The organism is Pseudoduganella sp. UC29_106 (assembly GCF_044055365.1).
Taxonomy (GTDB): domain Bacteria; phylum Pseudomonadota; class Gammaproteobacteria; order Burkholderiales; family Burkholderiaceae_D; genus Rugamonas.
Window position 1 is genome coordinate 5,904,629 of sequence record NZ_CP171977.1, and the last position, 112,734, is coordinate 6,017,362.

Sequence of the window (112,734 nt, forward strand, 5' to 3'; positions counted from 1 at the left end):
CAGCGCGGGTCCGATGCCGGACAGGGAGTTGGCTTCCAGCGCGACGGCGTAGTCGTGCATGCGTTGCTTGCGTTGGGGCGTGCTGACCAGGGGGCGCAGGTAGGCTTCTATCGTTGCGTCGCTCAGTTGCGCGGGACGCTCGAAGCACATGCCGCCAATGCCGCTGGCGGATCTTGCCAGGTTCTTGTCGGCCAGCCAGGGCTCGAACCATTGGTCGGCGAAGGTGCCTGATCTGGACATGTCGATCACCGGCTGCAACGCGGGCGGTGGACAGTCGATTTCCGTGTCGCAGTTGGTCAGCAGCAGGGAACGGACGCGCCGCGGATAGCGCGCAAGGAAGATTTGCGCGACGGCGCCGCCACTGTCGTTGGCGACCAGGTCCACTTTCCGGATCTGCAGCTTGTCCAGCAGTTCGGCCAGCATGTCGGCCTGCGCTTGCGGCGCCAGGCTTTGTCCCGGCGCGACACGCGTGTGGCCCAGGCCGAGGAAGTCGGGCGCTATGCAGCGGCGATATTGCGCGAGCCGCTCCACCGCGCCGCGCCATTGGTAGCTGTTCAGCGGGAAACCGTGCAGGAACAGCGCGGCCATCGGACCGCGTCCGCGCTCCACCACTGCGATCTCCCCCGCGCTCGTCGCCACAAACCGCCGCCCCGCCGCCCAAGCCCGCACCTCCGCGTCCGCCGCGCGCGCCGCACCGCCGGCTGCGGCCCCGGCGGCGATGGCCGCAACACTGCCCGCCGCAATCCTGATAAACGTCCTTCTTTGCATGTCAGACTCCTGGTCAAGAAAAGTTGACGCCATCATCCCGCCCGCCGCGCAAAGCGGCAATTACGCTCCAGGTCATGCATCCATAACCTCCCAGGTCATGGATTCCGCGCACAAAGCAGGCTAATATCCCTTGCATGAACGCCAACCTCCGCCCACCGTCCGCGGCAACGCCAGCCGTCCAAGTCGCCCATGTAGGCCTGCTGCTGCGCGAATGGCGCAGCGCGCGCCGTCTGAGCCAGCTCGATCTGGCGCTGGACGCGGGCATCTCGACTCGCCACCTGAGCTACATCGAAACCGGAAAATCGAAACCGAGTCCGGAAATGCTGGCGCGCCTGGCGGACACGCTGGAAATGTCGCTCCGTGAGCGCAACGCGCTGCTGGTCGCCGCCGGCTACGCGCCGCGTTATCCGGAATCGCAACTGGCCACGCCGGCAATGGCTCAGGTGCGGCACGCGATTGAGTTGATGCTGAAGCAGCAGGAGCCCTACCCGGCCTTCCTGATGAACCGCCACTGGGACATCCTGATGGCCAACGAAGCCGCCGTGCGCATGAATCGCTTCCTGCTTGGTGGACGCGACAGCCCGCACCGCAATATGCTGCGCCACGTATTCGATCCGAACGACCTGCGCGGCGCGCTGGCCAACTGGGAGGAGGTGGCGAACGACCTGCTGGCACACCTGCACAACCTCGTGGCCTCCTCGCCCGGCGACACGGTCGCGCGCGAGCTGCTGGAGGAAGTGCTGTCCTATCCCGGCGTGCCGGTGCGCTGGCGCCAACGCGACCTGTCCACCGCGCCTACACCGCTGCTGACAACTGTCTTCCATCGCGATGGACAGGAGATACGCTTCTTCTCCACCATCACCACCTTCGGCACGCCGCGCGATGTGACGCTGGATGAACTGCACGTAGAATCGTGCTACCCGATGGACGAGGCTACCGCAGAGTTTTGTGGCCGCTTGCGCTCTTTAAAACCCACGGCGTAACCCTGGTGTCTGCCACATCGTGGCAGACACCAGCTTCACGCCTTGGGTTTTAATTAGCATTAGCGGCACTCTGATAATGAAAAATCCAACTGATATGCGCTACGACCTGATCATCATCGGCAGCGGCCCGGGCGGCGCCAGCGTGGCGCGCGAAGCGGCGCGCCGGGAATGCGCGTGCTGGTTCTGGAGCGCGGCAGCGCGGCGCCGGTGACAGGCACGCTGGGCCAGATGGCGTCCATGGCCGCAGTACCCGGCAAGGGCGCCTTCTTCCACCGCGATGCCTCGCTGCTGGTGCGCGGACTCACGGCCGGCGGCAGCTCGACACTGAATTTCGCCACAGCCGCCGCGCCGCCCCTGCAGCGCTTCGCCGCCCTCGGCATCGACCTCGCGCCCGCACTGGCCGAATGCCGCACCGAACTGCCCATGTCCCCGCTGCCGGATGAATTGATTGGCCCCCTGGCCAAGCGCATCATGCAGGCCGCGCAGTCGGCCGGCCTGCCCTGGCAAAAGCTGGACAAGATGATCCGCCCGCAGATCTGCCGCACCGGCTGCTGGCGTTGCGTGTATGGCTGCCCCTATGGCGCCAAGTGGACGGCGCGCGACCTGCTGGACGAAGCGGTCCGCCACAGCGCGCAACTGGTGGACGAAGCGCGCGCCACGCGCGTGCTGGTGGAAAATGGCCGCGCCGTGGGCGTCGAATACGAACGCGGCGGCGCCTTGCACGAAGCCCGCGCCGGCATCGTGGTGCTGGCGGGCGGCGGCATTGGCAGCCCGCGCCTGTTGCATAGCTCCGGCCTCGGTCCGCGCGATGTGCCCTTCTTTAGCGATCCCGTGGTGGCCGTGATGGGCAGCGTGGACGATGTGGACGGCGGGGCCGAAGTGCCGATGGCGGCCGGCATGGCGCTGCCGGAACAGGGCTTGTCCTTCTCCGACCTTACGCTGCCCAGGCCCATGTATCAGGCTTTTGCGCTGCAGGTCGGCCGCGTCGACCGGCTGTTCGCACACCGCCGCACGCTGAGCATCATGGTCAAGATCCGCGATGAGGCTGGCGGAGGCACTGGCCCGCGCTGGGCCGACAAGACGCTGCAGGACTCCGACCGACGCAAGTTCGCCGAGGGCGTTGCACTGGCGCGCCGCGTGCTGTCCGCAGCCGGCGCAAAACATGTGTTCAAGAGCTGGCATTTCGCCGCTCATCCCGGCGGCACCATTCCCATCGGCGCGGGCGCGGACAGCAATCTGCAAACGTCTACGCCGGGACTCTATGTGTGCGACGCCTCCGTGCTGCCCGCGCCGTGGGGCTTGCCGCCCACGCTCACCCTGCTCTGCCTCGGCAAGCGCCTGGGCCAGGCCTTAGCGTGAAGTCGGCAGCCGGAGGATATAGATGGTAACGCCGCAGGCAATCGCCAGCAGCATCAGTTGCAGCGCCAGGTGGCCGACGCGCCACATCGCGTAAATCATCGAAGGCCACATCATCGCCATCGCCAGCACCTTGCCGCGCAATGGAATGCCCCGCCCATCCTCGAAGTCGCGCAGGTAGCGTCCGAACGTGCCGTGCGTGCGCAGCCAGTTGTGCATGCGCTTCGAGCCGCGCGCGAAACAGGCCGACGCCAGCAGCAGGAAAGGTGTGGTGGGCAGCAGCGGCAGAAAGATGCCGATGATGCCCAGCGCGAGCGAGATGAAGCCGGCGATGACCCAGGCGGCGCGCATAGCAGGCCTTATTTCTGCCGGCAGTTCTCGAAGCCGAAATTGCCGCCCTTGAATTCAGGCTCGAAGTAGTACTTCTTGAACGACCACTTGCCGGCCTTCTTGGTGAAGGCGGCAATGCCGGTGCCGTAATCTTTGCTCGCGGCATCAGTGCTGGCGAAATGGATCGCCATATTCGTGCCGTAAGCAGCCGCGTGGCCCGGATAGTCGCCGTAGCCGGGTATTTCCATCTTGAAGTGATAGGCGCCGTATTTGCCGTTGCTCTGGACCTTATCCAGCTTCAGCGTGACGATGGACTCGTAATTGCCCTCAGCGTTGTCGTCCGCCTTGCATTCATAAGTGCCGCTGTAATCGGTGCCGGTAAATGGCGCAGCGGCCCAGGCGCTGCCCGACGCCAGCGCCAGCAGGAGAACAAATGTTTTCATGGGATCTCAGCCAAAGTGCCAGAAAATTCAACAAAAAACCCAACGCAAACCAAGTGTCTGCCACGATGTGGCAGACACTAGCATTTGCCGTTGGGTTTCAATCAGAACAGCCGATCCAGCCACTTATGCTGGTCCGGCGCGCGGCCCTGCTGGATGTCAACCAATGCGCCGCGCAGGCGCTGGGTAACGGCGCCGGCGCCGCCATCGCCGATGGTGAAGTCGCGGTTGCGGCCGCGCACGCGGCCGATCGGCGCCACCACGGCGGCCGTGCCGCAGGCGAAGGACTCAACCAGCTTGCCGCTCTTGGCGTCCGCTTCCCACTGGTCGATCGAATACGGTTCCTCGCGCACGGTCATGCCCAGGTCGCGCGCCAGCGTGATCAGCGAGTCGCGCGTGATGCCCGGCAGGATGGTGCCGCCCAGCGGAGGCGTTTGCAGCGAACCGTCGCTGAAGACGAAGAAGATGTTCATGCCGCCCAGTTCTTCGATCCACTTGCGCTCCACCGCGTCCAGGAACACAGCCTGGTCGCAGCCGTGCTGCTGCGCTTCGGCCAGTGCCGGCAGGCTGGCGGCGTAGTTGCCGCCGCACTTGGCGTCGCCCGTGCCGCCCGGCGCTGCGCGGGTGTACAGGTCGGACACCCACAGGCTCACGCTTGCCGCGCCGGCCTTGAAGTAGCCGCCCACCGGCGAAGCCACCACGCAGTACAGGTATTCCGCGGACGGCTTCACGCCCAGCACCGCCTCATTGGCGATCATGAAGGGACGCAGGTACAGCGAGCCCTTGTCGGCCTCCGGAATCCAGTCGCGGTCGATCTTCACCAGCTCGCGCACGGAATCGATGAACAGTTCTTCCGGCAGGTCGGCCATGGCCAGGCGCTTGGCGGAGTTGCGGAAGCGGCGCGCGTTCGCGTCCGGGCGGAACAGGGTGGCGCCGCCGTCCGGCAGACGGTAGGCCTTCATGCCTTCGAAGATTTCCTGGGCGTAGTGCAGGACCAGGGTTGCCGGGTCCAGGCTGAATGGAGTGCGCGCTTCAATCTTGGCGTCATGCCAACCCTTGCCCTCGGTATAGCGGATGGTCGCCATGTGATCCGAAAAAATACGGCCAAAACCCGGATTCTCCAGGAAGGTCGCGCGCTGCTCGGCGCTGACAGGATTGGGGTGCGGCTGGTGCGCCAGTTGGGATTTTTGTTCGCTGCTCATTGTTCTGCTGCTCCTGTGGGTGTTGCGGGATATCCCTATAGTCTAACATCTGGCCGTTTCAAACGCCGCGTCGCCGCACACACGGCGGATCAATGATCCGCCCTACGCACCACGGACGGCTTTGGCCCGAAGGGCTGCAGGCGGATCGATTGATCCGCCGCTCGATGCGCCGCCGACAAATGCACCGCGAGCCACATCGCCCCGTCGGATACGCTCACCACCCGGTGCGGCGTGCGCGAGGGGAGAAAACGTAGTCGCCGGCCTGCAGAGGCGTCGGCACGCCATCGACATCCAGCAGCGCCTCCCCCCGCAGCAGCACCACCCACTCATCCTGCTCCTGCACATAAAGCTGCGACTCGATCTTCGATGTACTGACAATGCGCTCGATCGTAAGTCCGCGATGGGACAGCAAGGTGTCGAAACGTTCGCCGGCCGCCGGCGGCACAGCGTCGGAATACAGGTTGCCCATGTCTAGTTCGCTCCCAGCAAAGCCAGCGCCTGCTGCCGGGCCGAGGAGCGCAATGTGGCGCGAAGCGAGGCGTCGTCGGTAGTACGGGCCAGCACCATGCCGCCCACGCACAGGGAAACGATCGCCTGGGCGCGGCTGTCGCCATCAGGATATGCGGCCAGGGCGCCCGAGAAAACCTGCGTCAGGTTGCGTATCAAGGTTGTATAAGCCTTCTGCGGCGACAGGCCGGCGCGCGCCACGTCCTCCGGCAGCGCATACAAGGGACAGTGCGAATCGATATCGGCCAGCACCGCATCGCTCAGGTACAGGTCGACCAGCCGGTGCGCCAGCTCCCGCGCATCGGTAGCGGGATTGGCCGCGATATCGGCCGCGAAGGGGTTACAAGTGCTGAAGCTCGCCACCGCCGCCGCGTACAGTTCATCCTTGCTCTGGAAATGGTTGTAAAACCCGCCCCGCGTGAGCCCCGCTTCTGACATGACCGTGTCGATCGACACCTGCTCGAAGCCGTGGCGATTGAACAGTTTGCGCGCCGACTCCACGATCCGTTCCCGCGTGCGGGCCTTGTGTTCACTGGTGTAAGGCATGGCCGTCCGCCTCATAAAATGTTCTTGAACATATTATGGATCAAAGTATTCTCGCCACATACCCCACCAACCAGGAGACCGGGCATGTACACACTGACTACCTTCCGTGCAGTACCGTCGTTTGCCATTGGCCACGTGCGCGAGCTGCGCGTGCGCTGGGCGCTGGAAGAAGCTGGCCTTTCCTACCAGGTGCGCACGATCGGCGGCGAGGACCAGAACACGTCCCGCTACCGCGCGCAGCAACCGTTCGGACAAGTCCCCGTGCTGCACGACGGCGACTTTCCCATCTTCGAATCCGGCGCCATCCTGCTGCACCTCGGCAGCAAGGAGCCCGGCCTGTTGCCCACCGACCCGGCCGCGCGCGAGCAGGCCGTGATGTGGATGTTTGCCGCGCTGAACTCCGTCGAGCCGCACACCGGGGCGCTCGCGGAACTGATCTATTTCGCGGCAGGCGAGGCGTGGGCAGCCGGGGCGCGACCGGGGCTGGAAGACCGATCGCTGAAACGGCTGGCGTCCATTGACGCCTGGTTATCCGGCCGCGAGTACCTGGCGGGTACGTTCAGCGTGGCCGACATCCTGATGACCACCGTGCTGCGCCAGCTGGACGGAACTGGCATGGTGGAGCGTTTCCCGACACTGGCGGCCTACAGGCAGCGCTGCATGGCCCGCCCGGCGTTCCGGAAAGCGCTGGCCGACCACGTGGCTCACTTCTCGGCGACGGCATAGCGCGCCAGGAAGGTGGCGACGGCCTCGCTGACCACGCGCTCGGCATCTTCCTGCGACACGGTCGCCTCCGCGCACAACAGGCGTGGCCAGAACAGCACATCGTTGATCATGCCGAAGAACTGGCCGACGGCCAGCGGAATGTCCGGCACCGTCATCTTGCCGTCCGCGACGGCATCGGCCAGCAGCGACGCCAGCCGCGCCATATAAGGGCCCTTGCCGCGCTGGTAGAGTTCCTGCCCGAGTTCCGGGCTCTGGATTGCCTCCGCGATCACCACGCGCACCACAGCCGGCGATTCCGGCGGCAGCAGCCGCTCGGCATACGCGCTGCCGATGCAGCGCAGGCAGGCTGCCGGGTCGCCGCCCAGCAGCGGCGGCTCGATATTGGACGCCCAGAAGCGCTCCAGCATGCCCGCAAACATGGCGCGCTTGGTCGCATAGTATTTATGCAGCGTGGCCGTGGAAACGCCGCCGCGCGCGGCCACTCCGGCCAGCGTGGCGCCGGCATAGCCGCGCTCCAGGAATTCCGCCTGGGCCGCGTCGAGCAGGCTGTCGCGCGTGCGCCGCTGGCGTTCCGTCAATTGCGTGCCGGGTTCCATATGACTCTCTCCGATCACGATGCCAGGTAGGCGCGCTGGCCAGGGACTTGCACCGTCAGTATGGTGCCTTCACCCGCTGCGCTGGTCAGGATCAGCTGTGCGCCGAGACGCTGGGCGCGCTCGCGCATGCCGACCAGTCCCCAGCGGCCTTCCGCGCGCCCAGCCTGCTGCACATCGGCAGGCAGGCCGCAACCATCGTCACGCACGGTGAGCGAGAGCGCTTCCGCGGCGTAGCCGACCTCGAAAATTATGTGCGAAGCGCCCGCGTGGCGCACGGCATTGCGCAATGCCTCCAGGGCGATCGAGCGCAATTCGTCATACACGGCCGGCGCGACGGGGCGCAGCTCGCCGCTGGCGCGCGTGTCCAGTTCGACATCAGGATGCTCTGCCTTGAGCAAGCGGCTGACTTCCGTCAGCAGGTCGGTCGTGGGCGGCGTGCGCAAACCCTGCACCTTGTCGCGTCCCTCTTCCAGCGCGGCCTGGGCCAGTTCCAGCGAGCGCTCGATATCGCGCCGCACCGGCTCGCCGGGCGGCAGCTTGTGCCAGGCGCACTGCATCTGCAGCAGCAAGGCCTGCACCGTTTGCAGGAGCGTGTCGTGCAGGTCGCGGGCGATGCGCTCGCGCTCCTGCATGCGCGCCTCGACACGCCCCTCGACTTCGCGCGCGATCTGCGCAACGCGCAGCTTGTACAGGCCCCACAATCCCAGCGCCACGGCCACCGCGCACAGCTCGCGGAACCATGCTGTCTGATAGAACGCCGGCTCCACATGGAAGGCGGCGACCGCATCGTGCTCGCTCCACACGCCATCATTGTTGGCGGCGCGCACCCTGAAGGTATAGTTGCCCGGGCCCAGGTCGGTGTAGGTTGCGGTACGCAAGGCGCCGCCCTGCTGCCAGCCACGGTCCACGCCTTCCAGCTGGTACTGGAACTGCATACGCTCGGGCATCGTGAAACTCGAGCGACGTGAAGTCGATCTGCACGCGCCCCGGGTTGGAAGGCAGCTGGCTCACGCCTTTCGCGGCCAGCGCAAAGCTCGCGCCATCCACGTTCGCGCTGCGGATGTAGACCGGCGGCGGCAGCCTGTTTTCCGCACCGGCTTTGGGGTCCAGCCAGAACAGGCCCGCGGTGGTTGTGAACCAGAGCTTCCCGTCCGTTCCGGCGACCGCCGACGGCGCTGGGAAGGAATTGGTGGCCGCGCCGAGCAAGCCGTCCTTGTGATCGAGCCTGCGGAAGCTGACGCGATAGCCCGATTCGGCAAGCGCGCGCGCCAGCTCCTGCCTGGCCACGACAGTGATGCCCGCGGCACCATTCAGCCACAGCGCGTCGCCGTAATCGATCATGCCGCTCAGGCCAAGCATGGGCTCATCGCCCTGCCCCAGGACCTGGACGAACCGCTTGCCGTCAAAATGATATAAACCGTTTGATCCGGACAGCCAGACGCCTTGCGCGCTTTCCACAATATGCAGCACAGAGCCAATGCGCAGGCCCTGCTCCGGCCCATATGCACTCACTTTGCCACCTTCAAGCAAGCGCAGCGTGCTGTCCGGATAGCCGAACCAGATGCGCCCGCGGCTATCGGGCAGGATGGAGTTCGGGCGTCGCTCGAGTTCCCTGAAGCCGCCGCCGCGCTGCCAGGCGCCATCCTTCAGCCGCGCCAGGCTTGCGCCGCGCGCGGCGATCCAGAGCGCGCCTTCGCCGTCGCGCGCGATAGCGTTGATCTGCCGCGTGATAACGTAATCCGGCAGGGGAATGGCTTCCGCTTGCCCTCATGGTAATGCCACAGGCCATTCAGGCCGCCGGTCCAGACATCCCCTCCCTGGCGATAGACCACACTCACGGCGGACGCGCTGTCTTCCGGCGGCAGCGCCGCAAACGCCTCATGCCCGGGATTCCTGACCTCGGTGCCGCCCACCCACAGCGCCCCGTTTTCGCCGGCGGCGATGGCCGGCGCATCCCAGCGGATCTGCGGCAGCGCCACGCCCTGCAACGCGGCCGGCCGGAAGCGGTCAATTCCGTTTTCCGTGCCGACCCATACATTGCCTTCGGCGTCCTGGAACACCGTATTCGGCATGCTGCCGCTTAGCCCATGCACGGCGCCAAATATGCTCGCCCCTTCGCCGGGACCGAAGCGCAGCACGCCATCGGCACGGGTTACCCAGGCGTGCCGGCCGTCGCGCTCGAAGAGCATGGTGCCGCCGGCCTCGCGCGCACGCGGCCACACGGGCACGGGGCCGGCTTTTCCCGGTCCGCTCAGCGCGGCAAGTTCGCCGCGCTGGCCACCCATGGCCCAGACGGTGCCGTCGCCCGCCATGGCCATGCGGCCGAAACCCAGGCCATCGTGGGAAGGTACGAACGCCTTACCGCCTTTAGGCAGCGCGAACGTCCCGGACTCGCATCGGGCCCACAAGGTTTTGTCGGGGTCGGAGAGAAGCATGCACTGGCCGGTATGGCTCATTTCCGGCGCAGTCCAGCGGCTGCCGTCGAACGCGCGCAAGCCCAGCGAAGTCGACGCCCATACCGTGCCGCGCCAGTCCTGTTCGAAATCGACCACGGACCCCACTGGGAAGCCATCGGCCGTGCCGAAGTTGCGCAGCCTGCCCTGGTGCCACACGCTCGCGCCGCCGAAGCGATAGCCGATCCACAGTGCGCCGTTCTCCAGCACGCGCATGCCCCAGATGTCGTTACCCGGCTTCTGCTCGCCCGGCGGCTGGAAGCGCTCGAAACGCACGCCGTCGAAACGGTACAGTCCATTGAAGGACGCGAGCCATAGCCAGCGGTCCGGCGTTTGCGCGATCGCGATAATCGAAGGCGGCGCGCCATCCTTCGCCGTCCAGCTGGTGTGATGCAGGTTGATGGGGCTGAGCGGCCGTGCCGCCGCCTGGACCGCCAGCGGTGCGGCGAGGAGGATGGTGCTGAGCAGGAGCCGGGCGGAGTACATCAATCTGATTTCTTGTTGCTGGAGCATCAGATTGTAAACAAGTTAAAGACGGAGCGCGAATACTCCGTCCTGCCGTGCGCTCCGGGCTAGCGGGCGACGGGCATCGCGAAGTCCGCACCGTGCGCCGGACCCACCGGCCAGCGCTGCATCACCGACTTCTGGCGCGTATAGAAACGAACGCCTTCCTCGCCGTAGGCATGCATGTCCCCGAACAGGCTGCGCTTCCAGCCGCCGAAGCCCTGCCACGCCATCGGCACCGGTATCGGCACGTTGATTCCGACCATGCCGACCTCGATGCGGCGCGCGAATTCGCGCGCCGTGTGGCCGTCGCGCGTGAACAGGGCCACGCCGTTGGCGTATTCGTGGCGGTTGATCAGGGCGACCGCTTCCTCGAAAGTGCGCACGCGCACGCAGCCAAGCACCGGGCCGAAGATCTCCTCCTGGTAGATGCGCATGCCGGGCTGCACGTGGTCGAACAGCGTGGGACCGGTGAAGAAGCCCTCTTCGTGCCCGGGCACGGTGCAATTGCGCCCATCCACCACCAGCTTCGCCCCTTCCAGCACGCCGGCTTCCACATACCCTTCCACGCGTGTCAAGGCTTCACGGGTGACCAGCGGTCCCATTTCCACGGCCGGGTCCATGCCCTGGCCGACATTCAGCGCGCGGGCACGTTGCGACAGGCGCTCCACGATGGTGCTCCGCAATATCGCCCACCAGCACGGCCACCGAGATCGCCATGCAGCGTTCGCCGGCGGAACCGTAGGCCGCGCCCATCAGCGCATCCACCGCCTGCTCCGGATCGGCGTCCGGCATCACGACCAGGTGATTCTTGGCGCCGCCGAGCGCCTGCGCGCGCTTGCCGAATTGCGCGGCGCGCTGCTGGATGTACTGCGCGATGGGCGTGGAGCCTACAAAGCTTATTGCGTTCACGTCCGGATGCTCCAGCAGACGGTCCACGGCAACCTTGTCACCCTGGACAACGTTGAACACGCCCGGCGGCAGGCCGGCTTCCGCCAGCAGTTCGGCCATGAACAGTGAAGCGCTCGGATCGCGCTCGCTGGGCTTGAGGATGAAGCAGTTGCCGGCCGCCAGCGCCACCGGAAACATCCAGCACGGCACCATGCAGGGGAAATTGAAGGGCGTGATGCCGGCAGCGACGCCGATCGGCTGGCGCATGGTCCAGTTATCGATGCCGGTACTGACCTGCTCCGTGTAGTCGCCCTTCAAGAGCTGCGGGATGCCGCAGGCGAATTCGATGATATCGATGCCGCGCGCCACTTCGCCCTGGGCGTCCGAAAAAACCTTGCCATGTTCGGCCGTGATCATCTCCGCCAGCGTGTCGCGGTGGGTGTTCATCAGTTGCAGGAAGCGGTTCATGATGCGTGCACGGCGGATTGGCGGCGTATCCGCCCAGGCCGGGAAGGCGGCGCGCGCGGCGGCGACCGCCGCATCGACATCGGCAACGGACGCCAGGCGCACGTGGCGCGCCACCTTGCCCGTTGCCGGGTTGTACACGGCCTGGCGGCGCTCGCCGTTGCCCTCGTGGCGCTGGCCGCCGATATAGTGAACCACGTCTTCCATTTCTGTCTCCTCGCAAATATCAATCGGATAAGGACATTCTAGGAAGCGCGCCGCGCCGCAACAATCGGGTTTGGCTTGATTCACTGTTTAAAAAACTCGACAATCACCTTATGGACAGCAAAACAGTCGAAGACCTCTGGTCCCATATCCGCACGCTGGGCGTGCTGGCGGAAAGCGGCTCCTACACGGCCGCCGCGCAGTGCATGGACGTCAGCAAGTCCGCCATCAGCCTGCGCATTGCCGAACTGGAACGCGCCACGGGCGTGGCCCTGGTCCGGCGCACGACGCGCAGCGTGCGACTGACGGAAGCGGGCCAGCAGCTGGTGGACTCGACCCGCCTGCCCTTCGAGGAAATCAGCCAGCATTTCGCCAGCGTGCGCGACAAGGCCCTGCAGCCCAGCGGCCTGCTGCGCGTGACCGCGCCTGTGGCCCTGGGTCGGCAGCAGATCGTGCCGCGCATGAGCGCCTTCCTGCAGGCACATCCCGCGGTGCGGGTGGAGCTGGAACTGTCCGACCGATTGAGTTCTCTGTCGCAGGAAGGTTTCGACCTGGCGATCCGGCACACCAATGCAGCGCCGGAGACGCATGTGGCGTGGACTTTATGCCACACTTGGTCGGTGCTGGTGGCGACGAAGGCCTACCTCAAGCGGCACGGCACGCCGGACACGCCGCAGGCGCTGGCCGATCATGCCTGTCTGACCTATCTGCGCCGCGGCGAGCAGCCGTCGTGGAGTTTCGAGCGCGTAAAGGGCGACAAGCAGCGCGTTAGCGTCGGCATCAGCGGCAGTTTTTCCGCCAACAATAGCGAAGCGCTGCGCGAAGCGGCGTTGGGAGGATTGGGCATCGCCCTGCTGCCGGACTTCAGCGCGCAGGCTGACGTGGCGGCCGGCAGGTTGACCGTGGTGCTGCCGGACTGGCGTCCGGTGGGGGCGTTCGGGGAAAAGCTGCTGGCATTGCGTCCCTATAGCCCGTACGTGCCGAGGGCCGTACGGGCTTATGTGGACTACCTGCGGGCTGAACTCAAGAGCGGTTTTGGGGCGGTTTGAAGTCCACGCCCTGCATATAGGCCAGGTCCTCCGGCGCCAATGTAGCCATCCACTCCGCCTCCTTGCCCGGCGGCGGCAGCGGGTAGCCAAATTCCACCATCACTTCCGGCTGCAGGTCGGAGATGTAGATCCAGACGTAGCGCTTGTCCAGTTGCGCAGCATCGGCCACGGCATCCAGCAGCCGGGCGGCAAGCTGCTGCTTGACCTCCAGGCTGCGCGCGCGGATGTGCCCATGCACGAACAGGTGCGGCGCCTTCAGCGGCGAGCCGCCGAGGTAATAGTCCTCCGCCGATTTGGCATTGAAGATCACTTGCGCAAAGAAGTTGGCGGCGCCGGTAACGTCGTGATGCGTGCTGGTGATGGCTTGCGCCACGCGCTGCTTGCTTTCCTTGCTCAGGCACTGCGGCGACATGAAGACCTGGTATGTAGGCATGGTGTTCTCCTTTTAGGATTGGTTCAGGCGTCGATCACATCATCCTTGGTCTCGCGCAGGAAGAGCGCAGAGACGACGAAGGCGATGGCGGCGAAAATGATTGGGTACCAAATGCCGGCGTACATATCGCCGGTGGTGGCGACCAGCGCGAACGCCATGGTGGGCATGAAGCCGCCGAACCAGCCGTTGCCGATATGGTAAGGCAGCGACATGGCCGAGTAGCGGATTCGGGTCGGGAACATCTCGACCAGCGTGGCGGCGATGGGGCCATATACCATCGCCACCAGGGACATGAACACCGCCAGCGTTGCGATCACCATCGGATAATTGATCTGCGCCGGATCGGCCTTACTCGGGTAGCCCGCCACCCTGACGGCCGCGCCCACCGCTTTCGAAAACTCATTGTGCGCCGCCACAGCGTCGGCCTTGCTCAGGAGGGCGCCTTCGAAGCTGCGAATTTCCGTGGCGCCCACGCGCACCATCGCCACGCTGCCCGGCGGCGCGGCCTCGTTCGAGTAAGTCACCGATGCCTTGGCTAGGAAGGATTTGGCGATATCGCAGGAGCGGGTGAATTCGGCCGTGCCCACAGGATTGAACTGGAATGAGCAGCGCTGGGGATCGGCGACCACGGTCACGGGCGAGCGCGCCTGCGCGGATTCCAGCGCCGGGTTGGCGTAGTGGGTGAGCGTCTTGAACAGAGGGATGAAGAGCAGCGCGGACAGCAGGAAGCCCGCCATCATGATCGGCTTCCTGCCTATCCTGTCGGACAGCGTACCGCTCACCACCAGCATCGGCGTGCCGATCACCAGTGCGCCGGCGACCAGCAGGTTGGCCGTAACGCTGTCAACCTTCAGGGTCTGGGTCAGGAAGAACAGGGTGTAGAACTGGCCCGTGTACCAGATCACCGCCTGACCCGCCACGAGCCCGAACAGCGCGACCAGCACCAGGCGCACATTGTGCCAGTTGCCAAAGGCTTCCTTCAGCGGCGCTTTCGACGTCTTGCCCTCGGCCTTCATCTTGCGGAACATTGGCGACTCGCTCAGCGTGAGCCGGATCCACAGCGAGATGCCGAGCAGGCCAAGCGACGCAAGGAAAGGCACGCGCCAGCCCCAGATGGCAAACTCCGTCTCGCCAATTCCCAGGCGCACGATCAGGATCACCGCCAGCGACAGGAAGAAGCCCAGCGTGGCCGTGGTCTGTATCCACGCGGTGTACGCCCCGCGCTTGCCCTCGGGCGCATGTTCGGCCACATAGGTCGCCGCGCCGCCATATTCTCCGCCCAGCGCCAGCCCTTGCAGCAGGCGCAGTGCGACCAGGATAACCGGTGAGGCGATGCCCCACGCGGCGTAATTGGGCAGCACACCGACGATGAAGGTCGATATGCCCATCAGCATGATCGTGACGAGGAAGGTGTACTTGCGCCCTACCATGTCGCCCAGCCGTCCGAACACCAGGGCGCCAAAGGGACGCACGGCGAAGCCCGCGGCAAATGCCAGCAGCGCAAAGATGAAGGCGGCCGTCTCGTTAACGCCGGCGAAGAACTGCTTGCTGATGATGCCGGCCAGCGAACCGTAGAGGTAAAAGTCGTACCACTCGAAAACGGTACCTAATGACGACGCGAAGATGACCTTGCGCTCCTCGCGCGTCATCCCGCGCGGCTTGTCCGACGTGTAAATGGCTGTGGCTTCCACAGTGTGTCTCCTTGATCCGATATAGTTGTAGCTGCAACCATTTGAGCGAAAAAAGAGCCGCGTATTCGGCGCTGCAGCTCGTTCAGAGTAGTTGCAGATGCAACCAATGTCAATGAACTTAATTGCTGATTTCCGCAGCGGCTTTCTGGATGGTCTGGAGCGTGTCGAGCAGGCGCTCGTTGGCGGGGCCGTTCAGGAAAGGCATCACTTCCTTTTCCACGCGCTGCTGGGCGCGGCGCCAGTGGACTTCGGCCTGCACCAGCTTCTTCGTCCCGCTCTTGCTGAGACGCGCGGTCTTGAAACGCGCATCTTCCTGCGTGCCGGTTTCGACCCAGCCGGCGTCGATCAGGACCTTGATATTGCGGGAGATGGTCGTCTTGTCCAGCGCCACATCGATCGCAATTTCCGTCATCGTCGTCTCCCCCAGGCGACGCAGCGCGCGCAGCAGACTGAATTGCGAAATCTTCAGCCCCGTCGGCCGCAGCTCGTCATCATAAATCCGACTGATGGCATTGGCGGAGCGGCGGAACTGGGTGGCGTAGCAATCGGTGAACATGAACGTAGGCGAACTTTGCGCTGGAGAACTCTATGTTAGCACGTGGTTTGCCGATGGCGCGGAAGGCTCAATGATTGCGCGGATCGTCCTCCTCTCGGATGTACTTGATGCCCAGCGGCCCCACGCCGGAAACCTGGGTCATGTAGTCGCCCGAACGCGCCCAGTGGAAATGGGGCGTGTTCTTCGGCAGCACCAGCACGGAGCCTGGCGCGTAAGCCTGCAGCTTGTCGGGATCGAAGGTCGTGCCGATGCCGATGTAGAACACGCCTGACATCACGGTATAGATGCGATCCTCCGGATGCGTATGCGGCATCAGCTTCACGCCGGCCGGCAGCTTCACGCGCACCACGTAGGGCGCAGGCTCCTTCGGATTTCCCACCACGACCGCCAGCCGCGCCTCAGGCGGGAAAGCGGGAAAGGCTTGCCACTGCAGGTTTTCGCCGAGCACCGAGCCGAACTGGTTCAGCGGCAGCGTGGACGGCTTGGCATCGTCCGCGGCATGCGCGGCGCCGGCAAGGGCCAGGATGGCAGCGAGGATTACTTTGTTCATGTCGGTCTCCTGGTTGAGGTAAGGACATGCTATGCCTGCCCCCGCCAACAATAAACAGGAGAGGAATCACTTCTTTTGTTACACGATGTACATATCACGCGACTGCGCCAGAATGGGCGTATAGTGAAATTGCACATGCAAAAGGAATCACCATGAACAAGCTCGTCTACCGTACCGCCAGTGCGCTTGCGCTGATGATCGCGTCCGGCGGCGCCTTCGCCACCGCGCAGGTCACCTACATCGACACTGACAAGATGACCGACGTGCCGCGCTGGCGCAGCGACCTGGAGTCGATGGAATACATCTTCAACCAGCACCTGAATCGGCTGTCCGAACAGCTGCCTGCCGGGCAAGTGCTCAAGGTAGAGTTCCTCGACATCGACCTCGCCGGCGACGTCTTCCCCCGCGTGCCCGTGCGCGACATCCGCATCCTCAAAGGCCAGGCCGACTGGCCGCGCATGCATTTCCGCTATTCGATCGAGCAGGACGGACAGGTGATCCGCAGCGGCGAAAGCAAACTCTCCGACCCGAACTACCAGATGAGCATCAACCGCTACAACCAGGACCTCTACGGCCACGAGAAGCAAATGCTCGAGGACTGGTTCAGGAAGGATGTACTCCAGCGGCGCTGACACCCGCAGTTTGCGCCGGCACAAACATCGAACTCTTTGCGCCAGCATTGTCTAATCTCACGAGTTAGACTGGTCACACGGGGGATATCAATGTCCAGGCAAGTCAGCACATTTGATTTCGCGAGGTTCTGCCTTTGCGGCGCAATGGCAGGACTCGCCTTTGCCGGAGCCTTTGGCATAAGCGAATCGCCAGCCCGTGATTTCATCAGCAGTTCTCTCGGGGTATTGGCCGTCGCTGCGCTCAGGTATCGAAAGGTACTTTAGCTTGATTTCGCTCGACGGGAGCCCGTTCGAAATGGCGACGATCCTTGTCGGGATGGCCGCTTGTGGCGTGCGCCCAGCACTTCGATTACGTCGCACTCAGCCCATTCGACTGCAGTACCGTGAGGTCATTTCCGACTTTCTAAACGGTATTTGCATCGTCCCATTCCTTTGCATGTTTGGCGCGGTGTTCTCAACAGAACTTTTGGTTGAAGCCGTCAACTCGGCAAGACTGTTCTTTTCCGTAGGCGGTCTTATGGGCCTGGCTTTTATCGGAAGAGAGCTTTGTCGGCGCAGTTGAATGCACCATCCGACGGTTACGTTACTCATTTGTGTCGGAAAATTTTACGCTCAGTTTACATTGTTGGTCTGATCGAATTTTTAACTTTTTAGCTAATCCCTTGATTCTAAAGAACATCACGCGCACTTGCTGCCCAGTGGCATGCAAATTGCACTCCGGGAAGAACGGCGGTTCAGCTGCCGGATAATTCGATGTTAACCATGAGAGAGGGGACTATGCTGAATTCGAATTTCATCACCCGCGCTTTGCCGAAATTGCTTGCAGGCGTCACGCTGTTGATCTCTACGAGCGCCTTCGCCGGCCCGGTAACAGGAAGCTACGATACCGGTGACGGCTCGGATGGCAACCAGGCGACGCCGCTGGGCAGCACGCCGCCGTATACGCTCACCGCCACTGCAAACAGCTTCAGCTACGTGCTGTTCTATCCGGACCAGGCATTCACGTTCTCCCAGCTCACCAGCTTCAGCGCTAACTTCGTCAGCAATTCCGGCGGCGCAGGCGGCGGTGCGCCGAGGCTGCGAATCCAGCTGGATACGAATCACGACACGGTGGGAGATGGATCGATTTCGATCTACCTGGGCGACTCGCCGAATTACGTCAATACGGATGCCGAGCTGAACGCCTACAGCGGCGTTAACCTCATCGGCAATAACGACGCCGGCCGTTACGACACCTCCGCATTCGGCGGCGGCAGCCCCTTCACCACCTACGCTTCCGCCCTCGCGTTGCTAGGCAGCGCCGATGTGCTGCGCTTCGGACTGGTGCTCGATACCTTCGCGCCCTTCCCCGATCGTAACCTGACGCTGAACGGCTTCAATGCCGATTTCGCTCCGGCTGCCGCTGTCCCCGAACCTGGCACGATCGCCCTCGTCGCCATCGGATTCGGCATGCTTAGCCTGCGCCGCCGCAATCGAAGCGCCGCCGGCTGACTAAGAACCCACGACAAAAAGCAGGTGTCTGCCACGATGTGGTAGGGTGGCAGCCCCAGTGGGGCTGCCACCGGTTCTTTGCCTTTGGTTTGGTTTTGAACCGCCGGCCCCTCAACAGGCTTCAAATCGCCGGAAACATCTTTTTGTCAACGTAGCACCACCCCCAAGTCTCTCCAGGCTCGACAGACTTGATCAGCGGATGCCCCGTCTCATGAAAGTGTTTCGTCGCATGCTTGTTCGGCGATGAGTCGCAGCAGCCGACGTGGCCGCAAGTGAGACAAAGCCTGAGGTGTACCCATTTGTCGCCGGTCTTCAGGCATTCTTCACAGCCGACAGTGTTGCCGCTGTAAGTATGGATCTCGGAGAAGTGTTCGCAACTAGCGGCCATCATAAGCTCCCTGGGATTGTTGGACCAACGCGGCAGCAGCTAAAGCCCAATAATATCGCACAGCTTTATCGGAATTTACTTCCTATACTGTTGACATGAACCGAACCTCGCCGGGAGAAGATCATGTCCATCCACAGCGCCATTCGCTACAGGGGCTTCATCCTCGATTGTGAGCCGGTCCGAAGGAATGACAGCTGCTACGTTGCCCAAGTCACCATCTCGCGTGAAGAAGGACAAGGGCTGGACGAACATGTGTTCCCGGAACTCTGCGTCACCGATTCAGCACCGGTTGCAGTGTCATACGCCAAATCGTGGGCGCGGCATTGGGTTGATGAGCATTCGCACTGAAAAATAAAAAACGGCCCAGGCTGGGTGCCTGAGCCGCTTTTTTTTGATACTGGTAGGCCTCCCCGGAGTCGAACCGGGCACCAACGGATTATGAGTCCGCCAAAATCGCTATTCATGCTTGTTGATCAGCGTTGAAAATTTCAATAAACTCCTTAAGAATCATTAACTTGATGATTTTTAGAAGATTTTTGATGTTGATGAGAATTCATTGATATACTCAAATTTCACTTACACAGCCGTTACATGGAACTCATCAACGGACAGGGGCACAGCAACGAATGTCGAGAGTAAAACTGACAGCAGGACGCATCGAGGCGTTTAGGTGCGAAGATGGCAGATCGCAGTCATTCCTGTGGCACGCAACAGTGCATCAGCTAGCGCTTCGTGCCACAAGCACAGGGGCCAAGGCGTTCATCTTTCAATCAACCTTGGTTGGCAAGACAATTCGCATGACCATCGGTTCGCCCATGGCTTGGACGATCGAACAAGCCGAGGGTGAAGCAAGGCGCCTGCAAACCATCGTCGACAGTGGAAAAGATCCTCGTCAAGTCAAGCAAGACGAAATCGACGCTTTGAAGGCGACCGCAGCCCACAAGGCTGCCGCTGAAACCGCTGCAAAACATGCGGCAGCGCGGGATGCCCTCACCTTGAAAACAGTGTGGGAATTGTATATCGCAGACCGCGCTCCCCATTGGGGCGAGCGCCACCACTCTGACCACTTCAAACTCATCAAGGAAGGTGGAGAGCCTCGAACTCGAAGCAAGAAAAAAGTGACTGAGCCTGGTCCACTTGCCTCTCTGGCAGATTTACGCCTTGTCGATCTCGTACCGGAACGTATCGAAGCATGGGCAAAATCCGAGGCCGCAAAAAGGCCAACAAGTGCGAGACTGGCGCACCGAATGCTCAAGGCTTTCCTGAACTGGTGCATTGAACATCCTGCTTATGGCAGCGCAGTTTCCGCCAATGCTGCCAGCAGCAAAAGAGCTAGGGAAGTACTGGGCAAGCCGGGCGTTAAACGAGACTCACTACAGCGGGATCAGTTGGCAGCATGGTTTGCCGCGGTTCGTAGTCTTGGAAATCCAGTGATGGCAGCATACCTGCAAACGCTGCTTCTCACTGGTGCAAGGCCAGGAGAAATTAGGTCCATGCGGTGGGAAGATCTGAACCTTCGTTGGAAGGGGCTTATCATCAGGGATAAAGTGGAGGGGGAGCGTGAAATCCCGTTAACTCCATATGTAGCGAACCTCCTTGCAGTCCTGCCCCGCCGTAATCCCTGGGTATTCTCAAGTACGAAAGGTGGGCATATCACCAGCCCGAACTATCAGCTCAACTCCGTGTGCGCTGTTGCTGGCATCGAAGGGCTAACGTTGCACGGCCTGAGGCGATCTTTCAAGTCTCTGTCGGAATGGCTCGACCTTCCAGCCGGTGTGATAGCTCAGATCCAAGGGCATAAGCCGAGTGCTACGGTTGAGAAACACTATACAAATCGGCCATTGGACCTGCTCCGGATTCATCATGAGAAGCTGGAAAACTGGATTCTCAGCCAAGCGAACATTGATTTCGGCCCGGAAGTCCGAGAGCTTCAAGCACTCGCTCTTTGACAGCGGAGAATCTGTTGGAGTCACCGACTTGTACAGCAACAAGAGTAAGGTAGGGCTATGATAATGCCAATACTAGCTAACACGGGCACAAAATCGACGCCGCTGAGCCTGCCGATACTAGAGCTTTGAAGATATTGAGGATGGCTTTGAACGAGACAGGATTGCATTGCAGGAGCGCAAATGAGTAGGTTCACCATAAGAACTGGCACCCCAACCGAATTTTTCCAGCGCGGGCGAATGATCGCGCAGTTGGTAGACCAGAGCAAGCCGATATCCGCAGAAAGCATAATCACCTACGAAGACCCTGAAGACGTACTTAAGTTGCTGACGGCGGGTAGGCTCGCATTGTTCCGGGCTATAAAAGACCAACCTGGTTCCATTTCTGCAATCTCGCGACGCTTACACCGGGATCGCGATGCCGTTAAGCGCGACGTAGACCAGCTTGCTAAAGTAGGCTTGGTTATAATCGAATCTCGCGTATTGCCAGGTCATGGCCGCATCAAGGAAGTGAGCGTGGCTGCCCAGCAATTTAGATTAGAAGTGATGTTTGCATAAGTTGTCGTGCTGACCCGGTAGTCGGGTTCCAGACCCCGGACTTTGGTTTGCAGTCATACGGATGCCAGGGATACTGGTGTTTTGACGCCTGCCCAGAATTGGTGGTGCCTTGGGCAATAGGACGTCGCGATTAATTAGAGGAGTAATTATGAAAAGTCTCGCTGCCAGTTTTAGTCAAGGTCTCGCCGAAGGATGGGCGATGTTCTGGGCACCATTGATGTTCATCGCCCGCCATATTAAAAAGGTTTTTAGCCGTTAATCGTCAACGTGGTTGAGCTCAAACCGGGTATGCTGCGGAACGGTGTTGATATCCGCCGTCACTGAAGCAATTACCGCCAGGTTTGAAGTAGAACCGCTAGTCAGACTTTCGGCCAGCATATTTAAGCTGTGCCCATTATCACTTCCGTAGCAACTCGGCACAGCTCCGTATCGCTACCTTTCGCTATCTTTTTCCTGTTTGTGGTGCGCATAGTCGAAATTGTTATCGACCAGTACGGGCGGGACCGATCTGCAATTCCCAGCCAGGTCGCAATCCGCAAACTTCATGATGGCGCCAGATGCATAGTAGGCACGTTTAGCGTTCAAGAGCCGATATCTGTGCTGGTGCTGGCGAGCACGTCTGCCGCGACATGATTAGGCTGATGGGCATCTTCGTACGCGCCATGACGAGTGTCAGCGACGCCGAAATCCGCCTTTGTTGCACGCACCGGTTTCATACACGAAGTCTTCCACAAGGGCGATCCGGTGCGCTTCACACGGCCTTGGTTCGCCTAGGCACCTAGCTATTCGGCGAGCTCGTCATGGCAGCCGGCACTCTGGAGGAAGCCACTCTCCCTGTCGCAGGCTGATCTGTCCGGACGTCGCGAACACCCGCTTATCGCGAAATGATCGTCCACGTTCCCCGTTGGCCGGGCAAAATCCCCCACCCCTGGCCGGGTCAAAATCCCCCACCTCCTGACCGAGTAGCGCTGCTGTAGGCTGGCGGTCCCCGGAGAGCAATCCCGCTGGCAGGACGTAACCTTACCCCTTCGACCATCGAAGGGGAGCATGGAGGGTGAACGTCTTGAAACCAAACAAACGCACCACAGTCGCCACGCTGCTGGCAACCGGCACCAGCCAGCGCGAGATAGCGCGGCTGACCGGGGTGGACCGAAAAACCATCCGCCGCCTGGCGCTGGGCACGACCGGGCCGGAACCAAATTCCCCCACCCTGGCCGCCGGATCAGCGACAGCAAATTCCTCCACCCCGGCCACCGGCGCCCCGCTTGAAATTCCCCCACCCCGGCCACCGGCTCCAGATACCGGCCCGCAGTCCCTGTGCGAACCACACCGTGCCTTCATCGAGGCCCAGCTGCGCCTTCGCCGCAACTACACGGCGATCTATCAGGACCTGGTCGACCAATTCGGCTTCACGGGCCGCTACAACAGCGTCAAGCGCTTCGCCGGCCGTCTGGTGCAGCGCGATCCGGAGCAGTTCGACCGCCTTGAGTTCGCGCCCGGCGAGGAAGCCCAGGTCGACTACGGCGAGGGCGCGCTGACGCGCATCGCCGGCAGCGACCGATACCGGCGGCCACGCCTGTTCGTCATGACCCTGCGTTACTCGCGGCGCTGCTTCCGGCGTGTGGTCTGGAAATCATCGAAGGAAACGTGGGCCCAACTGCACGAGCAGGCCTTCCGGTACTTCGGCGGCACCACGGCCTACGTCGTGCTCGACAACCTCAAGGAAGGCGTCATCAAGCCCGACCTGTACGAACCGGAGCTGAACCCCGTCTACAGGGACGTGCTGGCCCACTACGGCGTCGTCGCCGACCCGGCCAGGGTGCGTGACCCAAACCGCAAGGGTACGGTCGAAAACGCGATCCAGCACACCCAGAGCACCGCGCTCAAGGGACGCCGCTTCGAGACCATCGAGGAGCAGAACGCCTTCCTCGAACAATGGGAAATCAAGTGGGCGGCGCCGCGCATCCACGGCAGCGCAAAGCGCCAGGTCGAGGCCATGTTTCAGGAGGAACGCGCCCACCTCGGCGCGTTGCCGCAGCAGGGCTTCGGCTATTACACCGAGTGCGAGCGCACCGTCGCCGACGACACCTGCATCCGCATCGACCATAGCAGCTACGCGGCGCGCCCGGCGAAGATCGGCAGCCGGGTGCTAGTGCGCCTGTTCGAGCGCCACGTCGAGATCCGCGACCGCTTCACGCTGGCCCTATTGCGCACGCATCCGCGCGCCCAGCGCCCCGGCAGCGTGCTGCTGCCCGACGATGAGCGGCCCTTCAACCCCTCACGCGAAACGCGCCGCATCCTGGCCCAGGCCGGCGACATCGGCGACGCCGCGCTGGCCCTGTGCCAGCAATGGTTCGAGCATGAAGGGCGAGTGGGCCAGCGCAAGCTGCGCGGCGTGGTGGGTCTGGCCAAGCGCTTTCCGCGCCGTCTGATCGACCAGGCTTGCGCCCAGGCTTTGCAGGAGAACGTGCGCAACTACAAGTCGATCAAGGTCCTGACCGAACGCTTGCTGGCGCAGGCGCTGGCCAAGATCGACGCGCCGCTCCAGGCCGAACTGGACCTGCAGCAGCACCATCCACTGATCCGCGAAGGCGAGGACTACGCCGACCTGTTCACGCGCGCGGCGAACGCCAGCGCCGCCATTACACCGACCACGGAGGCACCATGAGCATGAGCATGAACGAAATCGAGCGCGCCCTGCGCGAGCTGCGTCTGTCGGGCATCCGCGCCACTCTCGACACCCGCATCTTGCAGGCCCAAGCCAACCAGGAGCCCTTCCTCGACACCTTCTCGCTGATCCTGCAGGATGAACTGGACCGGCGCCGTTCGCGCCTGATGGAACGGCGCTTCCAGCAAAGCGGACTGGATGAACGGATGTCGCTGGCCGACTTCGACTGGCGTTTCAACCCCAAGCTGCCACGGGCCGCCTGCTTCGAGCTGCACACCCTCAAGTTCGTCGCCGAGGGGCAGAACGCCCTGATCATCGGCAGGCCAGGGACCGGCAAGAGCCACATCGCCAAGGCGGTGGCCTACCAGGCCACGCTGCAGGGGCACAACGTGCGCTACCTGGAGGCCGACGGCGCGTTCGCGGCCTATGCGCTGGGTGGCGATGCCGAACAACGGCAGCAGCTACGTACCTTGATCGACGCCGATCTTCTGGTCCTCGACGATCTGTTCCTGGCGCGCCGTATCGGCGACAAGGCCGGTGAGCTGCTGCAGACGCTAGTGCACCAGCGTTACAAACTCAAGCGCAGCATCGTGGTGACCTCCAACCGGGTCGTGCAGGACTGGGGCAAGTACCTTGGCGACAACACGATGGCGACCACCATCTTGGATCGGCTCATGCACAGGGCGCAGATCCTGGAGTTCGAGGGAAAAAGCTACCGACTGAAGGAGGCAGCGTCGCGGCTTACGCGCTTGACGTCTGCCGACGTCAAGCAGGACTGACAAGGCCGGCGGCAGGAACATGAACTACAATCCGGACTGTCCTGCCTGGGGGAATTTGACCTGGCCAAAGGTGGAGGAATTTAACCTGGCCAACGGGGAATTGGTCGATGTGTCGCATCTGTTGCGTCAAGCGAGGGCTGGCTTTGAAGCTGTGGTGATGGATGAAGCCAACCGGGTCTTTGGCCAAAAGGCTGCAGTACTTGATGGAATCATCGTTGGCGGTGGCGGCGCCGAGCTGCTCCTCAAAGAACTGAAACAACGGTATCCCAACGCTATCTCCAGTGACGAGCCGCGTATGATGGTAGCGGAAGGTTTCTGCCGCCTCGGTTTGTTGTCGCTGCTTCAGTCTTGATACCGAGCTCTCTTATGTCACCACAAGCGGAAAAGCCACCCAAAGTCGGCACGGAAATCACTGTTCGTATCAGCCTGACTTTTCAGGAGGCACCGGACGTTCATACGCTTCTGGCGATGACGCCTGTTCGCGAACGCGGAAAGCTAGTGCGTCTGGCCCTTGAGCGATACGTTGCGGAGACAGGCCATCCTGCCGGCGATGTCGATCAACAGATTCATGTGATTTCGACTTGGCTGAGGTCTCGAACTGGGCGAACAGAAACGGCCGTGGACACTGCGAATCAATTCGCAGTGAATCGAACCACCAATCCTCGACTCGCCATGCAGGTTCAGGACATCCCTGCGCCCCCATTGGTAAGCGGTGCCACTGTTCCACCAGAGGCAATTGGTCAAAGTAATTCTGCTCCGGAGGAGATAGTGGCCTCGTCGTCATCCATGAGGCGGTGGCTCCAGTCCTAGGCAGCCGGCCTGGTGATTGATATGTTCCGCCATGTGTCAACCACCAGGCCACCTTAAAACCAGCCGGACCACGGCGCCACGCCGTGCTTCCGCCACTGATTGGACAAATTGGGAAACCTACAGTGACCGCCGACCAAAGTGCACAAGCTCCCCCTGGCAAGTGTTCGAGTAGATGTCGGCTTCGTGCGTCCCATATCGTTGGCCGCGCCGCATTCCCAGGCCCCTTTAAACTTCCGCGAAATTTCCCCAAATTTCTGAAATCAAGGCCATCAAGCGCTCGATACTAATTTACGCGCTCCACCCCTGGTCCATAGTCCGCCAATAGATCGACTTCTTCCTGTAGCGATTGCACACATGGCAAATCCGTAGTCTTCTCAGGCCAGCACCGCCCGTACAATGAGCACGCTCGACAGCAGAGTTGCTCTTCCATGTAAAAGATGGGGCAACCTCGCTCCTGTCGTAAAGCGTGAACATTCTTATGAGCGCAGTGATAAGGCGATCCATTTGGGAAATAAACGGGCGGTTGAATGGAGCGTTTTCTGATAGCGCTGTCCGGCTGCCCCATGCCAACTGCCTGAGCAGCATCATGTCGGTGGTAAGGACATCCTTCATGTTCTTTCGGATCTCGAATCGGGGCGCTTTCTTTTCCCAAATACCAGACATAACGCCCCTTACCCTCAAGCGTGAGCAAATGCGTTGAGGGGAATGCGAGCACTTTTGTCTGTTGCGCTTCGTATTCTGCAGCTTCAATCAAACGCAAAGGACGCCGAGCGGAGAGCTTTCCAAAAAGATCGTAAGTACGTTGCGAGATTTCTTTCATGTCGCCATTAATTTCCTCATCGTCGCGTAGGACACGTGGATCCTTTGCTCCATCACGGAACCGCACCCAGGCACCACTAGGTAACTTTACTGCGACACTTTCGGAAAGCAGCATTAGCGGTCGACTCCCAATGTCACCAGTTTCAACCTCTACAGCGAACGTAGCTTCTAACTCTCCGCTATTGCCGGCAACCAAACGCCCAAAGTTGACAAAGTGCTGTGGAGGCAACGTGCTCGAAAGTTCACCAAACGCGAGATTCGCATATAAAGCAGGGACCTGCGGCAACGCATCAGCAATATCTGCGACGACCAGGATGTCGTCCGACTCGATTCGCTGCTCAATTAGAGTCTTCCGCGGATTCAGGAAAACAACGATCCATGCTCCGTTCATGAGTGCCATCCGAAGTGGTGCTCCCACGTTCGACTCACTAAGTCGCTTCGCGTAGTCAACGAGCGTGCAGAGAATTTCCGTCCATTCTTTAGTGATAACCTTGGGTCGTTTCTTAACTGCGGCGATAAGCGCTTGGCAAACACTAGTCGAATCGGGCACATCACTGATGGTTGGCAGCTCTAATGAAAGTCGCTTAGCTTCCACCACTAACAATGCCTCTTTCTCGACAGTGGAGGCTTGCCCTAGGTAATCAAGGAAACGTCGGCTACCTTCGTCAGAACTTGGCTCCGCCGGTGCCTCAACTAACATCGTATTAGGAGTAGTTAGATCCCAACCAAGTGAAGCAAGCAACGGATCAAGTACATACTGTCGAATTTGAGCTTCGTTTATTAGCTCCCGCGCCATCGCCGGAGTGCCTGGATTCCTGGTCGTTGACAACTCCGCATACTTCACTTGAATAGAAGGCAAAGTCTCTTCAAGCATCTGCGAACTAAGCCGCTGCAGGGTTTTCGCAAAATTATTCATCTCCGACGGATTCAACGCATAGCCTCCGGAAGCTCATAGACTAGCTTCTTGGCCTCCGCCCACCCGGTATCCGCGAACACATTCAGAACGTCCAAAGAGACACCCTGTTCGTCGGGGAGTTCGATAATATCGAGGAGTAGTCAGCGAGATACCTTCGCGCTATCTTGACTATTAGATCTGCGCCTAAGCTCTCAAACTGATACCCGCCCTCTTTACCTCCCCGCATCGCATCAAAGACCAACTGAAGTAGGACTTCAGGATCATCGTCAATCATTGCTTCGACGATTTCCAAAATTGGATGAGTGATTGCAGGGTAAGAAATCCTTGCAAGCAGTTGCAAACTCGGCAGATATTCACGGAGGAAGCGCCTTCTAATCTTCTGCGCCCGTGCGTCTGACTTCAATTGCTCTGACTTACTCAAATCATATGCACCAGATCCAAAATAGAGCAGATTGGCGCATGAATTCAACAATCGCGTCGTGCTCGTTAGCGGATCGCGAACGGAAGAGTCATCCGCTGCGCGTTCCCACAAGTCTTCGAAGTTGGCTACCAACGTACGAATAATCAGTTCGCTGAGCGAGCATGCCTTCTTGCGAATGTCATCGCTCCGCTGCTCTAAGCCATCGGGTTCACCAAATACGACCAATTCGCGTAAATCGGTTATCAATGCGTGCACTTGTTGATGATATCGCAGCGGATCACCGGCCCATTCCTTGACCCGTTCCTCGGCAGCGCCGATACCCCAGGTTAGCCAGAACCGCAATACGGTGCGAACAATGCCTGTCCTCAGACTCTCTGGGCGATCCTCTTCGGCTGAGGCCCCCAGCCTTCTTTCCAGATCAAGCACTTGCGATGACGACCAACCGATGTCCTGGCTAACGTAATTGTCAAATGAATGAACGAAGAACTTCAGAACACCTTCGTTTCGCTCCTTTGAGAAGGCAATTTCAGCTAAGTCCTTAGCCAAATCTGGCGAGGCAACACACACGACATTCGCTCTCGATAGAATTGCGTGCCTAACGGCTACCGCAGGATCCTCTGCCAGCCGTAAAACCATCGCCTTGTCCTCTGGAGACGCAGATCCGGTCTGTCGAATGTATGCCATTAACGCCCCTGCACCTACAATTCTTGGAGCGGGCCGTCCCCAACTTGGGCCGCGAACAAACTGTCGTTCAGCGTCTTCATCTGTCTCCGGCTTCGGGGCCAGACCAACGTCCAGGCAGGCTGCAATCGCGTTGCGGACGCCTTGGAAGAACTGTAGCTGATCACTATCCGATGGGAGCTGGCATATCTGATCGGCGACTTCCCCGATCGCGTCCATCACTTTGTTTCTCAAGCCGTCGTTCAAGCTTTCCGTTTGTTGAATTCGCACCAGAAGATTGGTGGCCTGTTCCCATTTCTCCTGCAAAGGAGGAATCTCGGTCGATGTAGGAGTAGCCTTTTCAAGGCTATCGGAAATGCGAATGAACTCACGAACCGTCTCATCTTCAAGATCAACGCCCTGTTCCCTCAACCACCAGTTTTCATCGTTATCACTCCATCCACTGGTAATGGAAAAGTGCGGGCGATTAGGAGGCATGACTTCGTCGGCTTGAACCAATTCTCGAAGTCCAGGCACGAGAGTGCCCACCACTGCCCCTGCGGTAATCAAGCAACCGACGTAGACTTTTCGCTGCCTTTCATCACCGATTTGCAGAATGGCGTCTTGAATAGCTCCACTAGCACCCGGCGAAAGGTTCATGTAATTGGCTTCTAAAAACTGCCCTGCATCATATGAGGTATCTGTAAGCGCTAGTACGCTTGGTGACGTCAGCAATTCAAAGATGTGTCCACCAGCATCCTCTCGGCTGGTCGCTGACCGGAGGAATGCAGTAGCTACCCCAGCCCAGACTTCCTTCACAAAGAAAATTTCGGCAAGCTGCTCGTAGCGCTCGAGCGGCGCATCCTTCAGATCTTCATAAAGAGCCTCAAGTAATTTTGCGTAGGTATCGTGATAAGTAGAATTGGGGCTCCACCAGATACAACTAAGATCCTCGATTATGCAAACGGAAGTAGTTCCAAAGTTCGTACTCGCAGACTTCGGTGGCCGACCTGGGGTCTGCCTGCCGAGAATGTAATGATCTAGCGAGCTTTTTAAAGCAAGAGCCGCGTGTTTCGGAGCGAATTTAATGAACCAGTCGAGGCTCCTTTCCAATGCGTATAAGACGCCTTGAAAATCTTGCAGTCTGGTTGACGAAAGGCTCAAAATTCTACTTTCGCTGAGGGAGGTCTTTTCTTCTCGACTAGGCAGTGGCGCTGTGTAGGCGGCGATAAAAATCTCCGCCCCAAGACCTGGGTCTTGCTTCGCGAGTTTTTTGAATTCGTTCGCCAGCCAGAACAACTCAGTGTGGCCCTTTTTCACCACTCGCTCCGGCAGCAACAGGGCGCGAATCAACGCCGCACTTTCAGTTGGGGACGTGCCGATAGTCCTAGCAATTCCCTTTATTGAGGCTGACACCACGCCATCATTACATTGTTCTCCCGCATCCAGCTGAGCTTTCAATAAATGACGGGACGCCTCTCCAATTGCAAGAGCCTCTTTATTAGACAGGTCATGCTCGGACCATGTGGCAATTACCGCGTTAAGCGGCCAATACAAAGACTTGACCGATGCCAATGAAAAATCACGGGTGATCTCACACCATGGATCATCATCCCCGCCAAGCGTTGGCTGCCCCGGCACTACACCTGCAAGCAGGACGTTTAAAACATGGCGAGCTACAAAGCTGGCGCCATCTCTTTTCATAACGTCTTCTGCACTCATCGCTAATAACAGAGGAGCCACGTCTGCAGGAGTTTGCACTTGTTCTGCGGCGATCTTAGCTGGCAGAGTTCTCAGGAACGCACCCACACCTTCGTTAATAGCAATGCCCAATGCGACCTCCCAAAAGCTATGGTGATCAGCCTCTGTATGCCACGCCATCGCGAGCGAGATCATTGCTGCCGGTGCTACCATCAGCACATCGGTTGCATACTCATCTAGCGCGACGGGAATAGAACGAACGCCATCACGCATGAATATGAGCTTGGCGAGCGCGAAGTCAAAAAGCATATGGTGCGCAAACTTCAGCTGCCGAGACGATTCTGGCCGATAAAGAATTCCGTCACTTTGCAGTTTTTCAATTGAGCGAAGAGCAGTGCTATCGAAACCGGACGTGTAAGCGAATAGGCACCTTTGCTGGAGCATTTTGATAAGTAGCGATTCCAACACATTGCTTGATGCTTCCGCTCTTACAAAGTCGTGCCCCAGCCTTTGCTTCCAGAACTGCTCAAGCAATTCAAGTTGCGTGCTAACAGTCCATTTCCCGTTGTTCAGCCCCAACGATCGACCAAGCAGGTAAAGGTTGAAGGGGGAGCTCAGCAAGTCATTCACAGAAGCCGGCGCGGCTCTGGCAATTTCATCCACCGCTGGCCATTGCTTTCGCACTTGCCCTACTTCGTCCGAAGACAGCCGAGACACATTCAAGTGCGCTACGCGCGAAAACTCAGAGTCTTCGAACTGGGTCGATAATGGTTTTCCTTCAAAAAGGCGTTGATAATGCGTTCCATAGCGAAGATCGAATTTCCGAATTGTGGCAACGACAGACCAGTGACCCGCTTTTCGCCGAATTTCGGCGATTAGGGCTTGAACACCTGCCTCCGATCCCATCCCTCGAGACGCATCCAACGCGTCAATTAGCAGAATCCCCGGTTGGCTCGGCTTCCAATTCGCCAGAACATCGGCAATCGAGTGCTCCAATCCTGCGTTACTTGAAAGCGGATCTGTATTAACGCCTGCAAGTTCATCTACCTGAAAGCAAAGCACATCGTGTCCACGCTCTAACAGCTCGCGCGCAGCTAGATACAGCGCACCGGATTTTCCAGCACCTGGTTCCCCTATAACCAAAAACGATCTGCTGTTTGCTGCGCTTTGTACTAGTGCATTGACACATGCGCGTCGGATTTCAATATTCATCGTGACGCTGTCATCGCCAGTGTGAACTTCAATCTTGGCGTACCTAGACATGTCCGCCAGCGCTAAGTCAGTTCGTTGCTTTAGCTTGTCTATGTCGTTGGCAAAGCGCCGCAGCGGTTGGGTTGGAATTCCCCGTGTATTGAGCTCGTCTCGTAACGTGACAATATCGCCGCCCGACCTTCGCGCAGCGAATGCCATGCAAACCGTCACTAGTACATCAAATGCCTTCGAAGCGTGTTCCGAGCCGACCGTCGACTCCAGCATGCTTATCGCCGCCGCTCGATCCCGCGCCGACCGTGTCAATCTCGAGTAATCGAACGCACGCAAGTAAGTTCAATATCTCGGTTTCAGTAGGTTTTGTCCCAGCATGCCGAGTCCAGTGATAGTTTGCCTGGGCATAGAAGGCGTTGAACGCGGTCTTTTCCTTTTCATTGGTCAGAAGGTCCATCTGGAACCGAGTCGCGCCATCCGCCAAGCGCTGGATCACTGGAGAGAGTCCATCAATGAGGGGGGCGCTCCCTCCAGCCCTTACGGCAAGCACCAATCGATCAAGATCGTTGTTCCACTTGCGGGGGGAACCCTTACTCGTCCCCACGTCCACGCCGTCAAGAACCTGACGAACAAACTGGTCGATGACCATTGAAAAACGAGAATTGGAAAGGGAAGATACGGGCACTTCTGCCTTCACGTTGATGTACCAATTGGCGTCATCTTGTGTAAATACAACGATATCGTCAACGGGGGACAGCACCTCTAATTTGAGCGCGACAGGCAAGGAGCCATGAAGACCTAATGGCGCTCGTTCGCTCAATATATGAGCACCAAACCATGCGCCCACTTCGCATTGAAACTTAATCCCAGCCGTTGTTGCGTGGCCTCCAGTCATCTATTGTCCCTTTCGCCATTCGGAAGTCTTGATTCCGGTAAATCGCCATCCTGCGGAGTGCGTTTCAAAACTAAACACAGCTCAATGTCGCGGAAAATTCATCTGACACTATACGCGATGCAGTCCTTGTCGTTGAGGGAGCACATGCCGTTGCTTAACTTGGCGTCAAATTGTTGAGTTGCATCGAAAACTGGTCCACCGGTAGCATAATTCCACCTGTCTTCATAGCAGAAGATCGGAGTGATCGACGTGGCATTGCTAGGCATAATTCGACGCTGGCACCTTCGTGACCAGATCCCCCTGCGAGAGATTGCGAGGCGACTCGGCATCTCGCGCAATACCGTCCGTCGCTATCTCAGGTCGGAAACAACAGAGCCCTCCTATACGGAGCTGCATTCATCGAGCGGCCTGGATAAATATTCGGTTCAGCTCTCAGCCTGGCTCAAGGCCGAGGCAAGCAAGCCCAGAAAACAGCGGCGCAACCTGAAGCAGATTCACCTAGACCTGAAAGATCTCGGCTACGAAGGGTCATATGACCGCGTGGCAGCCTTTGCCAGACAGTGGAAGACGGGGCAACTCGAGCGGGTCAATTCGGCGAGCAAACACACACGCAACACCCAAAGCGGCTTGCAACATGACTTCACCGCTCTAGAATCAGATCACTACTTACTTCGGAAAGTATCCATGCCGGTCGATTTGAACGATATCAGCGACGAAGTTTTCGATAACTGGTTGCAAGGTCTAGGTAGCCACCTAACAGGCGATGGTCTGAACGACGAACGTCTGGTAGAGCTTGTAAGCACAACGCTTCGGGAAACTGTGTCAGAAGCCAGAGCTCGGGGTTTGGTCGACTTAGCGAACTTGTGTTATGCCATGGCCGACAAGACGTTGGGTTCACTGGCACCTTCAACTAGATGTTTAGAAATCGTCGTAAGCGTAGCCAAACACAACTAGGCAGCTGATGGGCCGGTGAAGCACATCGGCATGCCGAATTGCCGTGCGGCGATCAGAACAGTTGAGGAAAATTACTTACACAGCCGTTACACGGACAGGTGCATCACACCGAAAGAAAATCAGGGGCACCCGCACATACCGTGTAAACCCCTGATTCTTCGACGAAAATTTGGTAGGCCCCCCCGGAGTCGAACCGGGCACCAACGGATTATGAGTCCGCTGCTCTAACCAGGCATGAGCTAGAGGCCCGAGGAACACGGGAGGATAGGGGGTGATCCCCTATCCGTCAAGGTTTAGTTACCTTCGAGGAAGCTCTTCAGCTTGTCCGAGCGCGATGGGTGACGCAGTTTGCGCAGGGCCTTGGCTTCGATCTGGCGAATACGTTCGCGGGTCACGTCGAACTGCTTGCCGACTTCTTCCAGCGTGTGGTCAGTCGACATCTCGATGCCGAAGCGCATGCGCAGCACCTTGGCCTCGCGCGGCGTCAGCGAGTCGAGCACATCCTTGACCACGCCGCGCATCGAGGCATGCAGCGCGGCGTCCGAAGGCGCCAGCGTGTTGTTGTCCTCGATGAAGTCGCCCAGATGGGAATCGTCGTCGTCGCCGATCGGCGTTTCCATCGAGATCGGCTCCTTCGCGATCTTCATGATCTTGCGGATCTTATCCTCTGGCATTTCCATCTTGATCGCCAGGGTTGCCGGATCCGGCTCGGCGCCGGTTTCCTGCAGGATCTGGCGCGAGATGCGGTTCATCTTGTTGATGGTCTCGATCATGTGCACCGGAATACGGATGGTGCGCGCCTGGTCGGCGATGGAACGGGTGATTGCCTGACGGATCCACCACGTTGCATAAGTCGAGAACTTGTAGCCGCGACGGTATTCGAACTTGTCCACCGCCTTCATCAGGCCGATATTGCCTTCCTGGATCAGGTCCAGGAATTGCAGGCCGCGGTTGGTGTACTTCTTCGCGATCGAAATCACCAGACGCAGGTTGGCCTCGGTCATTTCGCGCTTGGCCTTGCGGGCCTTCATCTCGCCGGCCGCCATCTGGCGGTTGATGTTGCGCAGGTCCGGCAGCGGCAGCACGACTCTTGCCTGCAGGTCGATCAGGCGCTGCTGCAGTTCCTTGATGGTCGGGATGTTGCGGCCCAGGATGGCGCTGTAAGCGTGGCCTGCAGCCACTTCAGCGTCCACCCATTCCAGATTGGTTTCGTTGCCCGGGAAGACCTTGATGAAGTGGGCGCGCGGCATGCCGCACTTGTTCACGGCCACATCCAGAATCTGCTTCTCAATGTGACGCACTTCATCGACCTGGCCACGCAGGGTGTCGCACAGCTTCTCGACTACTTTCGCGGTGAAGCGAATGCCCAGCAGCTCGCCAGAAATCGATTCCTGCGCTTTCACATAGGATTTCGAGTTATAGCCATCCTTTTCGAACGCCTTGCGCATGCGGTCGAATTGGTTGGCGATCGAATCGAATTTTTCGAGGGCAGCGTTTTTCAGGGCTTCCAGCTGCTCGGCCGTGTAGCCTGCTGCCGCGCCGCTCGGGCTAGCCGCTTCTTCCTCTTCCTCTTCTTCGTCCTCTTCCTCTTCGTCCTCGTCTTCCTCGTCATCGGAGGCTGCGCCGACAGGCTGAGTGCCATCCGCTTCTTCATCGACCAGGCCATCGACGATTTCGTCGATCTTGATCTCATCGGCGCGGATGCGGTCGGAAGTGGCGATAATTTCGGCGATCGTGACCGGGCAGGCGGAGATGGCCTGGATCATGTCCTTCAGGCCGTCTTCGATGCGCTTGGCGATTTCGATCTCGCCCTCGCGGGTCAGCAGTTCGACCGAACCCATCTCGCGCATATACATACGCACTGGGTCGGTGGTGCGGCCGAAGTCGGAGTCAACGGTGGACAGGGCTGCCTCGGCGGCAGCTTCCGCTTCGTCGTCGCTGGTAACGGTGGCGACATTGTCGGACAGCAGCAGCGTTTCGGCATCGGGCGCGTGTTCGTACACGGCGATGCCCATGTCGTTGAAGGTGCCGATAATGCCCTCGATCGCTTCCGGATCGACGATATTCTCTGGCAGGTGGTCGTTGATCTCGGCGTACGTAAGGAAGCCGCGTTCCTTACCGAACTTGATCAGGGTTTTCAGTTTTTGCCGGCGGCGCTCGAGTTCCTCTTCGGTAGCCTCGGTGTCGGACGAGAAGGCGTCTTTCAGCAGCGCTTTTTCCTTGGCCTTGCGGTCCTTGGCTTTCGCCTTGTCCACGGCCTTCAGCTCAGCGCGCTCGACGGCGTTCAGTGCCGCCACTTCATCGTTCTCCGGCTGGAATTCCTTCGGCTTGCGGCCACGGCGACCCGGCACCTTCACGGTCGGCAATACGTAGCCGGAGGTGTCGATCGCGGCCAGCGCTGCCGCATCCGTAGTCTGACTAACCGCCGGCGGCGCCTTGCTGACGCGGGTTTCCGGTTTATCGGCCGTTTTGGCGGCTTTGGCGGTCACTTTGCGGGGCTTTTCAGCCGCTTTGGTTTCAGGTTTCTTAGTTGGCACAGGCGCTTTCGATTTCACAACGACTTGCTAAACGGTTTGGATAGGTTCACGAACCTGCCGACAACCAGGTCCGGCACTGCCACTCTACTACACCCCCATATGGGGGCTAACCTACTGAAAACAAACAAAAAAACTGGACCGCTAAATATTGCAATATTTAGCATTTTATTATAGCACGGCACTTTCCAATTACCAGACGGGCAGGGTTCCTTGCGCGCGAGCAAGTAACTCCTATCGTTTGCCGAGCTCTGCTTCCGCTTCCCGCCGCAGTTCATCTTGCTTGGCAGTAATTTCGCGGTAGCGTACACCAATTTCCTCGGAAGACAAACCGGCGGTAAACAGCTGATCCAACTCCCTCTTTAACGCATCACCCTTCAATTGGCGCACAGTGGCGGACAGCCACATGCGCTCGGCTTCGATTTCCGGTTCCGGCGCCGCGGCGATCTCGCCAATGATGCCGTCGTATTCCGTGCCCTGCTCTTTCAGTTGCTGGGCCAGGACGGCAAACGTGCCCTGCTCGCCCAGCGCCTGCGCGAGCTGAGTCAACTGTACCAGCCGCTCGGCGGCCTCGGCGCCAAACTGGTTAAACGCGGCTTGCGCGTCGCCATCCAGCATCAGCGACAGCCCCGGATGGCAAATCAGCACGCGGATCAGCTTGAGTTCCAGGCCCACCGGCTGCTCGCGGCGGCTCTTGGGCGGCGCAACGCGGGCCGCGGCAACGGGCTTGGCCAGCTCAAACAGCCCTTCCACTTCGCCCGGCGTGCTCTGCGTCATCGTCGCCAGTCCGCGCACGATCTGCAGGCGCAGCGCGGTCGGCGGCATGGCTTGCAGCATGGGCTTGGCGTCGAATTGCACGCGGGCGCGGCCTTCCGGCGAGCTCAGGTCATGTTCGCCCTGCGCTTCGCGCAGCAGGAACTGGGACAGCGGCATCGCTTCCTGCACCTGCTGCTCAAAGGCGGGTGCGCCGTATTCGCGGATATAGCTGTCCGGATCGTGTTCGGCGGGCAGGAACAGGAACTTGATGGTTTTATCGTCCGACACATGGGGCAGGCAGGCTTCCAGCGCCCGCCGTGCGGCGCGGCGGCCGGCCTTGTCGCCGTCGAAACTGAAGATCACATTGTCGGTTTGACGCAACAGTTTCTGCACGTGCGTGGTGGTACAGGCGGTACCCAGGGTCGCCACGGCTTGCGGGAAACCCATCTGAGCCAGCGCCACCACGTCCATATAGCCCTCGGTCACCAGCACATAACCCGCGTCGCGGATGGCCTGGCGGGCTTCGAACAGGCCGTACAGTTCCGAGCCTTTGGAAAATAGCGGCGTTTCGGGGGAGTTCAGGTATTTTGGCTCGCCATGCTCCATGATGCGGCCACCAAAGGCGATGACCTGGCCTTTGGTATTGCGGATCGGGAACATCACGCGCTCGCGGAAGCGGTCATAGCGCTTGGTTTTGCGGCCGTCTTCGTCCACTTGCTGGATGATCAGGCCGGCTTCGACCAGCGCGGGCGCTTCGTAGTCCGGGAAGACCGCTTTCAGGCCATCCCAGCCGTTGGGCGCGTAGCCGAGGCCGAATTTGGCGGCGACTTCGCCCGTCAGGCCGCGGCCTTTCAGGTAGGCGATCGCACCAGGCGCTTTGCGCAGCTCGGCGCGGTAGAAATCGCATGCCTTGCTCATGGCATCGGACAAGGCCATGGACTGCTGCTGTTGCGCGGCACGCTGGGCGGGCGGGATCTTGTCGTCCTGCTCGGGAACCACCATGCCCACGTTCTGGGCCAGGTCCTTCACGGCGTCGACAAAGCCCATGCCCGAGTATTCGATCAGGAATCCGATGGCCGTGCCGTGGGCGCCGCAGCCGAAGCAGTGGTAGAACTGCTTGGTGGGGCTGACCGTGAAGCTGGGCGACTTTTCGTTGTGGAAGGGGCACAGGCCCTGGTAGTTCGCGCCACCCTTTTTCAGCTGCACGTAACGGCCCACCACGTCCACGATGTCGACGCGGTTCAGCAGGTCGGAAATGAAAGATTGCGGGATCACTGGATGACGGTCTTCTTTTGTTGCTAATCAGACTATACCGCCGCAGGGTGGTGCAAGGTTGATGTAACTCAACACTGCGGCGGATCAATGATCCGCCCTACGCGGCGCGGGTAATCGATCCGCCGAACATACCCGGGCGGCGGCATTGAATAATAACCGCCGAGCCGCGATTCGTGTAGGGCGGATCGTTTGATCCGCCGTGCTTGTTACGCCGGGGTCAGCGCCTTCTTCACCAGGCCGGAAACCACCGTCATATCGGCCCGCCCAGCCAGCTTCGGCTTCAGGATAGCCATCACCTTGCCCATATCCTGCGGCCCCGCCGCGCCGGACTCGGCCACAGCGCTCTGCACTTCGGCAGCAATCTCCTCATCGGACAGGCCTGCCGGCATATAAGCGGTCAGCACCACCAGCTCAGCCTTCTCGATATCCGCCAGGTCGGCACGGCCGCCGGCTTCGAACTGGGTGATGGAATCCTTGCGCTGCTTGATCATCTTCTCGACGATGGCCACGGTCTGGGCATCGTTGACTTCGATTTGCTCGTCCACTTCCTTGCGCTTGATTTCAGCCAGCAGCAGGCGGATGGTGGCCAGTTTGCCGGACTCCTTTGCGCGCATGGCGGCTTTCATGTCCTCGGTGATCTGGGCTTTCAAACTCATGGCAACCTCAAAAGTGTGCGTTAGAAAAAGGAAAACCCGCTGCGGCCAAACCGGAGCGGGCGGAAACTCTGGGCACGTGGCGCATCCGTGGCGAACAAAGCGCCGTGCGCGGACGTGCCTGCTAGAGCTATATTAGTACAGCTTCTTCGGCAGTTGCTGGCTGCGGATGCGCTTGTAGTGGCGCTTCACGGCAGCTGCCAGCTTGCGCTTGCGCTCTGCGGTTGGCTTTTCGTAGAACTCGCGAGCGCGCAGTTCGGTCAGCAGACCCGTTTTTTCGATAGTGCGCTTGAAGCGACGCATTGCGACTTCGAACGGCTCGTTTTCTTTAAGGCGAATAGTGGTCATGTAAAAATTCAAACCGTTAGGGTTTAAGGAAGACAGCGATATTAGCAGCTTTTGTCCAAAAATGGAAGAGGGAATGGACGCTAAACCGGCCCTGCAGGCGGGTTCCAAAGGGAGAACGCGTCTGTTCAACGGGCAATCTTTCCGCCCCGCTAACATCAATAATTCCGGCGATAACGGCGTTGCCGGGAGAGGAATGATATCAGATTGCCAGCCCGGCAGCTACCCCGGAAGCCCATGCCCACTGGAAGTTGTAGCCGCCCAGCCACCCGGTAACGTCGACGGTTTCGCCAATGAAGTACAGGCCCGGCACCTTGTTGACCATCATCGATTGCTGCGACAACTCACGGGTGTCGACGCCGCCGCGCGTGACCTCCGCCTTGCGGTAGCCCTCGGAGCCGTTCGGGGTGATGGTCCAGCGATTGATCAGCTCGCCGAGCTTGCGCAGCTTGGCGTCGGGCATGTCGGCGACACGCGCGTCTTCGGCATAGCCGTGCGCTTGCAGCAGGCCTTCCGCCAGTCGGGCCGGCAGCCATTGCGAGAGGATATTGCCCAGCTGCTTCTTGAGCGTCGACTTGCCTTCGATCAGGGTCTGCGCCAGGTCCATCTCCGGCAGCAGATTGATGACGATCGGCGTATTGGGCTGCCAGAAGCTGGAGATCTGCAGGATTGCCGGTCCGGACAGGCCGCGGTGCGTGAACAGCAGATCCTCGCGGAAGCGCGCGCCGGTCGGATTGCGGCCCTTGAGCGAGCCGGTTTCCACATCCACCTCCAGTGAAATGCCGGCCAGCGGGACGAAAGGCTTCCACTCGTTTTCATCGAAAGTCAGCGGCACCAGGGCAGGACGCGGCTCGACCAGTTTCAGTCCGAACTGCTTGGCCATGCGGTAGCCGAAATCGGTGGCGCCAATCTTGGGGATGGAGAGGCCGCCGGTGGCGATCACGACAGCGCCTGCGTGGATATCGCCCTGGTCGGTCTGCAAATGGAAGCCCGCGGCGTTCTGCCGCACGGCTTGCACCTTGCTCGGCATGCGCCACTGCACGTCGCCCGACGCGCATTCGGCGCGCAGCATGTTGATGATCTGCTCGGCGGAATCGTCGCAGAACAGCTGGCCCTTGTGCTTCTCGTGATAGCCGATGCGGTGCTTCCTCACCAGCGACAGGAAATCCTGCGGCGTGTAGCGCGACAGCGCGCTCTTGGCGAAATGGGGATTATCGGACAGGAAATTGGCCGGGCCCGCATTAACATTGGTGAAATTGCAGCGTCCGCCACCCGAGATACGGATCTTCTCGGCCAACTTCTCCGCATGGTCGATCAGCACGACGCGCTTGCCGCGCTGCGCCGCCGTCGCCGCGCACATCATCCCCGCAGCGCCCGCGCCAATCACCGCCACATCAACCTGCATCATGCCCTCGCCTCAACCGACCAAACCCGCTATTTTACATGGCGTCTCCTGGGGTCAGGCACGAAATGGATCATGAGCTCGCTTGCAAAGCGAGCTCATGATCCATTTCGTGCCTGACCCCATTTAGATAAGGCGGGCGACTTCTTTGCAGTGGGCGGCTTGCTGGGCGATGGAGTCGGGGACGGGAATTTCGCCGCGCAGGACGGCGGCGATCCAGCCGGCGGTGGAGGCGGCACTTTTGCCTTCGGGGAGGACGGGCAGACTTTCGACCAGCAACTGCTTTTCGACCAGCACCGTGCGCTCGCCGTCGTGGAACCAGTCGATCTTCTGCGCTTTGTTGGCATTGGCGACCGTCTCGCCTTCGGTGCCGCGCATGAGGAAGGCGTGTCCGCGCTCGTGCGGCGCAGCCTGCTGGAAGTATTCGCCCAGCGTTTCGAGATATTCGGGATGCGTGTAGGACACCAGCCGCAGCGCCGGCCCTTCAAACGGCTGCATGATCTTCACCAGCGTATGCGTCGAGTTGCGCACTCCGAGTATGCGGCGCAGGGACAGCATCCACGCCAGCCGCGGCGCCAGCGCCTCGATCGTGATGAAGCTGACGTGTCCGCCAGCCAGCGCAGCCTCGGCCTCAGCGTGCGAGCCGGCCGCATGAACGCCCAGGGCCTCGAACACCTCGGCCGTCGCCACGCGTCCCACATCATGTGCCACGCCATGCACCAGTACGGGTACGCCTTCGCGCGCCAGCAACATGGCCAGCAACGCCGTCAGGTTCGGCAGCTTGCGCGCGCCGTTGTAGCTGGGGATAACGACGGGAGCGTATTCGCCCGCCGGTGCGCGCAGCCGCGGAAAGGAGGACTCGGACGCTTCCAGGAAGCCCTCCAGTTCCTCCACCGATTCGCCTTTGATCCTCATCGATAGCAGAATGCCACCGAGCTCGAGGTCGGACACGCGGCCGTCGAGAATGGCCGTCCAGAGTTCGCGCGCTTCATCGCGGCTCATGCTGCGGGCGCCTTTCGCGCCGCGGCCGATTTCCTTGATGAAGCGGGCCGTTGGGAATGGGTCGTGGGTTGTCATGTCTGCCAGTTTACGGCATTTCGGCTAAACTAGATGATCCCCAAGCGAATATCCAGCCAGGAAGCCGAGCCATCATGATTGCACAAGACCTTGAAAATATTAACGTCACCTCCTTCGCGTCCATGCCCACTCCCGAGGCACTGCACGCGAAGCTGCCGCTGACCGACGCCGCTTCCGACACCGTGACCAAGGGCCGCGAAGACCTGCGCAATATCCTGGACCGCAAAGACAAGCGCCTCTTCGTCGTCGTGGGCCCCTGCTCCATCCACGACCCGGTCGCGGGCCTGGACTATGCGCGCCGCCTGAAGGCGCTGCAGGAGGAAGTGAAGGAAACCATGCTGCTGGTGATGCGCGTGTATTTCGAGAAGCCGCGCACGACCACCGGCTGGAAGGGCTATATCAACGATCCGTTCATGGACGATTCCTTCCGCGTGGACGTGGGCATGGAGCGCGCGCGCCAGTTCCTGCTGGATGTCTGCGAACTGGGCCTGCCGACCGCCACCGAGGCGCTGGACCCGATCTCACCGCAATACCTGGGCGACCTGATTGCCTGGACCGCGATCGGCGCGCGCACCACGGAATCGCAGACGCACCGCGAGATGTCGTCCGGCCTGTCCACGCCTGTGGGCTTCAAGAACGGCACGGACGGCGATATCACCATCGCCATCAACGCGATCATGTCCGCCTCCAATCCGCACGCCTTCCTGGGCATTAACAGCCAGGGGTCGGTGTCCATCGTGCGCACCCGCGGCAACCGCCACGGCCACGTGGTGCTGCGCGGCGGCGACGGCCGTCCGAACTATGACTCCGTTTCCGTGACCATCGCCGAGCAGGCGCTGGAAAAGGCCAAGCTGCCGGCCAATATCGTGGTCGACTGCTCGCACGCCAACAGCTACAAGAAGCCCGAGCTGCAGCCGCTGGTGATGACGGACGTGGTCAACCAGATCGTGCACGGCAATAAGTCGCTGGTGGGCGTGATGATCGAGTCCAACATCGTCGGCGGCAGCCAGAAGATCCCGGCCGATTTGTCCCAGTTGAAGTACGGTTGCTCCGTGACCGATGGCTGCATCGATTGGGAAACGACCGTGAAAATGTTGAAGGATGCGGATCGCGAATTGCGCGCACGTCCGTTGTAATCAGCCCCCGCCTCGGGCGACCCATGCACGGCGGATCAATGATCCGCCCTACGCCGTGTCGGATGATCATGCCCCGCATCCCCGTCGACGGCGCGTAGGGCGGATCATTGATCCGCCGTCTCAACTCAGTGGTAGATCCAACTCCCCGCCACTAAAATCTGTGTCTTCACCGAACTAGCCAAAAAACAGCTCTCATGCGCCGCATGATGCAGCTGTTCCAGCGCCGCATCCGTCGGCGCCTTCTCTCCGCTGAAGGTAACGATCGGCTTCAGCGTCACCACCGTCATCGCATCCCTCCCCTCGTCATTGCGCGCCATCAGCCCCTCAGCCTGATCGACATAGCTATCCACCACAAACCCCTCCACCGCCGCCAGGTTCAGGAACCACAGCATATGGCAGCTGGACAGCGCCGCCACATAAGCCTCCTCCGGATCAACAGCCGTCGGCTCGCTGAGCGGCACGCGCACCACGTGCGGTGAGCTGGAGCCCGGCACCACGGCGCCGCCGTCGAACGTCCATTTATGCAGGCGGCTGTAGCGGTTATCGGTAAAGACAGCATCATGACGATGCCACGCAATTTCGGCGGTGTGGATGGACATGGCAAATCTCCTTATAGCGCGGCCAGCGCGATTTCTTCGGTATGGCGCAGGTGGGCGGCGAGCGTAGCGCAGGCAGCATCCGCATCGCCCGCGCGCACCTGTGCGATCAGATTATTGTGCTCCTCGTTCCAGCCGGGACGGCGCGATTCCGGTCCAAGCCGCGCGAGATAGAAGCGCTGCACGGCATCGCGCAGGCTGGCAATCATCTGCAGCGTGCGGGGACGTCCGCCCGGCTCGTACAGCGCGTCGTGAAAGGCGCGGTCGAGACGCACCCACTCCGCGGGCGCCGTCTCCGCATCCAGCTCATGCTGCACGGCTTCCACGCGCCGCAAGGAACGCTCGCTGTGCAGCGGCACGGCGTGACGCAGCGCGTCCGCCTCCAGCAGCACGCGCAGGTCGAAGATTTCGCGTAGCTCGTCGGCGGACAGGGTGGTCACATAAGCGCCGCGATTCGGCTCGATCTGCACCAGCCCTTCGGCCTGCAGCGAATTGAGCGCCTCGCGCACAGGAATGCGGCTGGTGCCGAATTCCTCGGCCAGCTCGGTCTGGCGCAGCAACACGCCGGGCGCCAGCGCGCCGCTGATGATGGACTCGCGCAGTGCGGCCAGGATGGTCGGTCCGCCCTGGGACCGTGGTGGAGCAGTTCGTGTCATGAGTTAACTGTATACACGTATACACTCAATTGCAAGGTAAAATAGCAGATTCCCCTGATCCATTTCCAGCAAATCCATGATCGTTCTTGGCGTTGAATCCTCCTGTGACGAAACCGGCCTGGCCCTGTATGACACGGACCGCGGCCTGCTGTCGCACGCCCTGCATTCGCAGGTGGCGATGCACGAGGAATACGGCGGCGTGGTGCCGGAACTGGCGTCGCGCGACCATATCCGCCGCGCGATCCCGCTGCTGGAACAGGTGCTGAAGACCGCCGCCATCGCGCCGGCCCAGATCGACGCTATCGCCTACACGCAAGGTCCCGGCCTGGCCGGCGCCCTGCTGGTCGGCTCGTCGATCGCCTGCAGCCTGGGCATGGCGCTGGACAAGCCCGTGCTGGGCGTGCACCACCTGGAAGGCCATTTGCTCTCGCCGCTGCTGGCGTCCGAGCCGCCGGAATTCCCCTTCGTCGCGCTGCTTGTGTCAGGCGGCCATACGCAGCTGATGCGCGTGGACGGCGTGGGCCAGTATGAGCTGCTGGGCGAAACGCTGGATGACGCGGCAGGCGAAGCCTTCGACAAGTCCGCCAAGTTGCTGGGCCTGGGCTATCCTGGCGGTCCTGCGATTTCGCGCCTGGCCGAATTCGGCGATCCGGAAGCGTACAAGCTGCCACGCCCCATGCTGCACTCGAAGGATTTGAATTTCAGCTTCTCCGGCCTGAAGACGGCGGTGCTGACGGTAGTGAAGAAGAACGAGGGCGCGGCCAATGTCTGCGAGCAGGACAAGGCCAATATCGCACGCGGCTTCGTCGATGCGATCGTGGATGTGCTGACGGCCAAATGCCTGGCCGCGCTGAAGCAGACCGGCCTGAAGCGCCTGGTGATTGCCGGCGGCGTGGGCGCGAACCAGCAGCTGCGCGCTTCGCTGAATGCGGCGGCGGCCAAGAAGAAGTTTCGGGTGTATTACCCGGAACTGGAATTCTGCACGGATAACGGGGCGATGATCGCCTTCGCCGGCGCCATGCGCCTGCGGATCAATCCACAGGCGGCGCAGCGGGATTACGCGTTCAATGTCCGTCCGCGCTGGCCGCTGGACGAATTGCGCGTTATTTTAAGCGAACAATACGGCTGCCAGGCCCACCAGCGCCAGCAATCCGCCGGCCGCTACTTTGGTTTTCATGCCTTTATGACGCAGATCGATGCGCGATTCAACGCGCTCGGTGCGGCGGGGCTTGCCGGCACGCTTGTCCTCCTGGGGTGCTGCCGCTTGCTGTACTTCGTGGTTCATGCTGCTGTTCTCCTTGTATAGACACAATGTAGCAGCTAGTGGCGCGGGCTGCCACACTGGTGTTGTTTCCTATCGACAATAACGGAGCCGCAGGCGACGGAAGCACGGCGGATCAATGATCCGCCCTACGCACCGGGGCAGATTCGCCGACCCTGTGCGCCTCGAAATGCGTTACGCACCGGGGCAAATTCACCGATCCTGTGCGCCTCGAAACGCGTAGGGCGGATCGTTTGATCCGCCGTGCCTGCCGGTTACGCGGCTTGTGCAACCGGCCGTTTCTGACGGTGATACAAGAACTCCAATACGCTGGTCCGATAATCGATATAGAGCGGATCCTGCGCCAGCGCCAGGCGGTCGCGCGGGCGGTCCAGGCGCACTTTCACGATCTCGCCGATGGTCGCCGCCGGCCCGTTCGTCATCATTACGATGCGATCTGACAGCAGCACGGCTTCGTCCACATCATGCGTGACCATCACCACCGTGGCGCCGGTGGCGGACACGATGCGCATCAGTTCATCCTGCAGGTGCGCGCGGGTGAGCGCATCGAGCGCGCCGAAGGGTTCGTCCATCAGCAGCACCTTGGGCTCCATCGACAGCGCCCGTGCAATGCCCACACGCTGCTTCATGCCGCCCGAGATTTCGTTGGGACGCTTGCCACCGGCCGCAACGAGGTTCACCAGCTCCAGCGCCTTCCAGGTACGCTCGTCCAGCTGCTTGCGCGATTCCTTGCCGCCGAAGACGCGCTCCACGGCGAGGTGGATGTTTTCGAAGCAGGTCAGCCAGGGCAGCAGCGAATGATTCTGGAATACGACGGCGCGCTCCGGCGACGGGCCATCGATTTCGCGTCCGGCGCAGATCAGCGCGCCGCTGGTCGGCTTGGTCAGGCCCGCGATCAGGTTGAGCAGCGTGGACTTGCCGCAGCCCGAGTGTCCGATCAGGGTGATGAACTCACCCTGCTCCACCTGCAGGTTCACATTGCTCAGGGCCTGGAAGCGGCCGAAGCTCATGTCCGCATTGCTGATGTCGATGAACTTGCCCATATCAGTTCTCCTCATAGGTGACGGCTTTCGCCAGCGTTACCAGCGCAACTTCCAGCAGCAGGCCGACGATGCCGATCACGGCGATCGCGATCAGGATGTGCGGCACGTTCAGGTTGTTCCATTCATCCCAGACCCAGAAGCCGATGCCCACGCCGCCCGTCAGCATTTCAGCGGCCACGATCACCAGCCACGCCGTACCGATGGCGAGACGCACGCCGGTCAGCATGTAAGGCAGCACGGCGGGCATCAGGATCTTGGTGAGCACCTTCCATTCGCTCAGGTTCAGCACGCGCGCCACGTTCAGGTAGTCCTGCGGCACACGCTGCACGCCCACGGCAGTGTTGACGATCATCGGCCAGATGGAGCAGATGAAGATGGCCCAGATCGCGGCCGGATCGGCGGCCTTGAACACCAGCAGGCCAATCGGCAGCCAGGCCAGCGGCGACACAGGCTTCAGCAGGCTGATGATGGGGCTGAACATGCCGTAGGCGAACTTGAACCGGCCGATGATGAAGCCGAGCGGAATGCCGACTGCTGCGGCAAGGCCGAAGCCCAGTGCGACCCGCCGCAGCGAGGCAAGCACGTTCCAGCCTATGCCCTGGTCGTTCGGGCCCTTGCGATAGAAGGGATCGGAGAACATCTTCACCGCCTCGTCCCAGGTTTGCAGGGGCGTGGGGAAGGCGCTGTTTTGCGTGGCGAGGATTTGCCAGGCGAGCACCAGCAACGCCAGGCCCATTAGCGGCGGGAGAGCTTGCAAGATAAAGGGGCGGAGGCTGCGGGCGCTGCGCGGCGCAGCGGCGTCATTGGCGGCCGGCGGCGTGGAGGAAGATGGCTCGGCAGCGGCGGACACGCTGGCGGCGGCGCCAGGCACGGGCGCCGCGGTGGCGGCCGGCGCGGGTGGCGCTGCGCCGACGCGGGTGAGGATAGCATTCATGTAAGCTCCTTATGCCTTGATCTTGAAGGATTCGGCGTAGGCCTTGGGGTTCTTGCCATCCCACACAGCGCCGTCGACCATCTTCACGGTGCGCAGCGGCGACTTCGGCACGCTGACCTTGGCCAGCGCGGCTGCATCCTTGTAGACATCGATCTGGTTGACCTGCGTGGCAACGGCCAGGTAATCCGGATCGCTCTTCAGCAGTCCCCAGCGCTTCTGCTGCGTGAGGAACCACATGCCATCGGACAGATAAGGGAAGTTAACCGCACCGTCATTGAAGAACTTCATATAGTTCGGATCATCCCAGGTCTTGCCCAGCCCATTCTGGTAGCGGCCCAGGATGCGCTGGCCGATCACGTCCACCGACGTGTTCACATAGGACTTGTCGGCAATCGTTTCAGCCATCTTCACTTTATTGGACAAAGAGGCATCGATCCAGCGGCTCGCATCGAGAATTGCGGCAACGAGCGCACGCGCAGTGTTCGGATACTTCTTCACCCATTCAGCGCTGGTGCCCAGCACCTTCTCCGGATGGTCGCGCCAGATCTCCTGCGTGGTCGTTGCCGTGATGCCGACGCCGTCGGCAATGGCGCGATGGTTCCAGGGCTCGCCCACGCAGAAGCCGTCCATATTCCCGATGCGCATATTGGCCACCATCTGCGGCGGCGGCACGGTGATCACCTTTGCGTCTTGCATTGGATTGATGCCGTAGGTCGCCAGCCAGTAATAGAGCCACATCGCGTGGGTGCCGGTCGGGAAGGTCTGCGCAAAGGAGTATTCGCGCTGGTCCGTCTTCATCAGCTTTGCCAAAGACGGGCCATCCACGGCGCCTTTATCTGCAAGCTTTTTGGAGAGCGTGATGGCCTGGCCATTGTGGTTCAGGTTCATCAGCACGGCCATATCCTTCTTCGGGCCGCCCACGCCGAGATGCACGCCATAGATCAGACCATACAGCACGTGGGACGCATCGAGTTCGCCGTTTACCAGCTTGTCGCGCACTGCGGGCCAGGAAGCTTCCTTGCTGGGGATGATCTTGATGCCGTATTTCTTGTCGAAGCCCAGCACGGACGCCATCACCACCGATGCGCAGTCCGTCAGAGGGATGAAGCCCACCTTGACCTCTTCCTTCTCCGGCTTGTCCGAGCCTGCGGCCCATGCCCCTTGCGTCGCGAGTCCCGTCAGTGCGGTGGCGGCGCCGGCCTTCAACAGGCTGCGGCGGGTCAGGCTGAATTTTTCGTCCATCTTCTCTCGTCCCCGTAGCGAATAACCAGCGGATGCCGGTCCTACGCCTGTTATTGCAAGCAGCGTGCCAGGGGATTTAAGGTGTGGGGAGCGGTATCAGGCGTGAATTTCAGGCACTGCTGTTGTGCGCCGCACCATGAGGGTGCAGCCCAGGCTCCGCGCGGAGGCGTGCGGCCATCAGGTCGACAAAGGAACGCACCCGCGCGGAGCCTTGCCGCGCATCGCGGTGCACGATATGGATAGGCACAGGCGGCGTGCTGAATGCCTCCAGCACCAGCTGCAGCTCGCCACTCGCCACCAGGGCTGCCGACTGGTAGGACAACAGGCGCGCAATGCCGAAGCCCGCCTTCACGGCTTCGATGGCTGCGTCATTGGTGTTCACGTTCAGCCGCGCGGACGGGCGCAGGGACAAGGCGCGACCGCCATCATTGAAGCGCCACTCCACAGGAGCGCTGGAACCGGAGGAAGAGACGACCGCATGCTGCGCCAGGTCCTGCGGCTTCTGCGGCGCCCCATGCCGCGCCAGATACTCGGGCGACGCAACCAGCACGCGCCGCACCTCGCCCACGCGCACCGCGCGCAGCGTGGAATCAGGCAGTTCGCCGATGCGCACGCCAACGTCGATGCCCTCTTCCAGCAGGTTCGTCACGCGGTCGACAAATAAAGTACTTACTTCCATGCCGGGATAGCGCTGCAGGAAGTCCACGATGCCGGGCGTGACATACATGCGGCCAAACAGCATGGGCGCCGTCACCATCAGGTGGCCGCGCGGCGCAGCGTTGATGCCCTGCACCGCTTCGTCGGCTTCGTCCATTTCGGCGATGATGCGGCGCGCATCGTCCAGATAGCGCTGGCCCGCTTCCCGTCACGCGCACATGGCGCGTGGTGCGGTCCAGCAGCTTGACCGCCAGCCGATCCTCCAGCGCAGCGATGGCGCGCGTGACGGCCGGCGGCGACATGCCCAGCCGCCGCGCGCCCGCAGCAAAGCCCTGCTCTTCAGCCACGGCGACAAATACGGTCATCAAATAAAGTCTGTCCATGACTATCTCCCCTTGCGCGATTTCGGCAGCAGGGCCGGCGCACGTTCGGCCATGAAGTCGATGAAGTGGCGCACGCGCAGCGGCATGCGCGTGCGCTGCGCGTAATACATATAGACACCGCCGCCGGAGGCCACCTGCTGCGGCAGCAGCTGCACCAGCCGGCCCGTATCGAGATCGTCGCCCAACATATAGAGGGCGAGCTGGCCGATGCCCACGCCCGCGCGCACGGCCTGCACTTCGCTTTCGGCGGTGTTGAAGCTGGCCACGCAGGGGATGTCTTCATAGATGGTGCCGCCCTCGCCTTTCAGCTCCCACGGCAGCAGCCGCCCGGTGTTCGGGTGGCGGAACCCGGTGCAGCGGTGCTTGTGCAGGTCGCCGATGTGCTTTGGGGCGCCGTGGCGCTCTATATAGCTGGGCGCCGCCACGATATTCAGGGCGATGTCGCCGATATGGCGCGCGACCAGGTTGCGCTCGGGCGGATTCCCGGCGCGGAAGCCGACGTCGATTTTGGCCGAGATCAGGTCCGTGAACTGGTCGGCCAGTTGCAGGTCGAAGTGGGCTGCCGGGTACTGCTGCTGGAATTCGGCGATCAGCGGCGCCAGCACGATGGTGCCGAGCGACGTGGGCGCCGCCACGCGGATCAGGCCATCGACGGCTTCGCGGCTGTTCTGGATATTGTCCAGCGCCTCATCGAGCAGGCGCAGGCCGGGGTTGGCCAGTTCAAACAGGCGCTGGCCTTCGTCCGTCAGGCTCAGGCTGCGCGTGGTGCGGTGGAACAGGCGCACGCCCAGGTAATCCTCCAGCTGGCGTATGGCCTTGCTGACCGCCTGCGCGGAGAGTCCGGCTTCCACGGCGGCCTGGCTGAAGGAGCCGGCCTGCACAACGCCGATGAAGATGGTGATGACGCGGGCTTTGTCCATGCAAATCGATTTACAACCAAAAGGTGAAAATCAAACATCTTTCCTATGGCTAGTGTAGCAGGTCACGGGCGCCTACACTTCCCTCATCCCAATCACATTCCTCTCTTAAGGAGAAACATCATGGCAAACAAAGTCTGGTTCATCACTGGCGCTTCCCGCGGTTTCGGTTCCCTGTTCGCTCGCGACGCCCTGGCGCGCGGTGACTATGTTGTGGCGACGGCGCGCAATGCGCAGAGCGTGACCGAGACCCTGGGCAAGCACCCCAACCTGCTGGCCGTGAACCTCGACGTGACCAAGGAAGCCGCCGCCATCGTCGCCGCGCAGCAAGCGATAGAGCGCTTCGGCCGCATCGACGTGCTGGTCAACAACGCCGGTTACGGCCTGCTCGGCGCGGTGGAAGAAGCTTCCGCCGACGAAGTGCGCAAGCAGTATGAAACCAATGTCTTCGGCCTGCTGAACGTGACCCGTGCCGTGCTGCCCCAAATGCGCAAGCAGCGTAGTGGCCATGTGATCAATATTTCCTCGATCGGCGGCTACAGCGCCTACTATGGCTGGGGCGTGTACGGCTCGACCAAGTTCGCGGTGGAAGGCTTGAGCGAAGGCATGGCGGCGGAACTGGCGCCGCTGGGCATCCATGTGACCGTGGTGGAGCCGGGCTTCTTCCGCACCGACTTCCTTGATGCGACGTCGCTGGTCAAGACCGGCCTGGTGATCGAAGACTATGCGGAAACCGTGGGCGCGATGCGCACCTTCGCGGAGGGCGCGAATCACCAGCAGCCGGGCGATCCCGCCAAGCTGTCGCAGGCGATGATGAAGCTGGTCGATGCCGAAAAGCCGCCGGTGCGCCTGCAATTGGGCAGCGATACCGTGGCCCGCGTGCGCGAAAAAGAACCGCTTCGTTGAGCAGGAGATGACGCAGTGGATGGACGTGGCGCTGTCCACCGACTTCGAGCCGGTGAAGCAGGCCGCTTAATGTCTCCCGCCCGCGCCGGCCAGCAGGTCGGCGCGGGGCATGCCCCATTGTGGGACGCCCTGCGGGCAGGCACGCTTTCCTGGGTCCGCCATTTCCAGCGTGGTAAAGTTGCCGCGCGGGGTGGCGGCGAAGCGCTGGTCGCTGGCCACTTCCCTGTCCACCTGCGGGATGCGTGCAAAGCGCAGCCAGGCATTGAGTTCGCAGTTACCGGCGGCCAGCTCGCGCAGCGTGGCCAGGCTGCCTTCCCAGTGCGATTCGCCGCCGCCGCGCGACTGCAGCGCCGGCGGGCAACCTTCGACCGGCAGCCAGCCCGGCGCGATGCTGATGGTGCCCCGCCGCAGCCGGTAGGTAGCGGCGGCCTCGTTGGCTTCCACTGAAGCGTAGGACCAGCACAGAGGCTGGGCAGGGAAGGCGGTCATGGCGATGTCCACCACGCGCGACGACGGGTCAAGGGTGGCGAGATGGCGCGTGAGCTGGGCGCGTCCAGCCTGCGAGGCAGCGAACTGCACGCCGACGAAAGCCACGCAGATCGCCAGCGCCAGCGCGAGCGCGCGGCGGCTGTGCATGTGCATGATGCGCAGTACGGCAATGGCGCCACCCAGCGCCGCCAGCGCTTCGAACGATCCCCAGTTCAGGAAGCCGTGCATGGCGAAATACGCCAGTGCCGCGAACAGTCCCGCCACCAGCACCCAGCGCGCCCGCGAATGGATGGACAGTGCCAGCGGCACGCCAAACGCCACCCAGAACACTGGCTCCACGATGAAGACCATGTCGCCGTAGTACCAGTCCGGCTCGAAGGGATAGAAGGGGTGGACGCCGTAGGAGTTCAGGAAGTCCATCGTAATGTGCAGCAGCAGGCCGGCGGCGGTGGCCAGAAACAGGCCCGTGCGCGCGGGACGGCTTTCGCGCAGCAGCATCCTGGCGTTCGGCCACAGCGCCCATAGCACGGCCAGCAGCAGCATGGCTTGCGGCAGCAGGTAAAGCAGCGTGTGCGTGTGTCCGCGGTGGTGCAGCAGGTAGCCGAGCGGCGGCGGCAACTGATGCGTCAGGACGAGATCGAGGTCGGGGAAATTGCTGGCCAGCGCGCAGGCGGTCAGCAGCAGTCGGTGGCGGGTTTGGTGGCGCGCGTTGCTGGCCTCGGGCAGCAGGCTGCGCTGAATCAGCTCGCCGACGCCCAGGCCGACGAACGTGTGGGTAATGTTGTCCATTTGCACAATGTTACCCCACAAAAAACCAGAGGCATAAATCAGGTGGCTGCCACGGTGTGGCAGCCACCAGGTTCACGCCGTGGGTTTTTAATGCTGGACTTCTACTCCATGCCAGAACGCGATCCGATTCTTCAACGTTTTCGCCGCATCCGATGGCGTCGGGTAATACCAGGCTGCATTACCGTTCACCTGCCCATCCACCACCACGTTGTAGTAGCTGGCCACACCCTTCCACGGGCACATCGTCGTATGAGCGCTATCCTGCAGAAATTCCTTCTTCACGCGCTCCGGCGGGAAGTACACATTGTGCTCGACGATCTCGACTTCGTCGGCAGACGCTTCGGCGATTACCACGCCATTCCATGTTGCCTTGGGCATACCCTGATTCCTTTAAGTGTCAACCTTCCACCCTGTTGCGGCCATTCTGCTTGGCCAGGTACAGCGCCGCGTCGGCCTGGCGCAGCAGGTTGTCGGCGTCGTCGATGTCCATATGGTTGAAGGACCCGATCCCCAGGCTGGCAGTGACTGGCACCTTGCGGTCGCCGTCCATGTGCACCTGAGCCTCTATCCTCGACCGCAACGTTTCCGCGAACTTGCGCGCGCCTTCCGGCGGCGTGTTCGGCAGAAGGATACACAATTCTTCGCCACCGTACCTGCCCGCGACGTCAATTACCCGAACATTTTCGCGAATCAGCCTGCCGATCCCGGCCAGCACCTCGTCGCCGACGATGTGGCCGTGCTGGTCGTTGATCTGCTTGAAATGGTCCAGGTCGACCATCACCGCCGACAGCGGCGTGCGGAAGCGGCGTGTGCGCGCCACTTCGAATTTCAGGCGGTGCATCAACGAGCGGCGGTTGTGCAAGCCTGTCAGCTCATCGGTGGTCGCCAGCAGTTCCAGTTCACGCAGCGACTCTTTCAGTGCCTTTTCGTTGGCGCGCAGCTCGATCAGGCACATCACCTGGCGCGCCAGGCGGCGCAACATGTCGTGCTGGCTGGTCGAGAGGCAGCCTGGCTTGGTGTTCATTACGCACAGGGTGCCGATCGCATAGCCGTCGCTGGACGTCAGCGGCACGCTGCTGTACATGCGCATGAAGGGCGCTTCCAGCGTCAGCGGCATCTGGGCGGTGCGCGCATCCTTGGTGAGGTCGCAGATTTCGGTGGCGTCGTCGCCCAGCACGGCCAGCGAGCAATAGCACTGGCCACGCGGCAGCTTGCCCAGCTCCAGCCCGGTGAAGGACTTCACATAGGCCTGTTCGGCATCGACCAGAGTGATGAAGGCATAGGGCACGTCGCAGACCTTGGCGGCCAGTTCGGTGAGGAAGCTGAAGTCTTCGGTGGACGGCGCGTCCAGCACGTCGTAACGGTGCAAGGCGGCCAGGCGGTGCTTGTCGTCCGGCGGACGCGGATAGGAATGCGTAAAGATCTGTTCTGCGGCTGCCATGAGCCTCTCCCTGTGTAGCGTCGTCGCGCTTCTATGTGGAATCTGTGAGCTGCTGGTGCTACAACTGACAGTATATCGCTAACGGGAGAGGTTGCAACTGAGATAAGAATGTTATTTCAAGGCTACTATTTGCTTTAGCGCCTGCTCGAACGCCTCGGGTGGTTGCCCACCGGAAATCAAGTGACGCTCGTTGATGATGATGGCTGGTACCGAGTGGATACCGTTGCGCTGATAGAAGCGCTCCGTTTCGCGCACTTCCTCGGCGTAGCGTCCGGATGACAGCACTTCGGCAGCCGCTTCCTTGTCCAGCCCGACTTCGCCGGCGACGCGCACCAGCACTTCGTGATCGCTCGGGTCCTCGCCCTTCGTGAAGTAGGTTTCCAGCAGTGCGTGCTTCAGCTGGCCCTGCTTGCCCTGCTCGCCGGCCCAGTGCAGCAGCCGGTGGGCGTCGAAGGTGTTGTAGATGCGGGTACGGGCGCCCTGGGCGAAATCGAAGCCCACGTCGGCGCCGCGCTGGCGGATCATGTTGCGGGCCTGTTCCTGCTGTGCTGGCGTGGATCCGTATTTCTGCTGGATGTGCTCCACGATGTCCTGGCCTTCCGGACCCATGGCAGGGTTCAGCTCGAAAGGCTGGAAGTGGATGTCGGCCTTGACCTTATCGCCAAGGCGGTTCAGTGCGGTTTCGAGAGAATGCAGCCCGATCGCGCACCAGGGGCAGGAGACATCGGAAACGAAGTCGATACGGATGGGAGTGTTCATGGCCAGCTCCAGCTATTGCGGAGCTGGCATTCTCGCACAATGTGCGGCGCGGCGCTGTCAGACCTTCTTCTTGCCCTTGGAGCCGATGCGGCTTTCCTTGCCCGCGATCAGATCGCCGATGTTCTTGGCGTGGCGCCAGATCAGCAGACCGCTCATCACCAGCACCGCGAACATCTGCGGCTGGCGCCGAACAGCAGGCCGTAGTAGAACGGCGCGAAGATGGACGCCACCAGCGCGGCCAGCGAGGAGTAGCGGAAGGCGTAAGCCACCACCAGCCAGGTCACCAGCGTCGCCACGCCCAGCCACACGTTCAGCGCCAGCAGCACGCCCGCCGCTGTCGCCACGCCCTTGCCGCCCTTGAACTTGAAGAACACCGGCCACAGGTGGCCGACGAAGACGGCAATCGCGACCAGCGCGATCGTAGCGTCACCCGCGCCCAGCTGGTCGGCGAAATGGATGGTCAGCCAGACGGCGATCCAGCCCTTGAACGCATCGCCAATCAGCGTCCAGATCGCCGCGCCCTTGTTCCCGCTGCGCAGCACATTCGTCGCCCCCGGATTGCCCGAGCCATAAGTGCGCGGATCATCCAGCCCATAAAACTTGCTGACGACAACGGCAAACGAAATCGAGCCGATCAGATAGGCGGCAATGGTGAGCAGGACTGTATTCATGTTTCCCCTGAATAATTATCTTTTTATCATTTTGGGGTCAGGCACGAAATGCTACACGAGCTCATGTAACAAAACGTGCCTGGCACCGGATGCGCATTGCGCGGCGGCAGCGACTATACCGGTCAATCGGCCAGCGCGCAATTCACCGGTTTGGCGGACAGGACGTCGGTCAGCACGCGCGGCTGGATGCCGACCAGGAAGCCGCGGCGGCCGCCATTGATATAAATCGTTTCTAGTCCGAGGATGCTTTCCTCGACGTAAACCGGCATCGCTTTCTTGGTGCCGAAGGGCGAGGTGCCGCCGACCATGTAGCCGGAATGGCGCTGCGCCACCTCGGGCTTGCACGGCTCGACCGATTTGCAGCCGATATTGCGCGCGAGATTTTTCGTCGACACCTTGCAGTCGCCGTGCATCAGCACAATCAGCGGCTTGGCCGCTTCGTCCTGCATCACCAGGGTTTTCACGACGTGGTGTTCGTCCACGCCCAGTTCGCGCGCGGACACCGTGGTGCCGCCGTGTTCTTCATATTCATAAGGGTGCTCGGAGAACGGAACCTTGTGCTTGCGCAGCAAAGCCGTCGCCGGAGTTTCGGAAATGTGCTCTTTTTTTGCCATGCCGTGATACGCTAAGTGCTCAGGAAGGAGTTTCTCATTATGCAGGAAGAAATTCGCTTTGCCACCTTCAATGTCTGCAACCTTGCCCCGCCGGGGGCGAAACTGTACGACAATCTGCTGCCCCTGTCCGAAGCCGAATACGATGCCAAGGCCACCTGGATCGCCCACCAGCTGGACCAGCTCGATGCGGACGTGATCGGCTTCCAGGAAATCTTTTCCCAGGAAGCGCTGCGCGACGTCCTGTCCCGCACCCAGAAATACCGCGACGCGGTTCACGCCGGCTTCGATCCCGATCCCCGTGCCGACCGCCTGACGCCCAATGTGGCCCTGGTCTCGCGCCTGCCGCTGGCGGGCGAGCCAACCGTCTATGCGAATTTCCCTGAGGACGTGCCCAGCGATTCCGGCGGCCCTGATTTCGACCGTTTTGCCCGCGCGCCCCTGCATGCCCAGGTAGTGCTGCCCGGCGAACGCATCGTGGATGTGATCGTGGTCCACCTGAAATCGCGCCGCCCCGATTACCGCAGCGGCGATTCGGGCGACGATCCGCTGCAATTCGCCATGGCCAGCCTGCGCTCCCTGGTGTGGCGCGGCACCGAGGCGGTAGCGCTGCGCGTGATGCTCAGCAAGTTGATGCGCGAGTCGCGCCGGCCTTGCATCGTTCTCGGGGACTTTAATGACACGGCGGATGCCGTGACCACGACCATTGTCCTGGGCAACGGCTCGAATATGCTGGGGACCGAGGAGCGGCGAGGACGCTTATATGACGCGAACCAGATCCAGCTTAGACAGGATCATTTGCGGCATGTGGGGTATACGAGCATTCATGAGGGACATTATTCAACCATCGACCATGTGCTGGTGTCGGAGGAGTTCAATCCGTCCTCGCCACGCGCGATTGGGGAGGTGGTGGATGTTTCGTATTTTAATGATCATTTGCGGCAGGAGAGGCCGGAGGCTTCGGATCATGGGCAGGTGCTGGTGCGTCTGCGGCTCCGGTAGGCACGGCGGATCAATGATCCGCCCTACGCGCCGTGGCGGATCGTACGGTTTCGGCCCGAAGGGCTGTAGGGCGGATCATTGATCCGCCGTTACGTGATCCGCCAGGAATCCTTGATAAAGGTCACAGCCCAGTGAACGCAGTAGCTCCAGCTGCTCCGGCTTCTCAACCCCTTCCGCGATCACGGTCATGTGCATGCTGCGCGCCATGGCGATGATGGTGCGGATGGCGGTGGCATCGGTCTCGCCGTGCATGAAGGCCTGGGCGATCTTCAGCTGGTCGATCGGATAATCCTTCAGTTGCCCCAGGCGCGAATAGCCCGTGCCGAAATCGTCGATCGACAGCCGCACGCCCAGCTTGTGCAGCGCATCCAGGATTTCGGCGCCGCGCGCGCCGCTGTGCATGATGATGTCCTCAGTCAGCTCCAGCTCCAGGAAGCGCGCCGGCAGGCCGGACACCGCCAGCGTATCGCGCACACTCTCCAGCAGCCCCTTGTGCAGGAACTGCGCCTTCGACACATTCACCGACACCACCAGCTCCCTGCCCTCCTCGTGCCAGCTGCGCGCCTGCCGGCAAGCCTCGTGCATCACCCAGTTGCCGATGCCGACCATCAGCCCCGCATCCTGCGCCACTTCAATGAAGCGCTCGGGCAGCAGCAGCCCCAGCTCCGGATGACGCCAGCGCAGCAGCGCTTCCATGCCCACCACCTCGCCTGACTGGATGCTGATCGCCGGCTGGAACACAAGCTCGAACTGCTGCTCGGCCAGCGCACGGCGCAAGCCGTTCTCCATGCCCGCCCGCTCCACCACGCGCGCATTCATCTCGCTGCTGAAGAATTGCACGGTGTCGCGTCCGCCCTGCTTGGCGTGGTACATGGCAATGTCCGCATGCTTGAGGAGGGAATCTATGTCCGTGCCGTCGGCCGGGTACATGGCGATGCCGATGGACGTGGAAATGTGGAGCACATGCTCGTCCAGAACAAATTCCTGCTCCACGGCGCGCAGCACCGTTTCCGCCACATGGGCGGCGCTCGCCGCGCTGCCGATATTGGTGAGAATGATGATGAATTCATCGCCGCCATGGCGGCTGACCGTGTCCTGCTCGCGCACGCATTTCACGAGCCGCCCCGCCACTTCCTTTAGCAGGCGGTCGCCAAGCGAATGGCCGAGGGTATCGTTGATGATCTTGAAGCGGTCCAGGTCAAGGAAGAGGATGGCCAGCTGCTCGCCGCGGCGGCGCGCCGAAGCCAACGCCAGGTTGAGACGGTCCAGCAGCAGCACACGGTTCGGCAGGTCGGTCAGGAAATCGTGTTCCGCGAGATGGCGCGTATGCTCCTCGCTCTTCTTGCGCTCAGTGATATCGGACAGGATGCCCATATAGTTGCTGACCCGCCCCGCACCGTCGCGAATGGCCGTGATACTGACCCAGGCCGGGAACAGCGCGCCGTCCTTGCGCCGTGCCCAGGTCTCGCCTTGCCAGTGATCAGTTTCATCGATGCGTTTCCATACTTCGCGATAGAAATTTTCATCTTCCAGGCCGGTACGAAAAGCGCTGACCGGTTTGCCAAGCATGTCTTCGACGGCGAAACCGGTCATGGTGGAGTACGCGTGATTGAGGGCGATCACGTGACGCCCGCGGTCGGCCAGCACGATGGCATCCTGGCTGTTTTCGAAGACCTGGGCCGCCAGGTGCAGCGCGCGTTCATTCTGCTTGCGCGCGGAAATGTCGCGCACCACTGTATAGAACAGCTGCGGGTGGTCAAGGCCGATCGCCGTCAGCAGGACCTCGGCCCAGAACTGTCCGCCTTCGCAATCGACATAGCACCATTCGGCCCGGCTGTTGCCATGCTCTGCCGCGCGCAGCACCATTGCCGCGGCGGCGGGCGCGGAGGCGGTGCCGTCCGGCTGTTGCAGCGGCGAGAAAATCCTCCAGCCGGCGCCCGCACAGGCGCACAGCGCTGGCGCATTTGAACAGGGCCACGGCGGCCGGATTGGCTTCCTCGATCACGCCATCGCGCAGCAGCAGCACGGCGTCGCTGGTGCGCGCGAACATTTGCTCGAAATGGCTGGCGACTGAAAGCATAGTGTCGCTGCCCGGCCGGCGCGCGGTGACGTCCACGTCCATGCAGACGATCTGGTCAAGGTGGCCGCCGTGCGACACGGGTATCTTCACCGAGGCCAGGCACAGCTCCCGTCCACCGGCCGTGCGCACTATCCAGTCGCCCGCCGGCCCCACACGGCCGCTGCGCCACACTTCCGCCAGCAGGCGGTCATGCTCATCCTGCCGCTCGCCACGCGACAGCAGCTCAGCCAGCTTGCGGCCGACCACCTGCTCGCTGGGCAGTCCACACAATTCCGCGCAATACGCATTACAGAAGCGCACCACGCCATCGCGGTCGATGCTGCACACGGCCACCAGCGGCGTCGACTCCAGCGCCGAAACCATGTGACCGACCAGCTCCAGCGCCGTAAGAGCGGGAGAGACCGAAGAGCGGGTAGCTGGAAGATAGTCTGACGGGCCCATTTCATCATTGTTGCCGCTCCCCTGCAATACCCTTTGACCTAAATCAATAAGAGCGCTTCATCCTTGCTTTCTGCATTTCATCCGTCGCTTTTCGCGCTTCATCGCATACCCGTGGTTGCTTCCCTTGTGAATACATAAAGTGTCACCATCCCATTCCGCAGGCAGCGGCCAACTCTTACAAATGAGTCAATAATGAAAGCAATAACCCTGCCCCTGAAATCCCGTCCCCGCTGGCGCGCGCCCCTGATCGGGGTAGTGGTGCTGGCCCTGGCGGGCGGAGGATGGACTGTGATGAATGCACAGCCCAAGTCCCCCGCAGCGCAACCGGCGGCCAAGGCCGCTCCCAAAGACCCCGTGTATGAGCTGGCCAGCGCCGATGTGACCGCTATCAGCACGCGTTCGCTGGCCGTCAGTCTGCCTCTGTCCGGCTCCCTGGCGCCGGTGGCGCAGGCGACCATCCGTTCCAAGGTATCCGGCGAAGTGCATGAATCCGGCGTGCGCGAAGGCACGGCCGTGCAGGCCGGCCAGGTGCTGGTGCGGCTCGACCAGGCGGACCTGAAGGCGCGCCTGCAACAGCAGCAGGCCATGATGGACGAGGCCCAGGCCAAGCTGGAGCTGGCGCGCAAGAACGAAAACAATGCGCGCACACTGCTGGGGCAGAAATATATATCGCAGACCAATTACGATGGCATGTCCAACTCGGTCGACCTGGCCCGGGCATCCGTCAAATCCGCTTCCGCCATGGTGGAAATCGCCCGCATCGCGCTGAATGACAGCGTGATCCGCGCCCCCATCAGCGGAATCGTCGCCAAACGTCATGTTCAGGCGGGCGACAAAGTCGCGCCTGACATGCCTGTCTACACCATCGTCAGCCTCAACGAACTGACGCTGGAAGCCCAGGTGCCCACCACCGAAATCCCGCGCGTAAAGCCGGGCCAGGAGGTCCACTTCAAAGTGGACGGCTTCGCCGGCCGCGACTTCACGGGCAAGGTGGCGCGCATCAATCCGACCACCGAAACGGGCTCGCGCGCCATGCTGGTATACATCAGCGTGGCCAATGCCGACGGCGCCCTGCGCGGCGGCATGTTCGCCAAGGGCAGCATCACCACCGAGCGCAGTGCGGAAGCGCCGGTCGTGCCGCTGGCCGCGCTGCGCGAGGAAAACGGCAAGCAGTTCGTCTACCAGATCGTGGACGGCAAGGTGGTGGCGCGCCCAATCACCATTGGCCTGCGCAACGAGGATGAAGGCTATGTGCAGGTGACCGAAGGCGTCGCCAGCGGCGCCAACATCATCATCGCCAAGCTGGAAGGCGTGAAGCCGGGCGCGAAAGTGAAGATGTCCACCCCTGCCGCCAGCACGGCGCAGAACAAGCCGGCGTCGCCGGTGCGGGGCTGAGGCCATGTGGATCACCAAGATCTCGATCCGCCAGCCCGTCTTTGCCACCATGGTGATGGTGGCGCTGATGGTGCTCGGCATCGCTTCCTATAAGAAGCTGGGCGTTGAAAGCATGCCCAATGTGCAGTTCCCCTTTGCCGCCATCGAAGTGCAGTATCCGGGCGCTTCGCCGGAGGCAGTGGAGAACGACATCACACGCCCCATCGAAGACATCGTCAACACCGTCAGCGGCGTGAAGACCATCCGAGCCAATTCCTGGGAAGGCAAGTCCGGCGTCTATGTCGAATTCGAATTGCGCACCAATATGGACCGCGCCATGCAGGATGTGCGCGACAAGATCGCCCTGGTGCGCCCGCGCTTCCCGCGCGAAGCGAAGGACCCCTTCATTGCGCGCGCCGAGGGCGAGAACGACCAGCCCATCGTCCACCTGACCATCAGCTCCGATACGCGCAGCCTGCGCGAGCTGTCCACGATGACGGACCAGATCCTGGCCAAGCGCTTCCAGGGCGTGCCCGGCGTCGGCCAGGTGCGCGTGTTCGGCACCACCAAGCGCCAGCTGCAGGTCAGTCTGAAGCCGAATGAAATGACGGCGCATGGCGTGGGCGTGGATGAAGTGATCCGCGCCATCCAGAACTCGAACACCAACCTGCCCGCCGGCCGCATCACCCACGATGTGCACGAAGACCTGGTGCGCGTGGAAGGCAAGCTGAAAGACGCCGCCGACTTCAACAAGATCATCGTGGCGCGCCGCGCCAATGGCCCGGTCTACCTGGACCAGGTGGCCGAAGTGTTCGACGGCGAGGCAGAGGAAGAATCGATCTCGCGCGTCAACGGCAAGCGCGCCATCTCGCTGCAGGTCACCAAGGTGCAGGATGCGAACGTGGTTGAAGTGGGCCGCGGCATCATCAAGGTGGCAGAAGAAATGCAGAAGACGCTGCCGCCCGATATCAAGGTGCGCGTCGTCGATTCGCAGTCTGACCGCGTGCAAAGCCAGGTGGACAACGTCAAGCGCACCATCATCGAAGGCGCCGTGCTGACGATGGTGATAGTGTTCCTCTTCCTGCACTCCTGGCGCTCGACCATCATTACCGGCCTGACCCTGCCGATCGCCGTGCTGGCCAGCTTCATCGCCATGAAGGCCTTTGGCTTCACGCTGAACTTCCTAACGCTGATGGCGCTGTCCCTGTGCATTGGCCTGCTGATCGACGATGCCATCGTGGTGCGCGAGAACATCGTGCGCCACCTGGGTTTCGGCAAGCACCACCGCCAGGCGGCGGAAGACGGCACCAATGAAATCGGCGTGGCCGTGATGGCGACCACTTTTGCGATTGTCGCCGTGTTCGTGCCGGTGGCCTTCATGGACGGCATCATCGGCCGCTTCTTCCTGCAGTTCGGCGTGACCGTGGCCGTGGCCGTGATGGTGTCGCTGTTCGTGTCATTCACGCTGGACCCGATGCTGTCCTCCGTATGGCACGACCCGGTCAAGGACCGCTTCAAGTATGTGCCCTGGCTGGGCCGCATCATGGAAGGCATCGAGCACCAGGTGGAGAAGCTGCACGTCCTGTACGGCAAAGTGCTGGCGATTGCGCTGAACTGGCGCAAGTCCACGCTGGCGATTGCCTTTGCCGTCTTCGCGGGCAGCCTGCCGCTGGTGCCCAAGATCGGCGGCGAGATGTTCCCGGAAACGGACCAAGGCTGGATTAATCTCGTGTTCAAGGTGCCGGTCGGCTCCAGCCTGGAATACAACTCGGCCAAGACGCTGCAGGTCGAACAGATCCTGAAGGCGGAGTTCCCGGAAATCGACACCATGCAGTCCAACGTGGTGACCTGGCAGGGCCGCCACACCTCCGAGATCAATATGCGCCTGACCGACGCGCACAAGACGCATCGCCGCACGCAGCAGCAGTTGGAGAAAGCCATGCGCGCAAGGCTGGCCTCCGTGCCGGGCATCACGATGTCCGCCGGTAACAAGCCGATCTTCATCGCCATCCTCGGCACCGATGAAGCAAAGCTGGATGCGACCGCGAAGGAGCTGATGGAGAAGATGCGCAAGATCCGCGGCGTGGCGGACCTGGAATACAGCCAGGAAGGCGCCAGCCCGTCGACCATGATCAAGATCAATAATGAACTGGCCAGCGACCTTGGCCTGACCGTGCAGCAGATCGGCGCCGCCATGCGTCCCTTCGTCGGCGGCGAGCAGGTGAGCTACTGGCTGGCGAAGGATGGCCAGAATTATGAAGTCAACGTGCAGCTGCCGAAATCGGGGCGCCAGCGCGTGATGGACCTGGCCGACCTGTCGATCGCTTCCAGCAAGACCGATGCGAATGGCAACCCGGTCATGGTGCCGCTGCGCCAGGTGGTCAGCTTCGTTCCCTCGTTCAGCCCACAGGTGCTGAAGCGCCAGGCCCTGCAGCGCCGCGTGGCAATCTTTGCCGCCACCGAAGGCCGTCCTGCAGGCGATGTCGATTCCGACGTGAAGAAGGCGATCGACTCGATCAAGCTGCCGGACGGCGTGCGCTTCGACGTCGCCGGCAATGCGCAGCAGATGGCCGAAACGATGAACGGCGCCATCACCGCGCTGAGCATCGCCGTGATCTTCATCTACCTGGTGCTGGCCTCGCAGTTCGGCAGCTTCCTGCAGCCGATCGCGATCATGATGTCGCTGCCGATGTCCCTGATCGGCGTGCTGGTGGCGCTGCTGGTGACCGGCTCCACGCTGAACGTGTTCTCCGTGATCGGCGTGATCATGCTGATGGGCCTCGTGACCAAGAACGCCATCCTGCTGGTGGACTTCACCAACCACGGCCAGCGCGACGGCATGAGCCAGCGCGACGCCATCATGGCCGCGGGCCAGGTGCGCCTGCGTCCGATCCTGATGACGACGCTGGCCATGATCTTCGGCATGCTGCCGATGGCGATCGGCATGGGCGACGGCGGCGAAACGCAGGCGCCGATGGGGCGCGCCGTGATCGGCGGCGTGATCACGTCCACCTTGCTGACCTTGGTGGTGGTGCCGGTCGCATACACATATCTGGATAGCTGGGCAAGCGCGTACGGCGCTGGCTGCGGCGCAACAACCCGGAAGCCGGTCCGGTTGCAGTGGAAAAGGACAACGTGGCCGAGGTCGCGTAACCGGTTCGCCCGAGCTGTCCACGCGCTGCGCGGACGTAACGGCGGCTTTATTCTCTGATGGGGTCAGGCACGAAATGCTACACGGGCTGAACCGTGGCACACGGTTCAGCCCGTGTAGCATTTCGTGCCTGACCCCATTGGCATTTATTCGGGCGCGGTGGTGTCGGTTTCGCTCGTTTCGTAGCCGGCTTCATCGGCCTCCTGCTCGGAGGCGGGATGGTGCTTGGCTTCGAGCTTGCGCTTGGCCTTCTCTTCCTGCTTGCGCTTCTTTTCCAACTCGCGCTGCCGTTTTTCGTACTGGAAATTCGTCTTCGCCATGGCTTTGACCTCCTAAGTCATACATTAGCGCAAATTTTCAACCGCGAGGATGATGTGCCGCATGTAAATGCTTCAGGCGCTCGCGTGCCACGTGCGTGTAGATTTGAGTAGTTGATATATCGGAGTGGCCCAGCAATAACTGCACCACGCGCAAGTCCGCTCCATGGTTGAGCAAATGGGTGGCAAAGGCGTGGCGCAGCGTGTGCGGCGACAAAGGCGCCGTAATCTCAGCCTTTTGCGCACATTTCTTCACAACCACCCAGAACATCTGCCGCGTCATCGGACCGCCGCGTCCGGTGACGAAGAGGGCGTCGTCCTGCTGGCCATCCAGGATGGCGCCGCGCGCTTCGCGCAGGTAGCGCTCGATCCACAGCCGCGCCTGCTCGCCAAAAGGCACCAGGCGGGTTTTCGCGCCCTTGCCCGTGATGCGCAGCACGCCGTCGTTCATGCTGAGCTCGAGCGTCTTCAGCGCCACCAGTTCAGACACGCGCAGTCCGCTGGCATACATCAGCTCCAGCATGGTGCGGTCGCGGATACCCAGCGGCGTGCGCAAATCGGGCGCCGCCAGCAGCGCTTCCACCTGCGCTTCGCTCAGCGTATTGACGAAGCGCAGCGGCTGCTTCGCAGACGATAGCTTCAGGCAGGGGTCTTCATTGATATGCTTTTGCCGCAGCGCCAGCTGATAGAAGCGCTTCAGCACCGACAGCCGGCGGTTGGATGAGCTGGCCTTGGTCTCTTCATGCCGGGCCGCGAAATAGGCGTCGATATCCGGCGTGGTCACGCTCAGCAGGCCGCCGACCGCAGGCCGCGCCACTTCGAGCCAGCGCGCGAACAGGCGCATGTCGCGCCGGTAGGCATCCAGGGAATTTTTCGACAGCCCATCCTCCAGCCACAGGCTGTCGACGAACTCGTCGATCAGAGCAAGGTTGTCTGCTGCCATTGATACTCTTGGTGGCCCTCATGCGCCAGCAGCCAGCGCTTCACACCCAGCGTGAAACCGTTCTGGTCATCGTCGCCCGCAAAGCCGCCCAAGCCTTGCGCGGCCGTCACGCGGTGACAAGGAATCACCAGCGGGAAGTAATTGGCGCCGCAAGCCTGGCCCACGGCACGCGGATGCGAACCAAGGTGCTTCGCCAGCTCGCCGTAGGTACGCAGCTCGCCGCGCGAGATTTCGCAGATGGTATCCCACACGCGGCGCTGGAAATCGCTGCCGAGGCGGGCCAGCGGCAGGTCGAACCGGAAGTCGGCGTCCGCACAGTAAGCGAGCACTTGCTGCGCCGCTTTTTCCGACAGCGCATCGGCCGGCGCCTTCTCGGCATAGCTGCCCGGCAGGTAGAACAATTCAGTCACGACCGCGCCCGCGGTACGGATGCCCATGGCCCCGAAAGGCACATGGACGATGGCGGAAAACAGCTCGCTCGCCTGTTGTATTCTGGTCACATTCACTCCACTCGACACTGTGGTATTGATGCTACAGCACCCGGCCGCGGAGGGCAAAAAAAAACGCACCGATGGGTGCGTTTTTAAATTTGGTCGCGGCCCCGGCCGTTTAGCCCCGCTAAGGCGGTGGTCTAACGGCATTACTGTGAGCTGCGTCGTCTCCTCAATATATCCGCGGTATTGGCTACCGTTGTTATGTACCACTCCCCACTAACTTACGTATTCGTTGCTACCTTGGTGCATTTTTATATTCGTTCTGCACCGTTTGGGAGCGACGCCATCATAACTGATCTGTCACAGAATTTGTCCACTTTTCTTTTTTTGTTGTTATTGAAATGCAATTGTCGCCGCGACCATAAAAACTGTGGTAAACCCGCGTCAACATAGTAGTAACCGCAATTGCCAACCCTTGGGCAACAATAATAAGTTTGTGACAAGCCCGGAGCCCTCCGGGTTAAAACTATAAAAGATGTGAGGAAGACCCCCATGTTTATGAAAATCCTGGACCATCTGGAGGAGTGGATCATCGCCTTCCTGATGGGCGGCGCTACGCTGATCATTTTCCTATCGGTGGCCCACCGCTACGGCACCGGCCTCCCCATCCCCGGCGTGCAGGACTGGCTGCTCTCCCTGCATTTCGAATGGGCGCAGGAACTGGCCATCATCATGTTCGTGTGGATGGCCAAGTTCGGCGCCGCTTACGGCGTGCGTAAAGGCGTCCACGTGGGTGTGGACGTGCTGGTCAGCCGCCTGCCAACCGAGTGGCGCAAGAACACCACCATCATCGCGCTGGTCTGCGGCATGCTCTTCACCGGCATCATCGGCACGCTGGGCCTGCGCTTCGTGTGGGAGAACGGCATGCACCACGCGGTCTTCAGCCTGTTCCACATCGAAACCGACACGCCCGAAGGCCCGACCACGCCGGATCTGGAATGGCCGACCTGGTTCGTCTACTCCGTGGTGCCGATGGGCTCCTACCTGATGTGCTTCCGCTTCATCCAGGTGCTGGTCACGTTTGTCCGCACCGGCGAAATGCCGCACCAGGATGAATCCGAAGTCGAGGGCCTGGACGATATCGAGGAAGACCCGCTCTTTGCCACCGTTAAGCCAGGCACTGGAGGTGCGCGATGAGCTCCCACGCACATGATGTAGTCCCGATGTCCAAACAGCGCGCGGGCGCGTGGCTGCTGGGCATTGCCGCGATCCTGCTGGCGATCTGCGTAGTCGGCGGAAAGGTCGGCATCGTCTTCGCGCTGCTGATTGCGCTGATGCTGACCGGGATTCCGGTGTCCATCGCGCTGGGCCTGACGGTGCTGATGTTCATGTACCTGCTGACCCAGGTGCCGGTGGAAGCGGTCGCGCTGAAGCTGTTCAGCGGCATCGAGAAGTTCGAGATCATGGCCATCCCGCTGTTTATTTTGGCCGGTAACTTCCTGACCCACGGCGGCGTGGCGCGACGCATGATCGCCTTCGCCACCAGCATGATCGGCCACTGGCACGGCGGCCTAGCACTGGCGGGCATTATTGCCTGCGCGATGTTCGCGCTGGTCTGCGGTTCGAGCGTGGCAACGGTGGTGGCGATCGGCTCCATCATCCTGCCTGCGATGGTCAAACAAGGTTATCCGAAGCAGTTCGGCGCGGGCGTGATCATCACCGCAGGTTCGCTGGGCATCCTGATGCTGCCGTCGATCCCGAAAGTGATTTACGCGATTTCGACCAACACCTCGATCGGCGCCCTGTTCCTGGCCGGTCTGTTCCCCGGCATCCTGCTGACGGTGATGCTGTGCACCACCACCTGGGTCCTCGCGAAGAAGAACAAGTATCCGCGCATGCCGAAGGCAACGTGGGCCATGCGCTGGAAGGCTTTCCGCGACAGCGTGTGGGGCCTGATGCTGGTGATTATCATCATCGGCGGCATCACCTACGGCATCTTTACGCCGACCGAAGCAGCTGCCATGAGCGCGGTGTACGCCTTCATCATTTCGGTCTTCGTGTACAAGGACATGCCGCTCGCGAAGATGCCCGAGGTGCTGAAGAAGTCGGCCAGCCTGAGCGCGATGCTGCTGTACATCATCACCAACGCCGTGCTGTTCTCCTTCCTGATGGCGCACGAGAACATTCCGCAAGCGATGGCGGACTGGATCCTGTCCAAGGATCTGGGCCAGGCCGGCTTCCTCTTCTTCACCAACATCCTGCTGCTGTTGGCGGGTAACGTGATGGAGCCGTCGTCCATCATCCTGGTGATGGCGCCGATCCTGCACCCCGCGGCCATCCGCCTCGGCATCGACTCCGTGCATTTCGGTATCATGATCGACGCGAACATGGAAGTCGGCCTGTGCCACCCGCCGGTCGGCCTGAACCTCTACGTCGCCAGCGGCATCTCCAAGATGAGCATCTCCGAACTGACCGTCGCCGTGATGCCCTGGCTGCTCACCATGCTCGTGTTCCTCGTGATCGTGACCTACTGGCCCGGCCTCTCCCTCTGGCTCCCGAAAGCCATGGGCCTGATGTAATCTCCTCCCCCGGCGGACGCGCCCTCCCCAGCGCGTCCGTCTCTTCATTTTCATCGATCAATTCAATTCGTGTTACAGCGTAGGGCGGATCATTGATCCGCCGTGCGTGAATCGCCACCGACCTCACACTTGCCTTGTCGACGGGTGCGTAACGTGCCCTCTTCCCTAATTCGTCATTCGCTACCGGAATCATGATCGCCCCGTTTCATCGAATGACAGAATGACTAAGCGGAAGCGTTAAACACACGTCCAGCGAACTTTGACCGCAACTTCAAGAACCGCGGACTGAGCAGGCAACGGCGGATCGATGATCCGCCCTACGCTGCAACACAGATCATCCGGCCTGTGCCCGAATGGGCACAATTTTGATGGGAATTGATACGCCGCAAGGGATTTGTGCTCAGTCGGGACTAGGCTGGACTTTCATTTTCTCGTCCGGAGTCTTAAATGCCCAATTACCGCCGGCTGCTTCATCCGGGCGGCAGTTATTTCTTTACTGTGGTGAGCGAACAGCGCCGGCCGGTGCTGACGGCGCCGCTCTTTCGGCGCACTTTGCGCCATGCGATCAGCCGCGTGCGGTCACGCTATCCGTTCGAGATTGTGGCGTTTGTGCTGTTGCCGGATCATTTGCACACGATCTGGACTTTGCCGGATGGTGATAGCAATTTTCCCTTACGCTGGCGGCTGATCAAGGGGTTGGTGACGTATCAGACTAAGTGGCATGAGCAGGTGTGGCAGCATCGGTATATTGAGCACGTGATCCGATCGGAGCGCGATTTCGAGCTGCATTTTGATTATTTGCATTGGAATCCGATGAAGCATGGGCTGGTCGAACGGGTAGTGGATTGGCCTTGGTCGACGTTTCATCGGTATGTCGCACAGGGCGTCTATACAGCGGATTGGTGTGGTGACGCTGGCACGGCGGATCAATGATCCGCCCTACGCTGTGGTGGCGGTTCGTGCAAATAAATAAGGGCAAGCGGTGGCTTGCCCTCGGGGTTGGCGCTGGAAGGATTACTTCGCCGCTTCCTTGTTGATGGCGCTGATCAGGTCTTTGCCGATGCGGTCTTCCATTTGCTTGTGGACCGGCAGCAGGGCCTTGCGCCATTCGGCTTGTTCGGCGGCGCTCAGGTTGTAGACGGTGGTCTTGCCGGCTTTCTTGATCGCTTCCAGGGCCATGTCGTTGTCGCGCTGGGCGATGGCTTTTTCGTAGGTGGTGGCGTCGCGCATGGCGGCTTCGAGCTGGCCGCGGATGTCGGCCGGCAGGCCGTCCCAGAACTTCTTGTTGACGATGACCGCGTAGCCCAGGTAGCCGTGGTTGGACGTGGTCAGGTGCTTCTGCACTTCATGCATCTTCTGGGTATACATATTGGACGGCGGGTTCTCGGTGCCATCCACCACGCCCGTCTGCAGCGCCTGATAGACCTCGGAGAAAGCCAGCACCTGCGGGTTGGCGCCGAGGGCACGCATCTGCGCGTCCAGCACCTTGGACGACTGGATGCGCATCTTCTGGCCCTTGAAGTCCGCTACCGTGTGCAGCGGCTTGTTGGCGGACATGATCTTGAAGCCATTGTCCCAGTAAGCCAGGCCGGTGATGCCCTTCGGCTCCAGCTTCTTCAGCAGGCCCTTGCCGATCGGACCTTCGGTCACGTTATACAGGGCAGTCTTGCTGGGGAAGATGTACGGCAGGTCGAAGACTTCGAATTCCTTCACGCCCAGGGGTCCGAACTTGGCCAGCGACGGCGCCAGCATCTGGACTGCGCCCAGCTGCAGCGCTTCCATTTCCTCTTTATCCTTGTACAGCTGGCTGTTCGGATAGACCTCGACCTTCACGCGGCCGTTGGTGTTCTTTTCCGCCAGCTGCTTGAAGCGCTCGGCGGCCTGCCCTTTCGGCGTGTCCGTGGCGACCACGTGGCTGAACTTGATAACGATCGGCGCCTGGGCGAACGCGTTGGAGGTAAGGCAGGCGGCCGCGCTCAAGGCGACCAGGATGGTCTTCAGTTTCATGGTGTCTTCCCCTGGAAAATAGATGGATTATTATTCTTACCATCCCATTCTGCAAAAGGCTATGGCGCACGGCAACTGTGGAAAACCACAATACAGCGGCGCCCAGATTTGTTTACTCTCGGACAATGCCTAATTCCGCCTCCACATTGAGCATGCCCCACCTGCCGCATCCGGTGCGCTGGCTGCTGCCCATCGTGATCGTGCTGCTGTTCATGGCCATCCTGATCTGGCTGCCCTGGCAGGCGCGCCAGATGGAGAGCAACGAGCGCCAGGAGCAGCTGATTGCCGACACCCTGTGGGTGGAGCAGTCGATCCGCTTCCAGCTGGCGCGCCACGAGGAAAGCTTGCGCGGACTGGCCAATGAAATCACGGCCGGCCACCTGTCCGACGAACAGCTGCACGTGCGCATGGAGCGCCTGCTAAAAAATGGCGCGGAGCTGAAGCGCGTGATGCTTGTTGACCCGGAGGGACGCGTGCGCGCCTCCAGCGAGCCGGCCCCGCCGGCCCGCGCTGCGCTGAGCGCCGCCTACCAGGCTGCCGCCGACCACGCCCGCCGCGCCCATTCGCCCGTCTACAGCCAGCCGGAAGCCCAGACCCAGAATCCGGCCGGCGCGCCGGGCGTGCTGATGATGGACCTGCATTATCCCGTCTACCGCGGCGACACCTGGCTGGGCAACCTGGTGGCCAGCTACCAGCTGTCCTCCATCCTGGACGAGCTGGTGCCCTGGTGGTTCGCCCAGGATAACCAGTTGTCACTACTGGACCGCGATGACAAGGTACTGGCCCGCCGCAGCGCCGCCGGCCCCGGTCACGGTGTCTACACCCACAAGCGCGGACTGGACCTGCCCGGCGTGTCCCTGACCCTGATGACGGACAGCGTGAAGTCCGAACCCAGGCTCCTGCCCAACCTGCTGGTCGGTTCGGTGATCGTCCTGTCCCTGGCCCTGTTATGGAGCCTGCTGGCCCTGTGGGGGCAGTATCTCCGCGCCGCCTGGCGGCCGAGGGCGCCCTGCGGCAGCAGATGTCCTTCCGCACGGCGATGGAGAATTCCCTGGTCACCGGCCTGCGCGCGCGCGACCTGGAAGGCCGCGTGACCTATGTGAATCCCGCCTTCTGCCAGATGGTCGGCTACACGGCCGAAGAACTGGTGGGCCGCTCGCCGCCCATGCCCTACTGGGCGCCGGACGTGATGGCCGAATACCAGCACCGCCTGGCCGGCGTGCTGGCCGGCGCCCACGTGCCCCAGTTCGAAACCATCTTCCAGCGCAAGGACGGCACCCGTATCCCGGTGCTGATCTTCGAAGCGCCGCTGGTGGACAACGAAGGCCGCCACACCGGCTATATGGGCTCCATCCTCGACATCACGGACCGCAAGCGCATGGAGGAACTGAACCGCGAGCACCAGGAAAAGCTGCAGGCCAGCTCGCGCCTGGCGACGATGGGCGAAATCGCGTCCATGCTGGCGCATGAGCTGAACCAGCCGCTGGCCGCTATTTCCAGCTACACCACGGGCGCGCTGAACCTGATGAAGCGCACCGAGGACGCCGGCGGCAATGCGCTCGACTGCGCCGTGCTTCGTCCCGCGCTGGAACAGGCCAGCACCCAGGCCCAGCGCGCCGGCCAGATCATCCGCAGCGTCCACGAATTCGTGAAGAAGCGCGAAGCGGAGCGCCAGGATATCGGCCTGCAGACCATGTTGGACAGCATCAGCGCCCTGATCGAGCTGCAGACCCGCCAACTCTACGTACAGATGCAGGTGGCAATTCCGTCCGACCTGCCGATGGTGCGCGCCGACCGCATGCTGGTCGAGCAAGTCCTGCTCAATCTCACCCGCAACGCCATCGAATCGATGGCCAATGTGCCGGCCGAGCGCCGCGTCCTGCGCATCGAGGCGGTGCACGACGCGGCGGCCGGACAGGTCGCGGTTTCCGTGATCGACCGCGGACACGGCATCCCCAAGGAAGTGGCGGAGCGCCTGTTCTCGCCCTTCTTCTCGACCAAGGCCGAGGGCATGGGCATGGGCCTGAACATCTGCCGCACGGCCATCGAATTCCACGGCGGGACGCTGACGCACCGCGATAACCCGCAAGGCGGTACCATATTCACTTTCACGCTGCCGGCGTCCGGCGCGGAACGGTAACAGATCACGGAGATTTACATGTTGCACATAGTCGATGACGAAGCAGTGGTGCGCGATGCGCTGTCCTGGCTCGCTTCCTCGCGCGGGATTCCCGCCGTGGCTTACGAGGGCGGCGACCGCTTCCTGGACTTCGTGGAGACCGGCGCCTTCGACGCGGCCGGCGACTGTGTGCTGCTGGATGTGCGTATGCCTGACATCAACGGCATCGCCGTCTTCGACCAGCTGGCCGCACGTGGCCTGACCGAGCGCCTGCCCGTGATCTTCCTGACCGGCCACGGCGACGTGCCGATGGCGGTCGACACGCTGAAGCGCGGCGCCTTCGATTTCTTCGAGAAGCCCTTCAACGACAACCAGTTGATGGACCGCGTGCAGGAAGGCCTGGCGCGCTCGCGCGAGGCGAGCAGCAAGGCGGAAATCCATGCACGACTGGCCACCCTGTCCCAGCGCGAGCGCGAGGTGCTGGATCTGATCCTGGCCGGCAAGATGAACAAGGTGGTGGCCGATGAACTGGGCATTTCCATGCGCACGGTGGAAGTGCATCGCGCGCACATCTTCGACAAGATGCAGGTGAAGACCGCCGTGGAGCTGGCGGGCCTGCTGAAGTAATAAAAACCCACGGCGTGAAACAGGTGTCAGCCACGATGTGGCTGACACCAGGGTTACGCCTTGGGTTCTAATCAGGCCGCGAGCTCGGTGCGATTGCGGCCGCCCTGCTTGGCGCTGTAGAGCGCGCGGTCGGCGCGCGATACCCAGGGCTCGTAGTGCGCTTCGTCCTCGCGCACCACGGCCACGCCAAGGCTGATCTGCATGGCGAAGCTCTCGCCCTCGTGCTGCACCGGTGTGGCAGCCACCTGCTGGCGCAGGCGCTCGGCGAAGCTGTGGGCGCCCTGTTCGTCCGTGTCCGGCAGCACAACCAGGAATTCCTCACCGCCGTAGCGCGCGGCGAAGTCCATCTCGCGCATCACTGACTGGATCACGGATGCCAGCTGGCGCAGGGCCGCGTCACCGGCCGGATGGCCATGACGGTCGTTGATGTCCTTGAAGTGGTCGATATCCAGCAGCACCATGGCCGAACCGTGGTGCGAGCGGCGCGCGCGCTGCCATTCGGCGGCCAGGCGGCGGTCGGCGGCGCGGCGGTTCAGCAGGCCTGTCAGGCCGTCCGTTGTGGCCAGGGTTTCCAGGTGCTGGTTGGCGCGGTGCAGCTCGGCCAGCAGGCTGTCCTGCGAATTCTGCCAGTGCCGGAACAGCTCATAGCCGAAGAAGGCGATGAACAGCACTATGGCCGCGAACACCCAGTAGAAGATCCACATGGTCTGGCGCAGCACGGCCAGCGCGTGCGCCGGCGAAGTCATGCCGCTGTGGCGCTCCGCCAACTCGATGGTCACGAAGCCGTAAATCAGCACGCCCAGCGTGACGGAAGCCAGCAGGCCGAGGATGGACTGGCGCGAGGAGGTATCGGTCTTACGCATCAGCTCCGGATGCGCCGCCATCCAGCGCTCGACGCGGGGCCACAACAGCGCCAGAAGTGGCCCGGCAAGGACCACGCTTTGCAGGAAGGCGCCCAGCCACCAGCCCTGCCAGATCGGCAGCAGCGCCGCCTCTTCCAGCCGGTTCGTATAGCTCCAGATCAGCGCTCCGCTGGAACCGAACACGCTGGAGATGAAGGCCAGCTGCACATAGAACAGCAGGGAATTCAGGCCGCGCAGGTCGCGCCGCATGGCGATGGCCTGGTAGCCGATGACCATGATGACCAGGCCAAGCGGGTTGGAGAACGCGAACAGCAAGGCCCACGGCAGCGGCATGCCCGCATACAGGGCCAGCGACAGCGTGGCGCAATAGGCGGGAATGGCGCCCCACCACCAGCCGAGAGTCAGCGTAAGCAGCAGGCAAACCAGCAGGGGCGGATAAATCGTGAGGTAGACGGTCACGCCGCCGAACTCGATGGGAATGCCGGACCAGCGCCAGATCACCATGCCCACGCCCAGCGCCGCGCACAGCACGAGCAGCGCCAGCCAGCCGCCCAGCAACCAGCACTTCTGGGCGCCGCTGCCATTGCGCCACAGGCACCAGGGCGACAGCTCGCGGTACACCGGCGGCGCGTGGGCATGTATTTTGTGCAAGATTGCTTCCCCTTCGTCTCCTTTCATTATACAAAATGAAAGTAACCAGGAGTCCACTCAGCGGCCGAGGTGTTGCGCCAGCGCCCACTCCACATGCTCGCGCACCAGCGGCGACGGATGCTCGCGGCGTGCCTGCAAGGCCGACACGATCGCCGCGTCTCCGCGCGCGCCCATGTTGGCCGCGTTGCCCAGGCCGACCGCCAGATTGCGCAGCCAGCGTTCATGCCCGATGCGGCGAATCGGGCTGCCCTCCATGTGGCGATTGAATTCCTCCTCGCTCCACGCGAACAGCTCGATCATGCCGGCGCTGCCGAGGGCGTGGCGCTCATCGAAATCGGGCAGCGTGGCGCGCTGGGCGAACTTGTTCCAGGGGCAGATGGTCTGGCAATCATCGCAGCCGTAGACGCGGTTGCCGATCAGCGGGCGCAGCTCCTCGGGAATGGACGACTTCAGCTCGATGGTCAGGTAGGAGATGCAGCGCCGCGCATCGAGCTTGCCGGGGCCGAGGATGGCCTGGGTCGGGCACACGTCGATGCAGGCCTGGCACTGGCCGCAGTGCGCGCCGGTCGGCTCGTCCACCGGCAACGGCAGATCGACCAGGATTTCGCCCATGAAGAACATGGAGCCTGCGCTGCGGTTGATCAGCAAGGTGTGCTTGCCGCGCCAGCCCAGGCCGGACTTCTCGGCCAGCGGCAGCTCCATCACGGGCGCCGAATCGGTGAACACACGGAAGCCGAATTCGCCGATGGCGACGCGGATCCTGTCGGCCAGCTGCTGCAGGCGGGCGCGCAATACCTTGTGGTAGTCGCGCCCCCGCGCATAGACAGAGATAACGGCCTGGGTGGGATCGTTCAGGCGCGCCGTTTCGCGCTCGCGCCAGTTCTCGTCCTGCGCACCCGGCAGGTAATTCATGCGCGCCGTGATCACGCGCACCGTGCCCGGCACCAGCTCCGCAGGGCGGGCGCGCATCAAGCCGTGGCTTGCCATATAGTCCATTTCGCCGTGCATGCCCGCGTCCAGCCAGGCCTGCAGGCCCGCTTCGGCCGATGCCAGGTCGATATCGGCGATGCGCACTTCGGCGAAGCCGAGCTCCGTCCCCCATGCCTTGATGGACGCGGCAAGTTCGGCTAATTTCTGCTCGGGAAGGGACATCTGGCGGGACCGGCTATACAATGCGGGGGATCAAACCGTCATTTTATTCGATGCAGCACTTTAAATCCCATCTCCACGACGAAGCCGGCACGGCCGCCCTGGGCAGCTCGCTGGCGCGCGCCCTGCTGCCGGGCATGGCCATCTACCTGCACGGCGACCTCGGTGCCGGCAAGACCGCCCTCACCCGCTCGCTGCTGCACGCGGCAGGCCACGTTGGCAATGTGAAAAGCCCGACTTATACGCTGTCGGAGCCTTACCGCGTCACGCTCGATGGCAAGGCCGTCAACATCATCCATTTCGACCTGTACCGCATGAGCAGTGCGGAGGAATTCCTGGATGCGGGCTTCCGCGAAGACTTCAATGGCGAGAATATCTGCATCGTCGAATGGCCGGAGAAGGCAGACGGCGTGCTGCCGGCGCCCGACCTTCGCGTTTTTCTCTCTATAGCCGGAGACGGACGTGATGTAGAATTGCAGGCGTCCACAGCTCTGGGTCAGCTATGCCTGCAACGCCTCCAATTCGCACCGAATCTCTGACTGAACGCGCCCGGACCCGGCGCACGGTCCTCAAAGCCGGCGGCACGCTGCTGCTGTCCGTGCTCGCTCCCATGCGCGCCATGGCGGCGCAAATCCTGGCCGTGCGCGTATGGCCTGCCGATGACTACACCCGCGTCACGCTGGAGAACGATTCGGATCTGAAAGCCACGCACTTCATCGTCAAGGACCCGGAGCGCCTGGTGGTCGATATCGAAGGCCTCGAACTCAACCCCACGCTGAAAAGCCTGGTCGCCAAGATCCAGTCGAACGACCCTTACATCAAGCAGGTACGCGTGGGCCAGAACCGCCCGAACGTGGTGCGACTCGTATTCGACCTGAAGGAAGAAATCACGCCGCAGGTGTTCACGCTGCCGCCTGTCGGGAACTACAAGCACCGCCTGATCTTCGACCTTTATCCGGTGAAGGAAATCGACCCTATCGCGGCCATGATTGAAAAGGGCGAATGGTCGGATGACGGCACGACTGCCGTGCCGCAGCAGCCCTCCGTTGCCGCCGCGCCGACGCCCGGCGTTGCGCAGCCGCCTTCAGCACAAACGCCGCCCGCCGCTGCGCCCACGCCGGCGCTGCCGCCGGAGGTGATCAAGCCGGAGATCGCGGCCGCGCCGCCGAAGCCGGAAAAGCCGGAGAAACCTGCGCAAGGCGGCAAACTGGTACGCATGCTGACCATCGCGCTCGACCCTGGCCACGGCGGCGAAGATCCCGGCGCCACCGGTGCGCGCGGCAGCCGCGAGAAGGATATCGTGCTGGCCATCGCCAAGCGCCTGAAATCGAAAATCGAGGAACACCCGAATATGCGCGTGATGCTCACGCGCGACGGCGACTTCTTCGTGCCGCTGCCCACGCGCGTGGAAAAGGCGCGCAAGGTCGATGCCGACCTGTTCGTGTCCATCCACGCCGATGCTTTCGTCAAGCCGACCGCGCGCGGCTCCTCGGTGTTCGTGCTGTCCGAAAAAGGCGCCAGTTCCTCGGCCGCACGCTGGCTGGCGGACAAGGAAAACGCGGCCGACCTGATCGGCGGCGCCAACTCCAAGGGCCACGACCCGCAACTGGCCAGCGTGCTGTTCGACCTTTCGACCACGGCCCAGATCAACGACAGCCTGAAGGTCGGCAAGGCCGTGCTGGGCGAAATCGGCGGCATCAACAAACTGCACAACGGCGCCGTCGAACGCGCCGGCTTCGCGGTGCTGAAGGCGCCGGACATTCCTTCGATCCTGATCGAGACCGCCTTCATCTCCAACCCGGAAGAAGAAGCGCGCCTGCTGGACAATGCCTACCAGGACCAGATCGCCGACGCCATCGTAAAAGGCATCCGCCGCTACTTCGCCAAGAACCCTCCGCTCGCAAAGAACCGGATCACTTAAGGAATCCAGATGCACAAGATGGTGACTGTCGGCGCACTGCCCGCCGTTTCGATCAACATGGCCGATGGCGCCGAAGCCACCATTACCCTGTACGGGGCGCACCTGACTTCCTGGAAAACCGCCGACGGGCGCGAACGCCTGTTCATGAGCAGCAAATCGCCGCTGGACGGCAGCGCCGCCATCCGTGGCGGCGTGCCCGTGATCTTCCCCCAGTTCTCGACGCGCGGCACGGGCCAGCGCCACGGCGTGGCGCGCCTGTCCCACTGGCGCCTGGCGGAAAGCGGCGGCGAAGGCCCGACCGCCTGGGCCGAATTCGAACTGACCGAGGCCGACGTGCCGGCGCAACTGGCGAAAGGCTGGCCGCACGCCTTCACGCTGCGCCTGCGCTTCACGCTGCACGCCGAGTCCATCGAAATGAGTTTCAATGTGCGCAATACGGGCGAGCAGGATTTCGATTTCGCCTGCGCCCTGCACACCTACTATGCGCTGGAAGCCTTCGAGCATGCGGCGCTGGAGGGCCTGGAGTCCGGCGACATCCATTTCAAGGAAAAGCTGGACAACGTCTACCGCGCCCCAGCCGAAGTGACGCTGCTGCATACGGGCGCCGGCGCACTGCGCCTGCAGCAGCAGGGCTTCACGGAATTCGTGGTGTGGAATCCGGGCGCCGAAGGTGCGGCGGCCCTGAGCGATATGGCGGATGAGGAGTACCGCCAGTTCGTGTGCGTCGAACCGGCGAAAGTGGACAAGAAAGCGCTGGCGGCCGGCGCCGAATGGACCGGCCTTCACACCATCAGTTTGATTCCTTGATCATGCGGCCGGACGCGGCCTGGACCGGGCGTGCGTTGAAGGGGTAGAGTCGGCTGAACAGCGCCATCTGCGACGGCGAAGCCTGCACCGGCTCCTTCATCACCAGCCACAGGACGCCCTCCGTGCAGGGCGGCGTGGTCAGCGAACCCATATAGGTAAAGTACTCGCGGCGCTGCGGCAGCAGGTCGTTCGGGTCCAGCACGATGGCCGGCACCGAGGTGTCGCCCTTCTCCAGCGGCAGGTTGTTCCACACGGTCTGGATCACAGGCTGCGGCTTGCCGCGTTCGAGCAGCAGCGCCAGCACGGCCAGCTTGCCGTCGGCGCTCTTGTGCACAAGGTGCACCACCATCTCGAATCCCTTGCCGTTGATGCGCTCTTCGGACGGACGATGGAAGTGGAACTGCTGCAGTTCATACATCGTGTTGCCGATGTTGAGGTAATTGCCGCCGCCGACCTGCACCTGCACCGTGTGGCTATTGTCCGTTACCGTGAAGGCGGACGGGTGGTAGTCGAAGCCGATCTGCTCCAGGTCCACCTTCATGCCGTCGCGGATATCGATTGGCGACTGGCGGTTGCCCGCACCGCACTTGGCCCAGTCGGCATTGATGCGGCCCCAGTTGGCCGGACCCAGCTCGCCCTCGTACGTCCAGTGCGTGCCGTTGGCGCGCGGCGGCGGCGCCTTGGCAAGCGCTTCGGCTTTCGCAGCCTTGGCGGCGGCTTCTTTTTTCGCCTTGGCGGCGGCTGCGTAGCGGGCGGCCTGGTTGGCTTTCATTTTCGGCCAGGCGCTCGGCAATCTTGGCAGACAGTTCAGCTTCCGCCATCGCTTCCTGCTCGCGCTGGCTAGCCTTGCGCTGCGGCGCGGCCTTGGCGACCGGGCTGGCAGGGATCTTTTCCACGGTGGCAGCCGCGGCGAGATTGGGTTTGATCGACGGAACGCCCTTGGGCTCCGCCGGTGGCTCGATCGCGCTCGCCGTCGAGATGACGAGGTAACAAGCCGAGAGGGCGATCAGGTTACGCATGATATCCGGTGACTAATACAAGTTATACCGGTTAACGGTTGCGCTGCGGGAAAACTTGAGACCAAACCCGGGACCAAAAAACTAGTGTCTGCCACATCGTGGCAGACACTTGATTTACGCCTTGGGTTTTGACTAGTTTAGCGGCCCAATACCTTGCGTCCCAGTTTCCAGGCGCCCCCCAATGCCATCGGCACAATCGCAATGCCCACCCCAAACAGCACGATCGCAGTCAGGTGATCACGAACGAAAGGAGCATTACCAAACAGATAACCCGCCACCGTCAGCGACAGCACCCAGGCCACGGCGCCGGTCACGTTAAAGAGCTGGAAGCGGCTATGCGTCATATCCGAAACGCCCGCTACGAAAGGCGCGAAAGTGCGGACCACCGGCACGAAGCGCGCCAGGATGATGGTCTTGCCGCCGTGGCGCTCGAAGAATTCGTGGGTGCGGCGCAATGCATCCTTGTTAATCCAGCGGTAGTCATGGGTGAACACGCGCTGGCCAATAGCCTCGCCTATCCAGTAATTGGTTGTATTCCCCAGGACCGCGGCCGTCACCAGCAGGAAAATCAGCAAGCCGAGGTTCATTTCGCCGGTAGCGCAGAAGGCGCCCGCGATGAACAGCAGGGTATCGCCTGGGAAGAAAAACAGCACCACCAGACCGGTCTCGCAGAAGACGATAGCAAACAGTACGGCATAGACGTAGATGCCATACTGCGCAATCAGGCTGCCCATCGCCTTGTCGACGTGGACCAGCATGTCCAGCAATTGAACGAAATCCATATAAATCCCAAAAGGTTGCGGCGGGAATCATACTACAATCCCCCGGTCGCCGGACCGCCGGCAGAACCGAAAATAAGGAGATAAAGAGGATGCACGCACTGAAAGTCCTGAAGCACTGGCCCGCGCTGGCCCTGGCGCTGGCAGCCCTGCCGGCGCTCGCCGCGGCAAAGGAACTGCCGCCCAAGCCGACCGTGAACGATGTCATCAAGGCATCGAAGCCGACCGAGTGGCGCGCACTGGATCCGGAAAACACACTATACATGGACATTCCCAGCGGCCGGGTGATCATCGAGCTGGCGCCATCGTTCGCTCCCAACCACGCAGCCAATATCCGCGCCATGGTGCGCGAGGGCTATTTCGACGGCCTTGCCATCTACCGCTCGCAGGACAACTGGGTGGTGCAGTGGGGCGATCCGGACGAGGACAAGCCCAAGCCACTGAAGACGGCCAAGGCCAAGCTGGCCGGCGAATTCACCGTGCCAGCGAAAAACGATACGCACTTCACCCGTCTGCCGGACGCCGACGGCTATGCGCCGCAGGTCGGCCACTCGAACGGTTTCCCCTTCCGCCCGCGATCCAAAGACGGGCGAAACCTGGTTGGCGCACTGCTACGGCATGGTCGGCGTGGCGCGCGGCAATGAGTCCGACAGCGGCAACGGCGGCACGCTGTACGCGGTGATCGGCAACGCGCCGCGCCACCTGGACCGCAATATCACTGTCGTGGGACGCGTGGTGAGCGGCATGCCGCTGCTGTCCGTGCTGCCGCGCGGCCCGCAGCCAATGGGCATGTATGACAAGGCCGAGATGCGCGTGCCGATCAATTCCGTGCGCCTCGCCGCCGACGTGCCCAAGGCGGAGCGGGCGAACTGGGAGGTGATGCGCACCGAGTCGGCCAGCTTTAAGGCCGTGATTGAAGCGCAGCGCAATCGCGGCGGCCCCTGGACCAAGGTCGCCGCCGGCCACGTTGACCTCTGCAACGTTCCCATCCCCGTCCGCGAAGCCAAACCTTGAGGCGAAAGGCTGGTGTCAGCCACGATGTGGCTGACACCTTGGCTAGCGGCAGCGAACAGGTGTCTGCCACATCGTGGCAGACACCAGGGTTTCCCGGTTTGAGATTGATATAATCCCACCCCATGAACGCCCCAACGCCCCCGCGCCCCATCCGCGCCCTGCCGGACCAGCTCATTTCCCAGATCGCCGCCGGCGAGGTGGTCGAGCGGCCTTCCGCCGTCGTCAAAGAGCTGCTGGAAAACGCCCTGGACGCCGGATCGAGCCAGATCACAGTCAGGCTGGAAGAAGGCGGCGTCAAACGCATTTGCATTACCGACAACGGCAAGGGCATCCCGCCTGACCAGATGCCGCTGGCCCTGGCGCGCCACGCCACATCCAAGATCGCCTCGCTGGACGACCTGGAAAATGTCGGCACGCTCGGCTTCCGCGGCGAAGCGCTGGCCTCGATCGCATCCGTGGCCGCGGTCACGCTGACCTCGCGCACCGCGGATGGCGCCCACGCCTGGGAACTCGAAGGCTCCCACCTCGGCACCGTGGTGCCCAGCTCGGGCGCCCACGGCACCACAGTCGATGTGCGCGACCTGTATTTCAATACCCCCGCGCGCCGCAAGTTCCTGAAATCCGAGCAGACGGAATTCGGCCACTGCGCGGAAGTCGTGCGCCGCATTGCGCTGGCGCGTCCCGATGTGAGCTTCACGCTGACCCACAACGGCCGCACGGTCGACCACTGGATGGTCAGCGACATGGCCAAGCGCAGCGCGCAAATCCTCGGCAGTACCTTCGAGGAAGCGCGGCTTCCGATCGATGAGGGTTCCGGCGTGCTGCGCGTGCACGGCTTCGCCGGCCTACCCACTGCGTCCAAGGGACGCGCCGACAGCCAGTACTTCTACGTCAACGGCCGCTTCGTGCGCGACAAGCTGCTGGTGCACGCCGTGCGCGCCGCCTACGAAGACGTGCTGCATGGCGACCGCTTCCCATCCTACGTGCTGGCGCTCGACCTCGACCCGGCACTGGTGGACGTGAACGTGCACCCGTCCAAGATCGAAGTGCGCTTCCGCGACAGCCGCGCCGTGCACCAGTTCGTGTTCCACGCTGTGCAGCGCGCGCTGGCCGCCACCTCGGCCACCTCGCACGGCAGCGTGCCTTCGCCGCTGCCGGCAGCCGAAACGCTGCAGGCGTCCGGCCCGGTATGGCGCCCGCAGCAGCAGGCGTCCTTCGGCTCCATCCTGAACCCGGACTACAAGCCGACATTCTCCCCATCGCCCTTCGGCAGCGGCGGAGCCGGCATCGCCCAGTCCACTGAACGCTATGGCGCCCTGTTCGCGTCCGGCGCGCGCGATGGGGACAGCTCCGCGCCGGCCGACGGCAGCGTCTCCTTCCGCGCCACGGCCGACTACACGGTCCCGCAGGCCGCACCGATCACGGCTACTTCCGCCCAACTCTCGGGCGACGAATTCCCGCTCGGCTTCGCGCTGGCCCAGCTGCACGGCATCTACATCCTGGCCCAGAACAGCAAGGGCCTGGTGCTGGTCGACATGCACGCCGCCCACGAGCGCATCCTGTACGAACAACTGAAGAACGCGCTGGACGCCCAGATCAATGGCGACGATATGCAGGTGCAGAACCTGCTGATTCCCGTTACCTTCTACGCCGACGGCATCGAAGTAGGCGCCGTGCAGGAACACGGCGACACCCTGAAAACCCTGGGCTTCGACATCGCCGTGCTGTCGCCAACCACGCTGGCCGTGCGCGCCGTCCCTGCCCTGCTGAGGAACGCCGACGCGCAAACGCTGGCGCGCGACGTGCTGCGCGATGTGCGCGAATACGGCGGCTCGCGCGTGCTGATCGAACGCCGCAATGAGCTGCTCGGCACCCTCGCCTGCCACACGGCGGTGCGGGCCAACCGCATCCTCACCCAGCCCGAGATGAACGCCCTGCTGCGCCAGATGGAGACCACGGAGCGCGCCGACCAGTGCAATCACGGGCGTCCGACCTGGGTGCAGGTCGAAATCTCCGCGCTGGACAAGCTTTTCCTGCGCGGCCAATAAGATGAACCAGCCGTTGAAGCGCCCTTTGGCGGTGGCCATCATGGGGCCGACCGCGTCCGGCAAGACCGCCTCGGCGCTCGCTATCGCGCTGCGCGTGCCGTCCGAGATCATTTCGGTCGATTCCGCCCTGGTCTACCGCGGCATGGACATCGGCACTGCCAAGCCCTCGCGCGAAGAACTGGCCGCCGTGCCGCACCACCTGATCGACATCATTGATCCCCTGGATTCCTATTCGGTGGCGCAGTTCCGCACCGACACCCTGCGCCTGGTCCAAGAAATCACCGCGCGTGGCAATCTGCCCCTGCTCGTCGGCGGCACGATGCTGTACTACAAGGGCCTGAACGACGGACTTGATGACCTGCCCGGCGCCGATCCCGCCATCCGCGCCCAGCTCGATGCCGAAGCGGAGCGCGACGGCTGGCCCGCCCTGCACGCGCGCCTGGCGCTGCTGGACCCGGCCACCGCCGCCCGCCTCAAGCCCATGGACGCGCAGCGCATCCAGCGCGCGCTCGAAATCATCCAGTTGAGCGGCAAGCCCATGTCCGAGCTGCTGGCCCAGCGCGTGAAGGAAGAACTGCCGTTCGAACTGGCCTCGTTTGCACTGGAGCCGTCCGACCGCAAGGTGCTGCATGAGCGCATCGAACGCCGCTTCGACCTGATGCTGGAAGGCGGCCTGCTGGATGAAGTGAAAGCGCTGCGCGCGCGCGGCGACCTGCATATCGGACTGCCCTCGATCCGCTGCGTCGGTTATCGCCAGGCGTGGCAATACCTGGACGGCGAAGTTGACTACGCGACCATGCGCGACACCGGCATTTTCGCCACCCGTCAGCTATGCAAGCGCCAGCTGACCTGGCTGCGCGCCATGCCCGAGCGCACCGTCATCGATTGCCTGGCGCCGGACGCGTCCGATCAGCTCCAGCAGCAGGTTCTTGCCAGGTTGGCAACCAATTAGATCTTGACAGTCCCCCTCCGAGCCCCGATAATTCTCGCCTCCTGGTGATATAGCTCAGTTGGTTAGAGCATAGCATTCATAATGCTAGGGTCGGTGGTTCAAGTCCACCTATCACCACCATTCGGCAGCCGGCTTGACAGCCCGCTGGGAACAAAGCCATAATATGTGGCTCTGGTGATATAGCTCAGTTGGTTAGAGCATAGCATTCATAATGCTAGGGTCGGTGGTTCAAGTCCACCTATCACCACCAGGAATTCAGCGAAAAAGCCCGATCCGGCAACGGTTCGGGCTTTTTTGTTTTTGCTCAGGACACGCGGCGCGGGGCACGCCTAGACTAGGCTTTTGGCTCGGGAGGCGGAAATGGCGGATCTGACTTTGCCGTTGGCGCGCGTGGTGGAGGGACACCGCGAAAAGATTCTGCAGTCGGTCGGCGGGAAGGCGGCGCTGGCCGCGCTGCAGGATGACCGGGTCATGCTGCAGGTGGCGGATGTTTGCTATGCCCTGCTGCCGGGCGTGCTGCGGCTGGCGGTGAAGGAACAGGCGTTTCGCGACTTCGTGCTGCAGCATCGCAGCGCGATTGTTGCTCGCCTGTTGGTATAGCACGCTAAAACCAGAGGCATAAAACTGGTGTCTGCCACATCGTGGCAGACACCTGCTTTACGCCGTGGGTTTTTATTGGCGCAGCCGCTCACTCACGCGGCGCTGGATGCTGCCGTCGGCGAGGTGGCGGTAGAGGTTTGCGCCGGGGCAGACAGTCTGCGCGGAATAGTCCTTGTGCCCGTGGATGGTTTCAGGCGCGACCTTGTACTTACGAGCCAGCATCGCCATCAACTCCACCACCGCATCCAGTTGCGCAGCATTCGGCTGCACTTCCTCAAAATTGCCGACCACCTCGATCAGCGCGTGGCCCTTGGGGTCGTACTCGGTATTGGTATCGCCCGCGTAATCGATGCGGCGGCCTTCGTAGATGCGGCCATCGAGGTCGATGATGTAGTGGTAGGGGATGTCGATCCAGTGCTTGGTGTTGCGCGACCAGGTCTGCAGGTTGCGCAGGTAGGCGACTGGATCTTTCCCTTGCGGGAAGGGCTCGCCCTGGTGGTGCAGCGTGATATGCGTGATCTGCTGCGGGCGGGCCAGCGCGGGATCGGCAGGCGTGCCGCCCACTCTTCAACGGTGATGATGCGCGGGTCCGCCGCATAGGCAGCGGACGTGGCGGCGAACAGCGCCGCCAGCAGGAGGTTCTTCAATGCCGGGGTCCTTTTGTCAGCAGAAGCGCAATCAGGCTGAGTAGCGCTGCGGCGGACAGATAATACCCGACATACTGCAATCCGTAATGGCTGGCGAGCCAGGTCGCCGCATACGGCGCCAGCGAGGCGCCCAGGATGCCGGCCAGGTTGAAGGTCAGCGAGGCGCCCGTGTAGCGCACTTCGGCCGGGAACAGCTCGGACAGCAGCGTGCCGAGCGGGCCATAGGTCATGCCCATCAGGCCCAGGCCAAGCGACAGGAACACCGTCACCTGCACCAGGCTGCCCGAGCCGAACATCGGCGCCATCACGAGGCCGAAAGCGGCGATAGCAGCAGACACCCAGATCAGCGTGGGACGGCGACCATGCTTGTCGGCCAGCAGCGCGGCAACGGGAATGGTCAGGCCGAAGAACACCACGGCCACCAGTTGCAGGATCAGGAAGGTCTGGCGCGAGATACCCAGCGCGCTCGTGCCCCAGCTCAGGGCAAACACGGTCATCAGGTAGAACAGCACGAAGGTCGCCATCGCGATCAGGGTGCCCAGCACCAGTACGCGCGTGTGCTGCGTGAGCACTGCAAGCGCCGGCACTTCGACGCGTTCATTGCGGTCCAGGACCTTCTGGAAGTCCGGCGTCTCGGTGATCTTCAGGCGGACATACAGGCCGACCAGCACCAGCAGCGCGCTGGCCAGGAAAGGAATGCGCCAGCCGAAACCGAAGAATTGTTCATCGGTCAGCGTTTCGCCCAGCAGCAGGAAGGTAGAGCCGGACAGGAAGAAGCCGATCGGAGCGCCCAGCTGCGGGAACATGCCATACCAGGCGCGCTTGCCCGGCGGCGCATTCTCGGTGGCCAGCAGCACGGCCCCGCCCCACTCGCCACCAAGGCCCAGGCCCTGGCCGAAGCGGCACAGCGCCAGCAGCAGTGGCGCGGCCATGCCGATCGAGCTATACGTCGGCAGCGCGCCGATCGCTACGGTGGAGAGGCCCATGGTCAGCAGCGCCGGCAACCAGCGTGGCCTTGCGCCCTACCCGGTCGCCGAAGTGGCCGAACACCGCCGAGCCGATGGGACGCGCAAAGAAAGCGATGGCAAAGGTGGCGAGCGACTGCAGCGTGGCAGCCGTGGCGTCGCCGGCGGGGAAGAACAGCTTGGGGAAGACTAAAACCGCCGCGGTGGCGTAGATGTAGAAGTCGAAGAATTCAATGGTGGTGCCAATCAGGCTGGCAAAGAGCACGGTGCCGGGCGAGTTCACGCGGACGGCGCCGGGGTGGGACTGGGTCATGCGGATTCCTAGGTTGTTGTGATTTTTTCGAATCCTTCGCGAAGCTCGTCGGCATCCTCGGGGCGCACCACGCGGACGACTTCCTTGCCATCGCGCAGGAAGATCATCGTGGGCCACAGTTTGACTCGGAAAGAGCGTCCCAGCAGTCGTCCGGGTCCGTCTTCCACCTTGATGTGCCTGACCGGCTCGTGACCGGCGTAGGCTTCAGATAGCAGCGGTTTCGCCGCGCTGCAGTAGCCGCACCAATTGGTGCCAAACTCCAGCAGTGCAGGTCCGCTCAGCGCATCGATCTCGGCGCGGGTAGGCGCCTCGGCGTATAGGTCTGTTCCATATGCGGCCTCCTGAAGAAGCCACACCTTACCATGCCCGAGGAAGTTGCGCTTAAGCAGTGATTTCCTTGTAACGCGGCACCAGGGCCTTCATGATCAGCCAGGCGGCCAGGTAGGCCAAGGCGCAGAAGGCGAACATGATCATGTAGCCGGTGCTGATCTTGCCCAGGGCGCCGTAGTAGTCGAACAGCCAGCCGCCGATTTTGGACACCAGCACGCCGCCGATGCCGCCCGCCATGCCGCCGATGCCCACCACGGAAGCGACGGAGCGCTGCGGGAACATATCGGACACGGTGGTAAACAGGTTGGCCGACCATGCCTGGTGTGCCGAGGCGCCAACGCCGATCAGCAGCACCGGAATCCAGTAGCTCGAACCGCCCAGCGGTTGCGCCAGCAGCACGACCAGCGGGAACACGGCGATGCACAGCATGGCTTTCATGCGGCCGTCATACGGGTTCATGCCCTTGTTCATGAAGTAGGCCGGGAACCAGCCGCCGCCGATACTGCCCACCATCGTCATGCTGTACAACACGGCGAGCGGCAGCACGATGTCTTCCTTGCCCATGCCGTATTGCGCGGACAGGTACTTCGGCAGCCAGAAGAGGAAGAACCACCACACGCCGTCGGTCAGGAATTTGCCGGCCACGAAGGCCCAGGTCTGGCGATAGCCGAGCAACTGCATCCACGACAGCTTCACGCCGGTCGGCGCGGCGGCCGGGCCGGCGGCGACGTCGCTGCGGATATAAGCCAGTTCTTCTTCGCTCAGGCGCTTCTGTTTTTCCGGCGAGTCGAAGAACATCAGCCAGAACAGCATCCAGATGAAGCCGATGGCGCCGATGATGACGAAGGCGGCCTGCCAGCCCCAGTACAGGGCGATCAGGGGCACGGTCAGCGGAGCCAGGATGGCGCCCACGTTGGCGCCGGAGTTGAAGATGCCGGTGGCGAAGGAGCGCTCCTTCTTCGGGAAGTATTCTGCGGTGGCCTTGATCGCGGCCGGGAAGTTGCCCGCCTCGCCGATCGCCAGCACGGCGCGCGCCAACATGAAGCCGGCGATGGACACCGGCACGGCGGCAATGCCGACAGAGCTCAGGATGGAAGCGACGCCGGCGCCCATCGGAATCGCCGTCGCGTGCATGATGGCGCCGATCGACCAGACAACAATGGCCAGCACGAAGGCGCTGCGGGTACCGATGCGGTCGACCACGCGGCCGGCAAACAACATCGAGATCGCATATACGAACTGGAAGACGGCCGTGATATTGGCGTAGTCGGTATTCGACCAGCCGAATTCCTTGGACAGGTCCGGCGCCAGCAGGCTCAGGACCTGGCGGTCAAGATAATTGACCGTGGTGGCGAAAAACAGGAGCGCACAAATGGTCCAGCGGTATTTACCGACGGCTTGCGCTACGGGGGCGGCCTTGGCGGCGGCGTCGTACTTCCCAATCACTTGTTCGGTCATGGTGTCACTTATCTAATAGTCATCGACACTGCCTGGTCTCCACGGCAGCTTGTATGTCATCGTACAACTGAATCAAAGGGGAATCAAGAAAAATCAATTGGCCTGACCAATTTTAAATCCGGACTAGCCACATTGCCCGCTTTCTGCCATACTTCAGTCATCAGACAACTCATCCTTCCAGGAATCAAAATGAACGTCACCCCACGCCGCATTCAGATGCACGAGAACGACAATGTCGCCATCGTGGTCAATGACGGCGGCCTGCCGGCAGGCACCGTATTCCCAGATGGCCTGACTTTGGTGGAAGGCGTGCCGCAAGGCCACAAGGTCGCGCTGGCCGCCATCCCGCAGGGTGAGCCCATCATCCGCTACAACGTGATCATCGGACGCGCCGCGCAAGATATCCTGCAGGGCGCCTGGGTCAGCGAGCAGCTGGTGGAAATGCCGGCTGCGCGTGAGTTGTCTGATCTGCCTATCTCCAACCGCCTGCAAGCGCCGGCCGCGCCACTTGAAGGCTACACCTTCCAGGGTTACCGCAACGAAGATGGTTCCGTGGGCACGCGCAATATCCTCGCGATCACGACCACGGTGCAGTGTGTATCGGGCGTGGTGGAATTCGCGGTGGAGCGCATCAAGAATGAGCTGCTGCCCAGGTACCCGAATGTGGACGATGTGGTGGGCCTGGAGCACACCTATGGCTGCGGCGTGGCGATCGATGCGCCCAATGCGATGGTGCCGATTCGCACGCTGCATAACATCAGCAAGAACCCGAACTTCGGCGGCCAGGCGATGGTCGTCAGCCTGGGCTGCGAGAAGCTGCAACCCACGCGCCTGTTCCCGAAGGGCTCCTTCCCCATCTTGAAAGAAGGCGAGCCGCCCGTGGTCTGCCTGCAGGACCAGCAGCACGTGGGCTTCATGTCCATGATCGACTCCATCATGAAGACGGCGGAATCGCAGCTGGAAATCCTGAACAAGCGCCAGCGCGTCACCTGCCCCGCTTCCGACCTGGTGGTCGGCGTGCAGTGCGGCGGCTCGGACGCGTTCTCCGGCGTGACCGCCAACCCGGCCGTGGGCTTTGCCACCGACCTGCTGGTGCGCGCCGGCGCCTCCGTGATGTTCTCGGAAGTGACTGAGGTTCGCGACGGCATCGACCAGCTGACTTCCCGCGCCGCGACGCCGGAAGTGGCAGAAGCGATGATCCGCGAAATGGCCTGGTACGACGAATACCTGAAGCGCGGCGGCGTGGACCGCAGCGCGAATACAACGCCGGGCAACAAGAAAGGCGGCCTGTCGAACATCGTGGAAAAGGCCATGGGTTCGATCGTGAAGTCCGGCTCTTCGCCGATTTCCGGTGTGCTGGCTCCGGGCGAGAAGCTGAAGCAGAAAGGCCTGATCTACGCGGCCACGCCGGCCTCCGATTTCATTTGCGGTACGCTGCAGCTGGCGGCCGGCATGAACCTGCACATCTTCACTACGGGCCGCGGTACCCCATACGGCCTGGCTGAATGCCCGGTGATCAAGGTCGCCACGCGCGACGACCTGGCGCGCCGCTGGCACGACCTGATGGACGTGAACGCGGGCCGCATTGCCAGCGGCGAGGCAACGATTGAGGACATCGGATGGGAACTGTTCCATCTGATGCTGGAAGTAGCGAGCGGCCGCAAGACCTGGGCCGAACACTGGAAACTGCAAAATGCACTGGTGCTGTTCAACCCGGCCCCTGTGACCTGACCATATAGGAAGAGTAATGAGCAAACCATTCAAACGTCTGTTGCTCACCGGCGCCGCCGGTGGCCTGGGCAAGATCCTGCGCGAGCGCATCAAGCCCTGGGCGGATACCGTGGTGCTAAGCGATATCGGCGACATGGGAGAGGCACAGGAAGGCGAGGAAATCATCCGCTGCGACCTGGCGGACAAGCAGGCAGTGCTGAAGTTGATGGAAGGTGTGGAAGCGATCCTGCACTTCGGCGGCATCTCGACCGAGAACACCTTCGAGAACATCCTCGAGGCGAACATCCGCGGCACTTACAACCTCTATGAAGCGGCGCACAAGCATGGCGTGAAGCGCATCGTGTTCGCGAGCTCGAACCATGCGGTGGGTTTCTACAAGCAGACCGATTACATCGACGCCGACGCGCCTACGCGTCCGGACAGTTTCTATGGCATTTCGAAGGTGTTTGGCGAGCAGCTGTCGCGCTATTACTACGACCGCACGGGCATCGAGACGGTGTGCATCCGCATCGGTTCCTCCTTCCCTGAGCCGGCCAATCCGCGCATGCTGGTGACCTGGCTGAGCTACGACGATCTGGTGGAGGCGCTGCGCTGCTCCCTGTTCGCGCCACGCGTTGGCCATACGATCCTGTTCGGCACTTCGAATAATCCGGGCAGCTGGTGGGATAACTCGAAGGCCGCGCATATGGGATTCCGGCCGAAAGACAGCTCGGAACAGTTCAATCATATGTTCCCGAATTCGGCGGATTATCCGCCGGTGGGCGATCCGAATTCGACCTGGCAGGGCGGGAAGTTCATCGTTGATGGGCCGATGTACAAGGATTAAACCAACGGCCTAAAGCAGGTGTCTGCCACGATGTGGCAGACACCAGGTTCACGCCTTGGGTTTGAATGGAGCGTCAGCGACGCCTTGAACGCCCGGGCGCAGGGTGATTACGGCGCCGGCGAGTTCGCCGGGCTGGGGCTGCCCCGGCACAATGGACGTAACGAGCAAGGTGCGCAGATCGTCGCCGCCGAACGCGCACATCGATGGCTTGGTCATCGGCACATCAATGCGCACATCCAGCTTGCCTTCGGGCGTAAAGCGCAGGATGCAGCCAGCGTCATTCCCGCAAATCCAGTAGCACCCGTCAGCATCCATGGCCGCGCCATCGGGGCGTCCCGGGATACTGCTTCATATCGACGAACACACGCTGGTTGGACGGCGTGCCGGTCGCGGTATCGAAATCGAACGCCCAGATCATCTGGCTCTGCGGATGCGAATCCGACAGGTACATGGTGCGTCCGTCCGGCGACCATGCCAGACCATTCTGCGTGAGCAGCCCCGAAACCACAGGTTCGGACAAGGAGCCATCGTAGCGATAGAGCTGCCCGACAGCCTGTGCCGCCGCCATGTCCATGAACATGGTGCCGGACCAGAAGCGGCCCTGGCGGTCGGTGCGGCCGTCGTTGAAGCGCTTGCCGGGACCGAGCGTATCGGGCGCAGCCAGCAGCGTGGCCTCGGCCTGCGGGCCTTCGCCCAGCGCCAGGCTGAAGATGCCGCTCTCCATGCCCGCAATCAGGCCGCCGCCCTCTTTCGCGGCGACGCAGGCGGTCATTTCATGCGACTCCCAGCTGCGCAGCGCGCCGCTGGACGGGTCCAGGCGCCAGATGCGGCGGCCCGGGATATCCACCCAGTAGAAAGCGCCCTCGCCTGCACTCCAGGTCGGGCTTTCGCCCACCGCGCAAACGAGGTCGCTGACGCGCTCGTAGGCGGTCATGCCTGCTTGGCCTGCAGTTCGCCGTTGACGATGCGCGGCACGTTCAGCGGATTGCCGTCGGCGATCGCTTGCGGCAGCAGGTAGGACGGCACGTCCTGGTAGCTGACCGGACGCAGGAAGCGGTCGATCGCGGTCGCGCCAACGGAGGTGGTGCGGCTGTCCGAAGTGGACGGGAACGGGCCGCCATGCACCATCGCATGGGACACTTCCACGCCGGTCGGGAAGCCGTTGAACAGGATGCGGCCCACTTTGCGTTCCAGCGTCGGCAGCAGCGAGCCGGCGATGTCGCGGTCTTCCGCGGTGGCCTGCACGGTGGCGGTCAGCTGGCCTTCCAGGTGTTCGGCGAAGCGCTTCAGGTCTTCAGCGGACTTGGCGCGGATCAGTACGGAACTTGGGCCGAAGTTTTCATCTTCCAGCGCCGCGGTGGAGAGGAAGGTATCCACATCCACGGAATACAGGTGCGGGCGTGCCTGGCAGCCGGCAGCCGGTGCGCCTTGCGCCAGCAGGGACACGCCTTCCAGCGCGGACAGTTTCTCCACGCCGGACTCGTAGGCTTTGTGGATGCCAGGCGTCAGCATGGTGGTGGACGGCTTGGCCTGCACGGCTGCGGCAGCAGCGGTGGTGAAGGCCTCCAGCTCAGGGCTTTCCAGGCCGATCAGCAGGCCAGGGTTGGTGCAGAACTGGCCCGCACCCATGGTCAGGGAATCGGCGAAGCCTTGTGCCACCTGGGCGCCCTTCTCTTTCAGTGCGCCCGGCAGCAGGAATACGGGGTTGATGCTGGACATCTCGGCGTACACAGGAATCGGCTCCTTGCGCGCGGCAGCGATGCGCATCAGCGCCAGGCCGCCGAAACGGGAACCGGTGAAGCCCACGGCCTTGATGACCGGATGTGCCACCAGGTTGGAGCCGGTCTCGATACCGCCGATCAGCATCGAGAACACGCCTTCCGGCAGGCCGCAGTCGGCAACCGCCTTCTGCACGGCTTTGCCCACCAGCTCGGAGGTGCCGAGGTGGGCCGGGTGAGCCTTCACCACGACCGGGCAGCCTGCGGCCAGCGCGGACGCGGTGTCGCCGCCGGCCACGGAGAAGGCCAGCGGGAAGTTGGAAGCGCCGAACACGGCAACCGGGCCGATGGCGATCTTGCGCATGCGGATGTCCGAACGCGGAGGGGTGCGTTCAGGCAGGGCTGCATCCAGCGTGGCGTTCAGGAACACGCCGTCACGCACCACCTTGGCGAACAGGCGCAGCTGGTTCACAGTGCGGCCACGTTCGCCTTCCAGGCGGGCTTGCGGCAAGCCGGATTCCTGCATTGCGCGCTCGACCAGCACCGGGCCGATGGCCATGATGTTGTCGGCGATTTTTTCCAGGAACTGCGCGCGCTGCTCAAGGCCGGTTTCGCGGTAAGTGTCGAAAGCCGCAGCGGCGAGGCTGCAGGCTTGTTCCAGGTCAGCAGCGCTGGCCATGCCGAAGGGCGGATCGATTTCCATGTTGCGGGAAGGATCGATTGCCTTCATCTGGCCTTCGCGGCCCATGACTGCGTTCTGTCCAATTACCATTTCACCGGCGATGTGCATTGCTTACTCCTTAGTTTTTCATTGTGCGCCTTGGGCGCGGATCAGTTTGTCCAGCATTGCGCACTCTTCCTCGGTCAGGTCGCTCAGCGGAGCGCGGACCGGGCCTGCGTCGTGGCCGACCAGGCGGGCCCCGGCCTTGACGATGGAAACCGCGTAGCCCTGCTTGCGGTTGCGGATCGCCAGGTACGGCAGGAAGAATTCGTCCAGCAGACGGTTGGTCGTTGCGTGATCGTCCTTCGCGATGGCGTGGTAGAAGTCCATGGCCAGCTTCGGCATGAAGTTGAACACGGCGGAGGAATACACCGGAACACCCAGGGCCTTGTAAGCTGCTGCATACACTTCTGCCGTCGGCAGGCCGCCCAGATACGAGAAGCGGTCGCCCATCTTGCGCCAGATCGATACCATCATTTCGATGTCGCCGATGCCGTCCTTGAAGCCGATCAGGTTCGGGCAACGGTCAGCCAGAATTGCCAGCGAATCCGGGGTCAGGCGGCATGCACCGCGATTGTAGACCACAACGCCGAAGTCCACAGAAGCGCAAACTTCTTCCACGTGCTTGATCAGGCCTTCCTGGCTTGCTTCGGTCAGGTAGTGCGGCAGCAGCAGCACGCCGTGGGCGCCCTGGCGCTCGGCTTCCTGGGCGAACTTGATGGCCGCGCGGGTCGGGCCGCCGGCGCCGGCCAGGATAGGCACTTTGCCGCGGCAGGTGTCAACGGCGGTCTTGATGATTTCCGGATATTCCTCGTGGGTCAGCGAGAAGAACTCGCCGGTGCCGCCGGCCGCGAACAGGGCGGAGCGCCATACGGTGCCAGCCATTCCAGGCGCTCGATATAGCCCTTCTTGTTGAAGTTGCCTTCGGCGTCAAAGTCGGTCACCGGGAAGGACAGCAGGCCAGCGGACAGGATTTTTTTCAGGTCTTGCGGATTCATGGCGTCTCCAAAGGGTCGCGGGTTAAGTTGTATGACATCGTACAAGTATCCTCGCGACGCTGCAAGGATTATTTACAGCAGCGTTACAAAATCAGGCGCGGCCGCCCTTTTCCAGCATTTCCTGGGCGTGGCGCAGGCGCTCGCGGCTATTGCTTAAATGGGTCCGCATGGCGGCACGGGCCGCTTCCGCATCCTTGCGCACGATGGCCTGGCAGATATCCTCGTGTTCGCGGTGCACGCGCTGCAGGTAGGCGTTCGGGTCGTCATGCACCAACTGGGCGGAGTTGACGCGGGCGCGCGGGATGATCGCGCTGCCCAGGTCGCTCAGGATGTCTACGAAATAACGGTTGCCGGTGGACTGGGCGATCAGCAGGTGGAATTGCTTGTCAACCTCGACCGGATTGCCCTCTTCCTGCATGCGCTTCAACAGGGCCGACAGGGTGCTCGCCTGGTCGTCACTGCGGCGGCTGGCCGCCAGCCAGGCCGCTTCCGTTTCCAGGGAAATACGCAGCTCCAGGATGGCCAGCACGTCTTCCAGCGTGCTGATGGTGATGCGCATATTGCCGCTCGGCGGTTCCAGCACGAACGTCCCCACGCCGTGGCGGCTTCCACCAGGCCGGCCGCCTGCAGGTGCGAAATCGCTTCGCGCACCACGGTGCGGGACACGCCATGATGCTGCATGATCAGCGATTCCGTCGGCAGCTTCTCGCCCGGCTTCAGCGCGCCGCTCTGGATATTGGCGGTGATGGCCTCCACTACGCCCTGGGCCAGGTTGCGGTGCTTCTTGCGGACAGGAGCTGCGGTTTCGTTCATCATCGCGTGCTTTCTTTGGGAAAGCCCACAGTATACCACCGTTGTATGACGACTACTTCTTCAGGCCAGCGCAGGGATCCTGCCGCTTTTGCACATCCAGTTTCCGCACTTCATCGAAAGGCAGGCGCATCTGGTCGGGTTCGACAAACCCGATGACGCGCACATTCAGCTTCGGCTCCGTGACGTTCAGCCAGCGGGGCACGCCGATGTCTTTCCGCACATGACCATTGCCGGCGATCAGCACGACATCGCGCGGCTGCTGCTCGCGGATCAGCTTGGCCATCCAGATGTCGCGCGCGACCTGGGCATCGACCATGCCGGGGATCATCATGTCCGGCAGCATATCGCAGTGGCCTTCCTTGATTTCGCGCTCCTGGGCCTTGCGCAGCTCGGCGGGCAGGGGCTTGTCCAGCTTGTAGGCGGATACGGTGGCCGCGTCAAAGCTGGAGGCCACGCCGTCACGTACCACGCGCGACGCTTCGCTGCGGGAGAGATTCGCGGCGATCAGCGGGAGGTGGTTGTCCAGCGCCAACTGGATCACCGGATGGTAGAGCTGCCAGTTCCAGCCCGGACCGCTCATCACTTTGATCAGGCAGGAGGCATCCAGGCAGCCCTTCTGCGCGGAATCCAGGCGCTCCTGCTTGTCGCGGTCAAACTGCTCCATCGCGATGACGGGACGCCAGCCCGCTTCCACGCGGCGCTTCAGTTCATCGAAACGCAGCTTGTGGCCCTGGGCGTTGTCATGCACTTCGCCCAGCAGCAGCACTTGCGGATTGGCGGGTGCGGCGACGACGGCCGGCAGGTCGCTATTGGATTTCTTGCTGAAGAAACTGCAGCCGGCCAGCGCGGTGGCAGCCAGCAGGATTGTGAGACGCTTCATCGATTGGGGGGCGTGGTGGTGAAGATTCAAGTCTAACCCAACCCCAGAAGCTGGTGTCAGCCACAACGTGGCAGACACCTGTTCGGCGCCGCTGGCTGGGTGTCTGCCACATCGTGGCAGACACCAGGGGTTACGCCTTGGGTTTAAGCAGCGCGTGAATCTCCGCCGCAATTTCGTCCACATGCGTCTCCAACGCAAAATGCCCCGTATCGAGCAGCTTCACCACCGCATTCGGATTGTCGCGGCGATACGCCTCCGCCCCCGGCGGGATAAAGAAGGGATCGTGCTTGCCCAGATCGCCAGCGTCGGCACTTGCGCTTCGCGGAAGAACTTCTGGAACGTCGGGTACAGCTCCAGGTTGTTGCGGTAGTCGTAGAACAGGTCCAGCTGGATTTGTGCATTGCCCGGACGCGACATCAGGTAATAGTCCAGATAGTAGGCCTCGGGCGCCACGCTGGCCGGATCGGCCACGCCGTGGGTGTACTGCCACTTGGTCGCATCCAAGCTCAGGAAGCCGCGGATGGCGTCGAAGTTTTCTTCGGAAGGATCCGCCCACAGCTTGCGCAGCGGCGCCCAGGCCTCGCCCAGGCCTTCGAGATAGGCATTGCCGTTCTGCGAAATCAGTGCCGTGACGCGCTCGGGGTGGGCGACGGCCAGGCGCAAGCCGGTCGGGGCGCCGTAGTCGAACACGTACAGCGCGTATTTCTGCAGTTTCAGGGCTTGCACGAAAGCGTCCATCGTCGCCGCCAGGCTATCAAAAGGTGTACTTGTAATGACGTTCGGCCGGGACTTCGGTGAAGCCGAAGCCGGGCAGGTCGGGGGCGATCACGCGGTATTTCGTCGCCAGCAGGGGAATCAGCTCGCGGAACATATGGGAGGGAAGTCGGGAAACCGTGCAGCAGCAGGACAACCGGCGCATCGGCAGCGCCGGCCTCACGGTAGAACACATTGACGCCATCCGCTTTGATCGTATTGAAGTTCATCTCGTAACCCCTTAAATATGTCGTTAATGGTTAGCATATTATGCCAGCGCCGTAACTTGTCAAGCCGTTTTTTGATGGTTACAATGAACCCGGGAGGATGATATGAACGAGTTCTACGGCGACCACCCGGCGCTGGACCTGATGAATACCGTGATGCAGCTCAACGGCGGTCCGGTCGATAGCTGGCAAAGCGATGCGGATGTAATGAAGTGGCTGGCGCAGGCCGGCTTCCCGGCGGCTGCGAGCGCGCCGCCCGGCTTACTGGAAGCGGCCCGGCACCTGCGCGAAACCGTGCGCGGCCTGGTCCAGGCGCGCAAACAAGGCGGGAAACTGGATGTGGCGCCGCTGAATGCCCTGCTGCTCCAGGCGCAGCGCCATCTGGAACTGACGCCCCAGCCGGACGGCAGCGTGAAAGTGCAAACGCTTTATGCGGCGGACACGCCCCAGCGCCTGCTCGCGCCGCTGGCCGAGTCGGCTGCGAAGCTGCTGGCCGAAGGCGATTTCAGCCTGGTGCGCAAATGCGAGGACGACCAGTGCACCTTATGGTTCCTGGACCGCACCAAGTCGCACCGCCGCCGCTGGTGCAGCATGGCCTTATGCGGCAACCGTAACAAGGTCGCGCAATTCCGTCAAAGGCAGAAAGCCTAAAGACCGCAGACGCTGTGGATGTTGGAGAGGGCCACGCCGCCGGCCAGCGCACGGCCGACGCAGCTGACTTTCTGCAGTCCGTGTTCAGACAGCGCAATGGCGCCGATGATAAAAACGATGACCACGGCGCCCAGGATGAGGGCGCCGCGCCAGGTGTCGTTGATTCTCATGTTCAGGTAAAACTGTAGTCGAGCGAATAGAAGTGTTTGCCGTCTTCAATCCGCACGTCCATTTTACCTCGCAAGCCCTTCAGTCCGTCAGTGCCGGAGTCGGGCACGATAATGATGCGCAGGCCATCGAACTCGCCGCCCATCACGCCCTGGTGCTGCAGGGCGAAGCTGCCGTTGCGCCCTTCCAGTGTGCCCGTCACTTTTTCGATCGCAACATACACGGCCGACGTGGGCACGCTGCTGCGGTAACTGAGGAATTCGCCATAGCCTTCAGCCTCAAGCAGGCCGTGGTAGCGCTTGTCCAGCGTCATGCGGCCGATGCCGCTGCCCTCGGTCAGGGAAGCATTGGGCGCGGGAAGCAGCTTGACTTCGAATTCTCCGTTTGCGACGGGCATTTCCTTCTCCTTAGGCGGTCTGGCTGGTGGCCAGCGCGTGCAGTTTATTGATCGTTGTCCAGTTGCGTGTGGTGACGGCATCGCCCACAGCCTTGCCCATCGCCGCCGCGGCGCGGCTGGCCAGGATGCCGTCCGCGCACCAGATATACGCGGCCCAGCGGCCAAGGGCAAAGGCTTCCGGTTTCCAGTCCTGGTGCGCCAGCGGCTCCAGCTTGGCGCGGTCGGCAGGATTATTCAGTACGGCGACCAGCAGGCGCGAATGGTCGTTGGCCATTTCGCACAGGCTATTGTCCTCCACCACGCCGTCCAGCTGTTCGGCATCCAGCACGGTCACGCGCGCCGGCACGCCCAGCCGCATCACCAGGCCCTCCTCGATGCGCGTGGCGGACTGCCTGGCATCCTTGCTATTGCAGTCGAACACGACATTGCCACTGTTGAGCAAAGTGCGCACATTGGCAAATCCCATTTCAGTCAGCAGCTTGCGCAAATCAGCCATGGCGATGCGCTTGGCGCGGCCTACGTTGATTCCGCGCAGCAGCGCGATCTGGCGGCGTGTACTCATCCCTTACCTCCTCTGCTGGGCGAAGTATGCGGGAAACATGGGGCCGGCGGCGCTCGCATCAAGCGTGCAGGCGAGCATCAGGATGGGGCTCATCGTTATCGGTATCGCCCGGCGTGACGCGGGGAATGCGCAGCGTGAAAGTGGCGCCCTGGCCCTCGGTGCTGTCTACCGTGATGTTGCCGGCGAACTGTTTAACGATCAGGTTGAACACGATGTTCAGGCCCAGGCCGGTGCCGCCCTGGCCGCGGCGCGTGGTCACGAAGGGGTCGAAGACCTTGTCCAGCATGTCGGCCGCAATGCCTTTGCCGTTATCGGCCACCTGCATTTCCACCCAGTCGCCCTCCTCCCTGGCGCGGATCTCAATGGTGCCGTTGCCCTCCGGCTCGAAGGCGTGTTCGACGCAGTTGAGCGTGAGGTTGGTGATGACCTGGGCCAGCGCGCCGGGGTAGCTGTCCAGGACGATATCGTCCGGGCAGTTGATGTGCACCGAGATATGGGTCTTCTTCAGCTTGGGCTGCAGGCTGGACACCACCTCGCCTATGTATTCATGCAGCTCGAAGCGGCGACGCGCTTCGCTGACCTGGTCCACCGCAATCTGCTTGAAGCTGTGGATCAGGTGCGCGGCGCGGTAGGCATTGTTCATGATCAGGCGGGCGCTCTCGCCGGCCGTGTCCACATAGCGCTGGATTTCGGACTTCTTCACTGAGCCGCTGGCCATGGCCGCATTCACGCCTTCCGTCGCTTCCATCAGCACCGATGCGCTGGTCAGCGCGATGCCGACCGGCGTGTTGATTTCATGCGCCACGCCGGCCACCAGCGAGCCCAGCGACGCCAGGCGCTCGGCCTGCAGCAGCGATTCCTGGGTGCGCTGCAGGTCGTCCAGCGCCTTGGCCGTTTCCTGCGCCGAGCGGCGCGCCGCATCTTCCGCTTCGCGCGTGCGCAGGATGATGGATTTCACGCGCCGTTGGATGGCGTTGAAGCCGCGGATCACGTCGCCCAGTTCATCGCGCCGCTTCTCGGGCAGTTCTTCCACTTCGTCGCTGCCGCGCGTGGCCAGTTCGAACAGGCCGTCGCGCAGCTTCTTAAGCGGGTCGAAGACGATGCGCAGGCTGAGGGCCAGCGCCACCACCAGGATGATGTCCAGCATCAGCACTTCGATGACCTTGCGGCGCACTTCGGCCGCCAGGGTAGCGTCGATCTGGGCGCGGCTGAAATTGACGACCACACGGCCCACGATCACGGGTTTGAGCGCGCTGCCGGCAGCGCCCGCGTCGCGGTAAGCCAGGTCGGCCACCACGGGGTTGCCGGAGATCTGAGCCTCGGCTTCGATTGGCACGATGGTGCCGTCTTCCTGGCGGCGCTTGCCGGAGAACAGGCCCACGGATGTGTCATAGACACGGATGGCCACCAGTTCGGGCGGCAGCATTTCGGCGGCGACGATATTATCGACCTTGGCTTTGTCCAGGTCCCACAGGGCGGACGGGAGGCTGGTCTGGAGGCGGGTCAGCACGCCTTCACGCAGGCGCTGATTGCTGACTTCCAGTTCATGGCCGAGGCTGTATTGCGCATAGGTTCCGGAAATGCCCAACACCACGGTTACGATGACCACGAACAGGCATGTCAGCCGGCCTTGAATACCAAACATCGAACATCCTCCCTTTGCCCCTCAATGTACGGGATGGAATGTAACTTGGCAAGATTTTAAGAGTGATGCCAGGAGGTGATGGAAAACGCTTCCCGGTGGTAAGATCTCGACCTGTTCTCACAGGAGGAAAGATGACGGCAAGCTATCAACATCTGGCACTGGCGGACGTGCAGCCCGGCATGGTGCTGTCCGACGAATTGCTGGACGTGCATGGCAAAGTCCTGCTGCCGGAAGGCACGGTGTTGACGACGGAAATCCTGGCGCTGATGCCGCGCCACGGCATCAGCGCATTGCCCATCGCCCTGCCTGAAAAAAGCCCGGTGGAACAGGCGGCGGACCACGCGCGCCAGCTCGAACGGATTGCCCATCTGTTCCGCCTGCATGATCCCGATGATGGAGAGGAGTGGGGAGCGAATGCGCTGCGCCGCCTGGTGACGGAATACCGCGTCGGCAAGGAGGCTGCATGACTGAGCAGCTGAGTTATGACGATGTCGTGAAGAATCTGCAGGATCTGCCATCGCTGCCGGCAGTCGTGATGGAACTGCTGAACAGCATCGACCAGGAAGATATCGACATCGGCGTGCTGGCGAAAAAAGTGTCGCACGACCAGGCGCTGACAGCAAAGACCCTGCGCCTCGCCAATTCCTCGCTGTACGGCCTTCAGGTGAAGGTGACCACGATCCAGCAGGCAATCACTTATCTGGGTTTCCAGACCACGCGCAACCTGATCACGGCGGCCGCGGTGACGGGCTGCTTTGCCGAAGGCGCGTGCAAGGAGTTCGATCACAAGGCGTTCTGGCGCCATTCGATTGCGACCGCGGCCTGCGCCAAGATCCTCGCGCGCCATATGCGCTTCAACCAGGACTACGCCTTCACCGCTGGCCTGCTGCACGATATCGGCCGGCTGGTGCTGGTGTCCTGCTTCCCTGAACGTTATACGGACGTGCTGGCCTACCGCGAGGCCCACGATTGCACGCTGCTGGAGGCCGAACGCACCGCGATGGGCATCGACCATGTGGATGCCGGCCTGGCGCTGGCCGAACACTGGAACTTTTCGGACACGATGCGGCTGGCCATCGGCGGCCACCACGAACCGGAGCGCCCCGGTGCGGGCTTCCTCGCCACCATCATCCACGTGGCCGACGCCGTAGTCCATGCACTGGACCTGGCCCGCCAGCCGGATGACCAGGTGCCGAAGGTGTCCACCGTCGCCTGGCAGGCGCTCGCCCTGAATGAGGAAGCGTGCCTGCATTTGTTCCGCGAAACCGAATTGCAGTTCGAGGAAATCTCGATGGTCCTGCTGGCGTGACGCCGGCGCTTTTAAAACCCGAGGCATAAAGCTGGTGTCTGCCACATCGTGGCAGACACCTGTTTCACGCCGTGGGTTTTAATGGGCGTAATTGTTCCCGCCGCCTTCAGGCTTCTGCGCCGGCGCGCCCTGCTGTGCCGCCGCTGCTGCCGCAGCCTTCTCCTCTGGCTTCGGACGGCCCTGAGCGTCCGACAGACGATATTTGGTGCGGCGGTCGCCCATCAAATCGCGCAGGTCGCGAATGCTCATGCCGGTCACTTCGTGCATGCGGATCAGCAGTGAAGCGCCGACCGGCAGGCGATGGTGGCGAATCTTGCTGATGACCGGTGGCGCCACTTCCAGCAGGCGCGACAGGGCCGCATCGTTTTTCAACTGCATTTTGCCCAGCAGGATGTCCAACAGGTGGTTGGGGTTATAACTTTCCTGGGATGCAAGAGCGTGGTGTGCCATGATGTGTCCTCTCTTGAAATGGATTGGTAAATGAAGGCCGCCGGGTGGAAATTGTTCTTAAAACAATATTCTAGGCCCACCCCGGCCTTGTCCTGCCAAGTGGTATTAAGCGAACATTAATCAATCTCAACAATGTGCAATGTTTCGCCGAAAATCTTGACAACAAAGCCATTTCAACACAGGGAAACATCCTGTGGCGCACGAAAGAACTGTGGGGAAATTGTTACAAATTGACGGTGCTCAAGCTGTCACATTGATATTGCTGCCGGGCGCGGGCGTGCCACGCGAATTGCGGTTCTGGGTGTCGTTGGCAGCCTGGGAACGCAGTTGCTGCAAGGTGAGGAAATCCTGCTGTTCGGTCTGCTGGGCCTGCTCCGAGCGCCGCGTCTCCTGCAATTGCGCCTGTTCGCGCTGCGCCCGCTCCACCTGCTGGTCGCGCTGCCGCTGTTCTTCCAGGCGCTGCGCGCGCTGCTCCTCCAGCCGGCGTTCGTTCACGGCATTGTTGGCCAGCTGGATTGCATTGCTGTTGCTGCTCACGGAATTGACGGGCATGGCCGGCTCCTCGGATTTTGCTGTTTTTACATTAGATCGCCCGGCCCGCAAATTCAAGGCCGGCCCCGATTTACGGTAAACTTGCAGGATGCAGAAAAAAGTATTTATCAAGACCTTTGGCTGCCAGATGAACGAGTACGACTCGGACAAGATGGCAGATGTGCTCGGCGCGTCCGACGGACTGGTGCGCACCGATTCCCCTGAAGAAGCCGACGTGATCCTCCTGAACACTTGCTCCGTGCGCGAAAAGGCGCAGGAAAAGGTGTTTTCCGACCTGGGCGTCTTCCGCAAACTGAAGCAGGCCAAGCCTGAACTGCTGATCGGCGTGGGCGGCTGCGTGGCGTCGCAGGAAGGCGAAGCGATCGTCAAGCGCGCGCCGACCGTGGACCTGGTATTCGGGCCGCAAACCCTGCACCGCCTGCCGAAGATGATCGAGCTGCGCCGCCACAGTGGCAAGCCGCAAGTGGACATCAGCTTCCCCGAAATCGAGAAGTTCGACCACCTGCCGCCGGCCCGCGTGGAAGGCGCGTTCGCCTACGTCTCCATCATGGAAGGCTGCAGCAAGTACTGCTCGTATTGCGTGGTGCCTTATACGCGCGGCGAGGAAGTGTCGCGCCGCTTCGAGGACGTGCTGACCGAGATCGCCGGCCTGGCCGCGCAGGGCGTGAAGGAAGTGATGCTGCTTGGCCAGAACGTGAACGCCTTCCGCGGCGCCACCGAGGATGGCCAGGTGGCCGACTTCGCGATGCTGATCGAATACGTGGCTGCAATCCCCGGCATCGAACGCATCCGCTTCGTGACCAGCCACCCGAAAGAATTCAACCAGCGCCTGATCGACTGCTATGCGAAGATCCCCAAGCTGGCGGACCAGCTCTACCTGCCCGCCCAGCATGGTTCGGACAAGATCCTCGGCGCCATGAAGCGCGGCTACACGGCGCTCGAATACAAGTCCATCATCCGCAAGGTGCGCGCCGTGCGCCCGAATGTGGTGATCTCGTCCGATTTCATCGTCGGCTTCCCAGGCGAGACAGATGAAGATTTCGAAGCCATGTACAAGCTGGTGCAGGACGTGGACTTCGACAACAGTTTCAGCTTCATCTTCAGCAAGCGCCCCGGCACGCCGGCCGCCAACCTGGCCGACGATACGCCGGCCGAAGTAAAGTCGGCCCGCCTGCAGCGCCTGCAGGCACTGTTCGATGCGAACACCAGGCGCCACAGCGCCGCCATGGTCGGCCAGACCATGCAGGTGCTGGTGGAAGGCCCGTCCAAGCGCGGCGGCAATGAGCTGCAGGGCCGCGCCAGCAATACCCGCACCGTCCACTTCGACGGCGGCGCCAACGCACAAGCCCTGTATGGCCGGATGGTCAATGTGCGCATCACCGAAAGCCTCGATTACTCCCTGCGCGGAGAAGCCCAACTTTGAAAACCAAGACCCCAGTGCAGCCGCACTACTTTATCCCCGAGCCGCTGGACAACACGCGCCTCGCCCACCTGTGCGGACCGCTGGACGAAAACCTGCGCCAGATTTCGGCCGCGCTGGATGTGACCATCTTCCGCCGTGGCGAGAAATTCATCGTCAGCGGCGACAATGCCGAACGCGCGGTGGAAATCCTGTCGCGTTTCTGGGATGTGGCGGACAAGGTGATCCCGGTGGAGGAAGTCCAGCTGGCCCTCGTCGAGCAGCGCGCCGGCCTGGCACCGGAAGGCGACGAGCATGACGAGGAACCGCCCTTCCACGATCCGGACATCAGCAGCCCGATCCTGAAGACGCGCCGCAGCGACCTGCGCGGCCGCACGCCGCACCAGATCCGCTACCTGCGCAATATCCTGGAACACGACATCAGTTTCGGCATCGGCCCGGCCGGCACCGGCAAGACTTACCTGGCCGTGGCGTGCGCCGTCGATGCGCTGGAACGCGATGCCGTCAAGCGCATCATCCTCACCCGCCCTGCGGTGGAAGCGGGCGAGCGCCTGGGCTTCCTGCCGGGCGACCTGGCACAGAAGGTGGACCCGTACCTGCGTCCCCTGTACGACGCGCTGTACGATCTGCTGGGCTTTGACCGCACGCAGAAGCTGTTCGAGAAACAGGTGATCGAAATCGCGCCGCTGGCCTATATGCGCGGCCGCACGCTGAACCACGCTTTCGTGATCCTGGATGAAGCGCAGAACACCACCGTGGAACAGATGAAGATGTTCCTGACCCGTATCGGCTTTGGCAGCAAGGCCGTGGTGACGGGCGACGTGACCCAGATCGACCTGCAGAAGCACCAGAAGTCCGGCCTGGTCGATGCGATGCACGTGCTGCGCAATGTGCGCGGCATCGCCTTCAGCCAGTTCTCCAGCGCCGACGTAGTGCGCCATCCGCTGGTGGCGCGCATCGTCGATGCCTATGAGCAGTCGCAGACGGCGAGCGCGGAAATCGCGCCGCTGCTGCATCCCGTGAAACCGCCTGTCAAAGCCGTCCGCAATGTCCGAAAAAAATAAGCTGACCCTGTCCGTGCAGTATGCCGATTCCCGGCTGCAGGAAGACATCACCCGTCCCATGATCCGCAAGTGGGTCAAGGCCGCCCTGTTCGCACCCGCCGAACTGACCATCCGCTTCGTCGCCGCCGAGGAGGGCCAGGATCTGAACCGCGAGTACCGCGGCAAGGACTACGCCACCAATGTGCTGACCTTTGCCTATAACGAGGGCGAGGATTACGACGAGGATGAACCGACCCGCGCGGACATCATCCTGTGCACGGATGTCCTGCTGCGCGAGGCGTCGGAGCAGAAGAAGACGGTGGAGGAGCATACGGCGCACCTGGTCGTGCACGGTGTGCTGCATGCGCAGGGGTATGACCACGAGGATGATGAGGAAGCGGCGGAGATGGAAGGGATCGAGACCGAGATCCTGGGCGAGTTGGGGTACGCGGATCCGTACGCGGCCTGATTAAAACCCACGGCGTAACCCTGGTGGCTGCCACATCGTGGCAGCCACCTGCTTCACGCCGTTGGTTCTAATCGCGCTCCTTCCCGAACGCCCAATATCCCGCGACGATGGTGAATATCGCCACGATCGCCGCAATAATCCAGAACCCCTCCTTATCATCCGCCAGCGGCACCCCGCCCACATTCATGCCCAGCAAACCGGCAATGATATTGATCGGCAGCGCCAGCACGGTCACGATCGTCAGGACATAGAGGCTGCGGTTATTGGCCTCGTTCACCAGCGCCGCAATCTCTTCCTGCAGCGCCTTGATGCGCTCCTGCAGCGCGGCCATATCGTTCAGCGTCACCGCGAATTCCTCGCTCGACTCGCGCAATTCCTGGCGGTCCGATTCGGACACCCAGGTCGGCGGCCGTTGCAGCAGTCGGAACAGCGCCGCGGGTTCAGGCGCCAGCAGGCGTTGCAGGCGCACCAGCACGCGGCGCAGGGAACCGAGGTCGTGGCGCTTGTAACGCAGCTTGCCGGACAGCAGATTGTCCTCGATGCTGTCCACCTTGGCCGTGGCGTCGCGCACGATGCGGGTCAGCACGTCGGCCTGGTCGCGCAGCAGGTGGGTCAACAGCACCACGGTGGACGCCACCGTTTCGCCGCCGCGCACGGCCTGGCGCAGGCGCTCGACAGCCTGCAGCGGCTGGCGCCGCGCGCTGACCAGCAGGTGCTGGTCCACGCTCAGGCACACGCTGGCGATATCGGACGGTTCGAAGCTGAAGTCGCGCAGGACATCGTTGATTACCGCCACCAGCGTGTTGTCCGCCTGCTCGATGCGGGTGGAACGCGATCCCTCATGCAGCGCCTCGTAAAACTCGTGGGCCAGCATGGTGTGCTCGCGCATCCATTTTTCGCTGGCCGTGTTGGCCAGGTTGAAGTGCAGCCACAGGAATTCGCCCGGATGCGACGCGCGCTGGCGCAGCCATTGCTCGGCGTCCGCCGCCTCGATAGGCAGAGGATGCGGACCACGGCCGAATAAATAGCTGCACACCAGGCCACATTGATCGGAACCGTAGGCAACTGCGCTTATCTGCATGCATTCTCCTGACTCATATCAAACTGACAAAACGCCCCCCCTGCGTCCGTTTGGTGTATCCTATAGCACTTCGAAACAATAGGCTTCAAAGCCAATTATGCAAGAGCACTCTAGTGGCGTCAGAAATGACGCTAAACCCCACCGGTCGCTGTTCGAGCGACTCACCGCACTGATTTCCCCAGAGCCCGAGAACCGCTCGGAGCTGCTTGAAGTTCTGCACGATGCCCACGAGCGCAACCTGATCGACGCCGACGCCTTGTCGATGATCGAGGGCGTGTTCCAGGTATCCGACCTGTCGGCGCGCGACATCATGATCCCGCGCTCGCAAATGGACGTCATCGACATTTCCAAGCCGATCGAGGAATGGCTGCCCCTGGTGCTGGAAACCGCCCACTCCCGCTTCCCCGCCATCGAGGGCGAGCGTGACAAGGTGGTCGGCATCCTGCTGGCCAAGGACCTGCTGCGCTACTACGCCGAAGAGTCGTTCGACGTGCGCGACATGCTGCGCCCGGCCATCTTCATCCCCGAATCGAAGCGCCTGAATGTGCTGCTGCGCGATTTTCGCGCCAACCACAATCATATGGCCATCGTGGTCGATGAATACTCCGGCGTGGCCGGCCTGATCACCATCGAGGACGTGCTGGAGCAGATTGTCGGCGACATCGAGGACGAATACGATTTCGACGAAGAGGAAGATAATATCCTCTCCATCAAGGAAGGCCAACTGGGCCCGCGCTGGCGTGTGAAAGCGCTGACGGAAATCGAGCAGTTCAACGAGGAACTGGACGCCGACCTGTCCGACGAGGATGTGGACACCATCGGCGGCCTGGTCGCCAAGCACCTGGGCCGCATGCCGCACAAGGGCGATGTGTTCGACATCGATAACCTGCGCTTTGAAGTGCTGCGCGCGGACGCCCGCCAGATCCACGTGCTGACCGTCGAGAAGCTGCCGCCTTCCGTGGACGAGCAGGACTGATGCGCTGGCGTAAAGCCAGTGCAGGCGAAGCGCCCGCACCCCAACGCAGTACCCGCAACCGCATGCTGATCGCCGCCCTCACCGGCGCGGCCAGCGTGTTTTCCTTCGCGCCTTTCGGCTGGTGGCCGCTGCAGGTCGTCACACTCGCCATGCTGTTCTACCAGGTGCTGCGTGCGGACACGCCGCGCGCCGGTTTCCTGGTCGGCTGGGCCTTCGGCTTCGGCTGGTGCACGGCGGCCTTCCATTGGCTGTACATCGCCCTGAACCGCTTCGGCGGCCTGCCGGCGCCGATGGCGGCCATCTCGATTGCCCTGCTGGGCGCGGCCATGGGCCTGTATGCCGGCATGGCGATGGGTACGACCAACTGGCTGCGCAAGCGCTGGGCGCTGCCCCTGCCTGCCGCCGCCCTGCTCGTTGCACCCGCGCTGTGGGCGCTGTTCGAATGGACACGCGGCTGGCTGTTCACGGGCTTTTCCTGGGCTTCGGCCGGTTATGCGCACAACACCTCGCCCCTGTCCGGCTATGCACCGGTGCTGGGCGTGTACGGCATCAGCTGGCTGGTGGCGCTGACGGCGGGCGCCCTGTGCCTGCTGCAGCACCGTACCCGCCTGCGGGCGCTGGGCCTGATCGCCGCCGTGTGGGCGCTCGGCTTCGGCCTGCAGTTCATCGAGTGGACCCATGCCAGCGGCAAGCCTTTGTCCGTGCGCCTGATCCAGGGCAATGTGGCGCTGGAGGCGAAGTTCGACCCGGCCCATATGCAGGGCACCCTGCGCAAGTATTACGAGGCGGTGACCGCTGCGCCGGCCGACCTGATCGCGATTCCGGAAACGGGCGTGCCCCTCTTCCCGCACCAGCTGCCGCCCGGCTACCTCGATTCCTACGGCCTGTTCGCGCGCAAGAGCGGCAGCCATGTGGTGCTGGGCATACCGCTGATGGACAGCCCGACGCGGTATGCCAATTCCGTGCTGGGCCTGTCCCCGGCGCGCGGCGTGCCGCCCTACCGCTACGACAAGCAGCACCTGGTCCCCTTCGGCGAGTTCATCCCGCCCGGCTTCCGCTGGTTCACCAATATGATGCAGATCCCGCTAGGCGACCAGACTGCGGGGCCGGATATCCAGGGTCCTTTCGTCGTGCGCGACCAGAAGGTGCTGCCGAATATCTGCTACGAGAACCTGTTCGGCGAGGAGATCGCCGAGCAGATCGACGCCACCGGCGCCACCGTGATGCTGAACGTGTCCGAACTGGCGTGGTACGGCGAGTCGATCGCCATTCCGCAGCACCTGCAGATTTCGCAGATGCGCAGCCTGGAGATGGCCCGCCCGATGCTGAGCGCCACCAACAGCGGCGCCACGGTCGTCATCGACCCGCGCGGCGTAGTCACGCACAGCCTGCCCTACTACCGCGCCGGCGTGCTGGCCGCCTCCGTGCAGGGCATGACGGGCACCACGCCCTATATCGCCCTGCAAAACAAACTCCTCCTCGCCCTTGCAGCCCTGTCGATTGCCGCCGCCTGGCTGCTGTCGCGGCAGGGCCGCAAAACTCTACAGGTTCCCGGTAAAACCCGCTAAAATGAGCCGTTTTAGCGATCCGATAACGCTCGCGCCCGTGCGCGCCACCGATTGAACACGATGCTGACATTTCAACAAATTATCCTGACCCTGCAGACCTATTGGGACAAGCAGGGCTGCGCACTGCTCCAGCCCTACGACATGGAAGTCGGCGCGGGCACTTTCCACACCGGCACCTTCCTGCGCGCCGTGGGCCCGGAGCCGTGGCGCGCCGCGTATGTGCAGCCATCCCGCCGTCCGAAAGATGGCCGCTATGGCGAGAATCCGAACCGCGGTCAGCACTACTACCAGTACCAGGTGGTGATGAAGCCGGCGCCGGAAAACATCCTGGATCTGTATCTCGGTTCGCTGGAAGCACTGGGCCTGGACCTGAAGCAGAACGATGTGCGCTTCGTGGAAGACGACTGGGAAAGCCCGACCCTGGGCGCCTGGGGCCTGGGCTGGGAAGTCTGGCTGAATGGCATGGAGGTGACCCAGTTCACCTACTTCCAGCAGGTCGGCGGCCTCGATTGCAAGCCTGTGCTGGGCGAGATCACCTACGGCGTTGAACGCCTGGCCATGTATCTGCAAGGCGTGGAAAACATGTTCGACCTGGTGTGGACCGAGTGGGAAGAGAACGGCGTGAAGAAGGTGCTGAAGTACGGCGACGTCTTCCACCAGAACGAGGTTGAGCAATCGGCCTACAACTTCGAGCACTCCAATACCGAGCTGCTGTTCGCCCAGTTCGCGAACCACGAATCGGAAGCCAAGCGCCTGATCGAGCTGCAACTGACGCTGCCGGCCTATGAACAGATCATGAAGGCTTCGCACAGCTTCAACCTGCTGGACGCGCGCGGCGCCATTTCCGTGACCGAACGCGCCGCCTACATCGGCCGCGTGCGCAACCTGTCGCGCATGGTGGCCCAGGCCTATTACGAGTCCCGCGAACGCCTCGGCTTCCCGATGGTCGCCAAATAAAGAATACCGAACATGAATCAGACCCTGCTCATCGAACTGCTGACCGAAGAACTGCCGCCGAAAGCGCTGTCCAAGCTGGGCGCCGCTTTTGCGTCGGGCATCGTCAATGGCCTGAAATCGCGCGACTTCCTGGAAGACGACAGCGAAGCCACCGTCTTCGCCACCCCGCGCCGCCTGGCCGTTTCCATCACCAAGGTGCGCGCCACCTCGCCGGACAAGCAGGTGCGCGAAAAAATCCTGCCTGTCAGCGTCGCGCTGGACGCTGAAGGCAATCCAACCGCGCCGCTGGCCAAGAAACTGGCTGCCATGGGCCTGTCGCACGTCAGCGTGGCCGACATGGAGCGCGCATCGGACGGCAAGGCGGACGCGTTCTTCTACACCAAGCTCGCCGCCGGCAGCGCGCTGCAGCTTGGCGCGCAAGCCGCGCTGGACGAGGCAATCGCGAAACTGCCGATCCCGAAGGTCATGAGCTACCAGCGTCCGGACGGCGAGACCGTGCAGTTCGTGCGCCCGGCGCACAGCCTGATCGCCCTGCACGGCGAAACCATCGTGCCACTGACCCTGCTGGGCCTGACCGCGTCCAACAAGACCGAAGGCCACCGCTTCCTGACCGCGCCGGGCAAGCGCGAAGTGAGCGTGCCAAACGCGGACATCTACTCCACCGTGCTGGTGGAACAGGCGCGCGTGGTGCCGGGCTTCGAAGCGCGCAAGGAAGCCATCCGTGCCGCCCTGCTGCAGAAAGCCGGCGCCGACCAGGTGCTGATGCCAGAAGCGCTGCTGGATGAAGTGTCGTCCCTGGTCGAATGGCCGGTAGTGTACGAATGCCGATTCGAGGAAGAATTCCTGGCCGTGCCGCAGGAATGCCTGATCCTCACCATGCAGACCAACCAGAAATACTTCGCGCTGACCGATGCGAACGGCAAGCTGCGCTCGCGCTTCCTGATCGTCTCGAACATCGCGACCGACACGCCGCAAGCCATCATCGGCGGCAACGAGCGCGTGGTGCGCCCGCGCCTGTCCGACGCCAAGTTCTTCTTCGAGCAGGACAAGAAGAAGTCGCTGGACTCGCGCCTGCCGCTGCTGAAGAACGTGGTCTACCACAACAAGCTGGGCACCCAGGCCGAGCGCTCCGAGCGCGTGACCTCGCTGGCGGCCGCCATCGCCGGCCACCTGGGCGGCGACAAGGCGCTGGCCGAACGCGCCGCACGCCTGTCCAAGGCCGACCTGCTGACCGATATGGTGGGCGAGTTCCCCGAGCTGCAAGGCATCATGGGCACCTACTATGCGCGCCACGATGGCGAGCATGAGGAAGTGGCGCTGGCCGCGTCCGAACACTACCAGCCGCGCTTTGCCGGCGACGCCCTGCCGTCCACCGCCACCGGCACCGCCGTGGCCCTGGCGGACAAGCTGGAAACCCTGGTGGGCATCTGGGCCATCGGCCTGCAGCCGACCGGAGACAAGGACCCGTTCGCGCTGCGCCGCCACGCTCTGGGCGTGCTGCGCATGCTGATCGAGAAGCGCCTGCCGCTGTCCATCGCCACCCTGCTGTCGGATGCCGTGCAGCAGTTCGTGGCCGTGCCGAACTTCAAGGACCCGACTGCCGAAGTGACCGCCTTCATGATGGACCGCCTGCGCGGCATCCTGCGCGAGCGCGGCTTCAGCGTGAACGAGATCGAAGCCGTGGTGGCGCAGAATCCGGACCGCCTGGACGATATCGTGCAGCGCCTGGAAGCCGTGCAGGCTTTCGCCGCCCTGCCGGAATCGGAATCGCTGGCCGGCGCCAACAAGCGCATCACCAACATCCTGAAGAAGAACGAGGAAGCCCTGAAGCAGGCCGGCGCCGTCAATGCGGCCGTGCTGCAGGACGCCGCTGAGAAGGCCCTGTATGAAGCCATGGGCCGCGTCAAGCCGGAAGTGGATGCAGCCTTCGGCCGAGGCGACTTCACCGCCACGCTGAAGACGCTGGCGCAGCTGAAGAACGAAGTCGATGCCTTCTTCAGCGACGTGATGGTGATGGCCGAGGATGTCGCCCTGCGCAACAACCGCCTGGCCCTGCTGTCCTCGTTGCACGGCATGATGAACGGCGTGGCCGACATCTCCAAGCTGGCGGCCTGAGATGCCACAGTCCCAGCCTGCAAAGCTGATCATCCTGGACCGGGATGGCGTGATCAACTACGACTCGCCGGACTTCATCAAGTCCCCCGAAGAGTGGATCCCCATCCCCGGCTCGCTGGAAGCGATCGCCCGCCTGAACCAGTCGGGTTATCGCGTGGTGATCGCGTCCAACCAGTCCGGCATTGCGCGCCAGTTCTTCGACATCACGACGCTGAATGCGATCCACCAGAAGATGCACCGCCTCGCCCAGCAGGTCGGCGCGGATATCGACGCCATCTTCTTCTGCCCGCACGCCGCGTCCGACAACTGCGATTGCCGCAAGCCGAAACCGGGCATGTTCGCCGAAATCGCCAAGCGCTTCGACATGAGCCTGAAAGGCGTGCCGACCATCGGCGATTCGCTGCGTGACCTGCAGGCCGGCTTCATCATGGGCTGCGTGCCTTTCCTGGTCCTGACCGGCAAGGGCGAG

The 112,734-nt window shown here is 62.1% G+C and carries 100 protein-coding genes, 3 tRNA genes and 12 pseudogenes (2 of these 115 only partly in view); 48 read left to right on the forward strand and 67 right to left on the reverse strand.

The annotated features are described in order from the left end of the window. Positions 1-768, reverse strand: partial view of an alpha/beta fold hydrolase gene (locus tag ACHMW6_RS29410; protein WP_395402326.1) — the 5' portion only. The gene continues 195 nt to the left of window position 1, outside the view; 768 of the gene's 963 nt are visible here — the first part of the coding sequence; its start codon is at positions 766-768; its stop codon lies off the left edge, out of view. Between the two features lie 134 nt (positions 769-902). Here ACHMW6_RS29410 and ACHMW6_RS29415 point away from each other — a divergent pair, with 134 nt between their 5' ends. The 3 genes from ACHMW6_RS29415 to ACHMW6_RS29425 all read left to right on the forward strand — a co-directional run bounded on the left by ACHMW6_RS29415 (position 903) and on the right by ACHMW6_RS29425 (position 3,110). Beyond that, positions 903-1,751, forward strand: a complete 849-nt coding sequence (locus ACHMW6_RS29415) for a helix-turn-helix domain-containing protein (protein ID WP_395402328.1) — start codon at positions 903-905, stop codon at positions 1,749-1,751. 76 nt (positions 1,752-1,827) lie between these two features. Then, a complete protein-coding gene (locus ACHMW6_RS29420) occupies positions 1,828-1,962 on the forward strand; it encodes a hypothetical protein (protein WP_395402329.1) in 135 nt (44 codons plus the stop codon). Then, positions 1,920-3,110, forward strand: coding sequence for a GMC family oxidoreductase N-terminal domain-containing protein (locus ACHMW6_RS29425; RefSeq protein ID WP_395402331.1), 1,191 nt, complete (start codon positions 1,920-1,922; stop codon positions 3,108-3,110). Before ACHMW6_RS29420 ends, ACHMW6_RS29425 begins: the two co-directional genes overlap by 43 nt. Here ACHMW6_RS29425 and ACHMW6_RS29430 read toward each other — a convergent pair. The 5 genes from ACHMW6_RS29430 to ACHMW6_RS29450 form a co-directional block, all read right to left on the reverse strand. Continuing rightward, entirely contained in the window at positions 3,102-3,458 is a 357-nt protein-coding gene (locus ACHMW6_RS29430; RefSeq protein ID WP_395402333.1) for a YbaN family protein, read from the reverse strand. The genes ACHMW6_RS29425 and ACHMW6_RS29430 overlap by 9 nt on opposite strands. Before the next feature lie 8 nt (positions 3,459-3,466). Beyond that, positions 3,467-3,880: a hypothetical protein gene (locus ACHMW6_RS29435; protein WP_395402335.1), complete on the reverse strand. Its 414-nt coding sequence runs from the start codon at positions 3,878-3,880 to the stop codon at positions 3,467-3,469. A gap of 101 nt (positions 3,881-3,981) precedes the next feature. Beyond that, the gene (locus ACHMW6_RS29440; protein WP_395402337.1) at positions 3,982-5,079 is read right to left on the reverse strand and encodes a branched-chain amino acid aminotransferase; all 1,098 of its coding nucleotides are present in this window, start codon (positions 5,077-5,079) and stop codon (positions 3,982-3,984) included. A gap of 214 nt (positions 5,080-5,293) precedes the next feature. Next, positions 5,294-5,548: a hypothetical protein gene (locus ACHMW6_RS29445; protein WP_395402338.1), complete on the reverse strand. Its 255-nt coding sequence runs from the start codon at positions 5,546-5,548 to the stop codon at positions 5,294-5,296. Between the two features lie 2 nt (positions 5,549-5,550). Further along, positions 5,551-6,132: a TetR/AcrR family transcriptional regulator gene (locus tag ACHMW6_RS29450; RefSeq protein ID WP_395402339.1), complete on the reverse strand. Its 582-nt coding sequence runs from the start codon at positions 6,130-6,132 to the stop codon at positions 5,551-5,553. A gap of 84 nt (positions 6,133-6,216) precedes the next feature. Between ACHMW6_RS29450 and ACHMW6_RS29455 the strand changes: the two genes are divergently transcribed. Further along, the gene (locus ACHMW6_RS29455; protein ID WP_395402341.1) at positions 6,217-6,858 is read left to right on the forward strand and encodes a glutathione S-transferase family protein; all 642 of its coding nucleotides are present in this window, start codon (positions 6,217-6,219) and stop codon (positions 6,856-6,858) included. On the opposite strand, the gene ACHMW6_RS29460 is transcribed toward ACHMW6_RS29455, so the two are convergent. The 5 genes and pseudogenes from ACHMW6_RS29460 to ACHMW6_RS29480 all read right to left on the reverse strand — a co-directional run bounded on the left by ACHMW6_RS29460 (position 6,837) and on the right by ACHMW6_RS29480 (position 11,974). Beyond that, complete coding sequence (locus tag ACHMW6_RS29460; RefSeq protein WP_395402343.1) at positions 6,837-7,454, reverse strand: TetR/AcrR family transcriptional regulator; 618 nt, start codon at positions 7,452-7,454, stop codon at positions 6,837-6,839. The two genes, ACHMW6_RS29455 and ACHMW6_RS29460, sit on opposite strands and share 22 nt — an antisense overlap. Before the next feature lie 14 nt (positions 7,455-7,468). Further along, positions 7,469-8,362 (reverse strand): histidine kinase, encoded by an 894-nt coding sequence (locus ACHMW6_RS29465; RefSeq protein WP_395408743.1) that lies wholly within the window; start codon positions 8,360-8,362, stop codon positions 7,469-7,471. Beyond that, complete coding sequence (locus ACHMW6_RS29470; RefSeq protein WP_395402345.1) at positions 8,262-8,966, reverse strand: hypothetical protein; 705 nt, start codon at positions 8,964-8,966, stop codon at positions 8,262-8,264. The genes ACHMW6_RS29465 and ACHMW6_RS29470 overlap by 101 nt, the downstream gene beginning before the upstream one ends. Positions 8,967-9,100: 134 nt before the next feature. Beyond that, positions 9,101-10,393 (reverse strand): two-component regulator propeller domain-containing protein, encoded by a 1,293-nt coding sequence (locus ACHMW6_RS29475; protein ID WP_395408744.1) that lies wholly within the window; start codon positions 10,391-10,393, stop codon positions 9,101-9,103. An 86-nt stretch (positions 10,394-10,479) separates the two neighbouring features. Continuing rightward, positions 10,480-11,974: pseudogene (locus tag ACHMW6_RS29480) on the reverse strand (CoA-acylating methylmalonate-semialdehyde dehydrogenase). 110 nt (positions 11,975-12,084) lie between these two features. Here ACHMW6_RS29480 and ACHMW6_RS29485 point away from each other — a divergent pair. After that, entirely contained in the window at positions 12,085-13,020 is a 936-nt protein-coding gene (locus tag ACHMW6_RS29485; RefSeq protein ID WP_395402347.1) for a LysR family transcriptional regulator, read from the forward strand. Here the strand turns inward: ACHMW6_RS29485 and ACHMW6_RS29490 are convergent. The 4 genes from ACHMW6_RS29490 to ACHMW6_RS29505 form a co-directional block, all read right to left on the reverse strand. Further along, a complete protein-coding gene (locus tag ACHMW6_RS29490) occupies positions 12,995-13,453 on the reverse strand; it encodes a tautomerase family protein (protein ID WP_395402349.1) in 459 nt (152 codons plus the stop codon). The two genes, ACHMW6_RS29485 and ACHMW6_RS29490, sit on opposite strands and share 26 nt — an antisense overlap. A 23-nt stretch (positions 13,454-13,476) precedes the next feature. Then, positions 13,477-15,102, reverse strand: a complete 1,626-nt coding sequence (locus ACHMW6_RS29495; protein ID WP_395408745.1) for an MFS transporter — start codon at positions 15,100-15,102, stop codon at positions 13,477-13,479. Positions 15,103-15,262: 160 nt separating this feature from the next. Next, complete coding sequence (locus ACHMW6_RS29500) at positions 15,263-15,700, reverse strand: MarR family winged helix-turn-helix transcriptional regulator (RefSeq protein WP_395402351.1); 438 nt, start codon at positions 15,698-15,700, stop codon at positions 15,263-15,265. A 67-nt stretch (positions 15,701-15,767) separates the two neighbouring features. Continuing rightward, the gene (locus ACHMW6_RS29505) at positions 15,768-16,250 is read right to left on the reverse strand and encodes a cupin domain-containing protein (protein ID WP_395402353.1); all 483 of its coding nucleotides are present in this window, start codon (positions 16,248-16,250) and stop codon (positions 15,768-15,770) included. A 152-nt stretch (positions 16,251-16,402) separates the two neighbouring features. Here ACHMW6_RS29505 and ACHMW6_RS29510 point away from each other — a divergent pair, with 152 nt between their 5' ends. Together ACHMW6_RS29510 and ACHMW6_RS29515 are read left to right on the forward strand one after the other, a co-directional pair. Continuing rightward, complete coding sequence (locus ACHMW6_RS29510) at positions 16,403-16,882, forward strand: DUF3016 domain-containing protein (RefSeq protein WP_395402355.1); 480 nt, start codon at positions 16,403-16,405, stop codon at positions 16,880-16,882. A gap of 777 nt (positions 16,883-17,659) precedes the next feature. Further along, the gene (locus ACHMW6_RS29515) at positions 17,660-18,373 is read left to right on the forward strand and encodes a PEP-CTERM sorting domain-containing protein (RefSeq protein ID WP_395402357.1); all 714 of its coding nucleotides are present in this window, start codon (positions 17,660-17,662) and stop codon (positions 18,371-18,373) included. A gap of 121 nt (positions 18,374-18,494) precedes the next feature. Here ACHMW6_RS29515 and ACHMW6_RS29520 read toward each other — a convergent pair whose 3' ends face one another. Further along, on the reverse strand, positions 18,495-18,761 hold the full coding sequence (locus ACHMW6_RS29520; protein WP_395408746.1) for a ubiquitin carboxyl-terminal hydrolase 14: 267 nt from the start codon (positions 18,759-18,761) through the stop codon (positions 18,495-18,497). Positions 18,762-18,884: 123 nt separating this feature from the next. On the opposite strand from ACHMW6_RS29520, the gene ACHMW6_RS29525 reads away from it, so the two are divergent. The 6 genes from ACHMW6_RS29525 (at position 18,885) to ACHMW6_RS29550 (ending at position 25,064) form a co-directional block, all read left to right on the forward strand. Continuing rightward, complete coding sequence (locus ACHMW6_RS29525; RefSeq protein WP_395402359.1) at positions 18,885-19,109, forward strand: hypothetical protein; 225 nt, start codon at positions 18,885-18,887, stop codon at positions 19,107-19,109. 278 nt (positions 19,110-19,387) lie between these two features. Further along, positions 19,388-20,710 (forward strand): tyrosine-type recombinase/integrase, encoded by a 1,323-nt coding sequence (locus ACHMW6_RS29530; RefSeq protein WP_395402361.1) that lies wholly within the window; start codon positions 19,388-19,390, stop codon positions 20,708-20,710. 180 nt (positions 20,711-20,890) lie between these two features. Next, a complete protein-coding gene (locus ACHMW6_RS29535; protein ID WP_395402363.1) occupies positions 20,891-21,265 on the forward strand; it encodes a MarR family transcriptional regulator in 375 nt (124 codons plus the stop codon). A gap of 1,054 nt (positions 21,266-22,319) precedes the next feature. Beyond that, positions 22,320-23,933: an IS21 family transposase gene (gene istA / locus ACHMW6_RS29540; RefSeq protein ID WP_395400544.1), complete on the forward strand. Its 1,614-nt coding sequence runs from the start codon at positions 22,320-22,322 to the stop codon at positions 23,931-23,933. Positions 23,934-23,935: 2 nt separating this feature from the next. Beyond that, complete coding sequence (istB, locus tag ACHMW6_RS29545) at positions 23,936-24,712, forward strand: IS21-like element helper ATPase IstB (RefSeq protein ID WP_395408548.1); 777 nt, start codon at positions 23,936-23,938, stop codon at positions 24,710-24,712. Between the two features lie 19 nt (positions 24,713-24,731). Further along, positions 24,732-25,064, forward strand: a complete 333-nt coding sequence (locus tag ACHMW6_RS29550) for a hypothetical protein (RefSeq protein WP_395402365.1) — start codon at positions 24,732-24,734, stop codon at positions 25,062-25,064. A gap of 741 nt (positions 25,065-25,805) precedes the next feature. Here the strand turns inward: ACHMW6_RS29550 and ACHMW6_RS29555 are convergent. From ACHMW6_RS29555 to ACHMW6_RS29565, 3 genes are all read right to left on the reverse strand, one after another. After that, positions 25,806-27,272, reverse strand: a complete 1,467-nt coding sequence (locus ACHMW6_RS29555; protein WP_395402367.1) for a hypothetical protein — start codon at positions 27,270-27,272, stop codon at positions 25,806-25,808. Positions 27,273-27,339: 67 nt separating this feature from the next. Further along, on the reverse strand, positions 27,340-31,449 hold the full coding sequence (locus ACHMW6_RS29560) for a hypothetical protein (RefSeq protein WP_395402369.1): 4,110 nt from the start codon (positions 31,447-31,449) through the stop codon (positions 27,340-27,342). Between the two features lie 19 nt (positions 31,450-31,468). Then, a complete protein-coding gene (locus ACHMW6_RS29565; protein WP_395402371.1) occupies positions 31,469-32,137 on the reverse strand; it encodes a hypothetical protein in 669 nt (222 codons plus the stop codon). 240 nt (positions 32,138-32,377) lie between these two features. On the opposite strand from ACHMW6_RS29565, the pseudogene ACHMW6_RS29570 reads away from it, so the two are divergent. Continuing rightward, positions 32,378-32,704 (forward strand): annotated as a pseudogene (locus ACHMW6_RS29570) (helix-turn-helix domain-containing protein); the annotation flags it as partial. 557 nt (positions 32,705-33,261) lie between these two features. Here the strand turns inward: ACHMW6_RS29570 and ACHMW6_RS29575 are convergent. The 7 genes from ACHMW6_RS29575 to ybiB all read right to left on the reverse strand — a co-directional run bounded on the left by ACHMW6_RS29575 (position 33,262) and on the right by ybiB (position 41,133). Continuing rightward, positions 33,262-33,340 (reverse strand) — tRNA-Ile (locus ACHMW6_RS29575). A 44-nt stretch (positions 33,341-33,384) separates the two neighbouring features. Next, positions 33,385-35,628: an RNA polymerase sigma factor RpoD gene (gene rpoD / locus ACHMW6_RS29580; protein WP_395402373.1), complete on the reverse strand. Its 2,244-nt coding sequence runs from the start codon at positions 35,626-35,628 to the stop codon at positions 33,385-33,387. A gap of 231 nt (positions 35,629-35,859) precedes the next feature. Continuing rightward, positions 35,860-37,656 (reverse strand): DNA primase, encoded by a 1,797-nt coding sequence (gene dnaG, locus ACHMW6_RS29585; RefSeq protein ID WP_395402375.1) that lies wholly within the window; start codon positions 37,654-37,656, stop codon positions 35,860-35,862. 206 nt (positions 37,657-37,862) lie between these two features. Next, entirely contained in the window at positions 37,863-38,312 is a 450-nt protein-coding gene (locus ACHMW6_RS29590; RefSeq protein WP_395402377.1) for a GatB/YqeY domain-containing protein, read from the reverse strand. A gap of 132 nt (positions 38,313-38,444) precedes the next feature. After that, the gene (rpsU, locus tag ACHMW6_RS29595) at positions 38,445-38,657 is read right to left on the reverse strand and encodes a 30S ribosomal protein S21 (protein WP_005665410.1); all 213 of its coding nucleotides are present in this window, start codon (positions 38,655-38,657) and stop codon (positions 38,445-38,447) included. 199 nt (positions 38,658-38,856) lie between these two features. Next, positions 38,857-40,062 (reverse strand): NAD(P)/FAD-dependent oxidoreductase, encoded by a 1,206-nt coding sequence (locus tag ACHMW6_RS29600; protein ID WP_395402382.1) that lies wholly within the window; start codon positions 40,060-40,062, stop codon positions 38,857-38,859. Between the two features lie 120 nt (positions 40,063-40,182). Continuing rightward, positions 40,183-41,133 carry a DNA-binding protein YbiB gene (ybiB, locus tag ACHMW6_RS29605; protein ID WP_395402384.1) on the reverse strand — a complete coding sequence of 317 codons (951 nt, stop codon included), beginning with the start codon at positions 41,131-41,133 and terminating at the stop codon, positions 40,183-40,185. 74 nt (positions 41,134-41,207) lie between these two features. On the opposite strand from ybiB, the gene ACHMW6_RS29610 reads away from it, so the two are divergent. Next, on the forward strand, positions 41,208-42,269 hold the full coding sequence (locus tag ACHMW6_RS29610; RefSeq protein ID WP_395402386.1) for a 3-deoxy-7-phosphoheptulonate synthase: 1,062 nt from the start codon (positions 41,208-41,210) through the stop codon (positions 42,267-42,269). 125 nt (positions 42,270-42,394) lie between these two features. On the opposite strand, the gene ACHMW6_RS29615 is transcribed toward ACHMW6_RS29610, so the two are convergent. Next, complete coding sequence (locus tag ACHMW6_RS29615; protein ID WP_395402388.1) at positions 42,395-42,868, reverse strand: OsmC family protein; 474 nt, start codon at positions 42,866-42,868, stop codon at positions 42,395-42,397. Positions 42,869-42,879: 11 nt separating this feature from the next. After that, positions 42,880-43,521 (reverse strand): GntR family transcriptional regulator, encoded by a 642-nt coding sequence (locus tag ACHMW6_RS29620; protein ID WP_395402390.1) that lies wholly within the window; start codon positions 43,519-43,521, stop codon positions 42,880-42,882. Positions 43,522-43,597: 76 nt separating this feature from the next. Between ACHMW6_RS29620 and tsaD the strand changes: the two are divergent. Continuing rightward, positions 43,598-44,629, forward strand: a pseudogene (gene tsaD, locus ACHMW6_RS29625) (tRNA (adenosine(37)-N6)-threonylcarbamoyltransferase complex transferase subunit TsaD); the annotation flags it as partial. Positions 44,630-45,057: 428 nt separating this feature from the next. On the opposite strand, the gene ACHMW6_RS29630 reads toward tsaD, so the two are convergent. The 6 genes and pseudogenes from ACHMW6_RS29630 to ACHMW6_RS29655 all read right to left on the reverse strand — a co-directional run bounded on the left by ACHMW6_RS29630 (position 45,058) and on the right by ACHMW6_RS29655 (position 49,982). Beyond that, positions 45,058-45,846 (reverse strand): ABC transporter ATP-binding protein, encoded by a 789-nt coding sequence (locus ACHMW6_RS29630; protein ID WP_395402392.1) that lies wholly within the window; start codon positions 45,844-45,846, stop codon positions 45,058-45,060. Position 45,847: 1 nt separating this feature from the next. Continuing rightward, the gene (gene ntrB / locus ACHMW6_RS29635) at positions 45,848-46,780 is read right to left on the reverse strand and encodes a nitrate ABC transporter permease (protein ID WP_395402394.1); all 933 of its coding nucleotides are present in this window, start codon (positions 46,778-46,780) and stop codon (positions 45,848-45,850) included. 9 nt (positions 46,781-46,789) lie between these two features. After that, a complete protein-coding gene (locus ACHMW6_RS29640; RefSeq protein ID WP_395402396.1) occupies positions 46,790-48,022 on the reverse strand; it encodes a CmpA/NrtA family ABC transporter substrate-binding protein in 1,233 nt (410 codons plus the stop codon). A 109-nt stretch (positions 48,023-48,131) separates the two neighbouring features. Beyond that, positions 48,132-48,836, reverse strand: coding sequence for a LysR substrate-binding domain-containing protein (locus ACHMW6_RS29645; protein ID WP_395402398.1), 705 nt, complete (start codon positions 48,834-48,836; stop codon positions 48,132-48,134). Positions 48,837-48,936: 100 nt separating this feature from the next. Continuing rightward, positions 48,937-49,062 (reverse strand): annotated as a pseudogene (locus tag ACHMW6_RS29650) (LysR family transcriptional regulator); the annotation flags it as partial. Positions 49,063-49,064: 2 nt separating this feature from the next. Further along, complete coding sequence (locus ACHMW6_RS29655) at positions 49,065-49,982, reverse strand: LysR family transcriptional regulator (RefSeq protein WP_395402400.1); 918 nt, start codon at positions 49,980-49,982, stop codon at positions 49,065-49,067. 120 nt (positions 49,983-50,102) lie between these two features. Here ACHMW6_RS29655 and ACHMW6_RS29660 point away from each other — a divergent pair. Then, positions 50,103-50,955 (forward strand): annotated as a pseudogene (locus ACHMW6_RS29660) (oxidoreductase). On the opposite strand, the gene ACHMW6_RS29665 reads toward ACHMW6_RS29660, so the two are convergent. From ACHMW6_RS29665 to ybaK, 6 genes and pseudogenes are all read right to left on the reverse strand, one after another. Beyond that, positions 50,952-52,163, reverse strand: a complete 1,212-nt coding sequence (locus ACHMW6_RS29665; RefSeq protein ID WP_395402402.1) for a metal-dependent hydrolase — start codon at positions 52,161-52,163, stop codon at positions 50,952-50,954. The pseudogene ACHMW6_RS29660 and the gene ACHMW6_RS29665 overlap by 4 nt on opposite strands. Before the next feature lie 87 nt (positions 52,164-52,250). Further along, positions 52,251-52,541, reverse strand: a complete 291-nt coding sequence (locus tag ACHMW6_RS29670) for a DUF427 domain-containing protein (protein WP_395402404.1) — start codon at positions 52,539-52,541, stop codon at positions 52,251-52,253. 19 nt (positions 52,542-52,560) lie between these two features. Next, entirely contained in the window at positions 52,561-53,604 is a 1,044-nt protein-coding gene (locus ACHMW6_RS29675; protein WP_395402406.1) for a diguanylate cyclase, read from the reverse strand. A 111-nt stretch (positions 53,605-53,715) separates the two neighbouring features. Continuing rightward, positions 53,716-54,363: a DsbA family oxidoreductase gene (locus ACHMW6_RS29680; RefSeq protein ID WP_395402408.1), complete on the reverse strand. Its 648-nt coding sequence runs from the start codon at positions 54,361-54,363 to the stop codon at positions 53,716-53,718. Positions 54,364-54,420: 57 nt separating this feature from the next. Beyond that, positions 54,421-55,034, reverse strand: a pseudogene (plsY, locus tag ACHMW6_RS29685) (glycerol-3-phosphate 1-O-acyltransferase PlsY). Positions 55,035-55,156: 122 nt separating this feature from the next. Continuing rightward, positions 55,157-55,648 carry a Cys-tRNA(Pro) deacylase gene (gene ybaK, locus ACHMW6_RS29690; RefSeq protein ID WP_395402410.1) on the reverse strand — a complete coding sequence of 164 codons (492 nt, stop codon included), beginning with the start codon at positions 55,646-55,648 and terminating at the stop codon, positions 55,157-55,159. Positions 55,649-55,687: 39 nt separating this feature from the next. Between ybaK and ACHMW6_RS29695 the strand changes: the two genes are divergently transcribed. Continuing rightward, a complete protein-coding gene (locus tag ACHMW6_RS29695; RefSeq protein ID WP_395402412.1) occupies positions 55,688-56,647 on the forward strand; it encodes an endonuclease/exonuclease/phosphatase family protein in 960 nt (319 codons plus the stop codon). 75 nt (positions 56,648-56,722) lie between these two features. Here ACHMW6_RS29695 and ACHMW6_RS29700 read toward each other — a convergent pair whose 3' ends face one another. Beyond that, complete coding sequence (locus ACHMW6_RS29700) at positions 56,723-58,513, reverse strand: putative bifunctional diguanylate cyclase/phosphodiesterase (RefSeq protein WP_395402414.1); 1,791 nt, start codon at positions 58,511-58,513, stop codon at positions 56,723-56,725. Continuing rightward, entirely contained in the window at positions 58,404-59,090 is a 687-nt protein-coding gene (locus ACHMW6_RS29705) for a PAS domain-containing protein (protein ID WP_395402416.1), read from the reverse strand. The genes ACHMW6_RS29700 and ACHMW6_RS29705 overlap by 110 nt, the downstream gene beginning before the upstream one ends. Before the next feature lie 270 nt (positions 59,091-59,360). On the opposite strand from ACHMW6_RS29705, the gene ACHMW6_RS29710 reads away from it, so the two are divergent. After that, on the forward strand, positions 59,361-60,563 hold the full coding sequence (locus ACHMW6_RS29710; protein WP_395402418.1) for an efflux RND transporter periplasmic adaptor subunit: 1,203 nt from the start codon (positions 59,361-59,363) through the stop codon (positions 60,561-60,563). Positions 60,564-60,567: 4 nt separating this feature from the next. Continuing rightward, the gene (locus ACHMW6_RS29715) at positions 60,568-63,753 is read left to right on the forward strand and encodes an efflux RND transporter permease subunit (RefSeq protein ID WP_395402420.1); all 3,186 of its coding nucleotides are present in this window, start codon (positions 60,568-60,570) and stop codon (positions 63,751-63,753) included. Between the two features lie 86 nt (positions 63,754-63,839). On the opposite strand, the gene ACHMW6_RS29720 is transcribed toward ACHMW6_RS29715, so the two are convergent. Genes ACHMW6_RS29720 through ACHMW6_RS29730 form a run of 3 tightly spaced genes read right to left on the reverse strand, consistent with a single transcriptional unit; the run spans position 63,840 to position 65,390 of the window. Continuing rightward, positions 63,840-64,013, reverse strand: a complete 174-nt coding sequence (locus tag ACHMW6_RS29720; RefSeq protein WP_395402422.1) for a hypothetical protein — start codon at positions 64,011-64,013, stop codon at positions 63,840-63,842. Between the two features lie 37 nt (positions 64,014-64,050). Then, a complete protein-coding gene (gene xerD / locus ACHMW6_RS29725; protein WP_395402424.1) occupies positions 64,051-64,953 on the reverse strand; it encodes a site-specific tyrosine recombinase XerD in 903 nt (300 codons plus the stop codon). Then, positions 64,929-65,390 carry a methylated-DNA--[protein]-cysteine S-methyltransferase gene (locus tag ACHMW6_RS29730; RefSeq protein WP_395408747.1) on the reverse strand — a complete coding sequence of 154 codons (462 nt, stop codon included), beginning with the start codon at positions 65,388-65,390 and terminating at the stop codon, positions 64,929-64,931. Before ACHMW6_RS29730 ends, xerD begins: the two co-directional genes overlap by 25 nt. A 555-nt stretch (positions 65,391-65,945) precedes the next feature. On the opposite strand from ACHMW6_RS29730, the gene ACHMW6_RS29735 reads away from it, so the two are divergent. From ACHMW6_RS29735 to ACHMW6_RS29745, 3 genes are all read left to right on the forward strand, one after another. Next, positions 65,946-66,584 (forward strand): TRAP transporter small permease, encoded by a 639-nt coding sequence (locus tag ACHMW6_RS29735; RefSeq protein ID WP_395408749.1) that lies wholly within the window; start codon positions 65,946-65,948, stop codon positions 66,582-66,584. Further along, positions 66,581-67,966 carry a TRAP transporter large permease gene (locus ACHMW6_RS29740; RefSeq protein WP_395402427.1) on the forward strand — a complete coding sequence of 462 codons (1,386 nt, stop codon included), beginning with the start codon at positions 66,581-66,583 and terminating at the stop codon, positions 67,964-67,966. The genes ACHMW6_RS29735 and ACHMW6_RS29740 overlap by 4 nt, the downstream gene beginning before the upstream one ends. A gap of 447 nt (positions 67,967-68,413) precedes the next feature. Continuing rightward, on the forward strand, positions 68,414-68,899 hold the full coding sequence (locus ACHMW6_RS29745; protein WP_395402429.1) for an REP-associated tyrosine transposase: 486 nt from the start codon (positions 68,414-68,416) through the stop codon (positions 68,897-68,899). 81 nt (positions 68,900-68,980) lie between these two features. Here ACHMW6_RS29745 and ACHMW6_RS29750 read toward each other — a convergent pair whose 3' ends face one another. Beyond that, positions 68,981-69,973, reverse strand: a complete 993-nt coding sequence (locus ACHMW6_RS29750) for a TRAP transporter substrate-binding protein (protein ID WP_395402431.1) — start codon at positions 69,971-69,973, stop codon at positions 68,981-68,983. A gap of 125 nt (positions 69,974-70,098) precedes the next feature. Here ACHMW6_RS29750 and ACHMW6_RS29755 point away from each other — a divergent pair. Next, a pseudogene (locus tag ACHMW6_RS29755) lies at positions 70,099-72,113 on the forward strand (PAS domain S-box protein). Positions 72,114-72,131: 18 nt separating this feature from the next. Then, on the forward strand, positions 72,132-72,719 hold the full coding sequence (locus tag ACHMW6_RS29760) for a response regulator transcription factor (RefSeq protein WP_395402433.1): 588 nt from the start codon (positions 72,132-72,134) through the stop codon (positions 72,717-72,719). A 71-nt stretch (positions 72,720-72,790) separates the two neighbouring features. Here the strand turns inward: ACHMW6_RS29760 and ACHMW6_RS29765 are convergent, their stop codons facing one another. Both ACHMW6_RS29765 and queG read right to left on the reverse strand, forming a co-directional pair. Continuing rightward, on the reverse strand, positions 72,791-74,233 hold the full coding sequence (locus tag ACHMW6_RS29765; RefSeq protein WP_395402435.1) for a diguanylate cyclase: 1,443 nt from the start codon (positions 74,231-74,233) through the stop codon (positions 72,791-72,793). Between the two features lie 57 nt (positions 74,234-74,290). Continuing rightward, complete coding sequence (gene queG, locus ACHMW6_RS29770) at positions 74,291-75,385, reverse strand: tRNA epoxyqueuosine(34) reductase QueG (protein WP_395402437.1); 1,095 nt, start codon at positions 75,383-75,385, stop codon at positions 74,291-74,293. A gap of 50 nt (positions 75,386-75,435) precedes the next feature. Here queG and tsaE point away from each other — a divergent pair, with 50 nt between their 5' ends. The 3 genes from tsaE to ACHMW6_RS29785 are packed head-to-tail and all read left to right on the forward strand — an operon-like array spanning position 75,436 to position 78,110. After that, positions 75,436-75,921 carry a tRNA (adenosine(37)-N6)-threonylcarbamoyltransferase complex ATPase subunit type 1 TsaE gene (gene tsaE / locus ACHMW6_RS29775; protein WP_395402439.1) on the forward strand — a complete coding sequence of 162 codons (486 nt, stop codon included), beginning with the start codon at positions 75,436-75,438 and terminating at the stop codon, positions 75,919-75,921. Further along, positions 75,885-77,303 carry an N-acetylmuramoyl-L-alanine amidase gene (locus ACHMW6_RS29780; protein WP_395402441.1) on the forward strand — a complete coding sequence of 473 codons (1,419 nt, stop codon included), beginning with the start codon at positions 75,885-75,887 and terminating at the stop codon, positions 77,301-77,303. The genes tsaE and ACHMW6_RS29780 overlap by 37 nt, the downstream gene beginning before the upstream one ends. Positions 77,304-77,312: 9 nt before the next feature. Beyond that, a complete protein-coding gene (locus tag ACHMW6_RS29785; RefSeq protein WP_395402444.1) occupies positions 77,313-78,110 on the forward strand; it encodes a D-hexose-6-phosphate mutarotase in 798 nt (265 codons plus the stop codon). Here ACHMW6_RS29785 and ACHMW6_RS29790 read toward each other — a convergent pair. Both ACHMW6_RS29790 and ACHMW6_RS29795 read right to left on the reverse strand, forming a co-directional pair. Continuing rightward, the gene (locus tag ACHMW6_RS29790; protein ID WP_395402446.1) at positions 78,094-78,882 is read right to left on the reverse strand and encodes a carbonic anhydrase; all 789 of its coding nucleotides are present in this window, start codon (positions 78,880-78,882) and stop codon (positions 78,094-78,096) included. The genes ACHMW6_RS29785 and ACHMW6_RS29790 overlap by 17 nt on opposite strands. A 384-nt stretch (positions 78,883-79,266) precedes the next feature. Then, the gene (locus ACHMW6_RS29795) at positions 79,267-79,911 is read right to left on the reverse strand and encodes a VTT domain-containing protein (protein ID WP_395402448.1); all 645 of its coding nucleotides are present in this window, start codon (positions 79,909-79,911) and stop codon (positions 79,267-79,269) included. A gap of 89 nt (positions 79,912-80,000) precedes the next feature. On the opposite strand from ACHMW6_RS29795, the gene ACHMW6_RS29800 reads away from it, so the two are divergent. The 7 genes from ACHMW6_RS29800 to ACHMW6_RS29830 all read left to right on the forward strand — a co-directional run bounded on the left by ACHMW6_RS29800 (position 80,001) and on the right by ACHMW6_RS29830 (position 84,522). Continuing rightward, positions 80,001-80,552 carry a peptidylprolyl isomerase gene (locus tag ACHMW6_RS29800; RefSeq protein WP_395402450.1) on the forward strand — a complete coding sequence of 184 codons (552 nt, stop codon included), beginning with the start codon at positions 80,001-80,003 and terminating at the stop codon, positions 80,550-80,552. Further along, complete coding sequence (locus ACHMW6_RS29805; protein WP_395402452.1) at positions 80,509-80,922, forward strand: peptidylprolyl isomerase; 414 nt, start codon at positions 80,509-80,511, stop codon at positions 80,920-80,922. Before ACHMW6_RS29800 ends, ACHMW6_RS29805 begins: the two co-directional genes overlap by 44 nt. Positions 80,923-81,044: 122 nt before the next feature. Continuing rightward, positions 81,045-82,970 (forward strand): DNA mismatch repair endonuclease MutL, encoded by a 1,926-nt coding sequence (mutL, locus tag ACHMW6_RS29810; protein WP_395402454.1) that lies wholly within the window; start codon positions 81,045-81,047, stop codon positions 82,968-82,970. A 1-nt stretch (position 82,971) separates the two neighbouring features. Beyond that, positions 82,972-83,922 carry a tRNA (adenosine(37)-N6)-dimethylallyltransferase MiaA gene (gene miaA, locus ACHMW6_RS29815; RefSeq protein WP_395402456.1) on the forward strand — a complete coding sequence of 317 codons (951 nt, stop codon included), beginning with the start codon at positions 82,972-82,974 and terminating at the stop codon, positions 83,920-83,922. A 43-nt stretch (positions 83,923-83,965) separates the two neighbouring features. Continuing rightward, a tRNA-Met gene (locus ACHMW6_RS29820) sits at positions 83,966-84,042 on the forward strand. A 53-nt stretch (positions 84,043-84,095) separates the two neighbouring features. Beyond that, positions 84,096-84,172: transfer RNA gene (locus ACHMW6_RS29825), tRNA-Met, on the forward strand. A 110-nt stretch (positions 84,173-84,282) separates the two neighbouring features. After that, the gene (locus ACHMW6_RS29830) at positions 84,283-84,522 is read left to right on the forward strand and encodes a hypothetical protein (RefSeq protein WP_395402458.1); all 240 of its coding nucleotides are present in this window, start codon (positions 84,283-84,285) and stop codon (positions 84,520-84,522) included. 72 nt (positions 84,523-84,594) lie between these two features. On the opposite strand, the gene ACHMW6_RS29835 is transcribed toward ACHMW6_RS29830, so the two are convergent. The 4 genes and pseudogenes from ACHMW6_RS29835 to ACHMW6_RS29850 all read right to left on the reverse strand — a co-directional run bounded on the left by ACHMW6_RS29835 (position 84,595) and on the right by ACHMW6_RS29850 (position 88,235). Next, positions 84,595-85,086 carry a peptidoglycan recognition family protein gene (locus ACHMW6_RS29835; RefSeq protein ID WP_395402460.1) on the reverse strand — a complete coding sequence of 164 codons (492 nt, stop codon included), beginning with the start codon at positions 85,084-85,086 and terminating at the stop codon, positions 84,595-84,597. 79 nt (positions 85,087-85,165) lie between these two features. Beyond that, positions 85,166-86,447: pseudogene (locus ACHMW6_RS29840) on the reverse strand (MFS transporter). An 8-nt stretch (positions 86,448-86,455) separates the two neighbouring features. Then, on the reverse strand, positions 86,456-86,803 hold the full coding sequence (locus tag ACHMW6_RS29845; RefSeq protein ID WP_395402462.1) for a thioredoxin family protein: 348 nt from the start codon (positions 86,801-86,803) through the stop codon (positions 86,456-86,458). 25 nt (positions 86,804-86,828) lie between these two features. Next, positions 86,829-88,235 carry an MFS transporter gene (locus ACHMW6_RS29850; RefSeq protein WP_395402464.1) on the reverse strand — a complete coding sequence of 469 codons (1,407 nt, stop codon included), beginning with the start codon at positions 88,233-88,235 and terminating at the stop codon, positions 86,829-86,831. 189 nt (positions 88,236-88,424) lie between these two features. On the opposite strand from ACHMW6_RS29850, the gene garD reads away from it, so the two are divergent. Beyond that, positions 88,425-89,966 carry a galactarate dehydratase gene (garD, locus tag ACHMW6_RS29855; RefSeq protein WP_395402466.1) on the forward strand — a complete coding sequence of 514 codons (1,542 nt, stop codon included), beginning with the start codon at positions 88,425-88,427 and terminating at the stop codon, positions 89,964-89,966. A gap of 16 nt (positions 89,967-89,982) precedes the next feature. Next, the gene (locus tag ACHMW6_RS29860) at positions 89,983-90,792 is read left to right on the forward strand and encodes an NAD-dependent epimerase/dehydratase family protein (protein WP_395402468.1); all 810 of its coding nucleotides are present in this window, start codon (positions 89,983-89,985) and stop codon (positions 90,790-90,792) included. A gap of 48 nt (positions 90,793-90,840) precedes the next feature. On the opposite strand, the pseudogene ACHMW6_RS29865 reads toward ACHMW6_RS29860, so the two are convergent. The 6 genes and pseudogenes from ACHMW6_RS29865 to ACHMW6_RS29890 all read right to left on the reverse strand — a co-directional run bounded on the left by ACHMW6_RS29865 (position 90,841) and on the right by ACHMW6_RS29890 (position 96,905). Further along, positions 90,841-91,726, reverse strand: a pseudogene (locus ACHMW6_RS29865) (SMP-30/gluconolactonase/LRE family protein). Continuing rightward, on the reverse strand, positions 91,723-93,300 hold the full coding sequence (locus ACHMW6_RS29870) for an aldehyde dehydrogenase (NADP(+)) (protein ID WP_395402470.1): 1,578 nt from the start codon (positions 93,298-93,300) through the stop codon (positions 91,723-91,725). Before ACHMW6_RS29870 ends, ACHMW6_RS29865 begins: the two are co-directional and overlap by 4 nt. Before the next feature lie 18 nt (positions 93,301-93,318). After that, positions 93,319-94,229, reverse strand: a pseudogene (gene kdgD / locus ACHMW6_RS29875) (5-dehydro-4-deoxyglucarate dehydratase). 91 nt (positions 94,230-94,320) lie between these two features. After that, positions 94,321-95,042 (reverse strand): annotated as a pseudogene (locus ACHMW6_RS29880) (FadR/GntR family transcriptional regulator). Positions 95,043-95,094: 52 nt separating this feature from the next. Next, positions 95,095-95,922, reverse strand: a complete 828-nt coding sequence (locus ACHMW6_RS29885; protein WP_395402472.1) for a ChaN family lipoprotein — start codon at positions 95,920-95,922, stop codon at positions 95,095-95,097. A 130-nt stretch (positions 95,923-96,052) separates the two neighbouring features. Further along, positions 96,053-96,905, reverse strand: a pseudogene (locus ACHMW6_RS29890) (alpha/beta fold hydrolase). A gap of 102 nt (positions 96,906-97,007) precedes the next feature. On the opposite strand from ACHMW6_RS29890, the gene ACHMW6_RS29895 reads away from it, so the two are divergent. Next, on the forward strand, positions 97,008-97,553 hold the full coding sequence (locus ACHMW6_RS29895) for a CGNR zinc finger domain-containing protein (protein WP_395402474.1): 546 nt from the start codon (positions 97,008-97,010) through the stop codon (positions 97,551-97,553). Here ACHMW6_RS29895 and ACHMW6_RS29900 read toward each other — a convergent pair. The 4 genes from ACHMW6_RS29900 to ACHMW6_RS29915 are packed head-to-tail and all read right to left on the reverse strand — an operon-like array spanning position 97,550 to position 100,325. Continuing rightward, positions 97,550-97,723: a hypothetical protein gene (locus ACHMW6_RS29900; protein WP_395402476.1), complete on the reverse strand. Its 174-nt coding sequence runs from the start codon at positions 97,721-97,723 to the stop codon at positions 97,550-97,552. The two genes, ACHMW6_RS29895 and ACHMW6_RS29900, sit on opposite strands and share 4 nt — an antisense overlap. Positions 97,724-97,725: 2 nt before the next feature. Then, positions 97,726-98,118, reverse strand: a complete 393-nt coding sequence (locus tag ACHMW6_RS29905) for a DUF3224 domain-containing protein (RefSeq protein ID WP_395402478.1) — start codon at positions 98,116-98,118, stop codon at positions 97,726-97,728. A 10-nt stretch (positions 98,119-98,128) separates the two neighbouring features. Beyond that, positions 98,129-98,680, reverse strand: coding sequence for a DUF1697 domain-containing protein (locus ACHMW6_RS29910; protein ID WP_395402480.1), 552 nt, complete (start codon positions 98,678-98,680; stop codon positions 98,129-98,131). A gap of 58 nt (positions 98,681-98,738) precedes the next feature. Next, complete coding sequence (locus tag ACHMW6_RS29915; protein ID WP_395402482.1) at positions 98,739-100,325, reverse strand: sensor histidine kinase; 1,587 nt, start codon at positions 100,323-100,325, stop codon at positions 98,739-98,741. A gap of 131 nt (positions 100,326-100,456) precedes the next feature. Here ACHMW6_RS29915 and ACHMW6_RS29920 point away from each other — a divergent pair, with 131 nt between their 5' ends. Next, the gene (locus ACHMW6_RS29920) at positions 100,457-100,792 is read left to right on the forward strand and encodes a hypothetical protein (protein ID WP_395402484.1); all 336 of its coding nucleotides are present in this window, start codon (positions 100,457-100,459) and stop codon (positions 100,790-100,792) included. Further along, positions 100,789-101,634, forward strand: a complete 846-nt coding sequence (locus ACHMW6_RS29925; protein ID WP_395402486.1) for an HDOD domain-containing protein — start codon at positions 100,789-100,791, stop codon at positions 101,632-101,634. Before ACHMW6_RS29920 ends, ACHMW6_RS29925 begins: the two co-directional genes overlap by 4 nt. A gap of 78 nt (positions 101,635-101,712) precedes the next feature. On the opposite strand, the gene ACHMW6_RS29930 is transcribed toward ACHMW6_RS29925, so the two are convergent. Both ACHMW6_RS29930 and ACHMW6_RS29935 read right to left on the reverse strand, forming a co-directional pair. Further along, positions 101,713-102,084 carry a hypothetical protein gene (locus tag ACHMW6_RS29930; protein WP_395402488.1) on the reverse strand — a complete coding sequence of 124 codons (372 nt, stop codon included), beginning with the start codon at positions 102,082-102,084 and terminating at the stop codon, positions 101,713-101,715. A gap of 240 nt (positions 102,085-102,324) precedes the next feature. Beyond that, positions 102,325-102,636: a hypothetical protein gene (locus ACHMW6_RS29935; RefSeq protein ID WP_395402490.1), complete on the reverse strand. Its 312-nt coding sequence runs from the start codon at positions 102,634-102,636 to the stop codon at positions 102,325-102,327. An 88-nt stretch (positions 102,637-102,724) separates the two neighbouring features. Between ACHMW6_RS29935 and miaB the strand changes: the two genes are divergently transcribed. Genes miaB through ybeY form a run of 3 tightly spaced genes read left to right on the forward strand, consistent with a single transcriptional unit; the run spans position 102,725 to position 105,568 of the window. Beyond that, positions 102,725-104,059 carry a tRNA (N6-isopentenyl adenosine(37)-C2)-methylthiotransferase MiaB gene (miaB, locus tag ACHMW6_RS29940; RefSeq protein WP_395402492.1) on the forward strand — a complete coding sequence of 445 codons (1,335 nt, stop codon included), beginning with the start codon at positions 102,725-102,727 and terminating at the stop codon, positions 104,057-104,059. After that, positions 104,056-105,120, forward strand: a complete 1,065-nt coding sequence (locus tag ACHMW6_RS29945) for a PhoH family protein (RefSeq protein WP_395402494.1) — start codon at positions 104,056-104,058, stop codon at positions 105,118-105,120. The genes miaB and ACHMW6_RS29945 overlap by 4 nt, the downstream gene beginning before the upstream one ends. After that, the gene (ybeY, locus tag ACHMW6_RS29950) at positions 105,104-105,568 is read left to right on the forward strand and encodes an rRNA maturation RNase YbeY (RefSeq protein WP_395402496.1); all 465 of its coding nucleotides are present in this window, start codon (positions 105,104-105,106) and stop codon (positions 105,566-105,568) included. Before ACHMW6_RS29945 ends, ybeY begins: the two co-directional genes overlap by 17 nt. A gap of 67 nt (positions 105,569-105,635) precedes the next feature. Here the strand turns inward: ybeY and ACHMW6_RS29955 are convergent, their stop codons facing one another. Continuing rightward, positions 105,636-106,649, reverse strand: a complete 1,014-nt coding sequence (locus ACHMW6_RS29955) for a transporter (RefSeq protein ID WP_395402498.1) — start codon at positions 106,647-106,649, stop codon at positions 105,636-105,638. 97 nt (positions 106,650-106,746) lie between these two features. On the opposite strand from ACHMW6_RS29955, the gene ACHMW6_RS29960 reads away from it, so the two are divergent. The 5 genes in view from ACHMW6_RS29960 to gmhB are tightly spaced (at most 60 nt apart) and all read left to right on the forward strand, a layout consistent with a single transcriptional unit that may run on beyond the window. Beyond that, positions 106,747-107,625, forward strand: coding sequence for an HlyC/CorC family transporter (locus ACHMW6_RS29960; RefSeq protein WP_395402500.1), 879 nt, complete (start codon positions 106,747-106,749; stop codon positions 107,623-107,625). Beyond that, on the forward strand, positions 107,625-109,193 hold the full coding sequence (lnt, locus tag ACHMW6_RS29965; protein WP_395402502.1) for an apolipoprotein N-acyltransferase: 1,569 nt from the start codon (positions 107,625-107,627) through the stop codon (positions 109,191-109,193). Before ACHMW6_RS29960 ends, lnt begins: the two co-directional genes overlap by 1 nt. Positions 109,194-109,253: 60 nt before the next feature. After that, positions 109,254-110,150, forward strand: coding sequence for a glycine--tRNA ligase subunit alpha (gene glyQ, locus ACHMW6_RS29970; protein ID WP_395402504.1), 897 nt, complete (start codon positions 109,254-109,256; stop codon positions 110,148-110,150). Positions 110,151-110,162: 12 nt separating this feature from the next. After that, positions 110,163-112,265 (forward strand): glycine--tRNA ligase subunit beta, encoded by a 2,103-nt coding sequence (glyS, locus tag ACHMW6_RS29975; protein WP_395402506.1) that lies wholly within the window; start codon positions 110,163-110,165, stop codon positions 112,263-112,265. A 1-nt stretch (position 112,266) separates the two neighbouring features. After that, on the forward strand, positions 112,267-112,734 hold the 5' portion of the coding sequence (gene gmhB / locus ACHMW6_RS29980; RefSeq protein ID WP_395402508.1) for a D-glycero-beta-D-manno-heptose 1,7-bisphosphate 7-phosphatase. It continues 102 nt past the right edge of the window; the window shows 468 of its 570 coding nt (coding positions 1-468); it begins with the start codon at positions 112,267-112,269; its stop codon lies beyond the right edge, outside the window.

Bases quoted from the DNA above. Each gene is read 5' to 3' on its own strand.
- ACHMW6_RS29490 (WP_395402349.1), bottom strand. From the start codon at position 13,453: ATGCCTACATACCAGGTCTTCATGTCGCCGCAGTGCCTGAGCAAGGAA.
- ACHMW6_RS29790 (WP_395402446.1), bottom strand. From the start codon at position 78,882: ATGAAAGCCAACCAGGCCGCCCGCTACGCAGCCGCCGCCAAGGCGAAA.
- ACHMW6_RS29445 (WP_395402338.1), bottom strand. From the start codon at position 5,548: ATGGGCAACCTGTATTCCGACGCTGTGCCGCCGGCGGCCGGCGAACGT.
- xerD (WP_395402424.1), bottom strand. From the start codon at position 64,953: ATGGCAGCAGACAACCTTGCTCTGATCGACGAGTTCGTCGACAGCCTG.
- ACHMW6_RS29800 (WP_395402450.1), top strand. From the start codon at position 80,001: ATGCACGCACTGAAAGTCCTGAAGCACTGGCCCGCGCTGGCCCTGGCG.
- glyQ (WP_395402504.1), top strand. From the start codon at position 109,254: ATGCTGACATTTCAACAAATTATCCTGACCCTGCAGACCTATTGGGAC.
- ntrB (WP_395402394.1), bottom strand. From the start codon at position 46,780: ATGAATGCTATCCTCACCCGCGTCGGCGCAGCGCCACCCGCGCCGGCC.
- ACHMW6_RS29615 (WP_395402388.1), bottom strand. From the start codon at position 42,868: ATGTCCATCCACACCGCCGAAATTGCGTGGCATCGTCATGATGCTGTC.
- ACHMW6_RS29850 (WP_395402464.1), bottom strand. From the start codon at position 88,235: ATGACCGAACAAGTGATTGGGAAGTACGACGCCGCCGCCAAGGCCGCC.
- ACHMW6_RS29925 (WP_395402486.1), top strand. From the start codon at position 100,789: ATGACTGAGCAGCTGAGTTATGACGATGTCGTGAAGAATCTGCAGGAT.
- ACHMW6_RS29675 (WP_395402406.1), bottom strand. From the start codon at position 53,604: ATGGCAGCCGCAGAACAGATCTTTACGCATTCCTATCCGCGTCCGCCG.
- ACHMW6_RS29440 (WP_395402337.1), bottom strand. From the start codon at position 5,079: ATGAGCAGCGAACAAAAATCCCAACTGGCGCACCAGCCGCACCCCAAT.
- ACHMW6_RS29435 (WP_395402335.1), bottom strand. From the start codon at position 3,880: ATGAAAACATTTGTTCTCCTGCTGGCGCTGGCGTCGGGCAGCGCCTGG.
- ACHMW6_RS29645 (WP_395402398.1), bottom strand. From the start codon at position 48,836: ATGGACGAAGCCGACGAAGCGGTGCAGGGCATCAACGCTGCGCCGCGC.
- ACHMW6_RS29720 (WP_395402422.1), bottom strand. From the start codon at position 64,013: ATGGCGAAGACGAATTTCCAGTACGAAAAACGGCAGCGCGAGTTGGAA.
- ACHMW6_RS29695 (WP_395402412.1), top strand. From the start codon at position 55,688: ATGCAGGAAGAAATTCGCTTTGCCACCTTCAATGTCTGCAACCTTGCC.
- ACHMW6_RS29590 (WP_395402377.1), bottom strand. From the start codon at position 38,312: ATGAGTTTGAAAGCCCAGATCACCGAGGACATGAAAGCCGCCATGCGC.
- ACHMW6_RS29670 (WP_395402404.1), bottom strand. From the start codon at position 52,541: ATGCCCAAGGCAACATGGAATGGCGTGGTAATCGCCGAAGCGTCTGCC.
- ACHMW6_RS29920 (WP_395402484.1), top strand. From the start codon at position 100,457: ATGACGGCAAGCTATCAACATCTGGCACTGGCGGACGTGCAGCCCGGC.
- rpsU (WP_005665410.1), bottom strand. From the start codon at position 38,657: ATGACCACTATTCGCCTTAAAGAAAACGAGCCGTTCGAAGTCGCAATG.
- ACHMW6_RS29745 (WP_395402429.1), top strand. From the start codon at position 68,414: ATGCCCAATTACCGCCGGCTGCTTCATCCGGGCGGCAGTTATTTCTTT.
- ACHMW6_RS29520 (WP_395408746.1), bottom strand. From the start codon at position 18,761: ATGGCCGCTAGTTGCGAACACTTCTCCGAGATCCATACTTACAGCGGC.
- ACHMW6_RS29565 (WP_395402371.1), bottom strand. From the start codon at position 32,137: ATGACTGGAGGCCACGCAACAACGGCTGGGATTAAGTTTCAATGCGAA.
- ACHMW6_RS29640 (WP_395402396.1), bottom strand. From the start codon at position 48,022: ATGGACGAAAAATTCAGCCTGACCCGCCGCAGCCTGTTGAAGGCCGGC.
- ACHMW6_RS29535 (WP_395402363.1), top strand. From the start codon at position 20,891: ATGAGTAGGTTCACCATAAGAACTGGCACCCCAACCGAATTTTTCCAG.
- ACHMW6_RS29830 (WP_395402458.1), top strand. From the start codon at position 84,283: ATGGCGGATCTGACTTTGCCGTTGGCGCGCGTGGTGGAGGGACACCGC.
- ACHMW6_RS29610 (WP_395402386.1), top strand. From the start codon at position 41,208: ATGATTGCACAAGACCTTGAAAATATTAACGTCACCTCCTTCGCGTCC.
- ACHMW6_RS29730 (WP_395408747.1), bottom strand. From the start codon at position 65,390: ATGGGCATCCGTACCGCGGGCGCGGTCGTGACTGAATTGTTCTACCTG.
- ACHMW6_RS29455 (WP_395402341.1), top strand. From the start codon at position 6,217: ATGTACACACTGACTACCTTCCGTGCAGTACCGTCGTTTGCCATTGGC.
- ACHMW6_RS29630 (WP_395402392.1), bottom strand. From the start codon at position 45,846: ATGGGCAAGTTCATCGACATCAGCAATGCGGACATGAGCTTCGGCCGC.
- ybiB (WP_395402384.1), bottom strand. From the start codon at position 41,133: ATGACAACCCACGACCCATTCCCAACGGCCCGCTTCATCAAGGAAATC.
- ACHMW6_RS29510 (WP_395402355.1), top strand. From the start codon at position 16,403: ATGAACAAGCTCGTCTACCGTACCGCCAGTGCGCTTGCGCTGATGATC.
- ACHMW6_RS29665 (WP_395402402.1), bottom strand. From the start codon at position 52,163: ATGGACAACATTACCCACACGTTCGTCGGCCTGGGCGTCGGCGAGCTG.
- ACHMW6_RS29915 (WP_395402482.1), bottom strand. From the start codon at position 100,325: ATGTTTGGTATTCAAGGCCGGCTGACATGCCTGTTCGTGGTCATCGTA.
- ACHMW6_RS29930 (WP_395402488.1), bottom strand. From the start codon at position 102,084: ATGGCACACCACGCTCTTGCATCCCAGGAAAGTTATAACCCCAACCAC.
- ACHMW6_RS29560 (WP_395402369.1), bottom strand. From the start codon at position 31,449: ATGGCATTCGCTGCGCGAAGGTCGGGCGGCGATATTGTCACGTTACGA.
- ACHMW6_RS29740 (WP_395402427.1), top strand. From the start codon at position 66,581: ATGAGCTCCCACGCACATGATGTAGTCCCGATGTCCAAACAGCGCGCG.
- ACHMW6_RS29735 (WP_395408749.1), top strand. From the start codon at position 65,946: ATGAAAATCCTGGACCATCTGGAGGAGTGGATCATCGCCTTCCTGATG.
- ACHMW6_RS29600 (WP_395402382.1), bottom strand. From the start codon at position 40,062: ATGATGCAGGTTGATGTGGCGGTGATTGGCGCGGGCGCTGCGGGGATG.
- miaA (WP_395402456.1), top strand. From the start codon at position 82,972: ATGAACCAGCCGTTGAAGCGCCCTTTGGCGGTGGCCATCATGGGGCCG.
- ACHMW6_RS29475 (WP_395408744.1), bottom strand. From the start codon at position 10,393: ATGTACTCCGCCCGGCTCCTGCTCAGCACCATCCTCCTCGCCGCACCG.
- ACHMW6_RS29705 (WP_395402416.1), bottom strand. From the start codon at position 59,090: ATGGTTTCGGCGCTGGAGTCGACGCCGCTGGTGGCCGTGTGCAGCATC.
- ACHMW6_RS29760 (WP_395402433.1), top strand. From the start codon at position 72,132: ATGTTGCACATAGTCGATGACGAAGCAGTGGTGCGCGATGCGCTGTCC.
- ACHMW6_RS29795 (WP_395402448.1), bottom strand. From the start codon at position 79,911: ATGGATTTCGTTCAATTGCTGGACATGCTGGTCCACGTCGACAAGGCG.
- ACHMW6_RS29935 (WP_395402490.1), bottom strand. From the start codon at position 102,636: ATGCCCGTCAATTCCGTGAGCAGCAACAGCAATGCAATCCAGCTGGCC.
- ybeY (WP_395402496.1), top strand. From the start codon at position 105,104: ATGTCCGAAAAAAATAAGCTGACCCTGTCCGTGCAGTATGCCGATTCC.
- mutL (WP_395402454.1), top strand. From the start codon at position 81,045: ATGAACGCCCCAACGCCCCCGCGCCCCATCCGCGCCCTGCCGGACCAG.
- ACHMW6_RS29525 (WP_395402359.1), top strand. From the start codon at position 18,885: ATGTCCATCCACAGCGCCATTCGCTACAGGGGCTTCATCCTCGATTGT.
- ACHMW6_RS29495 (WP_395408745.1), bottom strand. From the start codon at position 15,102: ATGACGCGCGAGGAGCGCAAGGTCATCTTCGCGTCGTCATTAGGTACC.
- ACHMW6_RS29515 (WP_395402357.1), top strand. From the start codon at position 17,660: ATGCTGAATTCGAATTTCATCACCCGCGCTTTGCCGAAATTGCTTGCA.
- garD (WP_395402466.1), top strand. From the start codon at position 88,425: ATGAACGTCACCCCACGCCGCATTCAGATGCACGAGAACGACAATGTC.
- ACHMW6_RS29415 (WP_395402328.1), top strand. From the start codon at position 903: ATGAACGCCAACCTCCGCCCACCGTCCGCGGCAACGCCAGCCGTCCAA.
- ACHMW6_RS29780 (WP_395402441.1), top strand. From the start codon at position 75,885: ATGCCTGCAACGCCTCCAATTCGCACCGAATCTCTGACTGAACGCGCC.
- ACHMW6_RS29960 (WP_395402500.1), top strand. From the start codon at position 106,747: ATGCAAGAGCACTCTAGTGGCGTCAGAAATGACGCTAAACCCCACCGG.
- ACHMW6_RS29530 (WP_395402361.1), top strand. From the start codon at position 19,388: ATGTCGAGAGTAAAACTGACAGCAGGACGCATCGAGGCGTTTAGGTGC.
- ACHMW6_RS29785 (WP_395402444.1), top strand. From the start codon at position 77,313: ATGCACAAGATGGTGACTGTCGGCGCACTGCCCGCCGTTTCGATCAAC.
- glyS (WP_395402506.1), top strand. From the start codon at position 110,163: ATGAATCAGACCCTGCTCATCGAACTGCTGACCGAAGAACTGCCGCCG.
- ACHMW6_RS29500 (WP_395402351.1), bottom strand. From the start codon at position 15,700: ATGTTCACCGATTGCTACGCCACCCAGTTCCGCCGCTCCGCCAATGCC.
- miaB (WP_395402492.1), top strand. From the start codon at position 102,725: ATGCAGAAAAAAGTATTTATCAAGACCTTTGGCTGCCAGATGAACGAG.
- ACHMW6_RS29895 (WP_395402474.1), top strand. From the start codon at position 97,008: ATGAACGAGTTCTACGGCGACCACCCGGCGCTGGACCTGATGAATACC.
- ACHMW6_RS29860 (WP_395402468.1), top strand. From the start codon at position 89,983: ATGAGCAAACCATTCAAACGTCTGTTGCTCACCGGCGCCGCCGGTGGC.
- ACHMW6_RS29750 (WP_395402431.1), bottom strand. From the start codon at position 69,973: ATGAAACTGAAGACCATCCTGGTCGCCTTGAGCGCGGCCGCCTGCCTT.
- ACHMW6_RS29885 (WP_395402472.1), bottom strand. From the start codon at position 95,922: ATGAAGCGTCTCACAATCCTGCTGGCTGCCACCGCGCTGGCCGGCTGC.
- ACHMW6_RS29910 (WP_395402480.1), bottom strand. From the start codon at position 98,680: ATGAGTACACGCCGCCAGATCGCGCTGCTGCGCGGAATCAACGTAGGC.
- ACHMW6_RS29700 (WP_395402414.1), bottom strand. From the start codon at position 58,513: ATGGTGCTGCGCGCGGCAGAGCATGGCAACAGCCGGGCCGAATGGTGC.
- ACHMW6_RS29550 (WP_395402365.1), top strand. From the start codon at position 24,732: ATGAACTACAATCCGGACTGTCCTGCCTGGGGGAATTTGACCTGGCCA.
- ACHMW6_RS29420 (WP_395402329.1), top strand. From the start codon at position 1,828: ATGAAAAATCCAACTGATATGCGCTACGACCTGATCATCATCGGCAGC.
- ACHMW6_RS29870 (WP_395402470.1), bottom strand. From the start codon at position 93,300: ATGCACATCGCCGGTGAAATGGTAATTGGACAGAACGCAGTCATGGGC.
- ACHMW6_RS29655 (WP_395402400.1), bottom strand. From the start codon at position 49,982: ATGGACAAAGCCCGCGTCATCACCATCTTCATCGGCGTTGTGCAGGCC.
- ACHMW6_RS29955 (WP_395402498.1), bottom strand. From the start codon at position 106,649: ATGCAGATAAGCGCAGTTGCCTACGGTTCCGATCAATGTGGCCTGGTG.
- ACHMW6_RS29900 (WP_395402476.1), bottom strand. From the start codon at position 97,723: ATGAGAATCAACGACACCTGGCGCGGCGCCCTCATCCTGGGCGCCGTG.
- ACHMW6_RS29505 (WP_395402353.1), bottom strand. From the start codon at position 16,250: ATGAACAAAGTAATCCTCGCTGCCATCCTGGCCCTTGCCGGCGCCGCG.
- ACHMW6_RS29450 (WP_395402339.1), bottom strand. From the start codon at position 6,132: ATGCCTTACACCAGTGAACACAAGGCCCGCACGCGGGAACGGATCGTG.
- ACHMW6_RS29460 (WP_395402343.1), bottom strand. From the start codon at position 7,454: ATGGAACCCGGCACGCAATTGACGGAACGCCAGCGGCGCACGCGCGAC.
- ACHMW6_RS29710 (WP_395402418.1), top strand. From the start codon at position 59,361: ATGAAAGCAATAACCCTGCCCCTGAAATCCCGTCCCCGCTGGCGCGCG.
- ACHMW6_RS29680 (WP_395402408.1), bottom strand. From the start codon at position 54,363: ATGAACACTCCCATCCGTATCGACTTCGTTTCCGATGTCTCCTGCCCC.
- tsaE (WP_395402439.1), top strand. From the start codon at position 75,436: ATGCAGCACTTTAAATCCCATCTCCACGACGAAGCCGGCACGGCCGCC.
- ACHMW6_RS29620 (WP_395402390.1), bottom strand. From the start codon at position 43,521: ATGACACGAACTGCTCCACCACGGTCCCAGGGCGGACCGACCATCCTG.
- ACHMW6_RS29430 (WP_395402333.1), bottom strand. From the start codon at position 3,458: ATGCGCGCCGCCTGGGTCATCGCCGGCTTCATCTCGCTCGCGCTGGGC.
- ACHMW6_RS29905 (WP_395402478.1), bottom strand. From the start codon at position 98,118: ATGCCCGTCGCAAACGGAGAATTCGAAGTCAAGCTGCTTCCCGCGCCC.
- ACHMW6_RS29715 (WP_395402420.1), top strand. From the start codon at position 60,568: ATGTGGATCACCAAGATCTCGATCCGCCAGCCCGTCTTTGCCACCATG.
- ACHMW6_RS29425 (WP_395402331.1), top strand. From the start codon at position 1,920: ATGCGCGTGCTGGTTCTGGAGCGCGGCAGCGCGGCGCCGGTGACAGGC.
- ybaK (WP_395402410.1), bottom strand. From the start codon at position 55,648: ATGGCAAAAAAAGAGCACATTTCCGAAACTCCGGCGACGGCTTTGCTG.
- lnt (WP_395402502.1), top strand. From the start codon at position 107,625: ATGCGCTGGCGTAAAGCCAGTGCAGGCGAAGCGCCCGCACCCCAACGC.
- queG (WP_395402437.1), bottom strand. From the start codon at position 75,385: ATGTCCCTTCCCGAGCAGAAATTAGCCGAACTTGCCGCGTCCATCAAG.
- istB (WP_395408548.1), top strand. From the start codon at position 23,936: ATGAGCATGAACGAAATCGAGCGCGCCCTGCGCGAGCTGCGTCTGTCG.
- ACHMW6_RS29485 (WP_395402347.1), top strand. From the start codon at position 12,085: ATGGACAGCAAAACAGTCGAAGACCTCTGGTCCCATATCCGCACGCTG.